The organism is Natrinema versiforme JCM 10478 (assembly GCF_000337195.1).
In the GTDB taxonomy this organism is placed as follows: Archaea; Halobacteriota; Halobacteria; order Halobacteriales; family Natrialbaceae; genus Natrinema; species Natrinema versiforme.
In genome coordinates this window covers 54652-164459 of record NZ_AOID01000022.1, presented here as the reverse complement: position 1 = coordinate 164459, position 109808 = coordinate 54652, and the positions used below count along the sequence as shown (strand labels likewise).

The window sequence follows — 109808 nt, the reverse complement described above, 5'->3', positions numbered from 1 at the left end:
CCTTTCCAGCCCGCTCAGAGATGTGTATAAGAGACAGCACCGGAACTCGACCGCCTATTCGGGCGTGTCGGATCGTTCTTTTCTCCGTCCGAAGCGGATTGAAATATTGGGGCACATTCTTTACTCCCGCTCCCTCAGCAGGAGTTATGAATTCGCTCGAATCGTCCGTTTCCGTCACAGCAACCGATCAACTCAGCATGGCCGTTATCGATCTCGTCGCACAGGCCGAAAACGCCGACCCCGTCGAATTGGACCCGCTATACGATGCGATCGATCCCGACCTCCTCGATTCGCTTCCGGGCTCGGCCGGGTTTACCACGCTCGAGTTCTCCTATCAGGGCTATACTGTCGCCGTCACAGACACGGACGAGGGAGTCGACGTGAGCCTCGAGGGGGCGGAGATCACGGCCGACGGGTTGCAGAACGACCTCATCGATACCGAGTCGTCGACGTAAGGATTCGTAGTCGATTATCTTCTCCCGGAGACGTTGCGGCCGTTGCTCGGTTCGGATACGATCGGCCGACAACTCGGATCGCTATCGACAGACACACACCACCGCTGCAAGTGAAGCCGTGGAACGGGGGCTGGGGTAGCTGAGGTCGCCCACTACCCGAATCGGTCATAAGTGTCAGTCCGACAAATAGCGCCGAAAGCAGTCAATCAGTTGCCGCGTTTCGGCAAAGCCTGTCAGCGCTTTAGATGAAAGCGTGGACTGTTCTCTAGACGACTCGTACTAGACTAGTCTTCACGTGAAAGAGTGGTGTGTGTGAGTTCACTTGCATCAGATGAAAGAGTGGCTTTAAATAGCACATCTCTCTTGATACGGACATGCCTCGGTTCGAGCGGAAGCAGAACATCTTCCGGAACAAGGACGCACTGGGGGAGTCGTACCAGCCCGAACGGATCGAAGAGCGAGACGAAGAAATCGAGGCCTACATGGACGCGCTCCAGCCCATCATCGACGGCTGGGAGCCGAACAACGTTTTTCTCTACGGGAACACGGGCGTCGGCAAGACCGCCGTCACCGACTACCTCCTCGACGTGCTCCAGGAGGACGTCACCGAGTACGACGACGTCGATCTCTCGGTGCTCGGGGTCAACTGTAAGACGCTCAACTCGTCGTATCAGGTCGCCGTCGAACTGGTCAACACGCTCCGCCCCGCCGGCGCAGAGATTAGCACGACCGGCTACCCCCAACAGACCGTCTTCAAGAAGCTCTACAGCGAACTCGAGGCACTGGGCGGAACCGTCGTCATCGTCCTCGACGAAATCGATTCGATCGGCGACCGCGACGAGTTACTGTACGAACTCCCGCGGGCGCGCTCGAACGGCTACCTCGAGTCGACGAAAGTCGGCCTCATCGGCATCAGCAACGACTTCAAGTTCCGCGAACAGCTCGACCCCCGCGTCCAGGACACGCTTTGTGAGCGCGAACTGCAGTTTCCGCCCTACGAGGCCTCCGAACTGACCAACATCCTCGAGTCTCGAGCCGAGGTCGCGATCACCGAAAACGGCTGCGACGGCGGCGTTTTGAACCTCTGTGCGGCCCTCGCCGCTCGCGACAGCGGGAGCGCCCGACAGGCACTCGACTTGCTCCGGCTCGCGGGCGAAGTCGCGGAGAACAACGACGACGACGAAATTCAAGAACACCACGTCGAGCAAGCGCGCTCCAAACTCGAGCAAGAGCGGGTCGAAGAGGGGATGCGAGAGCTGACGACCCACGGACGACTCGCCCTGCTGGCAGTCGTCTCGAAGGCCGCCAAGGAGTCGACGCCCTGCCGGACCCGCGAACTCTATCAGGAGTACGAAGCGCTCTGTGAGTCCTCGGGAACCGATTCCCTCGCCCAGCGGTCGGTCCACAACCACCTCTCCGATCTCCGGATGCTCGGCATCCTCTCGGCGAAGGAAAACCGGAGCGGCTCTCGGGGCAACTACTACAGCTACGAACTCGACGTTCCCTTCTCGAGCGCCGTTGACGCGATGGCCGACGTGCTCTACCTCGACGAGGAAATCGAGACGATCCGGGAGATCGCACGGATGAACGGCGTCGTCTAAACCGATCCGCCGGACTCGGCGCGGCCCGAGACCGCCCCACACCACCGTTACAAGTGAACGTCTGATAACACGATCCCGGACCCGGTTACTCCGTCGCGACGCCGTCGCCGTTTCACTTGTATCGATGGGGTGAGTGGGTGGAGAATCTCCGCCGTACACCGCTACTCCGTCCGTTTCGTTCCGAGAGTTCCCGGTCGACCCACCGTCTGTGATCGGCCGTAGCGGCAGTGGTGAGTGTTCACATGAAAGAGTGGTGTCCGTGGTATCGACGCGAACCGGGACTCGAGGGCTGGTCCGCCTTCACGTGCAACCGTGGTGTGTCTCGGTCCGGTTCACTTGTAAGGCCGGTGTGTCCCCGGCGACGTGCTGATTTCCACAGGCTTCGACCCACGCCGCTCCCGCCGCCCGCTTTATACCCGTGTCCGTACAACGACAGCAGTATTGACTCTCACGATGGAAGGGGAGACACACACTATCGCGGTTCGGTTCTTCGGCGGCGCGGGGAACTACACGGCCGTCCTCGAGCGGCTCTGTAACTATATCGTCACCGAGAACCCGACCGAAGCGGCGGTCCTCGAGTGGATCCGATCGAACACGCGAGCGACGAGCGAGAACGGCATTCGGCGTCGACTGACCTTTCTCGAGGCGATCGGGCTGCTCGAACTGGACGGCGACGTTCGGCTCACCCAGCGCGGACTCGCGTGGCTCTCGGAGACGGACCCCAGCGTCCTCTACGAACTCCTCTCGGGCACCGTCCGCGGATTCGAGACGATGCTCGAGGCGCTGCTCGAGGGGCCGAAAACGGACGCCGAACTCGGCGCCGCGATCTCGTCCGCCCATCCGGAGGTCGGCTGGAACGACGCCTCCGGACCCGCCCAACACAGAGGTTGGCTACAGAGCCTCGGCTACGTCGAGCGCTCCGACGGCGTGAATTCGCTCACGGACAGCGGCCGAACACTGGCGAAGCGTCGCTCGTCCGAGTATCCCCACCTCGAGCGCGGCACGTTCTACGCACAGACCGACCTCGAGGACGCGTTCGACACGAGCTTCGGCTCGTACATCAAGGGGATCAGTCCGCGAACGGACGAGGAGGGGGAGCTGGCGTACATCATCGTGAAAGCCCGCGAAGACGGACCGTACGACGACGAGATCGACGGCGAGCGGTTCACCTACATCGGCGAGGGCGTCCCGGAGAAAGGCGACCAGCAACTGACCGGTGCCAACGGCGCGCTCCTCGAGCAGGCCGACCGGTCGACCGTCCCGGTGTACTTCTTCTACCAGCCGGCGGACAGCGACGACCTCCGATACGAGGGACTGGTCGACGTGACTGACGCGGAGTACGTCTCGCAGGACGGGCGCATGGTCTATCAGTTCACGATGGAGCGACTCGCGGTCGAGCCGGCGCGGTTCGAAGCGCTCGCGGAGTCAGTGTCCGACGGAGTCGAAGCCGACGATACCGAAGAGCCGCCCCTGACCGACGACGGAGACGAGTTCACCGAGGTCCAACGGCGAGTTCGCTCGAGCGCGTTCCCGAAGACGGTCAAATCCGCCTACGACTCGCGGTGTGCGATCTGCGGGAAATCGCGCGAGTCGCCGGACGGAACGGTCGACATCGAGGCGGCCCACATCTATCCGAAGCGGGAGAACGGCCGCGACGACGTTCGGAACGGCCTCGCGCTCTGTCGGCTCCACCACTGGGCGTTCGACGCCGGCTGGCTCGCGGTGTCCGACGACTACCGGATTCTGGTCGCCGACCGGCCCGACCTCGAGGGCTACGAGGAGTTCGCGGCGCTCGAGGGCGAACCGCTGACGCTCCCCGACGACGAGGACCGCCGCCCGCACGCGACGTTCCTCGCCGCGCATCGGGAACGGAACGGGTTCGAATCGGCGTAAGATCCGCTCCGATCCCCAGCAGGCAGTGGCTAGCTTCCACACGGTCTTTCTCGAGGCGGCCGAAGCCGACCCCTCAAACGGGTTCGCGAAGCGCCCAAACGTCTTCGAGGGGTTCGAGCCGACTTGGCTCCGCACCGCGCTCGGTAAGTATCCCGCTGTGGTACAGCATCGCCTTCAACTGGAACACGGTCGGCGAGTGGTAGACGGAGCCGTCCTCGAGCGCCGCGCGTCGAAGGTCACCGTCTTCGGTCAGGACGCGACTGCGGACGCCGTCGGTGCCGCGGACGAACAGTTCGACGGTAAAGGTCGGATGCAACTCGTGCAGGTACTCGACGAGGTCGACCAGCGACGGCTCCGCGATCCCGTCCTCGTGGATGCACTGGAGTTCCCGGACGAGCAACTCCGTCGCCCGGTAGTCGAAGACGACTCGACGAGCTAACTGCCCCCATGCCGGCGCGAGATCGACGAATCGCGTTCCCGACCGGTACCAGTTTTCGAACTCCTCGAGGGCCGCCTCGACGCTCCCGTAGCGTCCCGCTGCGAACCGGACGACCTCCTCGCCCAGCGAGGTCAGTTCGACGCCCTCGGTGCCGACGCCGTCCTCGATCAGCCCGAGGAACGCGGCCCCCTGTCGAGCGCTCTCGACGGCGCTGACGACCTTGTACTCCGACAGCAGCGTCTCGGTATCGCCGGCCGCGTGGTGGGCCAGCGGATAACCGAGGTAGTTCTTCGGGTGGTTCAGCCCGAAGGACTTGTCCGCGACGCCCTGTGCGCTGGCCTGAAACCGGATCGCCGTCGCCTCGGTCGTCGTCCGGTTGCCGACGACGCGGGGCACCTCGAGTGCGTCCACGGTCCCCGCGGCATCGACGCCGAGCACCCCGACGTTTAACTCCCGGGCGAGTGTGCGGTCGGTCTCGGCAATCGCCGCCGCCGGTGCGGCCAGATACGCCGCGTTCGCCTCGTGAAGCCGGTCGTAGGCTTGGACGATCCCGCGTTGGGTATCGACGCCGCCGCTCGTCTCGCCTTTCGCCTCGACGGCGATCAGCGGCGGGTCGTCCCCGAGTCGCTCGACGGCGAGGAGATCGGACTCGAGGGTGCGAACGCCGACGAGATCGGGGTAGCCGCCGCCGATTTGAACGTGGTTAAACGGGGCCAACCGGTCCCGCACGGCCGCGTCGACCGGCCGGCCGGGGAGCCACTCCGCCTGCGCGAACTGGGTGTCGGCCACCGCGTAGGCGGTCGGCTCGTCCTCGTCGGGAAAGAGCCGCCGCTTCGCGTGGGCCAGCACCCGCGGTTCCGAGAGCGGCCGGGCCGCGCTACTCATGGCTCAGCATTGGCCACCGGTCTCAATAATGTTCTGGCGACGGGCCGTCGAGCCGGCTCACTCCTCGCCGACGGCGAACGCTCCCGGCTCGAGTTCGGACAGAATGCCGGCGAGGACGGCTCCCGTCCCGAGCAGCGCGAGCGCGACGCCGACCAGCCACGGGGCTGAGCCGCCGTCGGCGAGCACTACGAGCCAGCACGCGCCGACGAGGACGACGCCGCCGGCGACGATCGACTGGACGAACCGCTCCATAGGCGTCCGTTTGCTAGCCGGAGCCAAGTATCCAAGCGCTCGAGTCACCCGTCGGTGCTCGCTCGCCATCTCCCAGCGTTCCGCGCGGCGTGCCACGGACCTCGAGCCGAGCCAAGCGTTTGTGTCTCGAGCCCCTTGATCCCGATATGACCGAGGCGACACTCGTCTACGACGACGACTGCGGCTTCTGTACGTGGTGGGCGGAGTACTTCGACGAGCGGACGGATCTCCGCATCGTCGGCTTCAGCGACCTCACCGACGACCTGCGCGATCGACTGCCCGAGGACTACGAGGACTGCTCGCATCTGGTCGCCGCCGATGGCGTCTACTCCTGTGGGGCCTCGATCGAGGAGGCGTTCGTCCGTACCGACGTCGCCGAGCCCGCGCAAGACGTAGTCGAGTTCCTCCGGCAGTTCGAGGACTACGAGCACTTCCGCGAGCGCTCCTACCGGTGGATCGCCGACAACCGCGACCGGTGGGGGACGTACCTCTCGAAGACGCCGCCGGCGCGCCGGGACTCCGACGGCGGCTGATCCGGGTGATCCGGCCCCGATCCGAGGCCGGACCATCACAGTCGCGGCTCGCGAACTCGCACCTCCTCGAGCGAGACCGGGCGGACGTACGTCCCGACGCGCTCGCGGGACCACCAGCGGCCGCTTTCGGCCCGCTCTTCCGGCGTCGTGTACCGATAGCGGTACCGCACCGCCCGGACGTACGTCGGCGGTTCCCCGTCGAAGGGGTCCTCGGCGAGTAAGGCGAGCGTGTCCGCGTCGGCCTCGAGCAGCTTCGCCAGAAACCGATGGAACCACGGATGCCGGCGCGGGCTCGGCGACATAGCTGCAAACCACAGCTGCCAGTCGAGCCGGAGGTGGTAGGGTGCGACCTGCGGCGGCCGGCGCTCGGGGTCGGTCGGCTTCCCTTTGAATCGATACGGTTGCCACTCCGTCGCCGCCGTGATCTCCTCGTCGGTGGTCCCCTCGACGACCACCTCGTACCGGTTCCGCGTTATCGAGCCGAACGCGCCGTAGGTGTTGACGAGGTTGAGCGGGTCGAACGAGGTGTTCATCAACTGGCGCTCGGAGAGGATGTTTTGCACAGGCCGGACGCTCAGGACGGCCACGACGGCGGCCAGGAGGATCGCGAGGGTCTCGAGATACAGCGGCGTCGGGGCGGTCGCCGGCGCGGAAATCGGGAGCACGGCTGCAAGCGTCCCGTCGCTGAACGTCGGAATCGCCAGCACGATCGTGAGCGCGTTCAGCCACGCGAAGTTCCCGGTGACCATGAGCCAGCCCTGAAAACCGATCGTGGCCGCGCCGGCCAGCGCCGACAGCGGCTGCGGGGCGAAGTACAGGAAGGGAACCAGCAACTCGAGGACGTGGTTCCCGACAGTCTCCACGCGGTGAAAGCGATCCGGCAGGTGATGAGCGAACCAGCTCACCGGATTCGGAATGGGCTGGGTCTCGTAGTGGTAATCCATGCAGGTCAGGTCCCGCCAGCAGTCGTCCCCGCGGAGCTTGATGAGCCCGGCTCCGAACATATTGCGAAAGAGCACCCACTGAACGAGCAGGATGACGACGAACGGCGGCGCGACCGATCCCGCGCCAAAGAAGATCGCGAGAAAGCCGGTCTCGCAGAGCATCGACTCCCAGCCGTAGCCGTAGAACGTCTGGCCCGCGTTCACGAAGGACAGATACAGCGCCCACAGCGCCGCCCAGAGGGCCATCGAGGCGGGCGTCGCGTACCCCGCCGGCAGCCAGTAGGGGACCCCCGCCAGCGCGAGCGCCGACAGTCCGACGCCGGTCCACGCCGCGATCCCGATCGAGCGATCGCTCGGGAGGAAATAGAAGAGGCTCGGCCGGTCGCGAACGGGGACGCCCTCGACGTACCGCTCGAGGGGCAACAGGCCGTCCTCGCCGGCGAGCGGCCGAAACTGCTTGGCCGCGACGAGGAAGGCGAGCAGGTACAACAGCGCGAGGCCCCGCTGGAAGCCGAACCGGACGAGCCAGTAGCCATCGCCCTGCCACATACCCGGCCGTAACTCCGCGGACGGGCAAAGGCGTGATGCGTGTGCGCTCGGTTGCCGCCTCAGGAATCACCGTACTGATACCGCAACACGCTGCCGGCGACCGCCACGACGAGTCCCCCCGAGGCCAGTAGCGCCAGTCCCGGCGTGTACGACCCGGTGAGGTCGTACAGCGTCCCGACCAACACCGGGCCGAGGAAGCCGCCGATCTCGCCGACGGCGAAGATGAAGCCGACCGCGGTGCCGGTCAGCCGCGCGCCGATCCCCTCGAGTTCCGGCGGGATCGCTCGGATTAACGGCGAAAGCCCGCCGAAGCCGAAGCCGGTGACGACGACGCTCCCGAGCAGGAGCAGGCCGAGTTCGCTCGCGATCACGCCCGAGATGCCGAGGCCGGCGATCAGCCCGCAGACCAGCAACGCGGTGCGGCGAGCACCGAACCGGTCGCCCACCGCGGGGACGGTCAGGACGCCGACGACGTTCGCGGCGACGAGCAGACTGGTCATCCGTCCCGCCCGATCCGGCGCGTAGCCTCGAGCCTCGAGCAGCGTCGGGAGCCACCCCTGCATCCCGTGGGCGATCATGAGGTACATGGTCCCGACGACGACGATAAGTTGCAGTTCGCGGTGGGTGAGGACAACTGTCAGGTCCCGGCGGATCGCCGCGAGCGTGAGCGAGGAGTCGGCCGCGTCGGCGTCGTTGGCCGCGCGGTTGCGGGCGTCGATCCCCAATCGGTGCGAGACGACGGCCCACAGCAGGCCGTAGCCGATCGCGACGACGCCGGTCCAGAAAAAGAGGCCGCGCCAGCCGCCAAGCAGCGGGCCCAGAATCGGTCGGCCGAGCGCGAATGCGCTCGCCGTTCCCGCCGCCGAGCCGACGAGGTAGATCGAGGACGGAAAGCCGGTTTCCGCGGGCGGAAACAGTACCGAGACGAGCTTCGGCAGGCCGAAGGTGATCGCTGTCGCGCCGACGCCGAGCAGCAGCGTCGTCGCGAGCAGGGAGGGAAATCCGGTCGCGAAACTTCGAACGAGCTGTGCGATGCCATAGATCAGGACGCCCGCCGCGAGACTCCGCCCCGGCCCAACGCGGTCGACGGCCACGCCGGTAAACAGCGCGATCGGGATGTAGGTCAGCGGAACCGCGCCCGCGACCACGCCGGCCTGCGTGCTCGAGAGGCCGAGTTCGTCGATGATCACCGGGAGATACGCCGGCAGCGAGAACCAACTGAACATCAGGAAGGTGTAGGTCAGCGTCCCGACGACGACGGCACCGTACGCGCGGCGGCGACCCATCCGTTCGGTCATCTGCCCGTGGATGGGTGACGCCGACCCGTGTAGTTTGGTGTAGCGGTACGACTCCCCGGAGTCAGCGGGGTTGCGAAGGAAAGCCTCGAGCGAACGGAGTCAGTCGCCAATGAGGGATCGTTCCGCGTTCCCGACGATGAGCAGGGTGCCGGCGACGACGGCGACGGTCGTGACGAGCGGGTTCACGACGCCGAGGACGGCGGCGGGAATCGCGATCGCGTTGTAGACGAAGGCGAGGCCGATGTTCTGTCTGAGACGGTCGCGTGCGGCCCTCGCCAGCGCGAACGCCTCCTCGACCGCGGCCAGATCGTCGTCGACGATCGCGACGTCGGCCGCGTCGGCGGCGAGCGCCGTGCCGCTGCCCAGCGAGATGCCCAGATCGGCCGCGGCGAGCGCGGGCGCGTCGTTCGTCCCGTCGCCGACCATCGCCACGCGGTCGTCGGCTCGCATCCGCTCGACCGCCGCCGTCTTGCCGTCGGGCGAGACGCCGGCGAAGACGTGATCGACGCCCGGGTGGCGATCGAAGACCTCGGCCGCCGTCCCGTCGTCACCGGTCAGGACCACGATGTCGACTCCGTCCTCGTCCAGCGCCGTAAGCGTCTCGTCCCACGCCTCGCGGGGTTCATCGCCGACGATCACGACGCCCTCGGCGGTCCCGTCCCGGCCGACGACGACTGGAAGGTGACCGGCTTCGCGCGCGCTGTCGACTCGCTCCGCGAGGTCGGGCTCGAGGTCCCACGCTCGCTCCCGGAAGAGGTCCGGATGGCCGACGAGCACGGAGCTGCCGTCGACGGTTCCCTCGACCCCGGTCGCGTGGGTTCGGAAGTCCTGGACCTCGAGCCCGCCGGCTGCGGTCGACCCGCCGTCGGCTCGAGTCGGCTCGCCACCGTGGTCGCCGTCCACCGACCCCCCGTCGCCGCCGAAGGCGTCCGCGATGGCCGCCGCGGCGGGGTGGGCCGCGCGGCGCTCGAGGGCGGCGGCAGCCGCGAGCAGGTCATCTGGCGCGTCGGCCTCGCGGACGGTCATCTCGCCGGTCGTGAGCGTGCCGGTCTTGTCGAAGACGACGGTGTCGACCGCTCGCAGCCGCTCGAAGACCGTCTCGTCGAAGACGACGATGCCGCGCTCGAGGGCTTCCTGTAGGCTCGCGGCGACGGAGTACGGCGTCGCAAAGCCGAGCGCCCACGGGCTCGCGACCATGAGCGTCATGCAGACGGCCAACGCGGCGGCTACCTCGCTCGCGCCGGTAAGCAGCGAGCCCGCGCCGACGACGACCGCGGCGGCGAGGACGACGGGCACGAGCACCGCGGCGAACTCGTCGGCCCGGCGGGTAACGCCGTGGTCCGCGCTCTGGACGTTCCAGACGACTCGGGTGAGCCGCTCGATGCTGCTGGTCGTCCGCTCGCCGACGTCGACCACCGCCGCGTCGGTCGTGACGACCGAGCCGCCGACCACGTCGTCCCCCGCGCGTTTCGTGACCGGGAGCGACTCCCCGGTCACGACGGCTTCGTCGACCGCACACTCGCCTTCCGCCAGCCGGCCGTCGACGGGGATGCGTTCGCCCTCGCGGACGAGCACGCGGTCGTCGGCCTCGAGGTCGGCAACGGGAATCTCCGTCGTCGAGCCGTCGTCGGCGTAGAGCCGGGCCGTGTCGACCTGCGAGACGGTGAGGTCGGTCAGCCGATCGGTCGCGCGGCGCTTGACCGTCGACTCGTAGTAGGTCGCACCCATCACGAGCGCGGCGACGACGATGGTCAGATCGAAGTAGACGTCCGTGCGGCCGAGAACGGCGGTGATCGAGGCGTACGCGTACGCGCCCAGTATCGTCATCGCCGCGAGCAGATCCGTCGTCGGTCGCCGGAGTTTCAGGCTGACGTATGCGCCCCGGAGGACGGGCCCGCCAGTCAGGTAGACGATCGCGCCGGTCAGGACGACGAACAGCGGGAGATAGAGGGAGCCGCCGAGGCCGGTGAACGAGCCCTCGAAGTGGGCGATCGCGCCCCAGTCGGTGAACGCGGTCAGGTACATCGGGTAGAAGACCGCCACGAACGGCAGCAAGAGGAAGGAACCGAAGACGACGCCCACCACGTACCGCATCTCGAGCATGTCGTCCGAGCGGCGCTTTCGCAGGCCGGACATCTCGCGCGAGCGCTGGGTCCCGCCCGTCTCCTCGTCGGCGGTCGCCTCGTCCCGCAGATACGCCGTGTAGCCGAGCGTGCTCAGCGCGTCCTCGAGCGCCTCCGTCGAGACGTCGTCCGGATCGTGATCGACGCGAACCGTCTCCGTGACGTAGCTCGCCTCGGCCTCGCGAACGCCGTCGCGGCCCTCGGCGACGGCCTCGAGGAACGCCTCGCAGGTCGCCGAGTGCATGCCGTCGACCCGGAAGAACGTGCGGACGGTCCCGTCTCCGTCGGGGGCGTCCGGCCGGTCGGTCGGATCGCTGTCGCTCTCGAGCTGCCGGTCACTATCACTGGCGCTGCGATCGCCGCTCCCGCCGCTCCGATCGTCGGCAGCGGCGTCGCTCGTCCCGAATTCGGCGGCGACGTCGCGGCAGCCGGGCGAACAGAACTCGTCCGCGCCGGACTCGCCGGCGGTCTCCGAGAGCGGCGTCCCGCACAGCCGGCAGCCGCCGCGTCGGTCGCTCGGGCGTCGATTACTCACGCGTGTGACTGCGTGTTCGACGGCAATAACAGTGGCCGAATCCGGCCGCCCCCTCGATCGCGGGGCACCCTCGAGTCGGCGGTTCCGTCCTCACGTCGTGTCGAGATCGAGCCGCGAGAACGTCCACGCCGCGGCCGAACTCGACTCGAGATCGAGCCCGCCCTCGAGGTCGCGTGCGAGCAGCGTGCGGGCGGTCGGCCGAATCAGCGCCGACAGGGGCAATCGCGTGTCCGGATAGAACCGGAAGCGCAGCGGGGCCGGCACCGTCTCGCCGAACGCCTCGACGTAGCTCCGATCCGCGTGCTGATCGAGCGCCGTCACGAGCAGGCGATTGAGGGCGTCCGATTCCGACTCGAGCGTCCGCGGGACCGTCTCGACGATCCGCGCGTGATCGGCCACGCTCGAGACGACGAGGGCGGCGACCGGTTCGCCGTCTCGTCGAGCGACGTAGGCCGTATACGAGTGCTCGGGGTTGGCGAACCGCCAGCGGTAGAACGCCGCGGATCGGTTCGCGTGGATCGCGTCGGGGATCGAGCGCCGGTAGATCGCCGCGAGGGTGTCGGTCGGCGGCGTCTCGTAGCGCTCGACGTCGAGATCGGTGCTGGAGTCGACGAGCAACTTGTCGCCGGCCCGGTGTGAGGTCGCGATCGCGTCCTCGAGCGTGTCCGCGACCGCGGTCGCGGCCCCCTCGTCGGCCGATTGGAGTTTAGTACTCCCGCCCCGCGGTTCGGCGTCACGGGTCTCACCGAGGGCGGAAAGGGGGTTCTGCGGCCGGTAGTAAGCCGGTACCGTCCCGATCTCTTTCCAGCCATGGGCGAGGTTGCCGGGCTTGGAGTTCTCGTTCGGGAAGTTGAAGAAGAACGACGGCCGGCCGTCGGCGTAGCGCTCGACGGCCCGTTCGTTCATGCGATCGAACAGCCCGCGCCCGCGGTGGTCCGCGTGGACCATCGTATCGCAGGGCTGGAACGCGGGTCTGACGGCGTCGCCGACGCGCATCTCCTGGGCGAAAAACGACCGGAAGCCGACGGGCTCGCCGTCGGCGCTCGCCACGAGGATCGGGACGTGATCGACGTACGGGTTCTCGCGGAACTTCCAGCGGAACCAGTCCGCGCCTCTGTCGTGCCCGAAGACCGTCTCGTACAGCGACAGGAACGCCTCTCGATCGTCGGGTTCGAACGTGCGGACGGTATATTGCGTCGCCGTTCGTGTTGGTATACTCATGATCGAGGTCGTTCACGCCCGTCTGCGGGGGCGTCGGAGACGCCCCGCTGTGCGGTCGTGATGAGTGGATATCCGCCCCGAAAGGGAAAGCCGATTGGCCTTGAATACGCCGATCCGACAGGTCCGCAAAGCAGTCACGAGAACCGACGGTTACCCGGCTCGTTCGGATCGAATATCCGCCGAGACCCGCGGCTCGAGCGCTCCGAAATACCGGTCAGTCGGAACTCGAGACGCGGAAATCGCTCTAGGCTGCCACAGGCGTCGATTCACTGCCGCCGCTGGTCGACTCGCCGCAACCGCAGCCGCCTCACCGCCGTTCGACGACGGTGCCGTCCTCGCCGACCGCGACCGCCCGGTCCCCGCCCGGCGAGACCGAGACGGCCATGAGCGGTTCCGGCGCGCTCGCGTCGACCTGTTCCCAGCCGGTTGCCGCTCGCTCGTAGATCACCCCGTCCGCGTCGCAGGCGATCGTCTCTGCCTCGTGGCGGGCGATGCCACAGACGGCCTCCTCGCCGACCCGCTCGGGCGTCCACGTCGACCCGCCGTAGCGGTGGACGATCCCGTCGTCCGCGCTCACCAGACAGTCGCCCCGGCCTAGCGTCGCGAGGTTCTCGAGCGTGCCGCTCGCGTCGCCGAGGCCGACCTGCTCGAAGGACTCCCCGCCGTCGGTCGTCTCGAAGACGCAATCGTTCGTATCGCAGCAGTAGCCGACCGACGCGTCGGCGAGGGCGATCCCGCTCAGACTCGAGCCGCTGCCCGGTGTGACCGGCTCGGCCCACGAGCAGTCGCCGTCGCGATAGCGCCCGCGGAGGACCGCCCCGGAGCCGTTGATCAGCAGGACCGTCTCGTCGCCGCTCGCGCCGGCGACCGCGACGCCGACCCAGTTGTCGGTAATGTCCGCGGGAGCCGTGTAATCCGTGTGGATCCCGGTTTCGGACTCGAGCCGACCTACCGAGCCGCTGTCGCCCGCGACCCAGACCGCCTCGCCCGCGGCGGTCGCGTCGACCCCTGCGAGGTCCTCGCCCGCGGCGGCCGGACCGTCCTCGAGGACGATCGACCAGTCGCCGTCGCTCCCGTCGCCAGCGGTGCCGTCGACGGGATCAGCGGCGAGAACCAGCCCACCGCCGCCCACCGCGTAGACCGCTCCCGTCTCGGTCACGCTGATGTCGCGGAGCGTCGTCTCGGTCGGCACGTCGACGAGCCGCCAGTCGCGGGACGGCGCGGGCTCGGTCGCTCGCTCGGCTGCAGTCCCGTCGGCTTTGGACGCGTCGGCGTCACCACCGCCGCTGTTCGCTGTAGTCGCGGCGCTATCGGGCGTCGCGGCGGTCGCTGTGCCGTCGGGGGTCTCGGCGCTGCCCTCGGTCGCCGTCCGATCGGCGATTTCGGTTTCGGTATCGGCCTCGAGGCCGACTCCGGTATCCGCTTGCTCGCGCGGTGCGGTCTCCGCGTCCGTTGCTCGAGTCTCGGTCGCCGCGGCGTCCGCTCTCTCGCTCGTCCCGTCGCTCCCGGTCTGTTCACCCGTTCTCTCGCCCCCGGTGCCGTCGCTCGACAGTTGCCACAGGTACAGCGCGATCGGCGGCACGACGTAGGACGCGAGCGCGAGCACCGCGAAGCCGCGGTGGACGATCGTCAGCGTCCCGAAGGCGGTCATGCCGGCCGCCGCGACCGCGTGGACCCACGACTTCGCGTAGCGGCGGAAGAAGGGAGCGAAGCCGTCGCCGGATCGCGAATCGTGGGTTGCCATTGGTCGAGCGCCGGAGCGTAGTCTCCCTATCCGACTGGCGAGCAAAAGCGTGCTGCAGGCACGGGGTCAGAACCCGTGGGGCTCGTCGATCAACACGAGTTGGGTCCGGTCGTCGACCTGCTCGTGCTCGAGGGAGACGAGTTTCCCGACGACGCTGCCCTGTCCGTAGACCTCCTGGGCGCGGGCGTCCTCGAGCGGGTAGGCGTACTCCCTCACCCGCTCGACGGCCGTCTCCCAGTCGTCGACGATCTTGTTGGTGCTGCCGACCAGAACGAGCGATTCGGCGGCGAAGGCCCACGCGCCGACGGCGTTGCCGAGCGCGTTGGCTCCGAGCAGTTCGCCGCTCTCGGCGATCGCGTTGACGCTGTCGACGAAAACGTCGGCGGTCGTCGCCTCACGGCGCGCCCGAGACCGCTCCTCCTCGTCGTCGATTTCCTGTATCCGGGCCCCGAGGTAGTCGAACCCGTCTTCGGCCTCGAGGTCGTCGGTGAAGCCGATCTCCTCGAGGGTCGTCGAGTGGCCGTCCATCACCTCGGCTCCGTCGGGGAGCTGGTCGCGGAGGTGCTCACGAGCGCTGTCGCCGTCGTCGAAGACATGGACCGCGACGTTTCGCTCCTCGACGTTCGAGACGACGCGCTCGATCGTCTCCTCGTCCGGGTCTCGATCGAAGCGGGACTCGTCGACCGCGAGGTCGTCCGCGAAGTCGTCTTTCGTGTAGTAGTCGTCGCTCATCGCGGTAGCCGTGGTTCGACGCCGCGACGGATCAACGTGGAGCAAGCGAATACCGGCGGTCCGCTCGAGGCGGTGACGGGAGCGCTGTCGTCCCAGGAGCTACGACTCCGTCTCGATCGAGACGGTGAGGACGCCGTTGTTGTACCTCGCCTGCCGGTCGTCGCCGAAGGCGAGCCCCGGCGGGAGCGGCGTGACGGTTCGCTCGGCCACGTCGCCGTCGCAGTCGACCGCGATCCGGACGCGACGCGAGCCGACTTCGACCGTCACGTCGTCGATCGCCGCGGGGGCGACGTCGACGGCGGCGCGAAGGCGGTCGGCCGGCCCCTCGTAGACGAACTGCATCGGATAGGGAAACGACGCCACTCGAGGCGCGGAGGGAGAGGACATGGTCGCAGTTCCGGCGACGGACGGAAACGTCCCGGCGTGTACAGTTGCGCGTTTGATACCGCATGTGCGCGACGGCCGTCGAACCGACGTGCGGTGGCGCGCGCTATCGGTCGTCCGAACGATAGTGAGGGCGGCCGATGACGCTGCGCGAGGGATGAGCGAAGGAACGAAGTGACTGAGCGAATCGGCTGGGGAGGACGTGGTACTCCCTCGCAGCCACGATAGCAGAACGCTCTTTTGCGCCGATTTTCTCAATAGATCGGTCAAGAGTAATACCACAACNGCCATCAGAGATGTGTATAAGAGACAGGTCAAGAGTAATACCACAACGCGCGTTCTGCTATCGTGGCAACACGGAGAGGCCTCACCCTCCCCAACCGATTCGCTCACTGCGTTCGCTCATCCCTCGCGCAGCGTTGTCGTCTCCCCTCACTAGCGTTCGGGGAGCCGCCAGCGCGCGCCACCCCACGAAGTGTGACGGATCGGGCACTATCCGAGCAGTCGTCGACCGGATTCCTCAGAGATAGCCCAGATCCGCTAACCGGTCTTTGGTCCCCTCGCGCATCTCGACTTCGCCCGACGCGCCGGCCTCCGCGAGCGGCTCGAACCGCTCCTCGAGTCGCCGTCGAAGCGCCCGCACCCGCTCGGGCTCGTCGTCGCTGATATCGGTGTGCTCGAGCGGATCGGTGTGGACGAGGTGGCAGCGCTCGAAGCCGTCATCGCCGCGGACGTACTTGTACTCGGCCGTGCGGACCGCCCGGAGTCGGCGGTCGAACTCCCGTACCCGGTCCGGAATCTCGCCGAAGCGGGCCTCGAGGCGATCGATCGAGGGCTGGGGCGCGACGTACTCGGCGAAGACGGCCTCGCGCGAGTCCGCGTTCGAGTCGGGGTGGAGCGAGCGGCTCGACCACTGGTCGCGCAGTTCGGGGTCGTCGATACCGGCCGTCTCGAGCAGTGTGGCGGGGAGATCGAGCAACTGGACGAGGTCGTGGCGTCGCCCGCCGTCGGTAAAGGGGCCGCCGTGACAGACCAGCGGGACGTTGAGCAGCGTGTCATAGAGGTTGTACTGGTGGCCGAAGAAGCCGTGTTCGCCGATGTGCTCGCCGTGGTCGCCACAGACCACGAATAAGGTATCCTCCCACTCGCCCGCGTCCTCGAGTGCCTCTCTGAGCCGGCCGACCTGGTGGTCGACGTAAGCGAGTTCTGCCCGGTAGAGCCCGCGGAGCAGGGAGAACTCGCGGTCGGTGAGCTCGTAGTCGCCGCAGTCGTAGGCGCGGGGGTCCTGCCTGATCGCGGTCGCTTCCTCGTAGCTGGCACCGTCGGGGAGGAACCGTTCGGCGTACTCCTTCGGCGGGTCGTACTGGACGTGGGGCTCGATGAAGTTACAGAACAGGAAGAAGGGGCGGTCGTCGCTCCGGCCCTCGAGCCAGTCGCCGATCCAGTCGGTCGCTCGCGCGGAGCCGTCGTCGCCCTCGGGTTGGAGGAGTTCGCTGTAGACGATGTTAGCGGCGTTGACCAGCGGGTTGCCGTCGAAGAGCCGGTTTCGGGTCGCATCGAGTTTCTCCCGGATGTCCTCGCCGCGGACGACCGCGCCCATGTCGGCATCGGACTGGATGTACTGCCAGCCCTTGCGGAGTTCGTCGAACCCGCGGTCGAAGCCGAACTCCTCGGTGATCCACGTGTTGTTCGAGACGCCGATCGTCTCGTATCCCGCGTCGTCGAACGCCTCGGGGAGGGTTCGCAGGTCGTCGTCGAGGTAGGTGTGGCCCCCGTGCGTGCCGTGTTCGGAGGGATAGATGCCAGTGAAAAACGAGGCGTGAGAGGGAAGCGTCCACGGGGCGGTCGCAAAGGCGTTCTCGAAGGCGGTCCCCGCCTCGGCGAGGCGGGTCAGCGTCGGCGTCGGATGCGCGCCGACGGAATCGTCGCCCGTGGTCGGTCGATCGCCCGGTGCGAGTCGGGTGCCGGCGCGGCCGGCCGGCGGCGCGTTTCGGTCCGCCGGAAACGGCTGCATCCCGACGCTCTTCGCCCGGGCCGTATCGAGAACCACGAGAACGACGTTCCGCACAGTACTATGTGATTCGTCGTCACGTCCGTTACAGTCCGACATGGATACCGTACCTCCACGGCAGACAGGGAAGGCCACCCGCCCGGAGTATGCAGGGCCGTAATCGGAGGTATCGTCCGATTTCCGGCCGAACACGCTCGAGTGCGCTACTATGTGATATCGGGCCAGGTCGCCGGCGGCCCGGCGTCGGCGCGGGCCGGGTAGTCATCTGCCGGTCGAATCTTCATCCGACCGGCCGGCGTACAACCCGTGAGCGGACCGGTGGCCCGACGGTCGCGAGCGCCGACGGACGACAACGACGCCGCTGCCGCCGGCCGGCCACTGGCACCGTCGCTCGGAGATTCAGATGACTGACCACCACGATCACGACACGACGACGGACGGTTCGATGGGTGCATTCGACGAGATCGACGACCTCGAGGCCCTCGATGAACTGGACGCCCCCGCCGAACGAGCCACCTCGGCGGCGTCCGACGCGGTCTCGAGCGGGACGCTCCCGATCCTCGGCGGCGGCCTCCTGCTGGTCGCCGCGATCCGCTCGATGGCTCGAAACCGGGCGCGGGCGATTCCGCTCGGTATCGCCGGCAGCGGGCTGGTCGGCTTCGGCCTTCAGCAACGCCGCTCGAGCGGAGAGGACTCGTCGGGGGTCCCGGACGTCGAGGGCGGAACCGAGGGGAAAGAGACCTCGGATCAGGCCAGCGCCGCCGCCGAGCGCGTCGATTCCGGCCGGGAATCCGAGATCCAGCCCGACGGCGAGATCTCGGACGAGCGAGGGATCGACGACACGGACGAGTCCGGCTCGCAGATCGAATTCACCGACGAGCCGGGCGGTGACGAAGATCGGTCCAGACCGGATCTCGGAGACGACGAAGCGGAACCCCGACGCGAGACCGACACCGACGACGTGGCGGTCGACGTCTCCAATTCGGCGATGGCCGACGAGACCAGCGAGGCGACGGGGCCGGACCCGACGCAGGCCCAGCCGACCCAGACCGCGGACACGGAACCGGAGGCGAGTCCCGCGGAGGACGCCTCCGACATGAAAGTCGAGCCGTCGGACGATGACGAGGACGACTCGGAGACGGAGGAAGCGGACAGCGCCGACGACGCCGATGATTCCGACGACGAAAGCGAGCAGTAGCTGCTCACTCTCGCTTGTCTGCGGTATTTGATTGACGGCAGAAACGTTCTACTCGAGCCGTCGACACGAAACGATCGACACGCAAGGGAACGAGCTACTGCGAACGGGAGGGCGAGCGGGTCCAGCGACCGATGCCGCGTTCGGAGCGATAGAGGACCGGCAGGAGTACCAACACCGCGACGGCCAGTCCAAGCGCGCCGCTGCCGGCGAACACCGCAACGGGCCAGTAGTAGCCCGTAGTGACGAGGAGGGCCGCGATCACGACCGCCGCGCCGACGGCTCTCGCGGCGAGTCGGGTACTCTCTCGAATCGGGCCGCGGCCCGAGTCCAGCGCTCGAGCGAGGACGGCGAGTTGCCAGCCGGCGAACGCGCCGAGGGACGCGCCGAGCAAGAGCACGGCGTCGGGGTCCGCGTCGCTCGCGACGGCGGCGAACGCGCCGAGGCCGACGGCGAGTCCGAATCCGAGTGTTCCCCGGTGGGTCGGATACCGGTTCAGCAGCCCCCACGCGAGGAGCAGGAAGACGAGGCCCACCGTGATGCCGGCGACGACGTCGACGAGGTAGTGGACGCCGAGACCGACCCGCGAGAAGCAGACGGCCGTCACGATCCCGGCGGCACCGAGGTATCGCCGCCGCCGCGTGCCGACGGACAGGTGTTCGGCCAGACTCAGGTAGACGATCGTCGTCAGCAGGGCATGACCGCTCGGAAAGCCGTAGCCGGTCGCGGTCGCGGTGGCTTCGTACAGCGGGTGGACCGTCTCCGGAAGCGCTCCGAGCTCGACGAGGACCCGCTCCGGTCGCGGCAGCGCGAAGACGTGTTTCAGGCCCGTAATGAGCGCGAGTCCCGCCAAGAGCAAGCCGGCGACGGCGGCGATCTCGTCCTGGTCCTCCGTCGCTCTCCAGTAGAGGGTGCCGACGAGCACGCCGAGAAACCACACGTCGCCGAGCTGGGTGACCAGCCCGAGCACCACGACCGCCCACTCCGGGGCGACCTCGCGAAACGAGTCGAACCAGCCGAGACCTCGGGACATACCTCACGTTACGACCGACGGCACATATAAGCCGTTCCGCTCGGCCGGACGGACGAGACGGTGACCGCGACTGCCGGGATGGTTTCAGGGTGGCAGAGAGTCACGCTCTCCCGGGAAAACCCTCATTTCCGTGTCACCTGTAGCCTCTCGAGACGCGCCACCGGTCGGCGTCTCGAGGGATGTGCAATGAGTGAGACATCGGACCCAGACCCCGAAGCCGAGCGCGAACGCATCGACCCGGAGTACGACCACCAGCGGGGAGACGGCGTCGACGAGGCCGCACTCGAGACCCTGCTCTCCGAGTACGCGATCGGCCGGGACGACCACGAGAACGCGCCGGCGTTCGTGATCCGCCCGGACGACGTACAGGCGGTGGTTCGCCTGCTGCGCGAGGAGGCAGGGTTCGATCACCTCTCCTGTCTCACGCCCCAGCAGTACGAGGACCGCTACGAGTCTATCATTCACCTGACGAAGTACGACCAGCGAACCCACGAGGTGACGCTGATCGTCCCGCTGCCGACGGGCGCGCCGGTCTGTGAGTCCGCCGCACCGGTCTTCCGAACCGCCGACTGGCACGAGCGCGAGGCCTTCGACCTCGTCGGGATCGAGTACGCGGGCCACCCGAATCTCACGCGAATTCTGCTGCCCGAGTCCTGGCAGGGTCACCCGCTCACACTCGAGTACGACCAGGACAAGCCGCAGGTCGTCAGCTACACTGAACACGCGAACCCGCTCGCGGAAGATCAGCGCGACGAGGAATCGGAGACGATGTTTCTCAACATCGGTCCCCACCATCCGGCCACTCACGGCGTACTCCACCTCGAGACGGTCCTCGACGGCGAGTCGGTCGCGGCAGTCGAACCCGACATCGGCTATCTGCACCGCTGCGAGGAACAGCTGTGCCAGCAGGGGACCTACCGCCATCAGATCATTCCCTACTCGAACCGGTGGGACTACACCGCGAACCTGCCCAACGAGTGGGCGGTCGCCCGCGCCATCGAGGACATCGCCGACATCGAGGTCCCCGCGTACGCGCAGGTCCTGCGGACGATGGCGACCGAGTTCGGGCGCATGCTCGGGCACTTCCTCGCGGTCTCGACGTTCGCGCTGGATGTCTACGGCGACTTCACCGCCATCTTCCAGTACGGCATGCGCGACCGCGAGGTCGTCCAGGACATCTTGGAGGATCTGACCGGCCAGCGGATGATGTTCTACTTCTTCCGGTTAGGCGGCGTCTGCTGGGATCTGCCCGAGCCCCGCGCGGCGTTCGTCGAGAAGTGCCGGGACTTCCTCGACGAACTCCCCGCGAAGGTCGACGAGTACCACAGCCTGCTGACCGGCAACGAAATCTTCCAGCGACGGACGATGGGAACGGGGGTGCTCGAGCCCGAAGTCGCCAAGGACTACGGCTGTACGGGTCCCGTCGCCCGCGCCTCAGGCATCGACTACGACCTCCGGCAAGACGACCCCTACGGCTACTACGACAACCTCGAGTGGAACGTGGTCACCGAGGACAGTTGTGACAACCACGCACGCGTGCTCGTCCGGCTTCGCGAAGTCGAGGAGTCCGCGAAGATCATCGCGCAGTGTCTCGACCTGCTCGAGGACTGGCCCGAGGACGAGCGCACGGTCCAGAGCAACGTCCCGCGGACGCTCAAACCGGACCCGGGGACCGAGACCTACCGCGCCGTCGAGAGCGCGAAGGGAGAACTCGGCGTCTACATCCGCGCGGACGGCTCGAACTCGCCGGCCCGGTTCAAGATCCGCAGCCCGTGTTTCCACAACCTCTCCGCGCTCCCCGAGATGGCCGAGGGCGAGTACGTCGCCGACCTGATCGCGACGCTGGGCAGTCTCGATATCGTGTTGGGGAGCGTCGACCGCTGAATCGACCGCGCTCGAGTCGGCGCTCTCACTCCGCGTCGGCACCGTTGGCACCCTCACTGCCATCGTCTTCGAGGAATTCCGAGACCACCGCGACCGCGAGCCGCCAGCAGGAATCTATTTCACCCTGAACGCGCAATCCACCGGCGTATGGAAAACGGAAAGTTCGAGGGATACGGCGGCCGACACGTCCCAGAGCCGCTCCGGGACCCGCTCGAGCAACTGGCAACGGCGTACGACGAGGTTGCCGATACCGAGCAGTTCCAATCGGAGCTGCGCGACCTGCTCGAGGAGTTCGCCGGCCGGCCGACCCCGCTGTACTACGCACGGAACCTGAGCGAGCGCTACGACGCGGACATTTACCTCAAGCGCGAGGATCTGCTCCACGGCGGCGCACATAAGATCAACAACTGTCTCTTATACACATCTCTGANGGATCTGCTCCACGGCGGCGCACATAAGATCAACAACGCGCTCGGCCAGGCCCTGCTGGCCAAGCGGGCCGGCCGCGACCGGCTGATCGCCGAGACCGGGGCCGGCCAGCACGGCACCGCGACCGCGATGGTCGGTGCCCTGCTCGGCCTCGAGACGGAGATCTACATGGGCCGGAAAGACGTCGAGCGCCAGGAGATGAACGTCTTCCGGATGCGACTGATGGGTGCCGAGGTCAACGAGGTCACGCGGGGGGACGAGGGGCTGGCCGATGCCGTCGATGCGGCGCTCGAGGACTTCGCCGAAAACGTCGAGCACACCCACTACCTCGTCGGCAGCGTCGTCGGCCCCGATCCGTTCCCGCGGATGGTCCGGGACTTCCAGAGCGTCATCGGTCGGGAGGCCCGCGAGCAGATCCAGGAGCGCACGGGCGACCTGCCCGACGCCGCGGTCGCCTGCGTCGGCGGCGGCTCCAACGCGATCGGCCTGTTCCACGCCTTCCGCGACGATGACGTCGACTTCTACGGCGCTGAAGGCGGCGGGAAAGGTTCGGACTCGAGCCGGCACGCCGCCCCGCTCGCACAGGGGAGAGACGACGTGATCCACGGGATGAAGACGCGGGTCCTCGACGAGGACGTCGACGTTCACTCCGTCTCGGCGGGGCTCGATTACCCCGGTGTCGGCCCCGAACACGCCATGTTCCGGGCCGTCGGCCGCTGTGAGTACACGGGCGTCACCGACGACGAAGCGCTCGCGGCCTTCCGCGAACTGAGCGAGACCGAGGGCATCATCCCGGCCCTCGAGTCCAGCCACGGGATCGCTCGCGCGATCGAACTCGCCGAGGCCGGCGAGCACGACACGATCCTCGTGAATCTCTCGGGTCGCGGCGACAAGGACATGGAGACGGCGGCCGCGAAGTTCGACCTCTGAGCGCCGACTCCGATCCCGTCGGCCGTCAATTCAGTGCTCGAGGTGTGCCTTCACGCGACCCATGAGGGCCGCGGCGGCGTCGTCTTCGAGCCGATCCCGCGACAGCGACAGCGCCACGTCGTCGTCCCCGAAGCGGGGGAGGAGGTGGACGTGTGCGTGATCGACGGCCCCAACTAACGGCCCGCTAGTGTGAAAGACGCTGAACCCTTCCGGCTCGAGTGCCGCCTCCAGCGCGTTCGAAACGGTCCGGACCGTTTCGAAGACGGCCGTCGAGACCGATTCGTCGATCGTCAGCACGTCTTCCTCGTGGCCGCGCGGAATAACGAGGCAGTGTCCGGTTACGGCCGGGTTCCGGTCGAGAAACGCAACCGTTTGCTCGTCTTCGTAGAAGACATGCGCTGATCGATCACCACTGAGAATCCGACAGAAGTCACAGTCGTCGTGCATGGCCGAATTCTCTTTCGAACCGACATATAGGTATCTCCATCCGACAGTTGCCCGTCAGCGGCCGGCGCTGGTGGATTGCTACAGGAGACCGCGTTCGTCCTGTAGCGTTCGGTACAGCTCGAGATACCGGTCGGCGACCGCCGAGCGATCGTAGTCGGTAAAGGCCTCGTCGTACTCGCGGTGCTCGAGATCCCCCGCCGCGACGATCGCCTCGGCTAACTCGTCCTCGCTGGTGGTCCGGAACCCGCGGTCCCAGCCCTCGACGAGTTCGTGGGCGCTCGAGTCCGCGTGGTACTCCACGATGCCGACGCAGCCGGCGGCGATCGCCCACAGCAGTTCCGTCGGGAAGACGCAGTGGTCGGCCGTCTGGGCAAAGACGTGGGCCCCGCGGTAGGCCGCGATCCGCTCCTCGAGTTCGAGGTCGCCGAGGAACGTCACCCGATCCTCGATCCGAAGCTCCCGCGCCAGTTGCTCGTAGGCGTCCCGTTCCGGTCCGTCGCCAACGATGTTCGCAGACCAGTCCCGGCCGCGGAGTTCGGCCAACCCTAATAGCAGGCTCTCGAGGTTTGCCCCCTCGTCGAGCCGGCGAGCGTAGATCACGTCGACTTCCGCGCCCGGTTCGACGGCCTGAATCAGTTCGCAGTCGATGGGGTTCGGCATCGTCTCGACGAGGTCGCCGTCGGCCCCGATCTCTCGGACCCACGTCCCGACGAGTTCCGAGGGCGTGACGATCCGGTCCGGGCGGCCCGTCGCGACCCGCGTCCAACGGGTGTCTGCGACGCCGCTGTCGCCGTACCACTCGAGGACGAGCGGGGCGCGTGCGAGCGTCGCCCCCCAGTTGGCTGCGACGACCTGGTTCGGCGGCTGTGCGCTGACGTGAACGATATCCGGACTCGCGGCCGCCAGAACGAACGGGAGTCGGAAGAGAAACGAACTCCGGGCTTCGAGGCCGCTCGAGACCCCGTGATAGGTGATTCCGTCCGCGTCGAACGTGGACTCCTCGCCGGCCCAGAACCCGGCACAGTACCAGTGGACGTCGTGGCCGTGCTCCGCGAGGAGTTCGCAGACGGTCCGCAGCCGCTGGTTCGTCTCGGTGTCGCGGTGGTGTGCCGTTTCGAACGAGACGAACGCGATTCGCATCTGCTCGCAGAATGCGAGCGAGAGGTTAAAAACTCCCTGTTTCGCTCAACTCGAGTGCCCTCGGTCGCCGATTCAGAGACCGTTCGGAGCTGAAACGAGCGGCCGACTCCGGTGGCTAGAAGAACCCGTCGTCAGTGTCGTCAGTGTCGTCGGTGTCGTCGGTATCGTCGTCTCCGTCCGCGCTCTCCCCGTCTGTGTCGCCATCCGTTTCGTTGTCGTCCCCACCGTCATCATCGCTCCCGCTCTCCGCATCGCTCTCGTCCGTATCGTCGCCATCGTCGTCGCCGCTCTCGCCGTCAGCTGTCCCCTCGTCGCTGTCGTCCTCACCGGTCCCGGATTCCGCATCGTCACCATCGGTTTCGTTGCCGCCGTCACTCCCGTTACCCCCCACACTCTCGTTGCCGCCGATACTCTCGTTGTCACTGCTTTCATTGCCACCAATACTCTCGTTGTCACTGCTTTCGTTGCCACCAATACTCTCGTTTCCACCGACACTCTCGTTGCCACTGCTTTCGTTACCGCCGATATCGATCGGATCGCCATCTGACTCGTTGTTCTCGCGGTCGCTTCCCCCACCCTCGTCGGAACTCTCGTTCCCGGAGCCGTCACCCGCCGTTTCGGCGTCGGCTCCCTGACTCCCGAGCGACTCGAGTTCGCCGTTGGACTCGGGCACCTCGGCCGACTCGGCCGTGAACAGTTCCGGCCCGACGGCCGCGATGGTCAGCCCGAACGCCGCGAGGATGAGCACGGTCGTTACGAGGACGGTCCCGACCGGCGACTCGTCGACTTCCTCTGCCATTGACTGGGTTCGGCACGCGATACGGCTTTGTTAAGCACAGCCATCCCCGACTCGAGCCTCGTTCTGTGCGGGTAGCGACCCAGCGTACATCACTGCCGGCTGCCCCGTCTGCACAGCGGATAACCGGTCCCTACGGACACGGCTCCGTTCGTGGACCGGCGGGACAAGCGGACCGTACACGGACAACACGTGTCCCGGTAGAGGTGATCGGACCCGTTTTGGAACCGCGTCTCCACCGCAGACCCAGGCCGGTCGTCGCCCGCGCGGCGGACTCGCCGGAGGCGAAACGGTTTACGCGTCGGACCGAGACTCGTGTGGCATGAGCGGCTACGACATCGAGCGTTATCTCAACGTTCGCAGCGCCTACGGCGCGTCCTTCGGCCCCGACGGTGAACGGCTGTCCTTCCTGATGAACACGACCGGCACCTCGCAGGTCTGGACCCTCGAGGAGCCCCGCGACTGGCCCGAGCAGCGGACGTTCTACGACGAGCGGGTGACCTTCGCCTCGTGGTCGCCCGAACGCCCGGAACTGATCTTCGGAATGGACGAGGGTGGCAACGAACGCGCGCAACTGTTCCGGTTGGACGCCGAAACGGGCGAGATCGAGAACGCCACCGCGATGCCGGAGGCCAAACACCGCTGGGGCGGCTGGAGCCACGACGGCGAACGGTTCGCCTTCACCTCGAACCGCCGCGACGAGTCGGTCTTCGACGTGTACGTACAGGGCCGCGACGAGCGTGGAGACGAGGCGCAGCTGGTGTACGAGGGCGACGGCTGGCTCTCGCTGTCCGGCTGGAGCCCGGACGACTCGCGGCTGCTCGTCTCGCAGGCCTACTCCAACTTCGATCAGGACCTGTACGTGCTCGACCTCGAGGCCGACGACCCGGACCTCGAGCACCTCACGCCCCACGAGGGCGACGTTCGCTATCAGAGCGCAAGTTGGGCCCCCGACGGCGAGGGCGTCTATCTGGTCACCGACGAGGGCGACACCGATACGCTGTATCTGGCCTATCTCGACCTCGAGGGCGGGGGCGGAGAGCGGGAACTGGAGACCGTCGCCGACGGCGACGGCTGGAACGTCGGTGGCATCGCGCTGGACGACGAGACGGGGCGGTTCGTCTACTCGCGGAACGTCGAGGGCTACACCGACCTCACCGTCGGCGAGCTCGACCCCGACGAGCCGACCGAGTTCGAGACCTTTTCGGAGCCCGATCTGCCGGGCGGGATCTCCGGCGGCGTGAGCTTCGACCCCGACGCCGAGCGCTTCGCGCTGTCGACAAGCGGCGACACGGTCAACACGAACGTCTTCGTGGTCGATGTCGAGACCGGCGACGCCGAGCAATGGACGAGCGCGCCGACCGCGGGTATCCCTCCAGAAACGTTTACCGACTCCGAACTCGTCAGCGTCGAGAGCTTCGACGGCCTCGAGGTACCCGGCTTCCTGAGCCTCCCCGACGACCGCGAGGCGGAGCAAACGCCGGTCATCGTCGACATCCACGGCGGCCCCGAGAGCCAGCGACGGCCCTCCTTCTCGAGTGTCAAACAGTACTTCCTCGACCGGGGCTACGCCTACTTCGAGCCGAACGTCCGCGGGTCGTCGGGGTACGGCTCCGACTACGCCAGCCTCGACGACGTCGAAAAGCGAATGGACTCGGTCGCCGACATCGAGGCCTGCGTCGAGTGGCTGCAGGATCATCCCGCGATCGATCCCGACCGAATCGCGGCGAAGGGGGGCTCCTACGGCGGCTTCATGGTCCTCGCCGCGCTGACCGAGTATCCCGACCTCTGGGCGGCCGGCGTCGACACCGTCGGCATCGCCAATTTCGTCACGTTTCTCGAAAATACGGGCGACTGGCGACGGGAACTCCGCGAAGCCGAGTACGGCTCGCTGGCCGAGGACCGAGAGTTCCTAGAGGAGATCTCGCCGATCAACAACGTCGAGAACATCGAGGCCCCGCTGTTCGTCCTCCACGGGGAAAACGACCCCCGCGTGCCCGTCGGCGAGGCCGAACAGATCGCCGAGAAGGCGGCCGAACAGGGCGTTCCCGTCCGGAAGCTGCTCTTCGAGGACGAGGGCCACGGCTTCTCGAAGCTCGAGAATCGCATCGAAGCCTACTCCGCGATCGCCGACTTCCTCGACGAGCACGTCTGAGCCGCACTGGACCGGTCGTTTCTCGGTGTTAGTTGCAAAAAATATACACCAATGGATAATGAGGCCCCGCATATGGCCGCCATCCAAACGACTGGTCTCACCAAGCGATACGGCGAGTCGGTCCTCGCCGTCGACGACCTCCACCTCACCGTCGAGGACGGCGAAGTGTTCGGCTTTCTGGGCCCGAACGGGGCCGGAAAGTCGACGACGATCAACATGCTCCTCGATTTCGTCCGCCCGAGCGACGGGCACGCGTCGGTCCTCGGCCTCGACGCCCAAGCCGATACCGACGAGATCCGCCGTCGCATCGGCGTCCTCCCCGAAGGGGCGAGCGTCTACGATCGACTCACCGCGCGCGAACACCTCCAGTGGGTCATCGACACGAAAGACGCCGCCGACGACCCCGACGCCCTCCTGGAGCAGGTCGGTCTCTCCGGCGAGGGCGACCGCCCCGCCGGCGACTACTCGAAGGGGATGGCCCAACGGCTGGGCTTCGGCATGGCGCTGGTCGGCGATCCCGACCTCCTGATCCTGGACGAACCCTCCTCCGGGCTGGATCCCGCGGGGATGCAGGAAATGCGGGAGATCATCGCCGAGGAAGCGGACCGCGGAACGTCCGTCTTCTTCTCGAGTCACATCCTCGGCGAGGTCGAGGCCGTCTGCGACCGCATCGGCATCATGAACGAGGGGCGGCTGGTCGCGACCGGCACGCTCGACGATCTCCAGGGCGAACTCGACCTCGGCGCGCCGATCACGCTCGAGGTTGCGACCGTCCCCGAGGGCCTCGATCTCGACCGTCTCACGGGCGTTCGCTCGGTGTCCGTCGAGGGTACGACGATCACGGCGACCTGCGCCGATCCCTCGGTCAAGGTCGACGTCGTCCGCCACGTCGCGTCGGCGACGACCGTCGAAGACATCGTCTCCGAAGACGTCTCGCTCGAGCAACTGTTCAACAGCTACACAAACGGCGAGCGAGCGGAGGGGGCGGCCGACACGGAGGTGTCGGCATGAGTACGCTCGATGTCGCGAAAAAGGACTTCCTCGATGTCCGCCGGGCGAAGATCGTCTGGTTCGTCGGCGCGCTCTACGTTCTGTTTATGCTGTTGCTGATCTACGCCGGCCAGACCGGCAGTCAGGACCCGAATATCCTGTACTCGCTCTGGAACTTGACAGCCGTCGGCGCGATGTTCATCCCGCTGATCGCGCTCGTCACGGCGTACCTCGCGATCGCCGGCGAACGCGAATCCGGCGGCATCAAGTATCTGCTCTCGATTCCGAACGCGCGCCGCGATGTCGTCCTCGGGAAGTTCATCACCCGAACGGGCGTCGTCAGCGCGTCGATCGTCGTCGCGTTTCTGGTGAGTGCGGTCCTGACACTGCTGTGGTATCCCGAGACACGGATCGACGTATTGGGCGGGATGATGGCGCTGACGGTCCTGTACGCGCTGACCTACGTCGCCGTCGCGATCGGCATCTCGGCCGCGACGGCCTCCCGGTCGCGCGCGATGGGGGGCTCGATCGCCTTCTTCTTCGTCACCAGCGTGTTGAACGTGTTGGGCCCGCTGCAACTCGTCATCGATTACGTGGCGAACGACCTCGCGGGACTCGAGATTTCGACGAACCAGATCGCGTTCGTCCAGTCGCTGGTCAGCCCGACGGCGGCGTACGTCAACTCTACCGGACTCGTGTTCCCCGACGGATTCAACACTATTCCCGAAGAGCTACCATGGTTCCTGCAGGGCGAGACGATGGTCGTCGTCATGCTCGGCTGGCTCGTCGTCCCGCTCGCGCTCGGCATCTGGCAGTTCGAGCGCGCCGATCTGGGTTGAGATCAACCGTCGCCCCCTCGATGGCTGCTCTCAGTCGATGACGCCCGTTTTCGTCGCCACGTCTCGAGCCGCCCGCTCGTTCATCCCGTTGCCGAGGATCGTGTAGCGGTCCCGGATCTCGTGGCAGGTCGTCAGCGACTCGATGATCGTCTCGTCGTCGATGCCGAGTTCGGCCGCCGTCGTCGGCGCGTCGATGCTCGAGAGCGCATCGCGGATGTCCCGCCAGATCCCGTTTTCGCCCTGATGGAGGTAGGCGGTCATGATCGAGCCGACGCCGACCTGATGGCCGTGCAGGGCCGCCTCGGGTGCCAGCCGATCGAGCTGGTGCGAGAAGAGGTGTTCGGCCCCGCTCGCCGGCCGCGAGGAGCCCGCGATGCTCATCGCGACGCCCGAGGACATCAGCGCCTTGGTGACGACCCATGCGGATTCCTCGAGACCCGGGCGGATCAGATCGGCGTTGTCCACGAGGATTTCGGCGGTCATCTCCGAGAGCGCGGCGGCGTACTCGGAGTACTCGACGTCTTGGAGCCGCTGGGCGAGCCGCCAGTCCATCACGGCGGTGTAGTTCGAAATGATGTCGGCACAGCCGGCCGTGGTCAGGTCCCACGGGGCCTCGGCGAGGATGCCGGTGTCGGCGACGACAGCAAGCGGCGGTTCCGCGGCGACGCTGTGCCGGGAGTCCCCGTCGGGAACCGAGCCCCGATTGCTGACGATCCCGTCGTGGCTGGCTGCCGTCGGCACCGAGAGAAAGCCCATATCGAGGTGGTGACTGGCCAGTTTCGCGATGTCGATGGCCTTCCCGCCGCCGATCCCGACGAGATAGGAGACCTCCTCGGCTTCGGCGGCCTCGATCACCCGCTCGACGGCGTCGAAGGTCGCTTTCTCGATCGTGACGATCGCGGGGTCGATCCCGGCGGCCTCGAAATCGGCCGCGATGGGGTCCGCAGCGACCTCTCGAGGCGTCGGACTCGTAATAAACAGCGGCCGCCCCTGCAGGTGGAGATCATCGACCACGTCGAGGACCTCGTCGCGAACGCCGTGACCGACGACGACGTTTCGCGGGAGGCGAATCCACGTCGACTTCTCGAACATAGTGGCCCTGACACACCCCCGGGACATGTGCTTTTCCTCGTCGGCGCGCCGGCTGGGAGGAAATCGCTGCGCCGGGTTCGTATCGATCGGCTCGAGTCCCGCTGTATCGAAAACGGTGTTTTATATATTTACTAAGGAGAACTCAGGGATATGATCGGTATGCTCGCACGCTGGCTCGGGCTGCTCGTCGTGGGCTACATCACTGGTCGGCTGTACGGACTGTTCGCGATTCGACGCAGGGAGACCGACGATCCGGGATCGCGAGGGACGTATCGGTTTCTTACCGTCGTCGGCATCAGCGCCCTCCTCGTCCTCGTCTTTTCCGGCCTCATCGACGCGACTGAGACGAGCCTCTCGTCCGTCCATCCGATACTGAGCAGTGGTCTCGCAACGCCGCTCGCGTGGGCCCCGACGGCGGCCGGAACGATCGTCACAGTCCTCGTCGCGTACCTCGGCGTGTTTCCGTCCGCTCGAGAGCGCCGAGGGATCGAAATCAGCGCACCGACCGCAGTGGCCCGACTCGGCAAATATCTCGTGGCGATCGCGATATTCTGTTTGGGGATGCTCGCCCCCTTCACGGCACTTCTCGGTACGTCGGATCCGAGCCCGCTTCTCATTCCGGTCGTATTCGCCGTCCTCGTCATCGGCGTCTACGCCTGGCTACAGTACAGTATTCGACTCACGCAGGACATCTCCGACCCGACGGCCGAGCAGCGACGACGGCTCGAGGCCGCGGCCGACCGAGCCGAGCTGCCAGCGACGGTCGCCGGCGTGTTTTCCGGCCGTGAAACCGAAACGGCCGGACTCTACCTCGACGGCCCGTTCTGGAACCGGCAGCTATACGCGACCGATTACGCGTTCGACGTCCTCGACGACGAGGAACTGGCGGCGCTGTGTGCGCGCGAACGCGCCGCGGACGACCTCCGACTGCTCGAGCGCCGGGCGCTCGTCGTGGCGGCTCTGTTCGGGCTGTTTGTGACCCTGACTGTCTGGCTGTCGATACTCGTCGCGCTCGTCGGCCTCGCCGTTTCCTGGCCGCTCCTCGTCTGGCATCTCCAGCGCTGCGAGTTCGCCGCCGACCGCCGTGGGGCTCGCGAACTCGGGGCTAGACCCCTCGCGAGCGCCTACGAAGCACAGCCCGGCCTGACCGATAGTCGCAGTCGTCTCCACGAACGACTCGCCGCGACGCCGTCGACGGCGCGACGCCTCGAGCGCCTTCGGCAGTCCGATTAGAGCGTGTCCAGAATGCTCAATACGCGTTCCTCGGCCTCCCGGTCCGGCCCGTTGTCGTCCCCGTCACGGTCGCTCTCGAGGTGAGCCGCGACCGAGCGATCCATGGCCGCCTCGAGCGGCGTCGACTCCCAGCCGAGGGCCGCGAGTTTCGCCGTCGAGAGGACGTGCGGATAGGATCGGTAGAGCGGGTAGTCGTCGAGATCGATATCGCCGGCCGCGAGTTCGCGGGGGCCGGCGTGGACGAGATCGACCGACGTTTCAAGCGACTCGGCGATCAGATCGACCATTTCCTCGAGCGTGACGAGTCGCCGGTCGCCGACGTTGTAGGCCTCGCCCGCGTCGCCGCGTTCGGCGACGATCCGCAGGGCGCTGGCGACATCCTCGACGAAGACGCGGTGGCGGAGGTTCGTCCCGTCGCCGGGGACGACGACGCGATCGAATCGGTTCACGCGGTCGATCCACCAGTCCAGTCGCTCGGTGTGGTCGTGGGGGCCGTAGACGATCGGCGGTCTGACCGCCATGGCGCGGATACCGTTGTCCGCCGCCGCGAAGACGGCGCGGTCGCCCTCGGCCTTGCGATTGCCGTAGGTCTCGAAGGTATCGTCGGTCGCCTGCTCGGCCGAACAGGGCTCGAGGGTGGTCTCGTCCTCCCGCTTCGGGATCTCCTCGGCACCGTAGGCCGCGCCGCTCGAGACGTAGACGTAGGCCTCGCAGTCGTCGAATATCCGGGTCGCGGCGTGGACGTCCTTCGGGTGGTAGGCGACGCAGTCGAAGACGGCGTCGGGGTCGACGGTCATCGCGGCCGACTCGAGGGCGGTGTCGTTCGTGCGGTCGCCCTCGACGTGGGCGACCCGGTCGTCGTCTGCGAACGGGTTCTCGCTGTTCCCGCGATTGAAGATCGTCACGTCGTACTCGTGCTCGAGCAGGTCCTCCACGAGGTGGCGTCCGATAAAGCGAGTGCCGCCGATAACGAGTGCGCTGTCCATGTGTAGCCCCTCACGGCTGTGAGAGAAAACGGTGGCGGACGACGCTCGATCGTCTCGCGTCGTCGTCCGATCGGTGTCTCGATCCGACTGAGGCGGTCGGTGACGACCTCCAAGCCGTCACTCGCGACGGCTCGGACCGATAAGCGCGGTGACCCGCAGGGGAGGGTTCTATTGGTCCGTCCGTGGTAGGGCGGTTCGATATGTCTGACCAGCTCCGGACGGACCGCGCTCGGGCGTATCCGCTCGAGTGCGATCATTGTCACTATCCGATCCCGGACGACCCCGTCGAGAGCGACGACGGGCGATACTGTTCGACCGCGTGCCGCGACGCCGCCGCCGACGACTCGACGATGTCCGAGCCCGACGCCTACAAACGGGTCGCGACCGGCGTCGAGCCGCTCGACTCGCTCGTTCCGAACGGGATTCCCGCGGACTCGCTGCTACTGCTCTCCGGCGACGAGGGGACCCGCCGCGCCGAACTGGGGATCGAACTCGCGTGGCGCGCCCTCGAGCGCGGCGAGCCCGCCGTCGTCTGCTCGGTTGCCAACCCNNGAACGTGCTACCGGCGCTCGAAAACGACCGGCTGCGGATCATCGATTGTTTCACGTATCGGCTCGAGGATCGAGACGGTTTCCGCGACAACCGCAACGACTGGTCGACGTTCGTCGGCGAGGCCGCCGAGGACGCCATCGTGGACGTACGCGATCCGAGCGACCGCCGCGAAGTAGCAAACAGGCTTCACGGCGCGCTCGACGACCTCGAGATGACCGAGACCGGGCTGGTCACGATCGACTCGTTGGACGACCTCGGGTCGGTGCTCCACGAACAGTCGATTCGGGAGTTCGTCACGGAGGTTCGGGCGACCGTCTGCAAGGCGCGGTTCGTGCCGATCGTCGCCGCCGCGACGACGGCCGAACAGGGCGGCCCGCCAGTGGCGGAACACGTCTTCGACGGGATCGTCGATCTGCGGCTGACGGACCACCTCACGCCGGAGGCGCGGCTCAAACAGCTCGCCGTCCGCAAACTGACCGGGGCCCAGTTGCTGCCCCAGTGGGTGACCTACGAACACGAACCCGCACGTGGCCTGTTCGCGTTCGGGCCAAACACGGACGCGCGGCAGGTCTACGATTTCGGGAACGGGCCCGTCCGTCCCAACCGGCCCCGGTAGCCGTCCGGAGCGGACACGGACGGACCGAACAGGACGAGTGCCAACGGGGACGGTTTACCGGAGTATCGGCTCTCGTCTGGTCGCCATCATCACTCCGTCGCCTGACCGGTCAGTGCGTACAGCGTGATCGGCCCCTCATCCGAATGGTCGTTGCCGATGGCCCACAGTGTCTCGTCAGCGACGAACGGCGACGTGACTGTTCCGTGGGGCACGTCGTATCTCCATACCAGTTCACCGCTCGCTTTGTCGATCGCACGGATTCGTGCCTCGTCGCCGGGCCACGAGCCGGCGACGAGAAGGTTTTCGGTGACGACCGGGAGTGTGTCACTGCTCCCTGCCAGTCTGGGCCCGCCATCGGGTTGAAACGACCACGTCGGGGTCCCGTCCGTCGGCTCGAGCGCGTACAGTCGATTGTCGTCGACGACGTAGACGTGTTCGTCATCGACGGTCACGCCCGTTCGCGGTGCGTCCCGCTGTTCGAACCGCCACGCCACAGTTCCGTCAGCCCGTGATAGCGCCGTGATACTATCCGGGCCGTCCGCAGCCTTCACCGGGAGGTAGACGTGGTCGGTATCGACGACGGGAATGCCTTCGCCGATCGGGAGCGTCGCGTCCCAGCGTCGTTTACGTGACTCCAAATCGAACGCGACGACGTTCGCCATGTCGGCCGGTGCCTCGTCCGTCGTGAGGAACACGGTCCCGTCATCGATCGCCATGTCCTCGGGATACAGGTTCCCGGCCGCGAGCGACGCCTGCCACTCGACGCGTTGGTTCGCCACGTCGACCACGTACAGTTTCGAAACACCGTCATCGGTCCGCGTCGTCGTGCCGACGTACGCTCGATCACCGTCGACTTTGAACGCCGTTGCGTGTTCGTCATCGCTCTCGTCGAGGGGAAGCGGGATAGCCCACCGTTTCTGGCCCGTTTCGGGATCGATTCCGATCACTTCCGAGTCGCGCGTCCGCTTGTTCAACACGAGAGTGACGACGACGCCGTTAGTACGCGCTACCGAGGCGCGATGAGCGGTATACGGGTCCGCGGCCGTCTCGCTGAAGCGCCAGCGAACCGAGCCGTCGGTCCGCGAAATCGCCGCGAGAATGTCTCGATTGTTGCTGATGAAGAGCGAGTCTTCGGAGAGAAGCGGTCCGCGACCGATCCGGCTGTAGTAGTCGACATCGAGATCCCGTTTCCAGGCCAGAGACGGTTCGCTCGTCGTGACCGTCGCCCCCTGTTGGTACATACTGTTCCGACCGTCGACGAAAATCTGATCGACGGTATCGTCCCCGATCGTTCGGCGTTGCGGGTCGCCGTCCGTGGGCGAGGGATTCGTCGACTCCGGATCGGATTCCTCGAGACACCCGGCGACACCGACGGATGCGACAGATCCGATGACAGCGAGCACCGTTCGCCGTCGATAGAGAGAGCTGGGTAACTCCATTGTCTCGGTGGAGCAACTAGACTGTAATAACGATACTTGCCGTTCGGAGCAAATCACCGAACGGAGACGGTCTCGGTCCCTGACTGCGCTCGAGCGATCCGACTCGGGCTCGCCAATCCGGCTCCGTTCTGCATGCGAGCGCGCGCTCAGCGTTTATCCGCACGTTCGGTTTAGCAGCCATCGCAGTACTACGACCGCCAGCGACCAGCGCGTCGAACGGGGCGAGACAGCATCGACGATCGAACCCACAGCCGACGATCTACACAGCCACACCCATGAACGACCGATACGACAGCGACCGACGAGAGACCGAGGACCGAACCGAGCGCTTGAGCGACGCGGAGAACCGACGCGAGGGACAGGGCCACGAGACCGATCGGAGCCGGCAGGGCGGGGACCGTGGCTGGCTCCACGGCATGTTCAGTCGCGGCGACAGCGACGATGTCGGCGCGCAGGGTCCCGACCGGCGGGAGCGCGAGCGCCGGCAAACGGAGGGTCAGCAGGGGTCGTCCGGCGACAGCGGCCGGGGCCGCGGTTCCGGCACGACTGCCGATCGAGAGCAGCGCGGCGGGCAATCTGGCGGAGGCCAGGGCGACTACCCGCAGCGCGGCCGGTCCCAGCAGGAACGCGAACAGGGGACTCAGCGCGGCCAACGAGGCCGGCAACGCGGCGAACGCGGCCAACAGTTCGGCCAACAAGAGACACAGCAGCACGGGCAGCAGTCCGACCGCCGGCGCGGCCAGCAATCGGGCCGACAGCGAGGCCAATCCGGACGGCAGCAGGGCGGCCGCCAGCAGCGCAGCGGGTTCGAAACCGACGCGATAGACGAGGCAAACCTCGAGTACGGCGGCGAAGCCCGACACGAGCAGCGCCGCGGCGGACAACAGGGCGGCATGCAGGGACAGCGCGGACAACAGCGTAATACGCAGAATCAGCAGGAACAGTACGGACAACAGCACAATACGCAGCCCCAACAAGAGCAGTCCCAACAGCGCGGCACGCACGGCCGCCGTGAACAGCAGGGACAGCAGGATCGCACGCAGGGGAAACAGCGCGGCCAGTCCGGTCGGAGCCAGCAGGGTACGCATCGCGGCGAAAATCAACGAGGCGCACAACAGCGCTGGCACGGGAACCGGGACACCCAGTCCGGTTCGACGAGTCACACGCGGGGCCAACAGGACCAACACCACCACGGCCAGCAAAGCACCAGCCGCGGCGAGGATCAGCAAATCCGGTCCCGACGGGGCGGCGAGCAACACGGCAGCCAGTACCAGCAGGGACAACCCGAGTACGGTCGCCACCAGCGCAGCGAAGGCCACGAGTCGGGGATGCAGCGCGACCGCGGCGGCGACCAACGTAGCGGGCGATCACAGCGGGACTACGGTGACTCCCAGCAGTTCGACCGCGGCGACGAGTACGGCAGCGACGACCGCTCGAGCGGCCGCATGAACCGAGAGCAACAAACCGGCGGCGGCCTCGAGTACGAACAACAGGGACGGCGATCCGAGCAGGGCGACTGGACGGACTCCCGCGAGTCGGATCGCGGCTCGAGCGGCGACCGAACCCAGCGCTCGCAGGACGACGACATGAGCAACCGCCGCCACGTCCACGAGCGCGATCCGACTGCCGACGAGGATCGGGCCCGCGACGAGGACTGGTCGAGCTAACGCCGCGTGCGAGCCGAGTCGTCGCTGCGAGCCGAGAACACACTCGTTTTTGCGCCGCCGTTCGATCGGCCGGTATGAGCGGCACGTACGTCCTCGTCATCGACGTGACCCGATCGGCGACGATCGAAGTCGGCGCGCTGGGCGATCGCGAATTCCCCGCCGGCGCGTACGCCTACGTCGGCAGCGCGTTTGGCCCCGGGGGCTTCAGTCGCGTCGACCGCCACCGCGAACTCGCCGGCGGCGAGCGCGAGACGCGCCACTGGCACATCGATTACCTGCTCGGTCACCCGACCGCGAGCCTCGAGAACGCGATCACGTTTCCGAACGCTGACAGAGAGTGCGAATTGGCGGGGTCGCTGCCGGGCGATCCGGTTCCGGCGTTCGGTGCCTCGGACTGTGACTGCGAGGCACACCTCCTCACGGCTCCCGACGCGGCGGCGATTCGGGACGCGGCGGTCGATGCGGGCGGCGTTCTTGACGACTAACGCTCGGGTTCGCCGCCGCGTTATTACGACTGCTTGTGAAACGGTCACTATGGGCAATTCAGAATCCGAGCCACCGGCCGACCCCGATCCCGAACTCAGCGACGATGCGATGGGGCGATTCCCCGTGCCGGCGTTCGACGACCTACCCGATGACCTCCGGGACCGAATCGCCGAAGAGACGGCGCGCGCCGGCTTTACGCCCAACGTGTTCGCCGCGTTCGCGTACAAGCCGTCGCACTTCCGGGCCTTCTTCCAGTTCCACGACGCGCTCGTCGAGGACACCGCACTCGAGCGCGAGGAGATCGAACTGATCGTTGTCGCCGTCTCCGGCGTCAATCACTGTTACTACTGCAACGTCGCCCACGGCGCGCTCGTCCGGATCTACGCCGACGATCCGACGCTGGCCGACCAACTGGTCGCCAACTACCGGACCGCCGATATCAACGAGGCCCACCGGACGATGCTCGACGTCGCTGTGAAACTGACCGAGCGGCCGACCGAAGTCGAGCCCGCCGACCTCGAGGCGCTGCGCGAGGCCGGCTTCAGCGAGGAAGCCATCTGGGACATCGGGGCCGTCACGGCCTACTACAATATGAGCAACCGGCTAGCGATGTTCGCCGAGATGCGGCCGAACGACGAGTTCCACACGCTCGGCCGGGAGTGAGTAATCGCAGAAAAACGAGCGAACCGAAGCCGCCGTCAGTCGTCGCTCGCCGCGAAGTTGGCCGATTCGGCCTCGGCGGCCGCCTCGGGCGCGCCGGGCAGTTCGTTCCGGACGTCGTCGCTGCCCTGCTCGGTGATCGCCTCGTAGTAGGCCTCGGGCATGACCTTCACGAACGACTCGAGCGCGCGGTCCCAGTTCTCGAGCAGGCGTTCGCCCCGCTCGGAGCCGGTGTAAGCGACGTGGTTCTCGACGAGTCGACGGAGCATCCGTTCGTCTTTCTCCTCGAGTTCGTCGTGGAGCGAGACCATGCCTGTGTTGGCCTTGGCCTCGAACTCGTCGTCGGGGTCGTAGACGTAGGCGACGCCGCCGGACATGCCGGCCGCGAAGTTCGTCCCGGTCTCGCCGAGCACGGCGACGACGCCACCGGTCATGTACTCACAGCCGTGATCGCCGACGCCTTCGACGACGGCTTTGGCACCGGAGTTGCGCACCGCGAAGCGCTCGCCGGCGACGCCGTTGACGTACAGCTGGCCGTCGGTCGCGCCGTAGAGCGCGACGTTGCCGATCGAGACGTTCTCGGTCGGGTCGTAGGCCGCGGTTTCGGGCGTGCGGATCGTCAGTTTGCCGCCCGAGAGCCCCTTACCGACGTAGTCGTTGGCGCTGCCGTCTAAGTGCATCGAGACGCCGCTTGCGAGGAACGCGCCGAAGCTCTGGCCGGCGGTCCCGTCCACGTCGAGGGTGATCGTGTCCTCGGGCAGCCCGGGCTCGCCGTAGCGGCTGGTGATGCGGTTCGAGAGCATCGCGCCGACCGTGCGGTCGACGTTCGTGACCTCGGCTTCGATCGAGACCGGCTCTTGGTCCTCGATCGCGTCGGCCGCGGCCTCGATGAGGTCCCGGTCGAGTTGATCCTCGAGTTCGTGGTCCTGCTCGCGGATCTTCCGACGAACGTCGCTGCCGGGGTCCGCGAGGACTTCCGAGAGGTCGACGTTGCGAGCCTTCGGGTGATCGACGTCGTCGCGTTGCTCTAGGACATCGACTTGGCCGATCATCTCGTCGACGGTCTCGAAGCCGAGTTCGGCCATGATCTCACGCAGTTCCTGCGCGATGAAGGTCATGTAGTTGATGACGTGTTCGGGCTCGCCGGGGAAGCGCTTGCGCAGGTCCTCGCGCTGGGTGGCGACGCCGACCGGGCAGGTGTTCTTGTGACACTGCCGGGCCATGACACAGCCGCCGGTGACCAGCGAGGCGGTGCCGAAGATATACTCCTCGGCACCCAACAGGGCGGCGACGGCGACGTCGCGGCCGGTCTTCAGCCCGCCGTCGGTGGAGACGCGGATGCGGTCGCGGAGGCCGGTCGCACAGAGCATCTGGTTCGCCTCGGCAAGGCCGAGTTCCCACGGGAGGCCGGCGTTCTTGATCGAGGTGCGCGGCGAGGCACCCGTCCCGCCGGAGTGGCCCGAGATGTGGACCACGTCGGCGTTTGCCTTCGCGACGCCGGCGGCGACGGTGCCGATGCCGGCTTCGGAGACGAGTTTGACGTTGATGTCGGCCGTCTCGTTGGCGGCCTTGAGATCGAAGATCAGCTGTTTGAGGTCCTCGATCGAGTAGATGTCGTGCAGCGGCGGCGGCGAGATCAGCCCGACGCCGGGCGTGGACTTGCGCACGTGGGCGATCATCTCGTTGACCTTCGAACCGGGGAGATGGCCACCTTCGCCGGGCTTGGAGCCCTGTGCCATCTTGATCTGTAGCTCGTCGGCGTTCGAGAGGTACGTCGAGGTGACGCCGAAGCGGCCCGACGCCACCTGCTTGACGTTACACTCACGTTCAGTGTCGAACCGCTCGGGCGGTTCGCCGCCCTCTCCCGAATTGCTCTTGCCGCCGATCCGGTTCATCGCGATCGAGTTGTTCTCGTGGGCCTCCGGCGAGAGGCTCCCGAGGCTCATTGCGGCGGTCGAGAACCGCTGGACGATGTCCTTGATCGGCTCGACGTCTTCGACCGGGATCGAGTCGCGATCGGAGTCGAACTCGAGCAGCCCGCGCAGGGTCTGGAGGTTCTGCTGCTGGTCGTTGATCTGTTCGGCGAACTCCCCGTAGCGCTCGTAGTCGTTCGAGCGGACGGCCTGCTGGAGCGCGCCGACGGTATCCGGGTTCCACTGATGGTAGATCCCGTCGGAGCGGTGTTCGAACTCGCCGTGGCGGTCGAGGTCGGACTCCTCGCCCTCGGCGTGGTCGAAGGCGGCCGCGTGGCGCTCGCGGAGGTCTTCCTCGATCTCGGCGAGGCCGATCCCCTCGGTGCGGTTCTCGGTGCCCTCGAAGTACTCCGCGACGAGCCCGCTATCGAGCCCGACGGCCTCGAAGATCTGGGCACCCTGATAGCTCTCGACCGTCGAGATGCCCATCTTGGCCATGATCTTCAGCAGGCCGTCCTCGACCGCGCCGACGTAGGCGTCGATTGCGACCTCGGTGTCGGCACCGTCGGGGCCGGCAGTGATGTCCTCGATCGTCTGGTAGGCGAGGTAGGGGTTGACCGCGCCGGCACCGTAGCCGACCAGCGTCGCGAAGTGGTGGACGGTGCGCGGATCGGCCGACTCGACGACGAGTCCGACGTGGTTGCGCAGTCCGTTTCGCACCAGATGGTGGTGGACACCACCGGTCGCCAGCAGGCTCGGGATCGCGACCCGGTCCTCGTCGACCGCTCGGTCCGAGAGGATGAGCACGTCGGCCCCGTCCTCGATCGCCGCGACGGCGTCCTCTCGCACCCGCTCGAGGGCGGCCTCGAGGTCCGCACCGAGTTCGTCGCTCTCGGGCTCGTAGGTGATGTCGATCGTCGTGGCCGTGATACCGTTTGCCGAGCAGTCGCGGATCGAGCCGAGCTCGGCGTCGGTCAGGATCGGCGAGTCGAGCACGAGCTGGCGGGCGTGTTCCGGTGACTCGTCGAGCAGGTTGCGCTGGAAGCCCAGCCGCGACTCCATCGAGGTGACCAGTTCCTCGCGGATGTAGTCGAGCGGCGGGTTGGTGACCTGTGCGAACAGCTGCTTGAAGTAGGAAAACAGCGGCCGGTTGAACTCGGTGAGCACCGACAGCGGCGTGTCGTCGCCCATCGAGCCGACGGGGTCTTTCCCCTTCTGGGTCATCGGCTCGATCAGGTTCTCGAGTTCGTCGTGGGTGTAGCCGAACGAGGCCTGGTAGTCCCGGAGGCCGTCGACGGCCTGTTGGGGCGAGCGGTCGTCCGTCGTCCGGATGTCGTCGAGGTGGACCTGCTCCTGGGCGACCCACTCGCCGTAGCGGTCGTCGGTGAGGTCATCGAAGACCTCCTCGTCCGGAATGACGCGGCCTTCCTCGGGATCGGCGAGGAACAGCTGGCCGGGCTGGAGGCGGCCGCGCTCCTCGATGTTTTCGGGCTCGGTCTCGAGCGCGCCGGCCTCGCTGGCCATGATGAGTCGGTTGTCCGTCGTCACGTCGTACCGGCAGGGGCGAAGGCCGTTGCGGTCTAAGACCGCACCGATGCGTTCGCCGTCGGTCGCCGCGACGAGCGCGGGGCCGTCCCACGGTTCGACCAGCGAGGCGTGGAAGTCGTACCAATCTTTCCGATCGGGGTCCATCGCGTCGTCGCCGCGCCACGCTTCGGGGACGAGCATCCGCAGGGCGTGCTCTAAGTCCCGGCCGTCCTGCATCAGCAGTTCGAGCGCGTTGTCGACGCTTGCCGTGTCGGACTGCTCGGGGTCGTCGATAATCGGCTTGACCGCCTCGAGGTCGTCGAGTACGTCGCTCTCGATGTCGGTCTCGCGGGCCCGCATCCAGTTGATGTTGCCCTGAATGGTGTTGAACTCGCCGTTGTGGATGATGTTCCGGTAGGGATGGGCGAGGTGCCACGCGCCGAGCGTGTTCGTCGAGAACCGCTCGTGGACCATCACGAACGTCGACTCGAGTCGCTCGTCGGTGAGATCGGGGTAGTACGACGGAACCTGAACGCCCTTTAGCAGTCCCTTGTAGACGACGGTCTTCGAGTCCAGCGAGACGACGTAAAAGCGCTCTTTGTGCTCGATATCGGCGGCTTCGACCGCGTTCTCGAGGGCGCGTCGGGCGACGTAGAGGCGACGGTCGAAGTCGTCGCCGGAGATATCGTCCTCAGGCGTGACGACGACCTGCCAGACGTCGGGCTCGGAGTCGACGGCCGTCTGACCGAGATCGTCGTTGTCCGTCGGGACATCTCGCCACTCGAGGACGTCGAGGTCGTAGGTAGCGAACGTCTCCTCGGCAAGCGAGACGAGTTCCTCGCGGGCCGCGGTATCCTGCGGCAGAAAGAGCGAGCCGACGGCGTAGGTCTCGGGAAGAGAGGCGTCGAGAACGCTCTCGAAGAACGAATCGGACGTCTGAAGCATGATGCCGGCCCCGTCGCCGGTGTTTTTCTCCGCACCGGTCGTTCCGCGGTGCTCGAGATTGCGAAGGAGTTCGAGTCCGTCGGCGACAACGTCGTGGCCCCCATCCCCGTCGAGGTCCATGACGACGCCGACGCCGCAGTTCGACCGCGCGTCCGAGGGGTCGGCGAGCCCCCGTGAACGCTCGGTGGATGGCGCTATCTGTGGCTGTGTCATACACACCCTTAGCGGGAACAACTATAAGAGGCTAACCCATTATGGCTAAGTGTATTATTAACACATATAAATCGATATAAGGTATGGTGCAACCCTTAATCAGACACCGCGACACCATCGGCTATCGGTGGCGTGATATCGGTACCGCGGAGAACAACTGTCGATCGCACCCGCATCAAACCCCCGTCCGGGGATCGGCCGTCCCGGCAGCGGGGAATGTCAGAGGCACGTAGTGTTCACCCACCAGAGTGAACACCACATGCTTCTAGTCACTCTTCCCCCGTAAGCAAACTCGGGTTAAAGAATTAGGTACGCGTGAAACAGTCACCCACGGCCCTGCGGTCGGGAAGAACGGCTTCGTCTCCGTCGCCTCGCACCGAGTGACACTCGAGCCGAGCCGCAAACGGCAGCGAAGACACGCGGTTCGGCGACGGATCGGGGCGCTCAGTAGGACTTCGCGAAGTACGCGATCTCGTCGGCGGGATCGCCACAGACGCCGCACTCGTCGGCGTCGGGTTCGGGAACCTCACCGGCCGTCGAGCCGCCCTCGTCTTCGAGGGGCTGCATGACGATTTCGGCGGCGATTTTCTCCTTGATGGCCTCTTCGCAGGCCTCGTCGCCACACCACGGCGTCTTCACGTAGCCGCCGTGTTTGCCGATCGTTCCGAGGATGTCCTCCGGGCTATGGGCTTCCCGGACGTTCTCCTCGAGGGTCTCCTCGGCAGCCTCGTAGAGTTTGTCGTAGATGTCCTCGAGGTGCTCGTCGACCGCGTCGACGATTTCGTCGCGATCCTCGACTGCCTCGGCGTTGTCGGGCCGGTGGACCAGCGTGATCTCCTCGTCCTCGACCTCGTGGGGGCCGATTTCGAGTCGCAGCGGCACCCCGTTGAGTTCGTGTTCGTTGAACTTGAAGCCGGGATTGCGCTCGTCGCGGTCGTCAAGTTCGACGCGGAAGCCGGCCGTCTCGAGATCGTCGGCGATTTCCTCGGAGTACTCGAGGACGTCGTCTTTGGTGTCTTCCTGCCAGATCGGGACGATGACGACCTGCGTGGGCGCGACCGTCGGCGGGAGCACGAGCCCCTGATCGTCGGAGTGGGTCATGATGAGCGCGCCCAGCGCGCGCCACGAGAGGCCCCACGAGGTGGTGTAGGCCGTCTGTTCGTCCTCGTCCTCGTCGGCGAAGGTGATGTCGAAGGCCTCGGCGAAGCTCTGGCCGAGGTTGTGGCTGGTCGCGCCCTGGACGGACTTGCCGTCGGGCATCAGCGCCTCGACGGTCGTCGTCGTATCCGCGCCGGGGAACTTGTCGTGTTCGGGCTTTTTGCCCCGAAGCACGGGAATGGCGAGCACGTCCTCGTAGAGATCTTCGTACTGGCCGAGTCGGGTCCAGACCTCGTTCCACGCGCCCTCGTCGCTCGCGTGGGCGGTGTGGCCCTCCTGCCACATGAACTCCTTCGTCCGGAAGAACGGCTTCGTCTCCGTCGCCTCCCACCGAACGACCGAACACCACTGGTTGAGCCGCATCGGCAGGTCGCGGTGGCTGCGGGTCCAGTCGGCCATGAAGGGCGCGATGATCGACTCGCTGGTCGGGCGAACGGCCAGTCGCTCCTCGAGTTCCTCGTGGCCGCCCTGGGTGACCCACGCGACCTCGGGGTCGAACCCTTCGACGATGTCTTTCTCCCGCTCTAAGAAGCTCTCGGGGATGAACATCGGGAAGTAAACGTTGTCGACGCCGGTCTGCTTGAACCAGCCGTCCAGCGAGTCCTGAATGGCCTCCCAGAGGGCGTAGCCGCGGGGTTTGGTGACGATGAAGCCGCCCATCGGCGCGTAGTCAGCGATGTCGGCCTTCTGGACGACCTCGGCGTACCACTCGCCGGGCTTGTGCGATTTCGACTCGGTGATGCCGAGTTCTTGACTCTCGTCGCTCATTGTGTCGACATGCAGTCAGCGCGGGCTTAAACCATGCGAAGGCCGGACGCCGATCCGTGACCTACTAGGAACGGAAAGGCGGACCAGTCGGAACGCGCGGCGGTTAGCTTCCCTTTCGGTCGAGTCGCTCGTCGCGAGTGTATTTCCCGTGGAACGCGAGCATGTCGATTCCCATCGCCGCCAGCGAGAGCCCGCCGACGCCGGTCAAGAGGAGGAAAAAGGGGCCCCCAGTTCCAGCGATCCCGAGCGGGAGCGACAGCCCGAGCAGGACGTTTCCGGCACCGTTCCATCGGTACCACGCCCAGCGGTCGGTCAGTCCCGTGTCGGTCGCCGCCACGACATCGAACACGCCAGCCAGCCCGAGCAGCGTTAGCTGGGCGACAACCACGGGCGCGTCGAGAACGGCGGTACCGAGCAGCGCGACGCCGCCGCCGGTGATGAGGAGGAGGGACACGCCGACGACGGCACTCAGTCGGCGGTTGCGACGTTCGTTCATCCGATCTCCAGCGGTGAGTGAGAGAGTCGATTCCGTGTGAGCGGGACCATAACCGTTACTTCGCACTGTCAGTACTTAATCATTCGTCGGTCGTTCACGGCTTCTAGAAATTATAAACGAGATCTCTGTTTCCCCCGGTTCTCCCACCTTTATGCGAGTCACGCGAGTATAATTCCGCATGAAAGCGATCGAAGTCGACGCCTACGGCGACAGCGACGAACTCTCCGTGGTCGACGTACCGACCCCCGAGCCCGACGCGGGCGAGGTTCGAATCGACATCGAGTCCGCGGGAATCAACTTCGGGGACATCATGCAACGACGCGGCCATTATCCGGGCGGCCCCGACGCCCCCTACGTGCCCGGTATGGAAGCCGCGGGAACGGTCGACGCGGTCGGCGACGGCGTCGAGGATCTCTCGGAAGGCGACCGCGTCGTCGGCATGCTCGACACCGGCGGCTACGCCGAGTACGTCACCGCCGCTGCGGACCTACTCTTCCCGATCCCCGAGGCGATGAGTTTCGACGAGGCAGCCGGGTTCCCCGTCCAGTTCCTCACCGCCCACGCGTGTCTCTTCGAGTGGGGCGGCCTCGAGGAGGGCGAATCCGTCCTCGTCCAAGCAGCAGCCGGCGGGGTCGGCACCGCCGCCGTCCAGTTGGCGTCGAACGCCGGCGCTGAAGTCTTCGGCACCGCGAGCACGCAGGAGAAACTCGACCTCGCGGCCGAGTTGGGCTGTGATCACCCGATCAACTACACCGAGACGGACTTCCGTGAGGTCGTCGACAAGGAAACCGACGGCGAGGGCGTCGATCTCGTCCTCGAGAGCGTCGGCGACGACGTCTTCGAGCGCAGCCTCGACGCGATGGCCCACTTCGGTCGGATGGTTACCTACGGTGTGGCAAGCGGCGTTCCCGCAGAGGTCAGCAACCAGCGCCTGCTCTTCGAGAACAAGACCGTCAAGGGGTTCCACCTCGGGCAGGCCTCGATGCACGATCCGTCGCGAGTCATGCAGGCCGTTCCCGAATTGACGGAGGGTCTCGCGGGCGGCGATCTCGAGGTCATCCTGGGCGAGTCGTTCGCGCTCGAGGACGCGGCCGAGGCCCACCAGTACATCGAGGATCGGAAGAGTTCCGGGAAGGTCGTGCTGAAGCCGTAACTCGGTAATCGGATCGTAAATCGGGCGGGAGCGAGCGACCGGTCAGAACGAGACGTCCCACTCGAGGTCGTGATCGACGAACGCGGCCTCGTCGAGCGGTTCGCCGCCTTCGAACCGGAACTCACCAGCGACCGTCTTCCCCTCGAGCACGCCCGGCAGCCACAGGAGATCGTCGTCCCACATCCGGTCATAGGGCACGTCATCGACGGGGATCCACTCCGGATAGGCCTCCTCGGAGACGCTGGGTTCGCCGGCGAACGAGCGGGTGCGGTAGACGTGACAGAAGGTGTGAGCCTCGCCGTCGAGCAGGAATCGGAGTTCGCCCGCCTTCTCGAGGTCCGAGACCTCGAGACCGACCTCTTCCTCGGTTTCGCGGATCGCGCACTCGCGGGGCGTCTCGCCGGATTCGCACTTCCCGCCGGGGCCGTTGTACCAGCCTTCACCGAGGCCGCGGCGTTTCTCGATGAGCAGCACCTCGCGGTCGGCCGCAGCGTCACCGCCGTCTCGCAGCGGGAAACACAGCGTCGCCTCGATCATGGTTGGGGGTTCGCTCGGAGCGTGAAAAGGGTGTACGCTCGCCTCGACGGAACCTCGCGTCGGTGGTAAAAACGGAGCGTGCCGAACGGTCGTTCTGCTATCGTGCCAGCACGGAGATGCCTCGACCTCCCCAACCGATTCGTTCGGACTCACGTACTCACTCATCCCTCGCGTGCGTTCGAGCCGCGGTTCGCCGTCCGCTCACCGCGGCTCAGCACGCGCCACCGCAACGTACGGACGAGAAATGCCGATTACCCGTCAGCATTCGAGAAGACGAACTCCCGAACCAGCTTCGCGGCCAGTGCGGCCGTCTGGCCGTCGTCGCGGTCGTTGACCTCGACAACGTCGAACCCGGCGGCGTGGGGAGCCACTTCGCGCACCACGTCGCGGAGTTCGCGGGGCTCGAGGCCGAACGGTTCCATCGTCCCGGTTCCCGGCGCGTAGCCGGGGTCAGCGGCGTCGATGTCGACGCTCAGGTAGACCTCGCGGCCTGCGAGTCGATCATCGGGCGACCACTCGCCGACCGCCTCGGGCGGAACGACGGTCACGTCGTCTGCGGCAGCGCGTTCCCACTCGGTTTCGCTGCCGGTGCGAGCCCCAAGGAGAACGACCTCCTCGACACTGTCGACATCCTCGAGGATGCGCCGGGTGACAGCGGCGTGGGAGAGCGGGTTCCCGTCGTAGGCGTCGTACAGGTCGAGGTGGGCATCGAGACAGACGAACACCTCGGGTTCGACCGCGCGGACGCCCGCGAGGGAGACGGTGTGTTCGCCACCCAGCAGTAGCGGGACGGCGTCGTTCCAGACGGCTTCCCGCAGGGTGCTCGCGAGGTACTCGAGGTACTCCGGAACGTCGTTCCACGCACGAACGTCGCCGTGATCAGCGACGCCGAGGGTCGAAAACTGCTGGTCAGTCCGGCGGTCGTAATCGTCGAACGGCTCGGAGAGAGAACGGATCCGTCGGGGCCCGAAGCGGGTCCCCGGCTGAAAGGTCGTCGTTGCGTCCAGGGGCGCACCGACGACCACGAAGTTCGCGCCGTCACGGGTGGATCGATCCGCCGTGTCGGTCGCCTCGCTGTCGTCGGTCGCCCCGGGAAACATCAGACGATCTTTCGCTGGTCTTCCATCTCGAGGTACTCGATGTTCTCGTCGGGGGAGACGTCGATGTCGTCGGGGATGCGCATCGTGATCGTCTCGTAGGTCTCGAGGTCCATGACCTGCATGTCCGACCCGTCGACGGAGACGACCTGACCGTTTTTCCGCTCGATGATCGGGACCCAGATCTTCGCGTCGACAGGCTGGGAGAGCGAGCGCTTCTTGCCGTCGAAGACGCCTTCGGCCTCGACGCGAGCCTTGGCGCTGCCGTGTTTGCCCGGCTTCGCCGTCGAGTAGGCGTTGATCTTACACGGCGTGTCGTCGATCATGACGTAGCTTCCTTCCTGGAGTTCGCGAACTTCGGTCTGCTGTTTCGCCATGTCCCGGCGTAATCAATCGACGTGCATAAACCGTTTGGAATGGCCGCTGGCGTGCGTTCGATGTGCTAACAGGGCCGGTTCAGACGGGATCTGGCTCGGCTCTATGTGGCGGCGCATCGATTGACGAACCCCCATCCTTTTTCATCTGGAGGCTGCAACCGGACGAATGTCCGGGTAAAAAACTCACATCCAGGCTGGACCGCAGAACTCACATCCATCCAGTCCACCCCGGACTTCTTCGAAACAGCCCGAAACCTGAAAGTCTACTGGCCAATTGCGAAGAGATACTGTTCCAATGAGCTGTTACAAACTAGCTGCCGATAGCGTGCCGTCGCGACCGGTCTCAGCGGAAGCCGACGGAGTCAGTCGATAGTTCCAGCGGACTCCGCGGTAACCCGTCACCGATGTCGAGATCGTTGTACGCCCGCGGCGCGATGTCGTTCGGCCCGTCGGGGTAGCAAAGCGACGCCAACCGCTGGAGTTGGCCGCGACCGACGCCGAGTTCGAACTGCCCGCCGCCGTACAGTCGCACGTCTCGCTCGTCGCAGTAGGCGATCGTTTCGCACAGCGACTCGAGCGAGCCGAAGCGCGAGGGCTTGATATTCAGCCAGTCGGGGTCCCACGGCAGCGCCTCGATGTCCGCGATTCCGTGGATCGGGGCGTCCCACGAGACGCGAGATCGGACGGCGGGGTCCTCGAACAGCGGCCACGTCTCGTCGGTCAACGCCGGATCCTCGATGACGGCCTCGGGGAAGGCCTCGAGGACGCGTTCGTACAGCGCCGGATCAGCCGGCACGTCTACCTCGGTTCCCTCGTACTGGCCCTTCAGGTCGAGGATTTGGACTGCCTCGGTCCCGACGGCCTCGTCGATGGCTGCCACCAGCTCCGCGTCCCACGCCGGGATGGGATCGAGCTTGAACTCGAGGTCGGGCACCCGCTCGCGCAACGACTCGAGCCGGTCGGTCGTCGGCGGCTCGCCGAGGCGGGTGCTGGCGACGAACCGAACGGGCTCGGCCGTCCGGTCCAGTTCGCTCCCGAGATCGGTCTCGGCCTGCCGGAGCGCGAGGTCAAGCGCGGCGCTCTCTACGCCCCACCGCCGGTAGTTCCGAAAGACGTCGCGATCGGGCGCACCGCCCGGAAAGAGATCGAGATCGCCGAGCCGCGCGGAAAACGAGTCGATCGTCCACTCGCCGGTCAGGTCGGGCAGCCCCGTCTCCGCCAGCCGGTCGTGGTCTTCGGTCTCGTAGGTGACGTCCTCGCCGCGGCCGGTCGCCGTTTCGTCGCCGTTCTGTGCTGGTCCCGTCAACGAAACCACCGTCGTGACGCGGGTGAACTCGCTCGAGGTCTCGCGCTCGAGGCGCTCGGTCGACGCCTCCTCGATCGTCAGCGGCAGGTCGGCGATTGCCTCGTATTCCATACCGACCGTTCGGTCCCGGGGTGGAAAGAAGCTCGGGGCCACTGCAGTCGGTTCGAAACGGGTCGCTCGGCACGGTTCTCGAGGCGCACGCGCGGAGGCGACTCGTTCCGGCAGATCAGATCGTTTCTCCCGGAGCCCGCGATTCGCTCGCGGGAATCGATACGCTCCGTGTGTGAGAGACCGGCTCGAGGTCGTCCGCTCGGAGGACGCGGTCGCGCCAGACGGCGTAGCCGGCCAGATTCCACGCGAGGCCGGGGGAGTGGTCGACGATCGCACCCGAGATGTCCGGGGCGAACTCGGGGACCTCGTAGCGGTCGAAGACGGACGCGAGCGGGCCCGTCGAGAGGAACCGGTCGGCCGGGAAGTTGCCGTTGCCTTTCGGCTTGCTCCGGTCGTACTCGGGGTACCACTCGCCGAGCAGTCGCTTCGGCACGTGTTTTGGCTCACCGTTGCGGACGTACCGCTCGGGCGAGGAGAGGCCGAGCGCGAGTTCGGCGACCGCCTTGCCCGCAAATGGCGTATACATCTCACAGCCCCGCGCGAGGCCGGCCTGTCGCCAGACGGTGACGGCGTCCTCACAGAAGAAGTCGATCCACTGCCCGACGTGGACGTGCTGTGCGTAGCTGCCCCCGTCGGCGTCTGGGACGCGGTCCATCGCGTACTCGTAGCGCTCGCGCTGTCGTCGTTCGTACCGTCGGCGACCGATGGTCTCGACGACCGAGGGAACGTCCGTGTAGACCGCGAACTGGAGCCCCTGTCCGTCGGGATCGGACGGATGCCGCCGGAGCCGCTCGAGCACGTCCCGGTGTTGCTGCAGTTTCGCCACGACCGGCGGGACGTACCCGAGATGACGCGTCATCCAGACTTTGCGAGCGACCTCGAGCGAGCCGCCGAGGCCGAAGACGGCGTCGGCGACCTGCCCGCTGACGAGCGTGTCATTCCCGTCGAACTCGCGGTAGATCCCGTCGAACGTCGGCGTCTGGAGCTGGTGGGGTGGCATCCCCAGTGCGTCGACGGCCGCCTCGAGGCGCTCGAGGTACGACGATTCGCGCATGTCGACGACCTCGCGGTCGGTCTCGACGAGGTCGTTCGCGCGGTCGGCGTACTCCCGTTCGAACTCGAGTTCGGGCGTGTCGAAGGCACCGGTGACGCTCTCGGTGGGATTCGTCAGGTAGGGCTCGAGGACCGTCGAGTCGACCCCGCCGGAGAGCATGAGCGAGGCGTCGTCAGCGACCGGGGCACAGACCGCCGACAGCACCTCGTCGAGCCGGTCATGTGCGCTCGCGGGGGAGAGACCGGACTCGGGCTCGAGCGTCTCCGTCAGTTCGGTTCGGGGCGTGGTCTCCCCGGGCGTCCACGTGAGCGTCTCGCCGTGGCCGAGGCGGTGGATCCGCTCGACGTAGGAGTCGATCGGCGTCGTCCGATAGAGCAGGTGGTCGGCTTTCGCCCGGTCCGGTACCGTCCGATCGGCCGGCTCGAGCCGGGCGAGGGCGTTCCGGAACAGGTCGGTGAGGACCGGTTCGCCACTCGAGTCGAGGCAGTAGAACACTTCGTAGGCCGACGTGATGCCGCGATGGGCGCGTATCGTCGGCTCGTCCGCACGGGCCGAAAGAACGACGATCGTTCCCTCACCGGGCAGCGAGTCGTGGAGCGTTTTGATCGCCTCGAAATCCGCACCGCCCTCGATCTCCGCGCGAAGTTCGTGTGCGTGCGTTCCACAGAGGACCCACTGGCGCTCGTCCCGACTGACGACCTCGGCGTTGGGATTCGCAAGCAGTACTGTCGGCATTACTCGTCCGAACCAGTACATCGGACATTGTAATGGAATGAATACTCCGCTCGAGGCTATATTCAGTCGCCGATGAACAGTAGTGGTTACTCCTCGCCGCGGCGCTGGCGCAGGTTCTGTCGGGTGAACTGCGGTCGCGCCCCGATCGAGCTCGGCGAGCGGAACGAGCGGTAGAGTTGGATCGTCACGAGCACGGAGAAAACCGCCGCGACGACCGACCCTCTGGGGGCCTCGAGCGCGTAGAGGACCCCCATCGAGAACAGCGACATCGTGAGCAACATGCCGTAGACCAACCGTTTGGCGAGGTCTTCGAAGACGTCCTCCGTGTCCTCGACGCCGATCCTGACGTGGAGGTCGTCGCGGTCGAGCCGGTCGAGTGCCCGTTCGGCCTTCGGTGCGATCCGGGTCAGCGACTCGCCGGTCCGTCGGAGTTGTTGGCCCGTTTCGTCGAGATACTGCCGGATGGACTCCTCGCGATACCCCTCCTCAGTCAGGTAGTCGGTCGCGACCGAGATGAAGTCGAAGTCCTCGTCTAACGTGACACAGACGCCTTCGACGACGGTCGCGACCCGCAACACGAGCGCGAGGTTCTTCGGGAGCCGGAGCGGGAACTCGTAGATCGAGTCCTCGATCTGGCCGACGATCTGGTTGACCCGGTACTGCTCGACGTCCTCGCCACGGGCGTCCTGAATGGCGATCTCCATCACTTCAGCCATCACGCCGCGGTCGGCCTCCGGGGAGAGCGTCCCGATCTCGACCAGCGCGTCGAGAATGCCGTCGATGTCCTGATTAGCGACGGCGATATAGAAGTCGACGATCTTCTCCTGGACGAACGGATCGACCCGCCCGGACATCCCGAAGTCGTAGAAGACGATCCGCCCGTCGTCGGTCACCGCGAGGTTGCCCGGGTGCGGATCGGCGTGGAAGACCCCGTCGTCCATAATCATCTGCAGGTACGATCGCTCCAAGTTCTCCGCGATCTTCGTCCGGTCGATCCCCTTGCGCTCGAGTGCCTCGAGATCGTTGATCTTCGTCCCCTCGATGTACTCCATCGTGAGCACGCGCGGCCCGGAGTGGCTCTCGACCGCGTCGGGGATCAGGAACCGGTCGTCGTCCGCGAAGTTGCCCCTGATCTCGGCGAGCATCTCGGCCTCGCGCTCGTAGTCCATCTCCTCGCGGATGGTCTTCGAGAACTCCGTGGCAAGGTTCTCGAGCGAGAACGACCTGGCGTCGTCGACGAAGTACAGCAGGATCGGTAAGGACCACTTGATGACCCGCAGGTCCGCCCGGACGAGGGATTCGATTTCGGGCCGACGGACCTTCACCGCGACCTCGCGACCCCTCTCGCCGTCGGCGCGGGTCGCCGGCGTCTCACCGTCGCCGCGGTCCGTCCCGACCGCGTCTGGATCGAGACGGGCTCGATAGACCTGTCCCAGACTTGCGCCGCTGATCGGCTCGGTGTCGAACGCCGCAAAGCGCTCGTCGACGGGGCCGAGTTCGTCCTCGAGCACCCGTTTCGCGTCGGGCCACGGAGCCGGCGGCACGTCGTCTTGTAACGACGCGAGTACGTCGATGTACGCCGGCGGGAGCACGTCCGGCCGGGTCGACAGCAACTGCCCGAGTTTGATGAACGTCGGCCCCAGCGTCAGCAGCGACTCGAGTAACACGTCGGCTCGGTGGCGGTGGGTCTCGGGGTCGACCTGCCGGGGCCGACCGAACAGCAGGAAGCGCCGCCGGTCGCGGGCGTAGGCGAGCAACAGCGGCAGGAACTGCCACGCGACGACGACGAACCGCTTATAGGCGCGGAGGGAGGCCAGCCTCTGTCACCCCGTTTCGGCGTCCTCGTCGACGATATCGATGGTCGTCTCCTCGCCCGCGCCGCGTTTCGGGAGCGTCAACTCGAGGACGCCGCGGTTGACCGTCGCCTCGGCCCCGGCGTCGGAGGCGTCGTCGGGCAGCGGAAGGTCGGCCTCGAGAAAGAGCGAGCGGTTCTCCTCGAGGTAGCGGTAGTCGTCGGTGGGCTCTTTGTCGCGGTGGGCGTCGATGGAAATTACCCCGTCTTCGATCGCGAGGTCGAGCGACTCGGCGGAGACCCCGGGCACGTCGAGTACGAGCAGATAGGCGTCCTCGCTCTCGAGCAGATCGAAGAAGACGTCCTCGGAGAGGTCCCGCAACGCGTCGCGGAGCGCTGGCATAGCTACTGGTTCGAACGCCGATACGAAAAAGGCCGCGGTCGCGGCGAGGCGTCAGTCGCACGCACGAGTTCGTACTCGGATGCGGAACAGCAGCGTCCTGCTACCGTGGCAACACTGAGAGCCACACCCTCCCCAACCGATTCGTTCACTCCTTTCAGTCGCTCACTCATCCCTCGCACAGCATCGGTAGCCGCCCTCACTATCGTTCGGACGGCTACCAGCGCGCGCCACTGCAGACCGGCTGACGCACGGAGTGACACTCGAGGTTCCCCACTCGAGCCATCGTCCGGACGAGAGATCCACTCATTGGGACCGGAATCCACCCGCGAAGCGACCGCGTCGTAGACGGTTCCCCCACGCTTTTGGCCTCCGACGACCCGATTCAGAGTATGGAAGGTGCCGATCGCGAGCGGACGGAGGCCGGGTTCAAGGTTCGGACGCCGGTCGACGAGGCGCGCCGGATCCTGCGGGACGCAGTCGAGGGGAGCGGGGACACCGACGCGGACGTCCCGTGCAAAACCGGGACCGAGACCGTCGACGTCGACCGCGCGGACGGCCGCGTCCTCGCGGCCCCCGTCACGTCCGCTCGAGACGTGCCACACTACGAGCGGGCGGCGATGGACGGCTACGCCGTCCGGGCCGCGGACACGTTCGGGGCCAGCGACCGGTCGCCGGAAGTATTACGCATCTCCGAACCGGCCGAATCCGGCGGCGAGCACGCCACGGCCGACCGTATCGACCCCGGGGTGGCCGCGCGGGTCCACACCGGCAGCGCGCTCCCCGAGGGGGCCGACGGCGTCGTCATGATCGAGCGGGTTACCGAACGCGAGTCGGCGGGCGAACTCGAGGTCGCGGACGCGATTGCGGAGGGGGAAAACGTCGCCCCCGTGGGGGAGGACATCGAGGAGGGCCAGCACCTCTACAACGCGGGCCACCGGCTCCGGCCGTCGGATCTGGGGCTGCTGCGGTCGGCGGGCTACGGCCGCGTCGCGGTCGCCCAGCAGCCAACCGTGGGCGTGGTTCCGACGGGCGAGGAACTCGTCGCGGGCGATCCCGACCCCGGCGAGGTAGTCGAGACCAACGGACTCACCGTCTCGCGGCTGGCCCAGCGCTGGGGCGCAAAGGCGACCTACCGCGACGTCGTCACCGACGATCCCGAGTCGCTGCGCGTGGCGATCCAGCGGGACCTGACGAAGGACGTGGTCGTCACGACCGGCGGCTCGAGCGTCGGCGAGCGCGACCTGCTCCCGGAGGTAATCGACGATCTCGGGGAGGTGCTCGTCCACGGCGTCGGGCTCAAACCCGGCCACCCCGTCTGTCTCGGAATCGTCGAGGAGACGCCCGTGCTCGCGCTTCCCGGCTACCCCGTCGCCTGTATCGTCAACGCCGTCCAGTTCCTCCGGCCGGTGCTTCGCTGGCTCGAGGGAACGACCCCTGATCCCCACCCGACCACGCGGGCCCGCCTCGAGCGCAAGATCCCGAGCGAGCCCGGCACGCGGACGTTCGCGCGGGTGCAACTCGAGGAACGCGACGGCGACGAGGCGGAACAGGGCGGCGACGAACCGGCGTACGCGGCGATTCCGACGCGAGCGAGCGGGTCGGGCGTTCTCTCGAGCGTCGCGCTGGCCGACGGCTGGGTGGTCGTCGACGACGGCCGTGAGGGGATTCCGGCCGGCGAGACGGTCGCCGTCGAGGACTGGGAACCGAACGCCTGATACGGTTTCCTGTCCCGATTTACCGGCGCGACCGCAGGGCGGTCGCGGTCGCGCCGGCACTGACTGACAGCAGACCGTATCAGGTGACATCTCACCGTTTGGTCGGCATGCCCGATGGAAAGGGAGACGGCGTTCGAATCACCGGAGCGCCTGCCGAACCGCATCGGCCAGCGCGTTCACGCGAGCGACGTGTTCGTAGGACCCCTCCCGCACGCCGTTCGTCACGTAGGCAAACCCGATGTTCGCCTCGGGGTCGGCCCAGCCGACGCTGCTGCCCAGTCCCGCGTGGCCGAAGACGTGGTCGGGCGAGAGCGAGCCGTAGGGCGCGACCGTCGTCCCGCCCTTCCAGAAGCCGAGCGCGAACCGGGCTTCCCGGCCGATCGTGCCGTCGGCCTCGGTCTCCGCTTGGACCTGTGTCATCCGCTTTATCGTCTCGGACTCGAGAATCCGGGTGCCCTCGAGTTCGCCGCCGTTCGCGAGACAGGCGTAGAACCGAGCCATATCCCCCGCAGTGCCGATGCCGTTGGCGGCGGGGATCACGGCGCGGTGGATCTCCTCGGAGTTGAACGGCGCGGCGACCTCGGTGTTGTCCCCGAGGCCCTCACCGGGGTCCCGACAGCGGTCGAACGGCTCGAAGCCGACCAGCGTCGCGACATCGTCGTCTTCGTCGTCTCGCAGGCCGATCCCGGTGTCGTCCAATCCGAGCGGGTCGAAGACCCGCTCTCGAGCGGCCACCTCGATCGGCGTCCCCGACACCCGGCGGACGAGTTCGCCGACTAGCCAGCCGAAGGTGAGCGCGTGGTAGGCCGGCTGCTCGCCCGGCGGGAAGTTGGGTTCCATGTCCTCGAGTTTCTCGATGACGGCCTCCCAGTCGCCCCAGAGGTCGGGCCGGTCGTCGATCTCGCCGCGGTTGAGCCCCGCGGTGTGGCTGAGGACCTGCCGCACCGTGATCCCGGCCTTCTCGGTTCCCTCGTCGGCGAACTCGGGCCAGTGTTCGACTACCCGGTCGTCGTAGTCGATTTTCCCCTCCTCGACAAGCGAGTGCAGCGTGACCGCCGCATAGGGCTTCGTACTCGAAAAGAGGACGTGTCGCGTCTCGCGGGTCTCCACGGGGCCGTCGGGCGCTGCGACGCCGCCCGCGAGGTCGATCACGGACTCGCCGTCGACGTAAACGGCCAACTGTGCCCCGTGATGGAGGCCGGCCTCGAGGTGGCGATCGAAGAGGGCGGCGATGCGCTCGCAGTCGGGCTCGGACAGCCGTGACATGGCTCGCACCTCTTCGGGCGGACGCTTAATTATTGTTGTACGGGAACATGACACAGGGAAAACGGGGAGCGTGGATCGCGGCCACTGACGGCCCGATCGACCGACGTTTTTAGCCGCGGCGGCCGAAGGGCCGGTATGAACCGCAAGGAGTTCCGCGATCTCGCGACCCCCGACGAGGCCCGCGACGCGATCGACTCGCTGGCCCTCGAGGGCGGCATCGAGCGCGTCCCGCTCGAGGACGCGCGCGGCCGGGTGCTCGTAGCGCGACTCGACGCCGAACTCGACGTGCCCGGCTTCGACCGGGCGAGTCTGGACGGCTACGCGCTCCGGGCGCGGGACACGTTCGGCGCGGACGAGGCTGATCCCGCTCGGCTCGAGGTCGTCGGCGAGGTCCACGCCGGCGCGAAACCGGACGTGGAACTCGAGGAAGGCCAGGCCGCCGAAATCTCGACGGGCGCGGTGATGCCCGACGGCGCAGACGCGATGGTCCCGGTCGAGCGGACCGATACGGACGGGGACGGCAGCGAGGTCCTCGTCCGTACCTCGGTCGCGCCCGGTGACAACGTCATGTTCGCCGGCGCGGACGTGGCTGCGGGCGAGCGCGCGCTCGGACCCGGGACGACGATCACGCCCCGCGACATCGGGTTGCTGTCCGCGCTCGGGATCGACGAGGTGCCGGTCCGGGCGAAACCGCGTGTGGGGATCGTCTCGACGGGCGACGAGCTCGTGCGGCCGGGCGACGACCTCGAGAGCGAGCGCGGCGAGATCTACGACGTCAACAGCTACACCATCGCCGCGGGGGTCGAAGACGCGGGCGGAGAAGCCGTCCTCTACCCCCACGCCGGCGACGAGCAGGAGGAAATGGAGCGGATTCTCCGGACCGCGGCCGAGGAGTGCGACCTCGTGCTCTCCTCGGGGTCGACCAGCGCGAGCGCGGTCGACGTCATCTACCGCGTCATCGAGGAACAGGGCGAGTTGCTGCTCCACGGCGTGAGTGTCAAGCCCGGAAAGCCGATGCTGATCGGTCGGCTGGACGACTCCGCCTACGTCGGGCTACCGGGCTATCCCGTCTCCGCGATGATGGTCTTCCGAACGTTCGTCGCGCCGGCGATCCGCGAGGCCGCCGGCCGTCCCGAACCCGCGGCCGCCACCGTCTCCGGCCGGCTCGCCAGACAGGAACGATACGAGGAGGGTCGCCACCGGCTCATGCCCGTCGGGCTCGTTACGGACGGCGACGGCGAGACGCTCGTCTACCCGGTCGACAAGGGCAGCGGCGCGACGACCAGCCTCGCCGACGCCGACGGCGTCGTGGAGGTCGGCCCCGAGACCGACTACCTCGAGGAAGGCGAACCCCTCACGGTCACGCTGTTCTCGCCGGACGTCCGGCCGCCGACGCTGTTCGGCGTCGGCGAGGATGACCCGACGTTTTCGCGAGTGCTCGACGGCCTCGAGAACCCGCGCTATCTCTCGGTCGGCAGCCGACCCGGGCTGCGGCGGCTCCGCGACGACGTCCCCGACGTAGCCGTCGCCGCGGGCCCGCTCGAGCGGGAGGGGGCGGCGACAGCCGCCGAATCGGAGCGCGCCGAAGGGCGCGCGAACGACGCAACGGTACTCGGCCAGTGGACCCGCGAGTGGGGACTCGTCGTCCAGGCCGGCAACCCCAACGAGATCGAGGGCCTCGAGGATCTGGTCGACCGCGACCTGCGGTTCGTCAATCGGACGACCGATTCCGGCCTGCGCTCGAGTCTCGGCGCTGCCGTGGCCGACCTCGCCGAGACCCGCGGTGCGGATCGCCACGATATCGTCGACGCGATCGACGGCTTTGATCTCGGCCTGCGCGCCCACGAGAGTCCCGCTCGGAAGGTCATCGCCCGCGATGCCGACGCCGGCCTCGGGCTGCGCGAAACGGCCGAGCGGCTCGATCTCGGTTTCGTCTCGCTCGGCGAACAGCCGGTTCGCGTCCTCGCGAACCCCGATCGCACCGAAAAGGAGGGCGTTCGGGAACTCGAGAGAGCGCTGTCGGACGTCTCGACTGAGTAATATCGAGGCCGCCGTTTTTGGTCGCTCGCTCCCTACGAGTAGCCATGCGAATCGTCACGACGCTCCCCTCGGCCACCGAGACGGTCGCCGCGCTCGGTCTCGAGCCGGTCGGCGTCTCCCACGAGTGCGACTATCCGCCGAGTGCCGCGTCCGCACCCGCCGTCACCAGTTCACCGATCGATGCCGCTAGCTCGAGCGGCGAGATCGACCAGCAGGTGCTCGAGACGGCCGACACCGAGGGCGGCCTCTACGAGGTCGACGTCGAGATGCTCGAGGACCTCGAGCCGGACGTGATCGTCACGCAGGGGATGTGCGACGTCTGTGCGGTCGACGTGGCGGTAATCGAGGACGCCGTCGATCGGATCGAGGCCGATCCCGAAATCGTGCCGACGGACCCCCACAGCGTCGCGGATGTACTGGACGATCTCGAGCGAATCGGCCGCGCGGTCGGGTTCGAGGACCAGGCTCGAGAAGTGCGTACTGCTCTCGAGGCTCGAATCGAAACAGTCCGAGAGAAAACTGCCGACCCTGTCGGCAACCGTCCGCGCGTAGCCATCTTCGACTGGACCGATCCGGTGATGGTCGCGGGCCACTGGACCGCCGAACTGGTCGACTGGGCCGGCGGCGAGTACGGGCTGGCCGACATCGGCGAGGCCTCGAGTCCCCGCGAGTGGGACGACATCCGCGCGTACGATCCGGAGGTCGTGATCGCCGCACCCTGTGGCTTCGACCTCGAGCAGACCGCGGCGAACCGGACCGACCTGACCGACCGCGACGGCTGGGACGAACTGACGGCGGTCCGCGAGGGGCGCGTCTGGGCGATGGACGGCGACCACTACCTCAATCGGCCCGGCCCACGGCTGGTGGACACGCTCGAGGCGCTGGCACCGATCGTATCGCCTGACCGATTCGACGGCCCGGCTCCGGATATCGCGGTTCCGTTCGGCGAACTCGAGGCCCTTGAGACGCTCGAGACGGAGCGCGAACCCACTGATTCAGACGCTCGACCCGAGGTTGACTCGAGCCCGTGATCGCCCTCCCGACCGCGGTCCGCGAGACGGTCTGCGAGCGTGCTCGCGAGGGCCGACCCGAAGAAATCTGTGGCGTCCTCAGCGGCGAGTACGAGCCCGAAGGACGGAGTCGCGTGCGGTCGCAGTACCCGGCCGAAAACGTCGCCGAGACGCCGCGGACGCGGTACGAAATCGACCCCGAGGAGCAGTTGGCGATCTTCGACCGACTCGAGGACCGCGGTGAGGAGATCGTCGGCTTCTATCACTCCCATCCCCGCGGCCCGCCGCGACCGAGCGCGACCGACACGGCACAGGCGACGTGGCCCGATCGCTCGTATCTGATCGTCTCGCTCGAGCCGCTCGAGATCGGGTCGTGGCGCTGGCGGACCGGGAGCGAGGACGCCGCCGAAGCCGACGATCGGTTCGAGCGAGAGAAACTCGTCGTCGAGTAACGACGGCGATCAGTCGGCCGACTCGTCCTCGAGGTCGTCGGCTTGCTGCCGCGCCTCGTTTGCCTGCTCCCGGAACTCCTCGATCCGCTGACTCAGTTTCTTGCCGACGATGTAGGTGAAGTCGTCCGGCATCATGCCGTAGTCGATGTCGACCGTGACCATCGTGTCACAGCCCTCGACGATCTCCGGTGCCCAACTGCCCTGTGCCAACTTCGACTCGTCAGTGACGACCGCCTCGCCGTCCTCGACGTCGATGAACGCCGTGACGGTGTTCCAGATGTTCGGATTACTCGAGCTCGCCTCGTCGAACAGCCCCTCGAGTCGCGCGCCCTTGATCTCCTCCTCGCGCAGTTCCCCGAGGAGGTCCTCGAGCGCGTCGGCGATCTCGTCGGCTCTGTCTGCCTCCTCGCGGAGATCGGCGGGCGACTGGTCGTCGTCTCTCGTCATCGGTCCCCCTCCATCCTGTCGGTGGCGGCGATCATGGACGGACGTATCGGCTTCGACACCGTAAACGTACGCTTCCGTTCGCCACTCAGCGCGAAGCCATACGTTTCCGTCCAGTGACAACTGGCCATGACAATTAATGATCCCGTGCCGGAAACCCGTGTCATGAAGAACTACTATATCCTTATCTTCGCGCTCGAGGGCGTCGGAATCGGTGCTCTCCTCTACCTCGTCCTTCGATCGGCGGTCCGTCACTTCTTTGATGTTCATACACTGATACCTCAGTTTCCCCACGTCGGCATCGTCGCGAACGTCGTCGGGCTGGCGGTCGTCCTGCCGCTCGTCGTCCTCGTCACGATCGCGGGAGTCCGTTCACTCGGGCTGGACAAGGTATAGCGGCGACGGCCGTCATCTCCGATGTCCACCACCGGCTCCGTGACCGGGGTTAGGACCCGTCCTTGATCACGACCCGTTCTCGAGCACGTCAGTCACCCATACGCGGTTCGGATCCTCGGTCTCGTCCATCCAGTCGACCAGCCGGGTTCGCATGTCCCGTCGCACCTCCTCGTACTCGGGGTGATCGACGAGATTTTGCAGTTCGGCCGGGTCGGCCGTGAGGTCGTACAGTTCGTCGATATCGGGGCCGTTGTAGACGTATTTGTAGTCCGCTGTACGGACCATCCGCTGGCTGTAGAGGCCGAACTCGTCGCCGTGATACTGGGCGAACGTGGACGCCCGCCAGTCGAGGGCCGCGGGCGGCTCGCCGCCGTTCTCGAGCAACGGAACCAGACTCCGCGAGTCGAAGCTATCGGGGACCGGAACGTCGGCCAGCTCGAGGAAGGTCGCCGCCAGATCGTGCAGGTGGACCGGGGTCTCGCTGCGCGCACCGGCATCGGCCACGCCCGGCCAGCGCACCTGCAGGGGGATCCGGTAGGTGTCGTCGTACATCAGTGGCCCCTTGTTGAACTGGCGGTGACTCCCGGCGAAGTCGCCGTGATCGGACGCGTGGATCACGGCCGTCTCGTCGGCCAGCCCGTGCTCCGCGAGGGCGTCGAGGATCCGCTCGAGTTGGTGGTCGATCAGCGTGACGAACCCCCAGTACTTCGCGACCGCTTCGGCCCAGAGCTCCCAGTCAAAGTCGTCGACGCCGCGATAGGTGAGGTAGTTCTCGTGAACCCGGGGCTTCCCGTCGTAAGTCTCGGCGTAGCTCGCGGGCGGCTCGATTGCTTCGGGGTCGTACATCGAGGCGTACGGTTCCGGGACGACGTAGGGGTGGTGGGGGCCGTAGAAGTCCGCCCGGTGGAAAAAGGGGCCGTCTCCGTCGCCCTCGGCGTGGTCCTCGATCGCGTCGATCGTCCGCTCGGCGAGGAAGTAGGGCCGGGTTTCCTCGATGTCGACCGGCGTTTTCGCGGCGACGAAGGTTCCCTCGTCCCCGTCTCTCGGATCGTCGCCGGTGTAGATCTCCTCCGCGAGGTCGGCCTCGCCGACGGGTGTCCCTCGGTCCGCGCGGTACTCGCGAAACGCTGCGTCGATATCGTCGTGGTGTTCGTCGCTCCCGCCGAGATACGAGAAACCGAAATCGGCGGGCGTCTGATCGCGGCCGGCGTGCCACTTGCCCGTGTAGGTGAGGTCGTAGCCCGCGGCGACGAGTTCCTCCGAGAACGTCGGCATGTCGGCCGGGAGGTTCGCCCGGATCGCGTCCGGCTCGTGGCAGTTGTTCAGCATCCCGTGGCCGTGGGGAAACTGCCCGGTCAGCAACGACGCGCGGGCGCTCGAGCAGATGCTGATCGGGGTACACGCCTGCTCGAATCGAACGCCCTCGCTCGAGAGCCGATCGATCGCCGGTGTCTCGACCGGCGGTCCCTCGGGTGCGCTGCAGTCGTACCGCTCCTGATCGGTGAGTACGAGGAGGACGTTCGGTCGGGTGTCGGCGTCAGCGTCGGCCATCGGCCGTGGTACATCGCCGCCGAAGTTAAGGGTGGGACCTGCACGCGGACCCGACGGCCGGCGACGCTACATAAGTCACCGCGGTGTGAACCCCACCGTTCATTAGACCGCCGTTCGACGGTCCACGCGTGCCGAGCGCGTACTGTGGCGAGTGTGAGTGGCGGTACCGAGCCGACGGGGCCGACGCGAGCGAACTCAGCCGGGCGATGATCGACCACTTCGTCGAGACCGGTCACTCGCCGGTCGAGCGACGTGACGCGGACGACCGGTTTCCGGCCGACGAGCGGCCCGATTCCTCGAGCGATGTCGACGAACGGACCCGCGGGCCTGACGAACGCGTAGCCGAGCCTGACGAACGAACGAGCGATGCAACGAAACGGCGCGGCCCGTCGAAAAAGCGAGAGCGGTAACGGAGACTGCCCGCGATCAGCCGAGGAGGTATCGAAGCCGCGGCCGACGGCGGACGAACTCGGTCTCTTCGAGATAGGCGTCAACGCCGAGGATGCGGCCCGCGGCGAAGACGCCGATGAGCACGAACATGACGAATCCGAGCAGGTCGCCGTTGACGTAGCCGTTCGCCCAGTCGGCGTTGCCCAGATAGAACAGCACCATCAGGACGCCGCCGAAGAAGGCGGCCAGCCGGACGAGTGCGCCCAAGATGAGCCCTAATCCGATGAGGAATTCGCCGACGGGGATCATCACGTTCGTGACCTCGAGCAGCCACGGCGTCCCGGCGACGACCTCGAAGAGGCCGGCGATGGGCGACTGGGCGTTTTGCAGGTAGCCCGCCGCGTTAAACGGCTCTCCAGCGACGAACGCGAACTTCCCCCAGGCCGAGTGGAGGAACCAGTACCCGACGAGTAGCCGCACCGCCACCAGCGTGTAGCCGGCGACCGAATCGGCGTACTCGAACTCTTCCCGCCTGCCGAGCCATTGAACGGTGGCTTCGTTAGTAGACATTGGTCGTCACCTCTCGATTGAGGATTGTCGCTCTGGAATGTTAATACCGCCCTCAGTTCCCGTTTATCGGGAGCGGCGTCGAAACCACCACGCGATGGAGGGACTTTAAGAGGAAGAGAGGGGAGTCGCTCGCGCGGCGTCGCCGGTCGATCCGTCAGGCCAGATCCTCGAACGTCGGCCGCTCGCGGTCGCCCGGGAACTCGTCGACCGGCACCTGGGTCTGGTCGCCCGACTCCATGTCCTTGATCGTCACCTCGTCGTTCGCCAGATCCTGCTCGCCGACGATGACGACCGTCTCGGCGTTGATCGAGTCGGCGTAGTCAAGTTGCGCGCCGAACGAGCGGCCGGCGACGTCGGTCTCGACGACGTGACCCCGGTCGCGGAGCGCTCGAGAGATCCGCGCGGCCTCCGAGCGCGTCTCGCCGACCCGCAGGACGTAGTAGTCCGTCGTCACTTCCTCCTCGGGCCAGACGCCCGCCCGCTGTAACAGGAGCGGCAGTGTCGCGTGGCCCGGGGCGACGCCGACCGCGGGCGTCGGCTGTCCGCCGAAGCCTTCGATCAGGTCGTCGTAGCGACCGCCGCCGAAGATCGACCGCGAAACCTCACCGGCCGAGTCGAAGCACTCGAAGACGACGCCCGTGTAGTAGTCCAGTCCGCGGGCCGTCTCGAGCGAGATCGTACAGTACTCGCGGGCACCGAAGTCCTCTGCGGCGGCGAGCACGTTCTGGAGGTTTTCGACCGCCGCGGTCACGCGCTCGGTGTCGGCGAACGATTCGACCGCCTCGAGGTCGCCCTCGGCGATGAGGTCGTCGAACTCGGCGGCCTGCTCGGCGGTGAGTCCCGCGTCGATCAGCAGGTCGTGGTACTCGACCTGCGAGATCTTGTCGGACTTGTCGACCGCGCGGATCGCCGCCTCGGTGTCGACTTCGGTATCGTAGCTCTCGAGGACGCCGCCGAGGATATCGCGGTGAGAGATGCGGAACTCGAAGTGCTCGTCGGTGAGCCCGAGGCCGGTCAGGGCGTCGGCGGCCCACGCCAGGATCTCGGCGTCGGCCTCGGGTTCCGAGGAGCCGAAGATGTCGACGTTGGTCTGGTAGAACTCGCGGTAGCGGCCCTGCTGGACCTGTTCGTAGCGCCAGAACGGGCGCGTCGAGACCCACTTGATCGGCTTCGACAGCTCCTGCTGTTTCGCGACGACCATCCGGGCGACGGTCGGCGTCAGTTCGGGGGTCATCGTGACGTGGCGGCCGCTCTGATCCTCGAACGAGTAGAGTTCGTCGACGATATCGTCGCCGCTCTTGTCGGTCCACAGCTCCGCGCGCTCTAAGGCCGGCGTTCCGATCTCCCGGAAGCCGTACTCGCGGGCGGTCTCCTCTAAGACATCGATCGTTGCCCGCCGTGCGGACATCTCGCCGGGATAGAAGTCACGAAAGCCCTTGATCCGGTCGTACATGGGAACTCGTTCGGGGACGGCGAACTTCTATCCTTTCGTTCCGACACGGCCGCCGCGACCGCCGGTCGTCGGACGTTTGCTTCAGGCCGCGACCTCGTTAGTTCGAGACCCCCGGCCTTGAGACCGTCCCGTAACTTGATACCGACCTGCGCCAAGAGGCGACTGTGCAACGCGTGGCCGACGACGATTGGGTCGCCGAGATCGGCGAACAACTGCCGGTTTCGCCGCTCTCCGCGCTCGGCCTCTTCCTCGCGGCGATCATCGGCGCTCGCCTCGCCCTCGAGCACGTCTCGACTCGCGCCATCCTCGAGAGCGTCTTTCCGCTCGTGGCCGCCACGGCGGTCGTCTCCGCCGATCGCTGGCTGGTGTCCCGAGACGTGTCGACGCGGGACCGATTCACCGTCTTCGGCTACGGACTCGGCGGTTTCCTCGCCGCGGTGCTCGTGACCGCACTTCACCTCTACGTGCTGTATCTCGAGGGAACCGGTGCTAGAGCGCCGCTGTACCTGCTTCTGATGGGCGGGACGGTCGGAGTCGGCGCGGGGACCGTCGCCGGCGTCTACGAGATCCAACAGCGGGCCGCCGTCCGCGAGGCCGAACGCCAGAGCGCGCGCTTAGAGGAGTTTGCAAGCGTCGTCAGCCACGACCTGCGGAATCCGCTCAGCGTCGCGCAGGGGCGGCTCCGCGCGGCGTTTACGAGCGGCGATCCGGAGCACCTACAGGAGGTCGACGCGGCGCTGTCCCGGATGGACGAACTGATCGAGGAGACCCTTTCGGTCGCCCGGAGCGGAACCCAGGTCGAGGACCCCCACGAGGTCCCGCTGGTCGAACTCGCGAGCGACGCGTGGACGGTCGTCGAGACTGAGACGGCCACCTACGAAACGGTCGGCGATCGGACGCTACAGGTCGACCCGCTCCGGGCGAAACAGCTCTTCGAGAACCTCTATCGAAATGCCATCGAACACGGCCGCGAGGACGTCCACATCCGCGTCGGCCCCTGCGACGGCGGCTTCTTCGTCGCCGACGACGGGCCCGGCATCCCCGAAGACGAGCGCGACGAAGTCCTCGAGCAGGGGTACTCGACCGCCGAGGAGGGGTCGGGACTCGGCCTCGCGATCGTCCGCGCCATCGCGGACGCACACGGCTGGCAGGTCGCGATCACCGAAAGCGAGTCCGGCGGGGCCCGGTTCGAGTTCACCCGCGGCGGCTGAGAACGGGCATCGACCGGTCGATCGACCCGGCCGATCGGCGGCTGGCCAAGCGCCATCGCTGCGTTCGCGTCAGCGGACTTGTGTCACGTACGTCTGATCGTGATCGGGGAAGCACTCCCCGATCGCTCCGGGACCGTCTTCTTCGGCGAGCAGCGTCCGCAGTTCGGCCTCGTAATCGGCCCTGTCGATCTCCTCGCTCGGCCCGACGATCACGTCCAGTCGCGACTCGACGAGCCGGTCGACCGCCGACCGGCCAAAGCCCGACAGCGGCGCGATGTAGTCGACGCCGTGTCGGTCCTCGAGGCTCTGGGCCTGCGCTCGCGATACCGTCGGAACGCGGTCGTCGCGCCGCGTCCCGTCCGCGATGGCGTCGAACTCCCGGGCGGCGAGTCGCTCCAAGGCGTGCTGGTGGACCAGTTGAATGCCGTTTCGCGGGAAGCCGTCCTCGCGGATCCGGTCGACGGCGTCCTCGGCGACCTTAGGGTCGCACTCGAGGCGTTCGAAGTCGAAGCCGGCGGCGTCGGCTGTCTCGCGGGCGTGTTTCCAGTCGTCGCTGATGCCGAAGTGAGCCGTCAGCAGCGTCACGTCGTAAAACTCCTCGAGCAAGAGCGCGGCGAGCGTCGAATCCTTGCCGCCGCTGTAGAGCAGTCCGAGCTCCATTACCGTCGCTGGATGTCGAAGCTCTGCGAGTCGGGTTTCAGCTCCTTGAGGAGCTGTTTCATCTTGTCGTCGTCGATTTTCCCCTGAACCCGGCCGCTGCGGGCGAGACTGACGACCTGTCGCTCGACCTGCTCGCCGAACTGGGGTTTGCTCATCTTGACGGTGTTGAGCCGCTTGCGGGCGTCGTCGGTCAGGTGCTGGCGCAACACGGCCTTCTTCTGGGCCTCGGCCTGTTGCTGTGCGGCCTCCTGTCCGCCCTCGCCCTGGGATTCGGCGCGGTCCTGTAGCTGCTCCATTTTCTTCTGTCGGAGCTCCTCGAGTTTCTCCTCGTCCGGTGAGCCACTCATGGGTGTTCCATACTTGTCCGGCGGGCGGGAAAATGATTACGGGAAGCCAAGGAGAAAGCCCCGCCTTTCAGGGCGGGGATGAATCCGACAATATCCTACACATACCACCGTTCGACGGCACGGTAGGATATTCCACGCCGCGTAATCCATACTTTCAAGTAGATTTATCAACATAGGTTACGTATGGCGAAACAGGTCGTCACCCGCACCTACACTGCTTTCATCAGGAACCAGTCCCGGGTGTCCGACGACCTCGATTCGCTTGGGTTCGCCGCGTCCAAACTCTGGAATGTCGGACGGTGGACAATCAGTCGCGTCTGGGATGAACTCGACTACATTCCAGAACACGACGAACTCACCGCGTACCTCAAGTCGCACGAACGCTATGATGACCTACATTCTCAGTCAAGTCAGCGCGTTCTTCAAGAACTCGCTGAGGCGTTCAACGGCTGGTACAGCAAACGACGCAACGGAGACACGAGAGCGAACCCGCCCGGATACCGCAAACACGGCGACGAACACCCACGAAGCACGGTCACATTCAAGAACAAAGGCTTCAAACTCGACACCCAGTACAACCGCGTCCGACTCAGCAAAGGCTCAAACCTCAAGGAATACTGGTCAGATTTCATCCTCTGCGAGTACCAGACCCGCCCCGATATTGACCTCTCCACGGTGGAGAGCGTTCAACAAGTCAGGGCCGTTTGGACAGGGGATGAATGGGAACTGCACTTCGTGTGCAAAGTCGAAGTTGAAGTGGCCGAGTCACCCGGTGAGAAGACCGTAGGGGTTGACCTCGGAATCAACAACTTCGCCGCACTAGCCTACGAGGACGGTCACAGCGAACTGTATCCGCTGAACTGTCTGAAGCAGGACAACTACTACTTCAGTAAGCGCATCGCTCGTTGTGACGACTCGAATTCCGAGCAGGCCACGCGGCTAAACCAGAAGAAGTCTCGGCGGCGCACCCACTACTTCCACGCCCTCTCGAAACACATCGTGCAGCGATGTGTTGAGGAGGGTGTTGGAACGATTGTGGTAGGCGACCTCTCTGGCATCCGCGAGGACGAAGAGAACGGCGAGTCGAAAAACTGGGGGAAACACGGCAACCTCGACTTGCACTCGTGGGCGTTCGACCGGTTTACCGACCTCCTCGAATACAAGGCCGAGATGGAAGGAATCTCAGTTGAGGATGTACCCGAGCGGGGTACGTCGAAGTCGTGCTCGTGCTGTAGTCGGGAACGCAAGGCTAACCGTGTTGAACGTGGGTTGTATGTGTGCGATGAGTGCGGTTTGGTGGCGAACGCTGATGTGAACGGTGCTGAGAACATTCGGCAGAAAGTATCTCCGAGTCCCGTCACGGATGGCGTTGACGAGACGCTTTGCGTCTCGTCCGCACATCAGAACGCGAAGCGTTCTGAGGACGGTGATAGGAGTAACGGCTGGTTGGCACAGCCATCGACGTTCCTGTTTGACAAGGAAACTGGTGCGTTCGCACCTCAAGAACGGGTCACGTCGTAGACCGTAATATTCCAACGTGGGAATCCTCGCCCTTCGGGCGGGGAGGATGTCAAGGACGACGGAAGCGTCGCTCTGGGCGGCGAAATCGATGCGAAAACAGTGCGACGTGAACGGCGTTACGCGTAGCGCTCGAGTTCCGGTCGGTCGAGGTCTTCGAGGACGCTGCCGGCGGTGTCGTCGAGCAGGCTGCGACCCTCGGGGGTGATTCGGCGACCCTGACCCTCTGCGGTCTCGACGAGGTCTTCCTCCTCGAGTTGCTGGAGGATCGTTCGGATCAGGTTCTTCGAGCCGTCGGCACGCTTGTCGGGGGCGACCTGATAGCGGTTGGAACCGCTCTTCGCGCCGCCGTATTCCGTCGAGAGTCGTTCGACGCCGACGGGGCCGCGGTCGGCGACCTTGCGCAGGAGACTCGCGGCGCGGGTGGCCCAGAAGTCGTCCTGTTCGGGCGGGAGCTCGTTTGCGACGCCGCTCTTGGCGAATTGGCCCCAGTCCGGTTCCTCGAGTCGATCCGCGAGATCGTCGGCGAGCGCCTCGATGAGGTCGTCCGCCGGAACGTCGTACATCGTAGCCATTGGCGTGTGATTTCCGTCCGCGGCATTTAAGACCATCGTATCGCGGCAGCCCCGCGCCGGCCCGGACCGTTTTTCGCCCTCGAGTCAAAACGGGAGGTATGGACGAACGCGCCGCCCTGGCGCTCCTGTCGGACGAACTCGCGGCGGCCGGCGACGATGCGGCGGTCGTCGACGGGCTGGTCGTGACGACGGATATGCTCCACGATCGAACCGATTTCCCAGCGGGGACGACCCGGTATACGGCCGGGTGGCGCGCCGTCGGCGCGTCCCTGTCGGACGTGGCGGCGATGGGCGCACCGGCCACGGCCGCGGTCGCCGCCTACGCCGCGCCGACGTTCGACCGCGACGAACTGCTCGCGTTCGTTCGCGGCGCGAGCGATGTCTGCGAGCGGGTCGACACCGAGTACGTCGGCGGCGACCTCGACGGGCACGACGAGTTCACCGTCTCGACGACCGCGATCGGCCGGACCGACGATCCCGTCCCGCGAAGCGGCGCTCGCCCCGGCGACGTCGTCTGTGTCACCGGCACCCTCGGCCGGAGCGCGGCCGCGCTTCGCCTGTTCGATCGCGGCCGCACGGATCGAGCGAACGACCTGTTTCGGTTCGAGCCCCGGATCGCCGCCGGGCAGGGACTCGCCCCGCACGCGACCGCGATGATGGACTCGAGCGACGGACTCGCCCGCTCGCTCCACCAGCTCGCCGAGGCCAGCGACTGCGGGTTCGCGATCGAGTCCGACCGCGTGCCGATCGACGACGCCGTCCGCGAGGTCGCCGACGACGGCGAGGCACTCGAGCTCGCGACGACCTTCGGCGAGGACTTCGAACTCGTCGCGACGCTCCCCGAGGAGGCACTGTCCGCGGTTCGAGACGCGACCGATGTCCCGTTGGCTGCGATCGGGTCCGTCCGCGAGGCCGGCGACGGCGTCACGATGGACGGCGAGGCGCTCGCAGATCGGGGCTATACGCACGGCTAAAGCAAGACCACTTTCTCAGCCCGACACTCGCTCGAACGGACCGGAAAAATAAACCAATCGCGCCCGTGCGTCGTTACTCGATGATCATGACCGGGATCGGCATGAAACAGAGTAGGCCGAGTCCGAAGGTCACGATTCCGAGGAGGACCCGACCCGAACCCAGCCGCTCGTCTCGCATCGGCGTCGCCGGGCCGATCGACGCAAACACCGTGGTCAACAGCCCCCAGAGAATCCAGACGAAAACCGTGTTCAGGGTGTGGTTTTGGACGTAATAGAGGTAACCGGCGAGGGCAAACAGCGCGCCCGGAACGATCGCCGCGATCGTCTCTTGGAACTCGCCGGCCATCGCTCGGAGGATGTGGCCGCCGTCGAGTTGCCCGACCGGGATCAAATTGAGGAACGTGACGAACATCCCGACCCACGCGCCGATGACGACCGGATTCACGCCCGTCGCCGGATCGTCTCTGTACAGCGGCTGGTCGAACCCGGCCGCGAGCAACTCGAGCAGCGGGGGATAGCCCAGTTCGATCCGAACCGCGTCGGGGTTCTGGAGTAGGGCCGGGTCGACGGTTACGGGCGGCAGGTGAAGCCCGATCACGGTCGCGACGACCGTCGCGACCAGTCCAGCGAGGGGGCCGGCGACGCCGATATCGAACAGCGCCTTACGGTCGGGCATTCGGCCCTTCATCCTGATGACCGCCCCCATCGTCCCGATGAGCGTCGGCACCGGGATGAAATAGGGAAGGGAGGCGTCGACCTGATGGTACCGGCTCATGACGTAGTGGCCCATCTCGTGGACGCCGAGCACGCCGAGGATCGCAAGCGAGAAGGGCCACGCGTGGACGATATCGATCGGACTCGCGAACGGGTCGAGCGAGGGGTACCACCACCACGCCCCGACGAACAGCGTCGACCCGATCGTCGCCAGCAGCAAGAAGACGTTCGTCCACGGAATCCCGTCGACCCCGACGCTGGTCGGTTCGGCAACGAGTACGTACTCGCCGTGGCGGGTTTCAAGGGTGGCGTCGTAGCCGCGCTCGCGGAACTCCGACCAGAGTTCGCTGATCACTCGCTCCGGCCGGGTCAACGGGTCGCCGTAATAGATCAGCCGGCCGTCCCGTCGCTGTACCTCATAGACCGCAAACACCGACTCGATGCGATCGATCGGCGGCCCGTCCTCGAGCGAGGGCCCGCCGCGCCCCGCCGTGCCGAATCCGGACCGATCGATGTCCTCCATCACCGGAGGTTCATCGTCACCGGGTATAAATCGACTGCCGTCGGCAGGGGCGGCCGTTTCCGAGACCGAGGTCGAGGAGCCGCGACTCGAGCGGCGGCAAAATCGACTGCAGGCGGCGGAAGCGACGGCGGGCGGCGCTGCTGGGAACACGTGATCTGCGGCGAAGAAAGCGACGACGGCGTCTCACCGGCGTCGGTAAGGGATGGTCGTGCCGGATGGCGTCGACGACGCACCGGCGTCGGTAAGGGATGGTCGTGCCGGATGGCGTCGACGACGCGCCGGCACGGACCGGGAGGAATGCGGGGATACTCGGTCGGTGCTTCGACTGCAGTCGCGACTGGTTCGAGATCAGGCGGGGGCGACGCGCCACGTAGTCGCGCTCGTGTACGACCACTTCTCGATCTCGAGGTCGGTGACCGATCCCGAGAGCTTCGCCATCAGTGCGCCGATTTCTTTGGGGGACATGTCGACATCGTCCGCGATGAACTTGCCTTTGAAGTACAGCTCCCCGTCTTCAGCTCGGTCGCGCAGGTAGCGTTTGAGGCGGTGTTCTTTGCTTTCCGTGGAGGGTTGGGCTGTCGTGCTCATCGACATCACCTCCTTGTGGGGGAGATCTGTTATAAAGGGTGGATCGTTAGTGGCATTTCGATTGTGTTCAACGATCTGGGGGGTAATAGACGTTTTATTCCGTATTAGAAGACTATTAACCGTTGCTCGATAGGGATCTAGACGTTTTAAAACCACTTCTAACTCATTATCGCGGATCCAACCACAACGAGCAATACACTATCGTCTTCTCCGACCGTTCCGCTATTTCAGCTGGCTCGGCGAACGAATGTAACGGTCAGGATTGTTCGTGGACCCAGAATTCGTCCTCGACTGTCACTTCCTTCTTGAACAGCGGCACCTCGTCTTTTAGCCGGTTGATGCCGTCTTCGACGGTCCGGAACGCCTGCTCGCGGTGGCCCGCGAGCACGACGACGAAAACGATGTCCTCGCCGTCCTCGACGATCCCCGTTCGATGATAGAGTTCGACGTCGAACACGTCGTCTCGGGCCTCGAGGTCGGCTTCGAGGGCCGCCATCCGCTCGTCGGCGACGCCCTCGTACTTCTCGAACTCGAGGTACTGCGTGCGCGCGTCGTCCGCGCTGTCTTTGGCTCGGACGCGGCCGGTAAACGTCGCGATCGCGCCCGCGCGGTCGGCCCGCGGCGAGCGCTTGAGACGGGCCACCAGTGACTCGAGGGTCTCGTGGGGTTCGGTCGACTCGAGGCTCGTCACGAGGGCGTCGAAATCAAGGTCGGCGGGGCCGCGAACGGTTGCGAGGACACTCTCGTTGGGTTCGTGCTCGTCGCTGGCCGACCCCACGACGATCGACGGATACCGGAGCGTCGGCGCGCCGCTGACGACGGCGTACTCGCAGTCGGTCGCCAGCCTGTCGAGCGCGTCGGCGACGGACAGCCCCGTCCCCGAGGCGGTCCAGTCGCCGTCGACGCCGAGGTCGTAAGTGACGTCGCCGCCGAGCGTGGTCGATTCGCGCGCGTGCGTTCCGTCCGCAATCGTCGCGTCGTATCTGATGACGCCGACGCGCCCCCGTTCGGCGAGCCGGTCGACGACCCGATCGACAACCGACTCGAGCGCGTCGCCGTCGGCCCCCTCCTCGCGAACACCGAGTACGTGCATAGTCGAGCTATGGGCAGGTCGGACTTTGTAGCTGTCGCCGAGAAAGCCCCGCGCTGGGCGGGCGCGAGACGCCCGCCCAGCGCGCCCCTTTCAGTCCCACCCAGCACCGCACGCCGCCACCGCCCAGCAACCGCACGTCTCCAGTCCCATCCGCCACTGTCCGCCTCCAGTCCCACATGGCACTGCGCGCCGCTTCCCGCAGTCGGCACCACGTACAGCCGTCCAGTCCCGCGGCTTCATCGGTGGTCGGCCATCGCTACCGGAGAACGGCCCGACGATCGTCTCCCGGAATTTTGCACATGCACCACGAACGCTCGCCTATGTCCCTCCGAATCGGCTTCACGGGCGACGTGATGTTCGGACGGCTGGTCGACGACCGCCAGCGCGGTCGGTCCGTCGATGCGGTGTGGGGAACGGTCCTCGAGCGACTGCACGAACTGGACGGGCTGGTGAGCAACCTCGAGTGCGTGCTCTCGACGCGCGGCCGAGAGTGGCAGCGCACCCGCCGCCCGTTTCACTTCCGGGCGGATCCCGACTGGGCGGTCCCCGCACTCGAGCGCGCGCGTCGACGTCTGTGCGCTGGCGAACAATCACGTGCTGGACTACGAGGAAGTCGCGCTGCGCGATACCCTCGAGGTGCTCGACGAGGCCGGGATCGGTCGTGCGGGTGCAGGAGAGACGATCGACGAGGCGCTCGAGCCGGCGGTGCGGACGATTGGCGGCTCCGAAGCGGACGCCGCTGGGTCGGAGACGGACAGCGACGATGGGCTCGACATGGCGGTCGTCTCGCTGACGGACAACACGCCCGAGTACGCCGCGGACGAGGAATCGCCGGGCACGGCTCGGATCGAAATCGACGAGTCGCGACGCGACTCGCGCAGTCGGACGCCCGACGACGATGTCGACGATCCGGAGACGAAACGGCTCGTTCGGGACGCTCTCGAGCGCGCACGCGAGACGAATCCTGATCTGGTGGTCGCCTCGCTGCACTGGGGGCCGAACATGGTGACGGAGCCGCCCGAATCGTTCCGCGAGTTCGGCCGCTGGCTGGTCGACGCGGGCGTCGACGTCGTCCACGGCCACAGCGCTCACGTCTTTCAGGGGATCGAGGTCCACGAGGGGAGCCCGATCATCTACGACGCGGGCGATTTCGTCGACGACTACCGGGTCGACGACGAGTTGCGAAACGACCGGAGTTTCCTGTTCGTCCTCGCGGTGACTCCCGACGGCCGGCCGACCGAACTCCGGCTGCATCCAACCGAAATCGAGGACTGTGCGGTCCGCGAGGCGAGCCCGCAGGCGGCCGCGTGGTCCCGCGAGCGGATGCGAACGCTATCGGCTCCGTTCGGGACCGAGTTCGACCGCGACGGTGACGCGCTGGTCCTGTCGCTCGAGGAGTGAGATCGAGACGCGATTTCGCGGCGACGAACGGCTCCTCGCCAGTCGCTCGAGGGATGTGTCACCACGCCATCCGGGCAGTTGACAACCCTTAAGATAGCAACTCCGCTACACCGGGGTAGTATGAAAGTGGTCGTCTCTATCGGCGGCAGCGTCCTCGTCCCCGAGCCCGGGGCGGACCGGGTGGCCGAGCACGCAGCCGTCATCGAAGACCTCATTTCGGAGGGGTGTCGGATCGGTGCCGTCGTCGGGGGCGGCGGCGTCGCTCGCGAGTACATCGGGGCCGCTCGAGACCTCGGGGCGAACGAAATCGAACTCGATCAGTTGGGGATCGACGTGACGCGACTCAACGCCCGGCTGCTGATCGCCGCGCTGAGCGAGGAGTCCGTGACCGCGCCCGCACTCGACTACGAGGAGGCCAGCGAGGCGCTCCGGCGGGACGACATCTGCATCATGGGCGGCGTCGCGCCGGCCCAGACCACCGACGCTGTCGGGGCCGCGCTGGCGGAGTACATCGACGCCGACCTGCTCGTCTACGCCACGAGCGTCCCCGGCGTCTACAGCGCCGATCCCAACGAGGACGACGACGCGACCAAGTACGACAGCCTCTCGGCCGCGGACCTGGTCGACGCCATCGCCGGGCTCGAGATGAACGCCGGCGCGTCCGCGCCCGTGGACCTGCTGGCGGCGAAGATCATCGAGCGCTCGGGGATGCGAACGATCGTCCTCGACGGCACGGACCCCGACCGGATCGCCCGCGCGGTTCGCCACGGCGACCACGAGGGCACTGATATCGTCCCCGAAGGCGCTGGCGCGGAACCGACCTACTGGGCGAGCGACGAACGATGAGCGCCGACGACGACGCGGATGGAGACGCGGCAGACACGCCGGAGTCGGACGCGATCAGTCCCTACACGCTCCAGAGCGAGGAAGCTAGCGAGACGCGCCACGCGTTCTGGGCGGATACGGTCGCGGACCGCATCGAGGACCGCAACCCCGAGGAGCCGATCGTCATCAAGGGCGGCATCTCGCCGTCGGGCGTTCCCCACCTGGGCAACGTCAACGAGATCATGCGCGGCTACTTCGTCGCCGAAGTGCTGCGCGACCGGGGTCACGAGGTCAGGCAGGTCTTCACCGCCGACGACCGCGACCCGCTCCGCGGACTGCCCCGCACGCTCTGTGACCTCGAGGGGAACCTCGTCGATCTCGGCGAGGTCGACGCCGGCGCGCTCGGCCGCAACCTCGGCGCACCCTACACGGACATTCCGGACCCCTTCGGCTGCTGTGACTCCTACGGCGACCACTTCGCGACCATCATTCAGGACAGCGCCGACGCCCTCGACGTGCCGATCGAACTGGTCTCGAACACCGACTGCTACGAGTCCGGCGAGTTCGAGGACGTGACTCGGTTCGTCCTCGAGCACCGGGATCGGGCGCGCGAGGTCCTCTCGAAGTATCAGGACAAGGTCGACGTAAACGGCGAGTACGTGCCGTTCAACCCGATCTGCGAGGAGTGTGGCAAGATCACGGAGACGGTGACGAGCGTCGATCTGGACGGGGACACGGCGACCGTCGACTACGAGTGTACCGACATGGACGCCGGCGACCAGACGATCGACGGCTGTGGCCACGAGGGTACCGCGACGCTACGGGAAGGCAAACTCCCGTGGCGCTTCGAGTGGCCCGCCCAGTGGCAGCTCCTCGGCGTCGACTTCGAGCCCTTCGGCAAGGACCACGCCGAGGGCTCCTGGCCCAGCGGCCAAGACGTCGCCCGCAACGTCCTCGAGATCGAACCCCCGGTACCGATGGTCTACGAGTGGTTCACCCTCGATGGCGAGCCCTTCTCCTCCTCCGCGGGCAACGTGATCCTGGTCTCGGATGTCCTCGAGTTGCTCGAGCCCGAGGTACTGCGCTATTTCTTTGCGAAGGATCCCGTGAAGGCCCGGGACTTCAGCATCGAACGCCTCGACCAACTGGTCGACGAGTTCGACCGGCTCGAGGCGACCTACTTCGGCGAGGTCGACGCGAGCGAGGACGAACAGGCCTTCGCCGAGCGGGTCTACCCGTTCGTCGTCGAGGAGCCGCGCGAAGAGCGGATTCGACTGCCCTACACCTTCGCCGCGGTGCTCGGGATGACCGACGACCCCGACCTGCGCGAGGAGATCGCCCGGCGGGAGGGCCACATTCCCGAAGACGCCCCGGAGTGGGCCGTCGAAGGGGCGCTCGAGCGCGTCGAGCAGGCGCGCAACTGGGCGCGACGAACCGGCAACGAGTTCGATTACGAACTCAAGCGCACCGAGATTCCGGCACACGACTTCGACGCGGACACCGAAGCCGCGCTGGCCGAACTCGCCGATTTCATCGATGCGGGCCACGATCCCGAGGATATTCAGGGCGAGATCTACGAGACGGCAAGACGCCACGACGTCGACGTCGGCGACTTCTTCGCGGCGGGCTACCGGCTGTTCTTCGACGAAGAGCAGGGGCCGAAGCTCGGGCCGTTCCTCGCGAAGGTCGATCGGGAGTTCGTCGTCGGGCGACTCCGGCGAGAACGCTGACGACGCCGACCAGTCCGATAGACAAAAGTCATTTGAGAACGCCGCCCGGAGAGGGTAACGATGGATCACGGTTCCTTCGCTGTCGTCTCGCCGCCCGCAATCTACGGCTCGGAACTCCTCACGTGGGTTCTGCTCGGGCTCCTCCTCTACTGGCTCGCGGTCGTCGGGCTCCGAAACGGCGGGTATCTCCCCGACTACATCGGAACGCAGGGGCCGATTCTCACGTTCCACACGAAACGCGGGCGGGCGCTGCTCGACCGGCTTGCACGGCCGAAACGGTTCTGGCGAGCGTGGTCGAACTTCGGCGTCGGCATCGCGCTCGTCGTGATGATCAGCATGTTCGCCGTGCTGATCCGCGTGGCGATGGTCGCGCTTACCTCACCGCAACCGGCGGGGTCCGCCGCCAGACAGCCTCACAACGTTCTCGTCATCCCCGGGGTCAACGACTTTCTGCCGCTGTCGGCCACGCCCGGCATCGTCTTCGGGTTACTCGTCGGCCTCGTCGTCCACGAGGGGGGCCACGGCCTGCTCTGTCGGGTGGAGGACATCGATATCGACTCGATGGGGGTCGCGATGCTCGCGATCCTCCCCGTCGGCGCGTTCGTCGAACCCGATCAAGAGAGTAGCAAATCGGCCTCCCGTGGCGGTCAGACGCGGATGTTTGCCGCCGGCGTCACGAACAACTTCGCGATCACGCTGCTTGCCTTCGCCCTGCTGTTCGGGCCGATCGTCGGCGCGATCGGCGTCGCACCCGGTGCCGCGGTCGGCGGCGTCGCGGAGGATTCCCCGGCCGCAGACGCGGGAATCGAGCCGAACGATCGCATCACGGCGATCAACGGCACCGCGGTCGAGGGCAACGACGATCTCGCGGATCGGCTCGAGGCGACCGGGGGCGAGCAGGTCTCCGTCGAACTCAACGGCGAGGAGACGATCCCTGTCGATCGGTCGCTGCTCGTGACCGCGGCGATGGAGAACGGACCGACTGAACTCGCTGCCGGCGACAAAATCCGCGCGGTCGACGGCCAGCAGGTTGCGACCGAACGCGGCTTCGAAGACGCCGTCGGTGACAGCGAGCGAGTCACGCTGACGATCGATCCCGCGAACGGCGACGAGCGGACCGAGCGCGAGGTGACGATCGGCGCGGCGGTTTCGGTCGCCGACGACGGCCCGCTCGAACGCGAGACCGGCCCGACCGACGAAACGTTCGTCATCACCCGGTTCGACGGCGAGCGAGTCCACGAGTACGACGACCTCGCGGCCATGCTCGAGGACAGCGAACCCGACCAGCAGGTCGAGGTAGCGGGCTACTTCGGCGACGAACGCGAGGCGTACACCGTCACGCTCGACGAGCATCCTCGAGCGGATACCGGGTTCCTCGGGATTCAAGGACAGCGAGGGATGTCGGGAATCGAGGTGAGTGATCTCGGCGTCCAACTCTATCCCGCAGACGAGTATCTGGGACTGCTGGGCGGTGACGGCGAGACCCGGTTCGGGCCGATCACCGACTCCTTCCTCGGCAAGATCGCGATCGCGCTCATGCTGCCGGTCATTGGCGTCAGCGGTGCGATGCCGTTCAATTTCGCCGGCTTCACGGGCGGGATTCAGAACTTCTACGAAGCGCAGGGGATGCTCGGCGCGTTCGGCGACGGGACCGTCTTCGTCCTCGCGAACCTGCTGTTCTGGACCGGCTGGATCAACGTCCAGCTCGGCTTCTTCAACTGCATTCCGGCGTTCCCGCTCGACGGCGGCCACATCCTCCGGACGAGCACCGAGGCGATCGTCTCCCGGTTACCGGTCGACGCGACCCGCGGAATGGTCCGGCTGGTGACGACCGCGATCGGCGTGACGATGCTCGTGAGCTTCCTGCTCTTGCTGTTCGGGCCGCAACTGCTCGGGAACTGATCGAGCCCGAACCGGAATCCGGCTCGAGGCCGGTGTTTTTGTGCCGTATCCGGTACGGTTGCTCGGTCCGAGCGCGGCAGAACTAGTCCGGTCGTCCGCACGCACCTGAGAGGGTCGGTCTATCGGGTCAGTCGTCCGTGTCGACGCCGTGGCGCTCGTAGAACTCCTCGGCCGTCTCGTCGATCCGGTCGAACTCGGTATCGAAGTAGTGTTCGTAGTGGCGGACGACCTGTTCGACGACCCAGCGGCTGAACTCTTCGTCGAAGTGCCACTCGCCGTCCAGCTCCGGGATCTCGAACCGGTCGTCCGTCGAGAACGCCGCGTAGACGTGGAAGAAACCCAGGATCACGTCGGCGAAGTCCCGAGCCTTCTCCGACCCGCTCTCGCGGCGCTCCTCGAGTTCGGCCTGCCCTTCGGCGGTGAGTTCGAAGTACTTCCGGTCCGGTTCGTCCGCACGCTCGATGCGTTCGGCCCACCCCTTCTCCTCGAACTTGTAGAGGATCGGGTAGACCGAGCCGTAGGAGGGTTCCCAGTGACCGCCGCTGATGTCCCGAATTTCCTTGAGAATCTCGTAGCCGTAGCGTGGCTTCTCCTCGAGAAGTTCGAGGACGAGATAGGCGATGAGTCCCTTCGGCGGCCCGCTTTTCCGCATATATCTCGAGAGTTAAACGGGTGGACGTAAAGCGTTTCGGTCGCGTCCGAAACCGTCGAACTGGTCGCCGAGAGCGGTGAATTCGGCGCGCTCTTGCTGGGGACCGACGCGGCGGAGCGAAGAGAACAGAGCGGAAACCCGGCCCTTCTTAGCGTCCCCGTCCCAACCCTCGTTTATGGAACGACGGCGACCGCCACAGACGGAGGAAGGCTGGTACGTTCTGCACGACTTCCGGTCGATCGACTGGGACGCCTGGCGAGGTGCTCCCGAGCGGCGACGCTCGCAGGCGATCGACGAGGGTATCGACTACCTCGCGTCCTGCGAGGCCGTCGACAACGCCGACGCGGGCGAGTCGGCCACGTTCTCGGTGCTCGGCCACAAGGCCGACCTGCTCGTGCTCCACCTGCGGCCGACGCTCGACGACATCGACACCCTCGAGCGGCGGTTCGAACACACCGCCCTCGCCGAGTTCACCGAACGGGCCGACTCCTATCTCTCGGTGACGGAGGTCTCGGGCTACATGTCCGAGGACTACTTCGACGAGGACGCGGAGGTCGAGGACACGGGCCTCGAGCGCTACATCGAATCGCGGCTCAAGCCGGAGATTCCCGACAGCGAGTTCCTCAGCTTCTACCCGATGAGCAAGCGCCGCGGTCCCGACCACAACTGGTACGAACTCCCCTTCGACGAGCGAGCCGACTACCTCGCGAACCACGGCGAGATCGGCAAGGACTACGCCGGCCGGGTCACTCAGATCATCTCCGGCAGCGTCGGCCTCGACGACTTCGAGTGGGGGATCACCCTGTTCGGCGACGATCCGACCGACGTGAAGGAACTGCTCTACGAGATGCGTTTCGATCCCTCGAGTTCCCGCTTCGCCGAGTTCGGTCGATTCCTCTCGGCCCGCCGGTTCCCGCCGGCAAACCTCGGGGCGTTCCTCGCGGGCGAATCGGTCCCGCAGGAAGGCGGCGCGGACCACGGACACGGCCACTCACACGGGGGCGGCGACTCCGAGGGCCACCACGGCGACTCCGGCGACCATCACCACGGCGGTGACGGCGAGTCGGACGGCCACGGCGACGACGAAGACGAGGACCTCCGCAGCGAACTCGAGGATATCGGCGTCTATGCCGGTCAACCCCACGGCGAGGACGTCCACGCAGTCGTCCTTTACTCCGCGGCCGACGCCGACGAGCTGTTCGAGGAGGTCGACGGATTGCGGGAGAACTTCGATCACTACGATACGCACGTGAAGACGGCCGTCTACGAGCCGCGAGCGGGCGGCGACGACGCCGAAGCCGCAGTCGTCAGTCTCTGGGACACCGAACGCGCCGCGAGCACGGCCGCCGGCTTCCTCGCCGACCTCCCCGATATCGTCCGGCAGGCGGGCGACGACGAGGGCGACTCCTGGGGGACGATGGGGATGTTCTACACCGTCGAACCCGAACACCGAACCGACTTCGTCGACACCTTCGGCGACGTCGCCGGCATCCTCGCCGACATGGACGGCCACCGGAAGACCGACCTCTTGGAAAACCTCGAGGACGAAAACGACATGTTCATCGCCAGCCGGTGGGACTCCCGCGAGGACGCCATGGCGTTCTTCCGCAGCGACGCGTTCTCCGAGACCGTCGAGTTCGGCCGCGACGTGCTGGCTGAGCGGCCCCGACACGTCTTCCTCGCGTAGAATAAAGCAGATTTTCGCTTCGGCTCGAGGCCTGACGACATCGGAATCGCCTCGACGCAGACGAGACCCGATTTTAGCGCCCGTCAGAATCGGTCGATTCGTCGTAGAAGAAGTAGGCCGCGATGCCGGCCAGTCCGAGCGCGAGCGTTACGAACGGCCACTTGCCGGCGTCGCGCTCGGTCATGAACGCGTGAGCAGTCACGAAGATCGCGAATCCGACGTGGGCGGCCAGCGTCGCGGCGAGAAACGCCTGTGTGTCCATCGGTCGAGAGATTCGACGCTGCGATAAAAGCCGTTTCGAAGCGGTTCGCAGTCCACAGCAGGCCGTGGCCGAGAAGCCGGCTCACCGCATCCGCGGTGAGTCGGCTGACCCGGGGAAGGGCAGGCCCTCCACCGAACCCGCCGTGAGCGAAGCGAGCGGGCCGACGACCGACCCGGAGAGCGCGGCGCTTCGCGCCGCGTCACAGCGAGCGGCCAAAGGCCGCGAGCCAGGGGAGGGAGGAGTGCTTTTGATCGAAACTGAGCGGGATCTTCGATCCCGCGAGGTCCAAAAGAGCGCTTCGCGCTCTTTTGAAGATTTTGCCGAGGGCGCGGCTCCGCCGCGCCCGCAGGGAAAAATTTCGTTAGTCGAAGTCGTGATCCGGATCGTCTTCGACCGTCCGCTTCATCGAGTCACGACGGGACTTGGCGTCGCGACCGGTCGCCTCGAGCAGGAAGTCGTTTTTCGCGTCGACGGCTTCGCCGGCGGCCTCGAGTTCGTCGGGGCCGAGTTCGGTGGGGTCGCGCTCGTAGAATTCGACGGCGAGTTTGTCCTTCTTGCCGGAGTACTCGACGGTCCCGACGACGACTTTCTCGAAGACGGGGTTGTCGGGCTCGCCGATGACGAAGAGGTCGCTGCCCTTGTACTCCTGCGTTTCGGAGATGGGGCCGAAGTAGTCCACGACGGTCGACTCCATATCGGGAATTCGCTCCTCGAGATATTCACCGCGACGCATCTTGTACTCCTTCATAGCTCGAAGAAACACGGCGGAGTGTTTACCTCTTTTCATACCCGACGTTTCGGGTGTCTGATTGGTCCTCGAGTGTGGAGACCGCGGCTATCGCGGGACGCCGATGGGTCGGATCGAGCGATCGGTCGCCGGCCGATCGCGCCTCGAGTGGCCAGGACTCGGGAGCGGCAAGCAGCGAGCAAACCAGGGGCGAGGACGGCCGCGTGGGTCGGCGTTAGCGCTGTCGCTCGCGCTCGCTGAGATAGCCTTTCCGGCAGTCGGGGCAGATGTCGCCGGTGCGAAGCGAGCCGCGGTCGCCGGCGGCGACGTAGTCACACCGCGGGCAGTAGAATTCGGTCGGAACGTCGCCGGCGGGCGCACCGCCGCTTTCGGCGGGCGTCGGCGCGGACGCGGCTCGCTCGATACCGGTCCCCGAATCCGCGTCGGGATCGGAATCGACGTCGGCGTCGACCTGATCGGCGGCCGGGGGTTCGGCCGTCACCGATCGGGCGTCGGTCGCGGCCGCGGCGGTGCCGTCGGTGGTATCGTCGCCGGCGGCTCCGACGGCGCTCGTCGGGCCGTCGTCATCGAGGAGAATAGCATCGTCGTCGACCTCGGCCGGGTTTGCGTCCGTGGCTTCGACGGCGGACTCGGCCTCGGAATCGGTCTCGACAGGGTCGTCCGGCCAGTCGGCGGGCGTCGATTCCGCGCCGACCGGCGGGCCGACGTCGCTCGAGTCGGGCCACTCGCCGTGGTCGCGGTCCCGGTCTCGGTCGGCCGACGGCTCGTCGTCCTCGAGGATTTCGCCGTCGTCGGTGACGGGTTCGCCGTTCTCGTCGGTCGGGAGGTCGATCTCGTCCGCGTCGGCGGTGGCATCGGCCGCCGCCACATCGGCGTCCGCTGCGGTCGGCTCCGGCTCGGCCGCGTTCGGGGACGGGTCCGGCTGCGGTGTCTCCGTCTCGTCGGCGTCCGAAGCGGTGTCGTCGGCGTCGATGAATTCGGCGTCGTCGCCGTCGGACAGCTCGATGCCGTCGTCTGCATCGGCGTCGGTGAAGCCGGCGTCCGCGTCGGGCTCGCCGGCGGCCGCATCGTCGGGGGCGTCGACTGGTGGTTCGGGCGGTTCGGTCTCGGGCTCGTCGGGCAACGAGTCGCGGGTGTCCGTCCCAGCGGTGAGGCTGGTCACTTCGGTGTTCTCGCTGATGACGGATCGCTCGCCACAGCGGACACACTCTTCGTACTCCTGGACGGTTACGACGACTTCACTGCCCCGTTCTTCGCGCTCGCGTTCGATTTCGGACTCGCCGAAATCGTGTCCGAGCAGCGAACATCGCAGGACCATTGTCCCACCGTACCGAGCCATCCCATAAAAAACGTGCTGCCTGTTCGTCACAGTTTTGTGACAGTCATGCGGTCGGAGGAGGGCGCGACTCGAGGCGACTTGGGACCGATTCCCAGCGAGAGCCGATCGGACTCGCGGGGACCCGCACGGCGTGGGTAGAACGGCAAACGTCAAATCCCGGGTTGTCGAATAGGAATACAGATGAGAGCAAAGCGGGAGTACCGGAACCGGGAGCGAACCGAGGTGGCGGTACTCGATGCGCTGGTCGACCGCGTCGACGACGGGATGACCGTCTTCGAACTCCGCGCGGCCGTCGAGGTCGATATCGACGAACTCGAGGAGGCTCTGTCGACGCTCAAGGAGGATAACCTGATCGTCGTCGACTCGGGCTCGGAGACGGTGATCAAGCCCGCCGAGCGGGTCGTTCCCGACGAGCCGGCGGACGAGGACGGGGAACAATCGATCGGGGAGTGGCTCCGCGAGCGGATCCCTTTTTGAATCGAAACGCCTGATACGCTCAGGCCCCAGGGAGTACGCATGAGTGTCATCGAGTCCATCCACGAAGACCACGGGGCCACGTTCGGCGAGCGCGCCGACCGGCGAGTCGTCGAACACTACGGCCGACCCGAGCGAACCCACCGGGCGGTCCGCAACGGCGTCGGGCTGCTCGAGTCGGCCTACGGCGTGCTCGTCGTGGAGGGCGACGACCGCGTCGAGTACGTCGATAACGTCGTCACGAATCGCGTCCCAGCCGAAGACGGACAGGGCTGTTACGCGCTCGTACTCGACCCCCAAGGCGGGATCGAGGTGGAACTGTACGTCTACAACGCGGGCGAGCGACTCCTGCTTTTCACCCAGCCCGAGACCGCCGAGCCGCTGGCCGAGGAGTGGTCCGAGAAGGTATTCATTCAGGACGTTGACATCCGCGTCGCGACCGACGACTACGCGGTCTTCGGCATTCACGGCCCGCAGGCCACCGAGAAGATCGCGAGCGTCCTCAACGGTGCCGGCTCGCCGGACACGCGCTACTCGTTCGTCCGCGGGACGATGGGCGACGAGGGCGTCTCGGTCATCCGCACCGACGCGCTCACCGGCGAGGAGAGTTACGAGGTGATCTGTGCTGCCGACGACGCCGCAGCCGTCCACGACACGCTACTCAATCAGGGGCTCAACGCCGCCCCCTTCGGCTATCAGGCGCTCGAGAGCCTCGCGCTCGAGGCCGGATCGCCGCTCTTTCACACCGAACTCGAGGGCGAGCTGCCGAACGTACTTGGCCTGCGGAACGCGCTCGACTTCGAGAAGGGCTGTTACGTCGGACAGGAGGTCGTCTCCCGGGTCGAGAACCGCGGCCAGCCGAGCCGGCGACTCGTCGGGCTCACCCTCGAGCGGGAGGGAGCAGATGGCGAAGACGACGAGGGCGATGATCGACCGGTCCCCGAGTCCGGCGCGGCCGTCTTCGACGGCGACGCGTCGGTCGGTGAGATAACCCGTGCGGGGGCAAGCCCGATGCTCGGCGAGGTCATTGCACTCGCGGTCGTCGACTACGACCTCGAGAGCGACGGACTGACGGTCCGGATCGGCGGCGAAGAAGTGGCCGCGACCCGCACCGAACTGCCGTTCGTCGCGGGGTCGGATCGATCCGACCGGCTGCCGGACTATCAATAGGCCCCATCAGTCCGTTCAGACCGGCTGTGTCTCTCCGCACCCGAGTCAGCTCCCGGGGTCCTCGATCTCGGGCAATCCCGCGGTCACCAACCGGCGAAGCAGGACGACGATCCCGTTCTCGAGGCCGCGGGCGAAGACCGCCTGCTCTTTTGCCGGTCCGTCGGCGGCATCCGGGTAGTACGAACCGATCAGGAGCGTCTCGCGATCGATCAGCAGGATGCGACTGATCGCGACCTCGTCGTTGATCTCGCGGCCGGTGAGCCAGTCGAGGCCGGTTTCGAACACGTGAGTGGTGGAGAGTTCCGTCCCGAGCGTCCCCGTGATCGCGTCCGTTTGCCCGCCGAGAACGATCGAGACTGCTCGATCGTTCGCCGCTCGCAAGCTGTCGAACAGCGCCTCGGAGAGGATGTCCTCGTCGACGACGAGCAGCGCGACTTCCGAGTCCGCCTCGTCGATGAGCTCGAGCGTTCGCGACTCGATCGCTTCGTGCCCGCTGAGCGACCAGACCTCCTGGACCTGCTCGTTCTCCTCAGTGTCCTGGATGTCCGTGTTCTTGAGATGCGTCTCGAGCGTTTCGATCCGATTGGTGTACTTCTGTTGGAGGGTCTGTGTCGCCTCTTCGATGTCGACGGCGCGATACACCTGCGGACTCGTGTGCTGGACCTCGACCAGCCCCTGTGATTCCAGCACCCGAATCGCATCGTACACCCTCGTCCGGGGCACCTCGGAGATCTCGTGAATCTCCTTCGCCGTTCCGCTGGGAAGTTTGTTCAACGCTATAAAACAGCGTGCTTCGTACTCCTGTAGCCCGAGGTCCTGCAACAGGCTAATCGCCTCTCTGGTAGTATCGTCTCCTGTCATGGCCCAACCACGAATTCGGATATCCGAACACACAGAGTAGAGCGCGGGGATGGAAAAGGATTCGTGTCGTAGTCCATTGCCACCAGTCGACACTGACGAGTCTCTCCCTGTGAGTCTCTCGTTCACTCAGATCATCACACAAGCTACTTGAGGATACGTTTGGTATGAGGGAGTGGCGAGTCCCGCTTGGCCCAACCACGATGGGGCTCGTCGTTTCAATTCCTCCAGCGGTAGCTGTACCGGGTTCGATACGGCCGATTACATGTGGGCCTGCTGATGAAACGGACCGGACAGCGACGAGAGAAGCGGACAGCGGTTACGACGATGTCGGCGGGAGTCGTGCGTGCTCGAACCGGAAGGCCTCGAATGCCTCGACAAGCCGAACGGATTCCTCGAGCGTCGTCGGCTTCGTCACGGAGGCGTTCGCGTGGGTTCGATACCAGATGGCGATATCCGCGCTCGTGTCGGGCCTCGTCAGGAAGATAACCGGAAGGCTCGGGAGCTGCGGCACGTCTCCGATCGCATCTAAGATTTCGCGTCCCCTTCCGCTGGAGAGGGTCAGATCCAGCGAGACGAGATCCGGTCAGGGCGACGACTCGCGGCGGCCCCGCTGTATCAGAATGGGGATAGCGGAACGGGGGCGACCGCAGGGCACGTGTCTCAGCTGCTATCGACGGGCAACGTCTCGCGGTTGTTCCGAAGCAGTTCCAAGGCCGGTCTGATCTCCTCGAATCTGACCCCCGCTTCCACGGTATTCGCCTCCGGATTCCAGTCGACGAAACCGAACTCGTCTAACTTCGGGAGATGAACGTGCTGTCGTTTGAGCACACTGTCGGCCCCGTCACCGGTCGAGTTCGGCGGGATATCGAGAGAGATCGGGTCGGCTTCCAACGACCGTCGGTCCATGAGATCGAATAAGATCCGTCGTCGTTGGTCGTTCGCTAATGCTTCAAATAAAATATCAACCACCTGTGTCATATGTATACAATAATTGTATAGTAACAGTATTGAAGCCCGACCATTTTCACGACGACTATGTGTTTTGATTAACTGAGTGAAGGCGTCCTAGGTGGGCGTGAGAAGCGGCTGTACTCGTCACACGGTATCAATTCTCACTTGAGAGCTACTGTTATGTATCACGACACCATCGATACGGCCGTGTCACGCGATACCCTCGAGCGCGATCTGTTCGATCGAGCGCCGGACGATCGAATCCGAGTGCTCGACGCCGACGGGACGGTCGTCGCCCCCGAGTTAGAGCCGGCTCTCGAGGCGGAGACCCTACGGTCGATGTACCGGGACATGCGATTCTCCCGGCGGTTCGACGAGCGGATGATCAGTCTGCAGCGGCAGGGCCGGCTGGGAACGTACTCCTCGCTGGCCGGCCAAGAGGGGTCCCAGATCGGCTCGACGTACGCGCTGGCCGACGACGACCTGCTCTCCTTTCAGTACCGAGAACACGGGACGCTGGCGGCGCGGGGACTCCCGTGGGAGTACCTGCTGTACTGGATGGGCCACGAGGACGGCAACGCCGCGCTGGCCGACATCGAGGTCTTCCCGCTGAATATCTCGATCGCCAGCCACCTGCCCCACGCGGTGGGTTGGTCGTGGGCGGCGAAACTGAACGGCGACGAGCGCGCGAGCGTCGTCCACTTCGGCGACGGCTCGACCTCCGAGGGGGATTTCCACGAGGCGCTGAACTTCGCCGGCGTGTTCGATACGCCGAACATTTTCTTCTGTAACAACAACCAGTGGGCCATCTCCGTGCCGCGGGAGCGCCAGACGGCAAGCGCCACGATCGCACAGAAAGCCCACGCCTACGGCTTCGAGGGGGTGCAGGTCGACGGCATGGACCCGCTCGCGACCTACGTCGTCACGGCGGCCGCACGGGAGAAAGCGGTCGCCGGCGATGACGACCGACCGCGGCCGACGCTGATCGAGGCGGTCCAGTATCGCTACGGCGCGCACACGACGGCCGACGATCCCAGCGTCTACCGCGACGACGAGGAGGTCGAGCAGTGGCGCGAGAAAGACCCCATCGATCGGTTCGAAGCCTACCTGCGAAACGAGGGGGTTCTCGAGGACGACCGAATCGAGACGATCGAGACCGAGATCGAGGAGACGCTCGCGACGCTGATCGAGCGCGCCGAGGGCGTCGAGGGAGACCCCAGCGAGCTGTTCGAGTACACCTACGCGGAACCGACCCCGCGACTCGAGGCCCAGCGCGAGTATCTCGCGGCCCTGCGGGAGACCCACGGCGACGAGGCGTTACTCGAAGACGAGTGAGTCTCGAGGCGAGCATATAATGGCAACAGTGGGACAGGCAAACGACTACGCGGGCCTCGCCGCGAGGTCCAGTCGATATGCAACTCGAGCAGTCGTCTCAGGCAACGGAGGCGACGTGGAGCGGGACGGTACCGAGTGCGGTCGACGGGCGCGTGCTCGGACTGGTCGCCGTGACGGCCGGCCTCGCGGCGTCGATAAACGTTCCCTACGGCGGGCTCCCGATGGCGGCCGCCGCGTTCGCGCTCCTGACCGGCTGCGGTGTCGCACTTCACCTGCTCGGCGAACGGAAACTCCGCCGGCTCACCGACGACCTCGTCGAGCGCTGGGACGCGGCCGGCGGGCAAATCGAGGACGTCACGCGGTCGTCGACCGGTATGCGGACCGAGTGGCGAGTCCACACCCCCGACGGCGAGATCGTCATCGGCGGCATCGCGCTGGTCCCGATCGCCCGGCTGTCAGTCGAGTGGCAGGGCATCGGCGATACGATCGACGCGAGCGAGGCCGAGGCGAACATCGACCGCCTCGCCGAGAGCCTCTACCGCGAAATCTTCGAGATCGGCTCGGCGACCCAGCAGGCGTAGTCGCGCCCGATCCGCCGTCTTCCGCGTTTCCGGGCCGGTACTCCACCGAGCCCACGACCTCACTCGAACAGTTCCCCGTGGCGCTGTGCCGGATCCACGTCCCCTCCGATATCTACCCCCTTCTGACACCATTCAGAACCATCTAATGGTGTGCAAGCTCGAGACTTATGCCCAGTCGAGTCGAACTCGCAGTTGAAATGAGTCAGTCAGAATCCCCAATCCGGACGATGTTCGACGTACAACGAACGGCGATCAAACAGAGCCAACAGCTATTCGAGCAGGGGCTGGCGGCCCAGCGCAACGTGGACGCGATGGCGCTGACCGGGCTCGAGGGCCAGGCGTCGCTCCAGCGCCAGCAACTCGAGTTCGCACAGGCGGCGAGTCACGGCTACGTCAGCGCGGCGGCGGCGCTGCTGCCGAGCGATGACACCGAAGCCCACCGCGCCATCGACGAGACGTTCGACCAGCTGAAAGCGACGCACGCGGAGTTCTACGACGCGCTCGAGCGCGACCTCGAGCGAGATCTCAACGCCGCGACCGGGCTCGCCGAGGACGTCGAGACGGCCCTCGACGAACAGACCGAGCAGTTCCTCGAACTCACAGCGTCGATCGAGGAGCAGACGGTCGAGAATGTCGACGAGTTCTCGAGTCGGCTCGATGAGCAACTCGAACGGACCCGCGAGCTACAGACGCGACTCGCGGACCAACTCGAGCGCCAGACCGACGACATCGAGGCGCTCCTCGAGCAGCAGGCCGACCAAATTGAGACGTTCCAGCAGCAACTCGCCGAACAGACCGAGACGGGGCTCCAGCAGATCCCGGTACAGGGACGGGACGAGCCACACACGAAGATCGAGACTGATCCGGAACACACGCTCGAGGCGATCGAGGGCATCGACGCGGACGTCCGCGAGGAGCTCGCGGACGCCGGTATCGCGACGATCGACGACCTCACGCGCGCCGGTGCCGACGCCGTCGCCGAAGCTACGGATATCTCGGAAGATCGGGCCACAGAGTGGATCGAGCAGGCCGAAGCCTAAGCCGCCCGCTCAGGATTTGATTTTCTCGACGATTTCGCGGGCCTGTTCTTTCGCTTTGTCCTCACCGACGTGTTTCTCGATCAGGACGCTGGTGACCTCCCAGTCGTCGTCTCCTTCGACCTTTCCGGTACGGACCTCGCTGCCCTCGGAGACGGACTCCGCCGGCTGCTCCGCCCAGTCGGGCGTTCGGATCTCGTCGTACCGATCCGGATCGCGGAACCGAACGTGGGTGTACTCGTCTTCCGTTTCGACCGCGTCGACGTCGGGTGTCTCGGCCATACGCGAGGCTCCGCCGGCGACAGTGCTAAATCACGTCCTTGAATGTGCGGAACCGTCGGCGTCCTGTCCGAACGGCGTCGTCCACCCCGGCCCAAACACGACGGGCCACAACAGTCGGCGCGGGAACTATCCGGACCGACGCCGTACCGATCGTATGCTCGTCCTCGGCGACGCCCACGCGTCGGACCCCGACCGGTGTGAGACCCTGCTCGAGTGCTACCGAACCCTCGAGCCCGATCGGGTACTCCAACTCGGCGACCTCGAGCGGTACGACTTGCCGGCCCCGACGTGGTTCATCGCGGGCAACAACGAGGACTTCGACGTGATCGAGGCGCTACGGGCGGGCGAGGACCCCGGGGAACCGACCACGGTCCACCTCCTCGCGAGCACGGCGGCGACGGTCGACGGCCTGCGCATCGCCGGTCTCTCGGGGAACTTCGCCCCGACGCGATACGACCTGTCCCGGGACGAACTCTCGGGCGAGCGCCGCCGTCACTTCACCCACGAGGACGTCGACCGGGCCGCCGCCCTCGAGGACATCGACGTCTTCCTCGCACACGAGGCCCCGACCGGGCTGCTTTCCTACGGTTACGATCCCGGCTGCGAGCACATCAACGATCTGCTCGGGGCGATGTCGCCCGAGCTCTGTCTGGTCGGCCATCACCATCGCCACCGCGAGGCCGAAATCGCGGGCACCCGCGTCGTCAGTCTCGCCCCCGCGTGGGAACGCTACTACACGCTCGATCCGGACACGCTGGCGCTTGAAAGTCACGAACACGACTTGTCGGGAGACAACTGAAAACGCGACTGCAACGAAAATACCGGAATCGACGCCGAAGACGGTCGCCGTCTCAGAACGTCTCGAGGTAGCGGTCGAGTTCCCAGTCGGAGACGCTGACGAGGTAGTCCTCGAACTCCTGTTCTTTGGCTTCGACGAACTTCGGCGCGACGTGGTCGCCGAGCGCGTCGTAGATGACCTCGTCCTCCTCTAAGGCCTCGACGGCCTCGCCGAGGTTCGACGGCAGCGTGTCGATGCCGTACTCGTCGCGTTTTGCCTCGTCGAACTCGTAGATGTTCTCCCGGACCGGGTCGGGACACTCGAGATCGTTCTCGATCCCGTCGAGACCCGCGTGGATCATGGCGGCGAGCGCGAGGTAGGCATTACAGGACGGGTCGGGCGAACGAAGCTCGATCCGCGAGGCCGCCGGCGTGCGTGCGGCCGGTTTGCGGATCAGCGCCGAGCGGTTGCGGTCGGACCACGCGACGTAGACGGGTGCCTCGTAGCCGGGCACCAGTCGCTTGTAGCTGTTGACCGTGGGGTTTGCGATCGCCGTAATCGCCGGCGCGTGCTCGAGGATCCCGGCGGTGAAGGCGTGAGCCTCGTCGCTCAGGTTGAACTCGTCGTCCTCGTCGTGGAAGGCGTTCTCGCCGTCCTCGGTGAACAGCGACAGGTGCGTGTGCATCCCCGAGCCGTTGATGCGCGGGATCGGCTTGGGCATGAACGTCGCGTGCAGGTCGTGCTGGGCGGCGATCGCACGAACGACGGTGCGGAACGTACCGACGTTGTCGGCCGTCGCGAGCGCGTCGTCGTAGGTGAAGTTGATCTCGTGTTGGCCCTCGGCGACCTCGTGGTGGCTGGCCTCGACCTCGAAGCCCATCTCCTCGAGGCCGTAGATGATGTCGCGGCGAACGTCGCTCGCGAGGTCTTTCGGCGCGAGGTCGAAGTAGCCGCCGGCGTCGTTGGTCTTGGTCGTCGCGCGGCCGTCCTCGTCCTCCTCGAAGAGGAAGAACTCCGGCTCGGGCGCGGCGTTGACCGTATAGCCCATCTCGTCGGCGCGCTCGAGCGCGTTCTTGAGCACGCGGCGCGGGTCGCCCTCGAAGGGCTCGCCCGTGGACGTATCGTAAACGTCACAGATCATTCGGGCGGCGGCGCTCTCCTCTTTCTGACGCCACGGGAGCACTGCGAAGGTGTCAGGGTCGGGCTTGAGTCGCATGTCCGACTCCTGAATGCGAACGAAGCCTTCGATAGAGGAACCATCGAAGTAGATGCCTTCGGTAAACGCCTTCTCGGCCTGTCGGGCCGGTACGGAGACGTTCTTGACCGTTCCCAGAATGTCGGTAAACTGCAGTCGCAGGAAGTCGACGTCCTGTTCCTCGATCTCGTCCAATACCGCTTGTTCGGCGTCAGTGAGGTTTCCGCTTGTCATCTTTCTCGTCGTCGTATCCTCGTAACCCGTCTACTAAAACACTACTGTTCTAAGCAAACCTTCTCTCACCACCGGTAAACTGCATATTCGTAAAGTTCTAAAGGCCTCAGTGAGAGGATAGATGTGATGACGTACGAAAATCTCGATGCAAAACTAGTGAATGCACTTCTGGGCGACGGTCGAGCGAGCCTGCGCAGCCTCGCCGAAGACCTCGACGTGTCGGTCACGACGGTCTCGAATCACCTCTCCGACCTCGAGGACGACGGCGTGATCGAGGGCTACACACCGAAGGTCGATTACGACGCGGTCGGTTACGACGTCACCGCCGTCATCCAACTGCAGGTCGAAGGGAACGCGCTCCCCGACGTCACCGAGACGCTGAAAGAGCACCGCCAGATGACCAGCGTCTACGAGGTCACGGGCGACTACGACGTGATCGCCATCGGCAAGTTCGAAGACACCGACGGGATGAACGACCAGATCAAACAGCTGCTGACCGACCCCGACATCAAGGCCTCGAACACCAGCGTCGTTCTCAACGCTGTTTCCGAGAACGAGCAGTTCGAACTCGAAGTCAGAGAAGACTGATACGGATTGCTGTACCGATTTACCGGCGCAACCGCCGCCCGGGTCGCGGTTGCGCCGTAAATGACTTACAGTAAACCGTATGAGCCCCGACCCGTTCTGACGACCGTTTTCCGGTTCGCTACGCTACTCGGGAGACGACTGTCTATCGACCAGCGCGTCGGCCGCCGCCTCGCGATCGCCGGCTTGGGCCGTCCACAGCGTCGCGTACTCGCCGTCGGCCGCGAGTAATTCCTCGTGGGTGCCCCGCTCGACGATCTCGCCGTCCTCGAGGACGAGGATGGTGTCTGCCTCCCGGATCGTCGAGAGGCGGTGAGCGATGACGAGGGTGGTGCGATCCTCGGTGAGCCGGTCGATCGAGCGCTGGATCTGCAGTTCGGTCTTCGTGTCGACGGCGCTGGTCGCCTCGTCGAGGATCAACACCTCGGGGTCGGTGAGGACGGCGCGGGCGAGCGCGATCCGCTGGCGCTGGCCGCCCGAGAGCTTGACCCCCTCCTCGCCGACGCGGGTCTCGTAGCCCTCCGAGAGGTCGGTGATGAACTCGTGGGCTCGAGCGGCCTTCGCAGCCTCCCGAACGGCCTCGTCGGACGCGTCGAAGTGGCCGTAGCGGATATTGTCGGCGACGGTGCCGTCGAAGAGGAACGTGTCCTGGCTCACGTAGCCGACCGCCGAGCGGAGGTCGGCGAGGGCCACGTCCCGGATGTCGTGGCCGTCGAGTCGGATCGAGCCCGCCTGCACGTCGTACAGCCGGAGCAGGAGTTTGAGCAGCGTCGACTTCCCGGCCCCCGTCGGACCGACGAACGCGACCGTTTCGCCCGGTTCGGCCGCGAAGGAGACATCCTCGAGTACGGGCTCTTCGAAGGCCGTCGCGTCGTCGCTGTCGGCGCTCCGTGTGGCACTCGTCTCGTACCCGAAGGTGACGTTCTCGTACTCGACGCGGCCCTCGACGGGCTCGATGGCCGTCGAGTCGGCCGGATCCGCGACGTAGACGGGGATGTCCATCAGCCCGAAGACGCGCTCGCTCGAGGCCTTGGCGTTCTCGTACTGGTCGACGATGTTCGAGACCTCGGCCAGCGGGGCGACGATCCGCTGGGTCATGAACAGGAAGACGACGAAGTCCCCGACCGAGAGGGTGCCAGTGAGCGGGCCGGGTGCGGTCCCCGTCGTCAGCCAGAGGCCGCCGACGAGGAAGGTGCCGGCGAAGGCCAGTCCGGCGAGCAGTTCCATGCCCGGCCGGTAGAAGTACGAGAGTCGCAACACTGCCATCGTATCCTCGTAAAGCCGGCGCGAGGCCTGCCGAACGCGGTCGATCTCGTAGCCCTCGCTGTTGGTCGTCTTCGTCAGGCCGACGCCGGCGAGGCTGTTCTCGAGGCGGGTGTTGAGCCACCCGACCGCGGAGCGCTGGCGGGCGTACCGGGGCTCGACGGCGCGCATGAACCAGATCGTAAAGCCGACCATCGCCGGGATTGCGACGAGAGTGATGAGCGCCAACTGCCAGTTGAGATAGAAGAGGACGCCGGCGATCCCACCGACCATCACCAGCAGCCGCGCGGAGTTCATCAGGGCGTTGTCCAGAAACATCTCGAGGTTCTGGGTGTCGTTGTTCAGCACCGCCATGACCTCGCCGGTCTCCTTGTCGTCGAAGAAGGTCATGTCCAGCCGTTGCATTTTCTCGAAGGAGTCGACCCGGACCGCGTGCATCACGCCGTGGGCGAACAGGTTGGCGGTGACGCCGTAGATCCAGGTGAAGAGGGCGACGACGAGAAAGGAAACGGCGACGGTGGTGATCGTAAACCAGAACTGTGCTAGCTGGTCGGTCGGCAGCCACGCGTTCGGGACGATCGGCAGTTCGAACGCGCTCTCACCGACGAAGATCGCATCGATCGCGACGCCGAGCAACAGCGGCGGGACCAGACTCGCCATCCGCGCGACGAAGTTCGCGACCATCCCCGCCGAGAACCAGCCGAGTCGGCCGGGCGCGTACTCGCGAAACAATCTCGAGAGCGGCCGCTCAACGTCCTCCCGGTAGGCGTCGAACGGCGTTTCGTCCTCGTGAGAACTCACTGCCGAGCCGGTACCGGTTCGGCCCGTAAACCAAATACGATTTCGGGCGGTGAGAACAGTCGCTCGTGACGGAACCAGTCAGCACAAACGCACAACACCGTCGCGATCGGATCGGCTACTCGAATCCCCTTCTGACGGGCATCGGCGAGTGAGCGGTTCGAAGAACCCGAGCGACGCCGTTCACCGAACGCGGCGAAGCCGCGTTCGGGCCGACGAGCGACCGTCGGGAGCGAGGAGTGCTTTTATACTAAATTTTGCCGAGGGCGCGGCGAAGCCGCGCCTACAGAGCAAAATTTAGTTCTACATCATGCCGCCCATGCCACCGCCCATGCCGCCCATGCCGCCGGGCGCACCGCCGGGGCCGCCGGCCTCATCGTCGCCCTTGTCGGTCGACAGGTCGCCGGCGGAGATGATGTCGTCGATTTTGAGCACGAGGTTCGCGGCCTCAGCAGCGGAGGTGACGGCCTGTTCCTTGGCGTGGGCCGGTTCGACGACGCCGGCCTCGAAGGTGTCCTCGACATCGCCCGAGAAGACGTTCAGGCCGGCCGTAACGTCGCCGTCGTCGTGGGCCGCACGCAGGTCGACCAGCGTGTCGATCGAGTCGAGACCCGCGTTCCCGGCGAGCACGCGCGGGACGAGTTCGAGCGAGTCGGCGAAGGCTTCGACGGCCAGTTGCTCGCGGCCGGAGACGGAGTCGGCGAAGTCTCGCAGGCGCGAGGCGAGTTCGACTTCGATTGCGCCGCCGCCCGCGAGGACGCGGCCGTCGGAGACGGTCTGTGCGACGACATCGAGCGCGTCGTTGACGCCGCGCTCGAGTTCGTCGACGACGTGGTCGGTCGAGCCACGGAGCAGGAGGGTGACGCCGTGGGCGTCCTCGCCCTCGACGTAGAACAGCTCGTCTTCCTCGTCGCGGGTGACGTCGCCGAAGCCGAGGTCCGCTTCGGTCGCGGCCTCGAGGTCGGAGACGATCGACGCGCCGACGACTTCCGAGAGGAACTCGAGGTCGGACTTCTTGGCGCGGCGGACTGCGAGGATGCCTTCCTTGGCGAGGTAGTGCTGTGCGAGGTCGTCGATGCCCTTCTGGCAGAAGACGACGTCAGCGCCGAGGTCGGCGATCTTGTCGACCTTCTCGCGGAGCTGTTTCTCTTCGCGGTCGAGGAACTTCTGGAGCTGGTCGGGGTCGGTGACGGAGACTTCGGTGTCGACGTCGGTCTCCTCGACCTCGATGGCCTCGTTCAGGAGGAGGATGTCGGCGTCTTCAGCCGAGCGGGGCATGTTGTCGTGGACGGGGTCCTTGTCGACGATGCCGCCCTCGAGGAGGTCGGACTCGCCGGCGCTGCGGCCGGTCTGGGTCTCGATGTTGAGGAACTCGAGGTCGACGACGTTGTCGCCGTTCTCGTCCTCGACGGTGACCTGTCGGATGGCCTCGACGATCAGCTGGGCGAGGTGCTCCTTGTTGACCTCGGTGCCCTTGCCGGTCATCGAGGTTTCGGCTGTCTTCTTGAGGAGGTCCTCGTCGCTGGTGTCGATATCGGTCGCGATATCGTCGATCTCCTCGCGAGCCTGCTCGCTGGCGAGGTGGAAGCCCTTGATGATCGCCGTCGGGTGGATGTCCTGCTCGAGGAGGTCCTCGGCGTTCTTGAGGAGTTCACCGGCGATCGCGACGGCGGTCGTGGTGCCGTCGCCGGCCTCGTCTTCCTGCGTTTCGGCGACCTCGATGATCATCTCGGCCGTCGGGTTGTCGATGTCCATCTCCTTGAGGATGGTGACGCCGTCGTTGGTGATCGTCACCGATCCCATGGAGTCGACGAGCATCTTGTCCATGCCCTTCGGACCGAGCGTGGACTGGACGGCTTCAGCGACCGCACGGGCGGCGCTGATGTTGTAATCCTGCGCGTCCTTGTCCTTGACGCGCTGGGAGTCCTCGCTCATTACGATCATCGGCTGCCCCTGCTGCATTCGCTGACTCATAGTCGAGCGAACGATTGATTGTGATTCTACATAAAGCTTTCTGAATCGCTTTGCCCGCAGCGACGACCGGGAGACAGATTTGATGACTAAAACCGCCGTAGTGAGAGACGGTGGCGACGATTATCGCCGTCGGTGTTCGATCGTCACTCGTTCCCAATCGAACGTCCGGACGGTGCGTTTATATTGGATGCTACCGCGGTCGCCTCCGTCAGCGCGATCAGGAGTCTGTTCCGTCGCCGACTGGCGGAATCGTCGGCGAGATAACGAACGATTTGTGCGGCCGCAACGGTTCTCAGTCGGCGGTGATCCGCCGTCAAACCCTGACTCGGAGCCGAGTCAAGACAACAGAAGGGTTATGCCGGTAGTCTCGTATTACCACTCGAGCAATGGACGAGTCCCCGCCCTTTCCCGAATCGTTCGACGACCCGCGGATCACGCCCCAGTTCTGTCGCCGGCTCGCCGGCGACGCCGGCGACCTCGTTCTCCTCGGCGTCGTCCACGACCACCCTGCCAGCATCGCCCGCGTCGAGCGCGTCCTCGAGCGCGTCGACCCGGAGACGCTCGCCCTCGAACTGCCGCCCGTCGCGATGCCGCTGTATCGCGTCTACGCCCGCGATGGTGATACTGAGGACCTGACGCCGCCACGGTTCGGCGGCGAGATGAGCGCGGCGATCCGCGCCGCTCCCGACGCCGACCACGTCGGGATCGACGCACCGAACTGGTCGTTCCTCCGGCGGCTCGTGGCGCGGCTGGTCGCCGACCGCGTCTCGCCCGCGACGGCCCGGCGCGTCCTCTCGAGCGTCGGCGGCGCGACCCGCGAGGCCCTCGCCTGCCGGGTCGCCGCGACGCTCACCCACGCGACTTCGATGACCGTCGCTCCCGGAGAGCAGGTCGAGTACGACTGCGACCCCGAGGACGCACCGGCACAGCAAGCCAGCCACGAGCGCTCGCACGTCGCCGGCGTGCAGGCGCTGCTCGGCAGCGTCGAGACGGACGGGAGCGCGCTCACCTACCGGGACGACACGCGCGAACACTGCATGGTCGAGCGGCTCGAGGCGATCCGCTCGGAGCCGGGCGACGTAGTCGCCGTCGTCGGGGTCGATCACCTCAAGCGACTCGCAGCCGACCTCTCAGCATAGTTGCGATTTTCGCGGTGAGCAAACGACTCGCGTCAGAAGAAGACTCGGGGCGTCAGCGCCGCGCGGGCGGTTCGATCAGAATCTCGCCGTCCCCGTGGACGGTCACGTGGTGGTCCTCGACGACGAAGGTCAGTGTGCCGCCGGCCCGCGGCGAGCCGTCGTGGCGCGGCCGAAAGAGCGCGTCTAGGGCATCCGGATCGACGGTGTCGTACAGCGAGATGCGGCTGTCGGTTACGTCGACGCCCAGACAGTCGGCAAGCGCGTGAACGACGGTCGTGCTGAGCGTCGCCGGCCCGTTCGGGTCGTGGGAGGCGCGATACAGGGGTGGAGAGCGAGACTGCGAGGCGGGGGAAGCGTGTCCGTACATAGCGGTCGTCACCTCCCACTCTCTGTTTGGAGACCAAAAGCGTAATCGTTCATTACTGGTCGAACTCGTCAGATCGAACGCATATACCACTCAATTGGGATGTCTTTCTCTCCAAAGAGAACGAACTGTGTGATACAGATAGGAAAGCAGTGATGCGGAACGCTCGAGCCCCCGTCACTGCCGCAGTCCCGAGATGCAGTTCCAGCAGTACGTGAACGTCTGATCGGCCTTGTTTTGCGCGCCGCAGTGGGGACACCGGATCGTCTCCCCGTCGAGGTCGGGGTCGCGGTCCTCGTCTCCCCACTCGGTGTCGCTGATATCGTCGGGCGCGCGAGGATACCGGTCGGGACCGGGCGAGGACCGCACGCTCGCGCGGTCGGGGTCGGCAAAGGAGGGCGCGCGGTCGCTGTCCCCGTCGTCGCGCCGGACGTATAGGTAGTACAGTAACAGGTGCAAGAGGGCGAACAACGCGACGTAGCCGATGAGCCAGCCCCAGAGCTCCATCACCGTGTGGTACGTTCTCGAGCCACTTGGATATTCCCCGATTTCCGGAACACGGAGAGTCAGGACGGCGATACCTATCACCGCTGTCGAGAGTTCGGGGCGACAACATCACTGGACCGACCGCCTGTCGAGCTACTCGAGGTCGTAGAGGTCGGTCGAGAGGTAGCGTTCGCCGGTGTCCGGGAGGACGACGACGGTCAGTTCGTCCGGGTGCTCGGTCGCGTAGTCGGCGGCGGCGGCCAGCGCAGCGCCCGCGGAGATGCCGACCAACAGCCCGTCGTCGCGGCCCAGTTTTCGGGCCGCGGCTTTCGCGGCGGACGCCTCGACGGCGCGGGTCTCGTCGACGAGTTCGGTCCGGAGGATATCCGGTACGAATCCGGGACCGATCCCCTGGATGTCGTGGCCGTCCGAACTCAGTTCCGAGAGGGTTGGCGACTCGGCGGGTTCGACCGCGACCGACGTGAACCCGCTTTTCCCTCGCTCCTCCTTAATGTACTCCGAGATTCCAGTGATCGTCCCGCCGGTACCGACGCCGGCGACAATTGCGTCGACCTGGCCGTCGGTCGCATCCCAGATCTCCGGCCCCGTGGTCTCGCGGTGGGCCGCGGGGTTGGCCTCGTTCTCGAACTGCCGGGCGAGGACCGCGTCCTCGTGGTCGGCGACCAGTTCCGCGGCGCGCTCGTTCGCGCCGCCCATCCCGTCCTCGGCGGGCGTCAACTCGAGGTCGGCTCCCAACGCTCGCAGGAGTTGGCGGCGCTCCGTCGACATCGAGGACGGCATCGTCAGCACGCAGTCGTAGCCCCGGGCGGCCGACACGGCGGCCAGCCCGATCCCCGTGTTGCCGCTGGTCGATTCGACGACGGTGCCGCCGGACTCGAGCGCGCCGTCTTCCTCGGCGGCGTCGATGATCGCCCGCGCAATGCGGTCCTTGACCGAGTAGGGGTTGTGCGACTCGATCTTTCCGTAGCAGTTGTCGGCGAAGCCGTCCAGTCGAATCAGGGGCGTCTCGCCGATCAGTTCGTCGACGCTCTCGACGGCATCGATCTCGGCCGCGGCTTCGACGGTTCCGTCCATTATCGTCTTCGACTGCCGGAACCGCACTCCCAGTTTCCCCGAACGTCTTCGGCGGGGTTCCCGACAGCTCGGCCGTGCGAGAGTGAAAGACCCCTTTGAGCTTGGGGTGGGCTTTTTTCCGTTCCCGGCGATCGGTTAGCTATGGATCGACGACAATTCCTCGCGGCCTCGAGTATCGGCCTGACAGCGGCGGTTGCGGGCTGTGCGAGTAATCCCCTCAGTAGTACCGACTCCGCGGAGCCAGACTCGGACGCCGACACGACCGCGGCCGCCGGCGAGATCACGGTCAGCGCGAGCGGCGAGGTCGACGCCGACCCGGACCGGGCGATCGTCAGCGTCGGCGTGGAGGCCACCGGCGAGAGTGCCGACGCCGTGACCGACGAACTGGCCACGGGGGCCGAGCAGCTTCGCGGGACGTTCGACGAACTCGGCATCCCCGCAGAGAACATCGAGGAAGGCCGGTATCGGGTCCACCCGAGACACGGCCGAGACGCGGAAGGGTTCGAGGGCTCGCACTCCTTCGAAGTGACGCTCACCGATGTCGGCCGCGTGGGCGAGGTCATCGACGCGTCGGTCGAGGCCGGTGCCGACGACATCGGTCGGGTGAGTTTCACGCTCCAAGAGGAGACCCGCTCGGCGCTGCGGAAGGACGCGATCGACGCCGCGCTGGCAAATGCCGACGAGGAGGCCTCCCACATCGCCGACAACCGCGGGGTCTCACTCGAGGGGACGACAGCGGTGACCACCGGCGACGTGCAGATCCAGCCGGTACAGGAGGCCGTCGCCAGTGATGACGCGAGCAGCGGCGCGGCACCGCCCACGGAGATCGAGGCCGATCCGGTCAGCGTAAGCGCCAGTACGACCGTGACGTACGCGTTCGCCGAGTAACCGCGTCGATCGGCACTGGTTCACGAACACGCCACGAGACCCACGACAGGTGCGTCGGTTTTCGGGCGGCTCAATCGAACGGTTTTTAGATTATTAGGTTCACCTAAACCATATGGACGGATCAAAACGGTTCGATCGAACGCGGCGGGGATTCCTCGGAACGGGGGTCGCAGTCGGGAGTGCGGCCCTGGCCGGCTGTATCGACGGGAGCGGTGACGACTCGAGCGAAGGCGACTCATATACGGTGTCGATGGCACCCATGGGCGAGGTCGAGTTCGACGGCGTCCCGGAGAACGCCTTCGTCACGTTCACGCAGTACGCCGACATGGCGGTCGCGCTCGGCCACGGCGACGCGGTCCAGACGCTCTTCGCTCCGGAGATGTCCGGGACGACGATGAACAAGTTCTACGACCGGCTCGAGGGCGTCGATGCGTTCGAGTGGGAGGGTCTCGAGAACCCGCTCACCGGCGGCGTAACGAAGGAACAACTCTACAACGCGGAGAGCGACGTCCACTTCCTCGATCCCTCTTACGTTCTGACGACCCAGCCCGACTGGAGCGAGGAAGACATCGACGAGATCGCCGGGGCAGTCGGCCCGTGGATCGGCAGCTACCACAGCGGTGTGCAAAGCGAGCCGGCCGAGGCCTACGCCGACAGCTACGAGTACTACACGCTCTGGGAACTCTTCGAAACAGTCGCCGCCGTCTTTCAGGAAACGGACCGATACGAGGCGCTCAACGAGGTCTACGAGGAGACCCGATCGCACATCGAGTCAAACCTGCCCCCCGAGAGCGACCGGCCGACGGTCGCTCGAGTCACGTTCAACGCCACCGACGACATCTTCTACACCTACCACCTCAACACGCCCGGCTTCTGGCAGGCCGAAACGCGACCGCTCGGCGCACACGACGCGCTCGAGAGCGTCGAGTGGCCGGACGACGACTGGGGGAACATCGGCTACGAAACGATGCTCGAGGCGGATCCGGACGTCATCCTCCACGTCTGGGGGATCACGTCGCAGTACTCCATCGACGGCATTCGCGAGCAACTGGCGTCCGACCCCGCGGGCAGCGACCTGGCCGCGGTCGAGAACGACCGGGTCGTCGCCAGCGGCATGCGGTATCAGGGACCGATCATGAACCTGTTCCAGCTCGAGATGACGGCCAAGCAGCTCTACCCCAACCAGTTCGGCGAGTGGCCCGGCTACGAGGCCGGCGAGTCCTATCCCGAAATCCCCGAGGACGAACGACTGTTCGACCGCCAGCGCGTGGCCGAGATCGTCACCGACGGAGCGTAACTGACTGACGACGGTTCCGACGGCGGTAACACAGGGTTGGACGCCAATTGGTGCAACGACCGAGCAATCGATATTGTTTTTAGGCCAGCCTAAAAATCTGGGGGCGATGAGATCGAGCGAAACGACGCGGCGGCAATTCATCGGTTCGGGGGCCGTCACCGGCGGGATGCTCCTCGCGGGGTGTATCAGCGGCGGCGGTACGGACACCTCGAGCGGCGAGACGTACACGGTCTCGATCGCGCCGATGGGCGAGGTCGAATTCGACGGCCCGCCCGAGGAGTGGACCGCGTTGCTGCCGACGTACGCGGACATGGGGTTTGCACTCGGCGGCGGGCAGACACTCGGGATTCAGAACCACGCTCGGTTCGGGACCGACGCGTACGAGGAACTTCCCGGCATCGAGTTCGACGAGGACGATGTCGTGGAGCTGACCGAAGGCGGCGTCGACAGGGAACTGTTCTACGAAATGAACGCCGACGCCCATTTCATCGACCCACACATACTGACACACTGGTACGGCTGGGAGCAGTCCGACGTGGATAAAGTAAGGGACGAGCTTGGGCCCTTCTTTGGCAACTTCATTCGCCGCCACAGCGACGAGTGGCACGATTACCGCTACTACAGCCTCTACGAGGCCCTCGAGTTGATGGCCGAAGTCTTTCAGGCACGAGACCGCTACGAGGCGTACGTCGCCCTCCACGACGACATGCTCACGACGATCGACGAGCGACTGCCGCCGGCCGAGGAGCGACCGAACGCGATGCTCCTCTACCCGGCCAGCGGTTCGGGCCTCGAGTTCTTTCCCTTCCGATTCGACGACGGCGGGATCAGCACCAAACAGTGGCGGGATCTCGGACTGACGGATGCGCTCGCCGAGACCGACGTGGGTCACTACAGCTACACTGACAGAGGGACACTCGATCTGGAGACGCTCCTCGACATCGATCCCGAGGTGTTGCTGGTGCGCAACCACGGTGGAGAGTCCGACTCCGAGTTTCGGGAAGCGGTCCTCGAGCCACTACAGGACGACCCAGTCGCGAACGAGGTCCAAGCGGTCCAAGATGAGGCCGTCTACAATGCCGGCTACCTCGATCAGGGGCCGATCATCAACTACTACCATACCGAACGCGCCGCAAAGGACATCTACCCCGACGCGTTCGCGGATGCGACGCTGTTCGATCGCGAGCGCGTGGCCGAGATCGTCAGCGGCGAGTTCTGACCGTTACCGCGGATCAGTACCTCGTTTTCGAGACACAGACCGCAACTAGACCGTTCCGTAGCCCCCTCGTCGGTCGACCGGCGCGGGTCGCTCTCGAGCGACGCCCCGTAGTGGTTCACTGCGCGACGACCGTCGATTGGTCGACCCCGAATTTCCCGCGCAGCCAGTTGCCGATCCGCGCGCCGATCGCTCCCGTGACGGCTGCGATGAGAACGCCGATCATGCCGAACATGATCACGAAACCGAACTGTACGAGGCGAAATTCGTACGGCGAGCCGAGTTCAGCGAACAGGAACACGATCGTATCCGACAGCATCCACAGCAGCGCCGGCAGTGCACCGACGACTCCGGTTCGGGAGCCGACTCGGGAGACCGCTGCTGTTGGTCCGCGGAAAAAATAGCCGACGAGCAGTCCGGCGACGAATAGCGACTCGAACTCGAGGCCCGTCCCCGTCCGCTGGTACGAACGGGCCACGAACGGAACCGCCAGTAGTCCGCCCACGATCGCGTACCGCCAGCTATCGTCGGCCAGGAGGGACCGCCAGTAGCGGAGCCGAAACACGTTCGCCGATAGTGTTGTGTATCCTATAACTGTTTGGACAGCTGGGTTCATCGTGTTCAGATAAGCTGATTCCACGCAAAGGCGAACGATCTGAGCCACTCGTCAGCTGTTTCCGCGTACGCATTGCTGAAGGAGTTTGAAAACGAAGAGGNCATCGTGTTCAGATAAGCTGATTCCACGCAAAGGCGAACGATCTGAGCCACTCGTCAGCTGTTTCCGCGTACGCATTGCTGAAGGAGTTTGAAAACGAAGAGGTTCGTCGCTTTATCTCTCGAAAGACACGTTCAACGCTGTTCCGATTTCCGTGGCGTTCGTATCTGAAATCGAGATCATGTCGTTGGCAAGCGTAGTTCAGTGCTTTGTCGCCGTCGACGAGAAACACGGCGTCGTCGACGTTGTGTTTCTCGCGTAGTTCCGCAATGAATGAACTCGCTATCACTTTGGTTCTGGTCGGTTCGAGCTGTGTATGGAGTAATTCGTTCGATTCGGGATCAACCGCAGCATACAGCCAATACTGCTCATCGTTGAGTCGGATCACGGTCTCGTCAACCGCAACCTGATCCGGATTCCGACCAGAATTTGGCTGTAGATCAGCTTTGTGAACCCAGTTATGGACGGTGGATCGAGCTCGTTCAACACCGAATCTCTCGAGAATGCGAACAGTATTCGAAAGCGAGAGTCCAGCAAGATGAAGCTGAATACTGAGCTTCATCAACAGTCGCGGTGTTGCCTCTCGCTCCACAAAATCCAAGTCAATCTGGCCGATACTATGACTGAGGCGTGCGTTTTCGGGCATAGAACACTTTGAAAACGCCACGTCTCACTTCTTCAACCTTATCTGAACACCGCCNGGCCGATACTATGACTGAGGCGTGCGTTTTCGGGCATAGAACACTTTGAAAACGCCACGTCTCACTTCTTCAACCTTATCTGAACACCGCCGCTGGGTTATGCCTCGAGCACGGGCGTCAAACTGACGGTGCTATTCGTTCGAATCGAACTAACCGCAACGGTTGAAACGGTAGACACAGCAGAAGAGACGGTCAAACCAGCGGTATCCGTTACGAATCAGTCGTCGGCCGGAACCGCCTGCGTGTCCGCTCGCCCGGAAGCCATGGCGAGCACGTCGTCGAAGAAGTCGAGGGTATCGTGGGGGCCGGGGTTCGCTTCGGGATGGTACTGGCGGGTGATGACATCGTACTCGATGCCGTCGATCCCTTCCGGCGTGTCGTCGTTGACGTTGATCTGGGTGATCTCGAGGTGCTCACCCGGCTCGGCGACCGTGTAGCCGTGGTTCTGGGTGGTCATGACGACCTGCCCGGACTCGAGGTCGAGGACGGGCTGGTTGACGCCGCGGTGGCCGAAGGTCATCTTCTCGGTGGTGCCGCCCAGCGCCTCGGCGACGATCTGCTGGCCGAGACAGATGCCCGCGACGGGCGTGTCCTCGACGAACGCCTCGACGAGGCTGATCGCTTGGCCGAAGTTGACCGGGTCGCCGGGGCCGTTCGAGATGAACAGGAGATCGGGGTCGACGGCCTCGACATCCTCGACGGCCGCGTCGTAGGGGAACACGTGAACCGTCGCATCGCGCTCGAGCAGCGAGCTGATGATCGAGCCCTTCGCGCCGCAGTCGATCAGGGCGACGGTCTCGCCGTCGTTGTCCGCGCCGTGGACCTCGGGGTCGTCGACGCTGACCTGTGCGCCGATGTCCGTGTGGTCGCTCATGGCCTTGCACTGTTCGAGTTGCTCCAAAGCGTCCTCCTCGGTGACGTCCTCGCCGACGGCGATGCCACACTTCATCGCGCCGCCGTCGCGGATGTCCGTGACGACGTCGCGGGTGTCGAGGTGGTCGACCGCCGGGATTCCCTCGCGCTCGAACCAGTCGACGATGTCGTCGGTGAACTCCTTGGCGACCGCGGCGCGGGGGTGGATGCGGTCGTCCTCGAAGCGCTCCTCGCGGACGCCGTAGTTACCGATCAGCGGGTACGAGAAGGTCAGGATCTGCTCCTCGTAGGAGGGGTCCGTGAGACTCTCCTCGTAGCCGGTATACGCTGTTGTGAAAACGAGTTCACCGCGGGCCGTCCCTTCGGCACGGCCACGCCCCTCGAGTACGTGACCGCCTTCCAGTGCGACGTAGGCTTCCATCATTACGATCTACGTATCGGATGGACCATCATAAGTGTTGTCTTCGAAGCTCAGTTACGATTTTCGTAATCGGTAAGTGCGGGTCACCCGTAGGTACGCATCTCCATGGACGACCTGGACCGACAGATCCTCGATATCCTCCGGCGAGACTCCCGGACGCCGTACACCGAGATCGCCGACGAGGTGGGGACAAGCGAGGGGACCGTCCGCAACCGCGTCGAGCGCATGATGGACGACGACGTCATCGAACGCTTTACTATCTCGACCCGGACCGGAAACGTCCAAGCCATGCTCGAGATCAGCGTTGCGGTCGATGTCGACACGAAAGGGGTCTCCGAGCGGATGGCCGAGTGGGACGAGGTCGACTTCGTCTGGATGGTCTCGGGCGAGCAAGACGTGGTCCTCGTGGTCGACGCCGCCGACACGCGCGGGGTCAACGATCTCATTACGAAAGCCCGCGATCAGGAGGAGGTCGTGAGCACGAAGACGCGGCTGATTCTGGACGAAGAGCTCGGCTGACAGGGGTCGTCCGTCGCTACTTCCTTCTGTTACTATTCGACCGGTTTGTCGTCCTCGCCGGGCGGTTTGCCCACGCCCGGGGTCGGGCGGTCGATCGCGTCGATCACCCCTTTGCGGTCGTGGATCGCCCGATAGGCCCGCCGCAGCAGGCTATCGAATCCCGACCGGGAGACGGTCGCGCTCACCCGGCCGTCGCGGATCGCCGCCACGATCGACGCGGGCGTGAGCCGGTCGGCCTCGACGACCGTGTACGCTCGCCCCACCTCGAAGGGGTAGTGAGCGTCGCTGCCGCCGACCAGCGGGAGATCTCGTTCCTCGGCCAACTGCTCGACCAGCGGCCGCGACCGGGGGTGTTTACCATTGACTTCGATCGCGTCGAATGGCACGGCCTCGAGTTCGCGTACCGTACTGTTCCGGAACGGGTGGGCGACGATCGCGGCGCAGTCACGGTCGTGTGCCAGCGCGACCGCTTCCTCGGGGGAGAGTGCCCCGGGTTTCGTCGCCGCGGGCGGGTCCGGCCCCACGACGAGGACGTGACCCCGGTCGGTCGTGATCTCGATTCCCGGCAGCGTCTCGATGTCGGGAGACGGATCGAACGCCGTGTAATAGTCGTGGTTGGTCGTCGCGACGCCGTCGAGGCCGCGCCGGTCGGCCGCTTCGGCGAGCAGTCTGACACCGAGCGGGTCGAATCGGTCGCCGAGCGAGCGCCGGCCGTGGAAGAATCGCGTATGCGCGTGGAGGTCGACCGCGTACATACTGGGGCAAACGCCGGCCAGATCCTTTTGGATGCGGCCGGCATGGGCTGTAGTATGGCATCCCCCGAGGCGAGCGATCGCGTTCTCGTTCTCAACCCCGTCAGCGGCAGCGGGGATCACGTCGACGACGTCGCCGCACTCGCAGCCGACCACGGGTTCGAGGTTCGAACGACCGAGGAAAGCGGCGACGCGAAACGGCTCGCCCGCGAGGCTGCCCCCGACGCCGACCTCGTTGCCGCGGCCGGTGGCGACGGAACGCTCAACGGCGTCGTCAACGGCGTTGCCGCGGCGGACGCACTCGAGACGACCACCGTCGCGGTCGTTCCCGCGGGGACGGGCAACAACTTCGCGGCGAATATCGGGGTTCAGGGGATCGAACACACCTTTACCGTCATCGAAGACGGCCGGCGGCGGGAGCTCGATATCGGCGCGGCGAACGGTCGGGTGTTCGTCAACTCCTGTGTCGGCGGGGTCACCGCCGAAGCGAGCAGCGAGACGTCTTCGGAGAGCAAGGCGGAGTTGGGCGTGCTCGCGTACGTGAAGAACACGCTTGAGACGGTCGGCGAGTTCGACTCGCTCCCGCTCCGGGTGGAGACGGCCGCGGGGCCGGACGGCGAGACGGCGCGGGCGTGGGAGGGCGAGGCGCTGTTCGTCCTCATCGGCAACTGTCGGCGCTTTACCGGCGCGCGAACCGCACAGGCCCACGTCGAGGACGGCCTGCTCGAGGTCACGATCGTCGAGGACGCCGCGACTGCGAACCTGGTCAGCGGCGCGGCACTCGAGCGGCTGTTCGGTCAGGAGAGCACGCACATCGTCCGCCGGCGGACCCCGTCGCTCACGATCGACAGCCGCGAGGATTCGATCGAGTTCAGTCTCGACGGCGAGATGCTCGAAGCGGAGACGCTTCATCTCGAGACGACCCCGAACGCCCTCGAAATCCCGGTCGGCGAGGGGTATCAGCCGGATCCGGACGACGGGGAACTGTGGCCGCTCGAGGGGACGGGACCGTCGTAGTCATCGACGCTATCGATTCGAAACACCCGCGACGAGACGATACTGGTTTCAAGAGCCGTCGTAATTGTGAGGATATGAGCACGCCGGAGGAGGACCTGCAACACGAGAACGCGGGACAGGACGTAATCGCCGTCGACGCCGACGACACCGAACTCGAGTTAGTCAACCGACTCGACGCCCACACGGGCGATGGCATCCGCCACCGCGCCTTTACCTCGATCGTCTTCGACGGCGAGGGGAACGTCCTGCTCGCCCAGCGAGCGCCGGGCAAGCGCCTGTGGGGCACCCACTGGGACGGCACCGTCGCCTCCCACCCCGTCGAGGGCCAGAGCCAGGAGGAGGCGACTCGAGAGCGCCTCGAAGAGGAACTGGGGATCACGCCCGACCAGTACGACGATCTGGAAGTGACCGACCGCTTCGAGTACAAGCGCTACTTCGAGAACGCGGGCGTCGAGCACGAGGTCTGTGCCGTCCTGCAAGTGACCCTGACCGACCGCAGCCTCGATCCGAACGAGGAGGAGGTCGCCGGCCTGATGTGGGTCCCCTACGAGCGACTCCACTCGAACCCGGAGTGGTACCGACAGCTCCGCCTCTGCCCGTGGTTCGAGATCGCCATGCGCCGAGACGCGCGATAACGAGCGACCGAGCGACGCGAGGGTCAACCCGACCCCGAATTAGTTTCAGTATTGATACGAAACCGAACGACCCGCCGCGGAACGTTCGCTCACCGATTGTAATTGGTTCGGCCGAGACGCCCGCTCGAGCGCGTCTCGGGCGGTTTCGCGGCATGAGGCTGATACCGATCGCGACTACATCTCGGGATCGAACAGTATCAAGAAACAGTACACGAGCGGGAGGTTTATAGGGGAGTGCCCACACATAGAGGATAGACTGCGATGGTCACTGGTACGCTGAGACGGCTTCTCCCGGGGAGCGTGATTTCTTCGTCCGCGTCGGCGACGGGAACGACCGCCGCGGGACCGACGGAGTCGTCGTCGGTGCCGTCATCCGAGGCGGA

The 109808-nt window shown here is 66.0% G+C and carries 99 protein-coding genes and 2 pseudogenes (1 of these 101 running past the window's edge); 45 read left to right on the top strand and 56 right to left on the bottom strand.

What is annotated here, in order from left to right; translation table 11 throughout:
- The first annotated feature begins 146 nt into the window (after positions 1 to 146).
- The 3 genes from C489_RS07475 (at position 147) to C489_RS07465 (ending at position 3949) form a co-directional block, all read left to right on the top strand.
- Positions 147 to 455 (top strand): HalOD1 output domain-containing protein, encoded by a 309-nt coding sequence (locus C489_RS07475; RefSeq protein WP_006430596.1) that lies wholly within the window; start codon positions 147 to 149, stop codon positions 453 to 455.
- Between the two features lie 374 nt (positions 456 to 829).
- A complete protein-coding gene (locus C489_RS07470) occupies positions 830 to 2056 on the top strand; it encodes an orc1/cdc6 family replication initiation protein (protein ID WP_006430595.1) in 1227 nt (408 codons plus the stop codon).
- A 453-nt stretch (positions 2057 to 2509) separates the two neighbouring features.
- The gene (locus C489_RS07465) at positions 2510 to 3949 is read left to right on the top strand and encodes an HNH endonuclease (protein ID WP_006430594.1); all 1440 of its coding nucleotides are present in this window, start codon (positions 2510 to 2512) and stop codon (positions 3947 to 3949) included.
- A 73-nt stretch (positions 3950 to 4022) separates the two neighbouring features.
- Here the strand turns inward: C489_RS07465 and C489_RS07460 are convergent, their stop codons facing one another.
- Positions 4023 to 5273, bottom strand: a complete 1251-nt coding sequence (locus tag C489_RS07460) for a hypothetical protein (RefSeq protein ID WP_006430593.1) — start codon at positions 5271 to 5273, stop codon at positions 4023 to 4025.
- 57 nt (positions 5274 to 5330) lie between these two features.
- A complete protein-coding gene (locus C489_RS07455) occupies positions 5331 to 5525 on the bottom strand; it encodes a hypothetical protein (protein ID WP_006430592.1) in 195 nt (64 codons plus the stop codon).
- 146 nt (positions 5526 to 5671) lie between these two features.
- Between C489_RS07455 and C489_RS07450 the strand changes: the two genes are divergently transcribed.
- Positions 5672 to 6058 carry a DCC1-like thiol-disulfide oxidoreductase family protein gene (locus C489_RS07450; RefSeq protein WP_006430591.1) on the top strand — a complete coding sequence of 129 codons (387 nt, stop codon included), beginning with the start codon at positions 5672 to 5674 and terminating at the stop codon, positions 6056 to 6058.
- Between the two features lie 35 nt (positions 6059 to 6093).
- Here C489_RS07450 and C489_RS07445 read toward each other — a convergent pair whose 3' ends face one another.
- From C489_RS07445 to C489_RS07410, 8 genes are all read right to left on the bottom strand, one after another.
- Complete coding sequence (locus C489_RS07445; RefSeq protein ID WP_006430590.1) at positions 6094 to 7551, bottom strand: lipase maturation factor family protein; 1458 nt, start codon at positions 7549 to 7551, stop codon at positions 6094 to 6096.
- A gap of 59 nt (positions 7552 to 7610) precedes the next feature.
- On the bottom strand, positions 7611 to 8849 hold the full coding sequence (locus tag C489_RS07440) for an MFS transporter (protein ID WP_006430589.1): 1239 nt from the start codon (positions 8847 to 8849) through the stop codon (positions 7611 to 7613).
- Between the two features lie 99 nt (positions 8850 to 8948).
- Positions 8949 to 11507, bottom strand: a complete 2559-nt coding sequence (locus C489_RS07435; protein ID WP_006430588.1) for a heavy metal translocating P-type ATPase — start codon at positions 11505 to 11507, stop codon at positions 8949 to 8951.
- Positions 11508 to 11597: 90 nt separating this feature from the next.
- Entirely contained in the window at positions 11598 to 12728 is a 1131-nt protein-coding gene (locus C489_RS07430; RefSeq protein WP_006430587.1) for a GNAT family N-acetyltransferase, read from the bottom strand.
- 307 nt (positions 12729 to 13035) lie between these two features.
- On the bottom strand, positions 13036 to 14472 hold the full coding sequence (locus C489_RS07425) for a WD40/YVTN/BNR-like repeat-containing protein (protein ID WP_006430586.1): 1437 nt from the start codon (positions 14470 to 14472) through the stop codon (positions 13036 to 13038).
- Positions 14473 to 14538: 66 nt separating this feature from the next.
- Positions 14539 to 15204: an LUD domain-containing protein gene (locus tag C489_RS07420; RefSeq protein WP_006430585.1), complete on the bottom strand. Its 666-nt coding sequence runs from the start codon at positions 15202 to 15204 to the stop codon at positions 14539 to 14541.
- Positions 15205 to 15303: 99 nt separating this feature from the next.
- Complete coding sequence (locus tag C489_RS07415) at positions 15304 to 15591, bottom strand: Hsp20/alpha crystallin family protein (RefSeq protein WP_049890683.1); 288 nt, start codon at positions 15589 to 15591, stop codon at positions 15304 to 15306.
- Positions 15592 to 16108: 517 nt separating this feature from the next.
- Entirely contained in the window at positions 16109 to 17698 is a 1590-nt protein-coding gene (locus tag C489_RS07410; RefSeq protein ID WP_049890682.1) for a sulfatase, read from the bottom strand.
- 304 nt (positions 17699 to 18002) lie between these two features.
- Here C489_RS07410 and C489_RS07405 point away from each other — a divergent pair, with 304 nt between their 5' ends.
- Positions 18003 to 18797 carry a hypothetical protein gene (locus C489_RS07405; RefSeq protein WP_006430582.1) on the top strand — a complete coding sequence of 265 codons (795 nt, stop codon included), beginning with the start codon at positions 18003 to 18005 and terminating at the stop codon, positions 18795 to 18797.
- Between the two features lie 94 nt (positions 18798 to 18891).
- On the opposite strand, the gene C489_RS07400 is transcribed toward C489_RS07405, so the two are convergent.
- The gene (locus tag C489_RS07400) at positions 18892 to 19827 is read right to left on the bottom strand and encodes a phosphatase PAP2 family protein (protein ID WP_006430581.1); all 936 of its coding nucleotides are present in this window, start codon (positions 19825 to 19827) and stop codon (positions 18892 to 18894) included.
- 186 nt (positions 19828 to 20013) lie between these two features.
- On the opposite strand from C489_RS07400, the gene C489_RS07395 reads away from it, so the two are divergent.
- Complete coding sequence (locus C489_RS07395; RefSeq protein WP_006430580.1) at positions 20014 to 21711, top strand: NADH-quinone oxidoreductase subunit D; 1698 nt, start codon at positions 20014 to 20016, stop codon at positions 21709 to 21711.
- Between the two features lie 147 nt (positions 21712 to 21858).
- The gene (trpB, locus tag C489_RS07390; RefSeq protein ID WP_006430579.1) at positions 21859 to 23070 is read left to right on the top strand and encodes a tryptophan synthase subunit beta; all 1212 of its coding nucleotides are present in this window, start codon (positions 21859 to 21861) and stop codon (positions 23068 to 23070) included.
- A gap of 30 nt (positions 23071 to 23100) precedes the next feature.
- On the opposite strand, the gene C489_RS07385 is transcribed toward trpB, so the two are convergent.
- The 3 genes from C489_RS07385 to C489_RS07375 form a co-directional block, all read right to left on the bottom strand.
- Positions 23101 to 23517: an HIT family protein gene (locus C489_RS07385; RefSeq protein WP_006430578.1), complete on the bottom strand. Its 417-nt coding sequence runs from the start codon at positions 23515 to 23517 to the stop codon at positions 23101 to 23103.
- A gap of 78 nt (positions 23518 to 23595) precedes the next feature.
- Positions 23596 to 24657 carry a glycosyltransferase family 4 protein gene (locus C489_RS07380; RefSeq protein ID WP_006430577.1) on the bottom strand — a complete coding sequence of 354 codons (1062 nt, stop codon included), beginning with the start codon at positions 24655 to 24657 and terminating at the stop codon, positions 23596 to 23598.
- Between the two features lie 115 nt (positions 24658 to 24772).
- Positions 24773 to 25456, bottom strand: a complete 684-nt coding sequence (locus tag C489_RS07375; RefSeq protein ID WP_006430576.1) for a hypothetical protein — start codon at positions 25454 to 25456, stop codon at positions 24773 to 24775.
- A 319-nt stretch (positions 25457 to 25775) separates the two neighbouring features.
- Between C489_RS07375 and C489_RS07370 the strand changes: the two genes are divergently transcribed.
- From C489_RS07370 to C489_RS07360, 3 genes are all read left to right on the top strand, one after another.
- Positions 25776 to 27608 carry a S9 family peptidase gene (locus C489_RS07370; protein ID WP_006430575.1) on the top strand — a complete coding sequence of 611 codons (1833 nt, stop codon included), beginning with the start codon at positions 25776 to 25778 and terminating at the stop codon, positions 27606 to 27608.
- Between the two features lie 72 nt (positions 27609 to 27680).
- A complete protein-coding gene (locus tag C489_RS07365) occupies positions 27681 to 28619 on the top strand; it encodes an ABC transporter ATP-binding protein (RefSeq protein ID WP_006430574.1) in 939 nt (312 codons plus the stop codon).
- Complete coding sequence (locus C489_RS07360) at positions 28616 to 29437, top strand: ABC transporter permease subunit (RefSeq protein ID WP_006430573.1); 822 nt, start codon at positions 28616 to 28618, stop codon at positions 29435 to 29437. Before C489_RS07365 ends, C489_RS07360 begins: the two co-directional genes overlap by 4 nt.
- 30 nt (positions 29438 to 29467) lie before the next feature.
- Here C489_RS07360 and C489_RS07355 read toward each other — a convergent pair whose 3' ends face one another.
- A complete protein-coding gene (locus tag C489_RS07355) occupies positions 29468 to 30529 on the bottom strand; it encodes an NAD(P)-dependent glycerol-1-phosphate dehydrogenase (protein WP_006430572.1) in 1062 nt (353 codons plus the stop codon).
- A 150-nt stretch (positions 30530 to 30679) separates the two neighbouring features.
- Between C489_RS07355 and C489_RS07350 the strand changes: the two genes are divergently transcribed.
- Positions 30680 to 31762, top strand: a complete 1083-nt coding sequence (locus C489_RS07350; RefSeq protein WP_006430571.1) for a M48 family metalloprotease — start codon at positions 30680 to 30682, stop codon at positions 31760 to 31762.
- Here the strand turns inward: C489_RS07350 and C489_RS07345 are convergent.
- Positions 31759 to 32748: an NAD-dependent epimerase/dehydratase family protein gene (locus tag C489_RS07345; protein ID WP_006430570.1), complete on the bottom strand. Its 990-nt coding sequence runs from the start codon at positions 32746 to 32748 to the stop codon at positions 31759 to 31761. The two genes, C489_RS07350 and C489_RS07345, sit on opposite strands and share 4 nt — an antisense overlap.
- 200 nt (positions 32749 to 32948) lie before the next feature.
- Here C489_RS07345 and C489_RS07340 point away from each other — a divergent pair.
- A pseudogene (locus C489_RS07340) lies at positions 32949 to 33916 on the top strand (RAD55 family ATPase).
- An 89-nt stretch (positions 33917 to 34005) separates the two neighbouring features.
- Here C489_RS07340 and C489_RS07335 read toward each other — a convergent pair.
- Positions 34006 to 35355, bottom strand: a complete 1350-nt coding sequence (locus C489_RS07335; protein ID WP_006430569.1) for an outer membrane protein assembly factor BamB family protein — start codon at positions 35353 to 35355, stop codon at positions 34006 to 34008.
- A gap of 275 nt (positions 35356 to 35630) precedes the next feature.
- Here C489_RS07335 and C489_RS22565 point away from each other — a divergent pair, with 275 nt between their 5' ends.
- From C489_RS22565 to C489_RS07315, 3 genes are all read left to right on the top strand, one after another.
- Complete coding sequence (locus C489_RS22565) at positions 35631 to 37022, top strand: hypothetical protein (protein ID WP_239642040.1); 1392 nt, start codon at positions 35631 to 35633, stop codon at positions 37020 to 37022.
- Positions 37023 to 37096: 74 nt separating this feature from the next.
- Entirely contained in the window at positions 37097 to 37507 is a 411-nt protein-coding gene (locus tag C489_RS07320) for a GIY-YIG nuclease family protein (protein WP_006430566.1), read from the top strand.
- Positions 37508 to 37556: 49 nt separating this feature from the next.
- Positions 37557 to 38171, top strand: a complete 615-nt coding sequence (locus C489_RS07315; RefSeq protein ID WP_006430565.1) for a peroxidase-related enzyme — start codon at positions 37557 to 37559, stop codon at positions 38169 to 38171.
- A 35-nt stretch (positions 38172 to 38206) separates the two neighbouring features.
- Here C489_RS07315 and gltB read toward each other — a convergent pair whose 3' ends face one another.
- From gltB to C489_RS07300, 3 genes are all read right to left on the bottom strand, one after another.
- Positions 38207 to 42766, bottom strand: coding sequence for a glutamate synthase large subunit (gene gltB / locus C489_RS07310; RefSeq protein ID WP_083902780.1), 4560 nt, complete (start codon positions 42764 to 42766; stop codon positions 38207 to 38209).
- Positions 42767 to 43210: 444 nt separating this feature from the next.
- A complete protein-coding gene (gene proS, locus C489_RS07305) occupies positions 43211 to 44692 on the bottom strand; it encodes a proline--tRNA ligase (protein ID WP_006430563.1) in 1482 nt (493 codons plus the stop codon).
- A 103-nt stretch (positions 44693 to 44795) separates the two neighbouring features.
- A complete protein-coding gene (locus tag C489_RS07300; protein WP_006430562.1) occupies positions 44796 to 45188 on the bottom strand; it encodes a hypothetical protein in 393 nt (130 codons plus the stop codon).
- 178 nt (positions 45189 to 45366) lie between these two features.
- Here C489_RS07300 and C489_RS07295 point away from each other — a divergent pair, with 178 nt between their 5' ends.
- Complete coding sequence (locus C489_RS07295) at positions 45367 to 46341, top strand: quinone oxidoreductase family protein (protein WP_006430561.1); 975 nt, start codon at positions 45367 to 45369, stop codon at positions 46339 to 46341.
- A 42-nt stretch (positions 46342 to 46383) separates the two neighbouring features.
- Here the strand turns inward: C489_RS07295 and C489_RS07290 are convergent, their stop codons facing one another.
- The 7 genes from C489_RS07290 to C489_RS07260 form a co-directional block, all read right to left on the bottom strand.
- Positions 46384 to 46878 carry an 8-oxo-dGTP diphosphatase gene (locus C489_RS07290; RefSeq protein WP_006430560.1) on the bottom strand — a complete coding sequence of 165 codons (495 nt, stop codon included), beginning with the start codon at positions 46876 to 46878 and terminating at the stop codon, positions 46384 to 46386.
- A gap of 251 nt (positions 46879 to 47129) precedes the next feature.
- Positions 47130 to 47978 (bottom strand): agmatinase, encoded by an 849-nt coding sequence (speB, locus tag C489_RS07285; RefSeq protein ID WP_006430559.1) that lies wholly within the window; start codon positions 47976 to 47978, stop codon positions 47130 to 47132.
- A complete protein-coding gene (locus C489_RS07280) occupies positions 47978 to 48352 on the bottom strand; it encodes a translation initiation factor IF-5A (protein WP_006430558.1) in 375 nt (124 codons plus the stop codon). Before C489_RS07280 ends, speB begins: the two co-directional genes overlap by 1 nt.
- Before the next feature lie 343 nt (positions 48353 to 48695).
- Complete coding sequence (locus C489_RS07275) at positions 48696 to 49769, bottom strand: enolase-like domain-containing protein (RefSeq protein WP_006430557.1); 1074 nt, start codon at positions 49767 to 49769, stop codon at positions 48696 to 48698.
- 115 nt (positions 49770 to 49884) lie between these two features.
- On the bottom strand, positions 49885 to 51558 hold the full coding sequence (locus C489_RS07270) for an asparagine synthase-related protein (RefSeq protein ID WP_006430556.1): 1674 nt from the start codon (positions 51556 to 51558) through the stop codon (positions 49885 to 49887).
- An 86-nt stretch (positions 51559 to 51644) separates the two neighbouring features.
- Entirely contained in the window at positions 51645 to 53315 is a 1671-nt protein-coding gene (locus tag C489_RS07265) for an ABC1 kinase family protein (RefSeq protein WP_006430555.1), read from the bottom strand.
- A gap of 66 nt (positions 53316 to 53381) precedes the next feature.
- Positions 53382 to 53753 (bottom strand): Hsp20/alpha crystallin family protein, encoded by a 372-nt coding sequence (locus C489_RS07260; RefSeq protein ID WP_006430554.1) that lies wholly within the window; start codon positions 53751 to 53753, stop codon positions 53382 to 53384.
- 389 nt (positions 53754 to 54142) lie between these two features.
- Here C489_RS07260 and C489_RS07255 point away from each other — a divergent pair, with 389 nt between their 5' ends.
- On the top strand, positions 54143 to 55468 hold the full coding sequence (locus tag C489_RS07255; RefSeq protein ID WP_006430553.1) for a molybdopterin molybdotransferase MoeA: 1326 nt from the start codon (positions 54143 to 54145) through the stop codon (positions 55466 to 55468).
- A 138-nt stretch (positions 55469 to 55606) separates the two neighbouring features.
- On the opposite strand, the gene C489_RS07250 is transcribed toward C489_RS07255, so the two are convergent.
- On the bottom strand, positions 55607 to 56734 hold the full coding sequence (locus tag C489_RS07250) for an EstA family serine hydrolase (RefSeq protein WP_006430552.1): 1128 nt from the start codon (positions 56732 to 56734) through the stop codon (positions 55607 to 55609).
- 135 nt (positions 56735 to 56869) lie between these two features.
- Between C489_RS07250 and C489_RS07245 the strand changes: the two genes are divergently transcribed.
- The 3 genes from C489_RS07245 to C489_RS07235 are packed head-to-tail and all read left to right on the top strand — an operon-like array spanning position 56870 to position 60236.
- Positions 56870 to 58774 (top strand): molybdopterin biosynthesis protein, encoded by a 1905-nt coding sequence (locus C489_RS07245; RefSeq protein ID WP_006430551.1) that lies wholly within the window; start codon positions 56870 to 56872, stop codon positions 58772 to 58774.
- Between the two features lie 44 nt (positions 58775 to 58818).
- Positions 58819 to 59805: a cobalamin-binding protein gene (locus C489_RS07240; protein WP_006430550.1), complete on the top strand. Its 987-nt coding sequence runs from the start codon at positions 58819 to 58821 to the stop codon at positions 59803 to 59805.
- On the top strand, positions 59802 to 60236 hold the full coding sequence (locus C489_RS07235) for a desampylase (protein ID WP_006430549.1): 435 nt from the start codon (positions 59802 to 59804) through the stop codon (positions 60234 to 60236). Before C489_RS07240 ends, C489_RS07235 begins: the two co-directional genes overlap by 4 nt.
- Before the next feature lie 9 nt (positions 60237 to 60245).
- On the opposite strand, the gene C489_RS07230 is transcribed toward C489_RS07235, so the two are convergent.
- Complete coding sequence (locus C489_RS07230; protein ID WP_006430548.1) at positions 60246 to 60683, bottom strand: hypothetical protein; 438 nt, start codon at positions 60681 to 60683, stop codon at positions 60246 to 60248.
- Positions 60684 to 60845: 162 nt separating this feature from the next.
- Between C489_RS07230 and C489_RS07225 the strand changes: the two genes are divergently transcribed.
- On the top strand, positions 60846 to 61076 hold the full coding sequence (locus tag C489_RS07225; protein ID WP_006430547.1) for a hypothetical protein: 231 nt from the start codon (positions 60846 to 60848) through the stop codon (positions 61074 to 61076).
- Between the two features lie 66 nt (positions 61077 to 61142).
- Here C489_RS07225 and C489_RS07220 read toward each other — a convergent pair whose 3' ends face one another.
- Positions 61143 to 62627 carry a sulfatase-like hydrolase/transferase gene (locus tag C489_RS07220; RefSeq protein WP_006430546.1) on the bottom strand — a complete coding sequence of 495 codons (1485 nt, stop codon included), beginning with the start codon at positions 62625 to 62627 and terminating at the stop codon, positions 61143 to 61145.
- Between the two features lie 128 nt (positions 62628 to 62755).
- On the opposite strand from C489_RS07220, the gene C489_RS07215 reads away from it, so the two are divergent.
- Positions 62756 to 63037 carry a hypothetical protein gene (locus C489_RS07215; protein WP_006430545.1) on the top strand — a complete coding sequence of 94 codons (282 nt, stop codon included), beginning with the start codon at positions 62756 to 62758 and terminating at the stop codon, positions 63035 to 63037.
- A gap of 16 nt (positions 63038 to 63053) precedes the next feature.
- Here the strand turns inward: C489_RS07215 and C489_RS07210 are convergent, their stop codons facing one another.
- Together C489_RS07210 and hisS are read right to left on the bottom strand one after the other, a co-directional pair.
- Positions 63054 to 63587, bottom strand: a complete 534-nt coding sequence (locus C489_RS07210; RefSeq protein WP_006430544.1) for a DoxX family protein — start codon at positions 63585 to 63587, stop codon at positions 63054 to 63056.
- A 154-nt stretch (positions 63588 to 63741) separates the two neighbouring features.
- Positions 63742 to 65040 (bottom strand): histidine--tRNA ligase, encoded by a 1299-nt coding sequence (hisS, locus tag C489_RS07205; protein WP_006430543.1) that lies wholly within the window; start codon positions 65038 to 65040, stop codon positions 63742 to 63744.
- A 164-nt stretch (positions 65041 to 65204) separates the two neighbouring features.
- Between hisS and C489_RS07200 the strand changes: the two genes are divergently transcribed.
- A complete protein-coding gene (locus C489_RS07200) occupies positions 65205 to 66251 on the top strand; it encodes a sensor histidine kinase (protein WP_006430542.1) in 1047 nt (348 codons plus the stop codon).
- Between the two features lie 69 nt (positions 66252 to 66320).
- Here C489_RS07200 and C489_RS07195 read toward each other — a convergent pair whose 3' ends face one another.
- Both C489_RS07195 and C489_RS07190 read right to left on the bottom strand, forming a co-directional pair.
- The gene (locus tag C489_RS07195) at positions 66321 to 66911 is read right to left on the bottom strand and encodes a DUF7411 family protein (RefSeq protein WP_006430541.1); all 591 of its coding nucleotides are present in this window, start codon (positions 66909 to 66911) and stop codon (positions 66321 to 66323) included.
- Positions 66911 to 67258, bottom strand: a complete 348-nt coding sequence (locus tag C489_RS07190; protein WP_006430540.1) for a DNA-binding protein — start codon at positions 67256 to 67258, stop codon at positions 66911 to 66913. Before C489_RS07190 ends, C489_RS07195 begins: the two co-directional genes overlap by 1 nt.
- 183 nt (positions 67259 to 67441) lie before the next feature.
- Here C489_RS07190 and C489_RS07185 point away from each other — a divergent pair, with 183 nt between their 5' ends.
- Complete coding sequence (locus C489_RS07185; RefSeq protein WP_006430539.1) at positions 67442 to 68779, top strand: RNA-guided endonuclease InsQ/TnpB family protein; 1338 nt, start codon at positions 67442 to 67444, stop codon at positions 68777 to 68779.
- Between the two features lie 116 nt (positions 68780 to 68895).
- On the opposite strand, the gene C489_RS07180 is transcribed toward C489_RS07185, so the two are convergent.
- Positions 68896 to 69351 carry a 30S ribosomal protein S19e gene (locus C489_RS07180; protein ID WP_006430538.1) on the bottom strand — a complete coding sequence of 152 codons (456 nt, stop codon included), beginning with the start codon at positions 69349 to 69351 and terminating at the stop codon, positions 68896 to 68898.
- A 98-nt stretch (positions 69352 to 69449) separates the two neighbouring features.
- On the opposite strand from C489_RS07180, the gene thiL reads away from it, so the two are divergent.
- A complete protein-coding gene (thiL, locus tag C489_RS07175; RefSeq protein WP_006430537.1) occupies positions 69450 to 70325 on the top strand; it encodes a thiamine-phosphate kinase in 876 nt (291 codons plus the stop codon).
- 73 nt (positions 70326 to 70398) lie between these two features.
- Here thiL and C489_RS07170 read toward each other — a convergent pair whose 3' ends face one another.
- From C489_RS07170 to C489_RS07160, 3 genes are all read right to left on the bottom strand, one after another.
- A complete protein-coding gene (locus C489_RS07170; RefSeq protein WP_006430536.1) occupies positions 70399 to 71562 on the bottom strand; it encodes a site-2 protease family protein in 1164 nt (387 codons plus the stop codon).
- Positions 71563 to 71910: 348 nt separating this feature from the next.
- Positions 71911 to 72156: a DUF7123 family protein gene (locus C489_RS07165; RefSeq protein ID WP_006430535.1), complete on the bottom strand. Its 246-nt coding sequence runs from the start codon at positions 72154 to 72156 to the stop codon at positions 71911 to 71913.
- A gap of 250 nt (positions 72157 to 72406) precedes the next feature.
- Entirely contained in the window at positions 72407 to 73243 is an 837-nt protein-coding gene (locus tag C489_RS07160) for a molybdopterin synthase (protein WP_006430534.1), read from the bottom strand.
- A 320-nt stretch (positions 73244 to 73563) separates the two neighbouring features.
- Here C489_RS07160 and C489_RS07155 point away from each other — a divergent pair.
- The 4 genes and pseudogenes from C489_RS07155 to C489_RS07140 all read left to right on the top strand — a co-directional run bounded on the left by C489_RS07155 (position 73564) and on the right by C489_RS07140 (position 79101).
- A pseudogene (locus C489_RS07155) lies at positions 73564 to 74644 on the top strand (CapA family protein).
- A 120-nt stretch (positions 74645 to 74764) separates the two neighbouring features.
- Entirely contained in the window at positions 74765 to 75490 is a 726-nt protein-coding gene (pyrH, locus tag C489_RS07150; RefSeq protein WP_006430532.1) for a UMP kinase, read from the top strand.
- Complete coding sequence (gene lysS / locus C489_RS07145) at positions 75487 to 77199, top strand: lysine--tRNA ligase (RefSeq protein WP_006430531.1); 1713 nt, start codon at positions 75487 to 75489, stop codon at positions 77197 to 77199. The genes pyrH and lysS overlap by 4 nt, the downstream gene beginning before the upstream one ends.
- A gap of 60 nt (positions 77200 to 77259) precedes the next feature.
- A complete protein-coding gene (locus C489_RS07140; protein WP_006430530.1) occupies positions 77260 to 79101 on the top strand; it encodes a site-2 protease family protein in 1842 nt (613 codons plus the stop codon).
- 127 nt (positions 79102 to 79228) lie between these two features.
- On the opposite strand, the gene C489_RS07135 is transcribed toward C489_RS07140, so the two are convergent.
- Positions 79229 to 79753, bottom strand: coding sequence for a PadR family transcriptional regulator (locus tag C489_RS07135; RefSeq protein ID WP_006430529.1), 525 nt, complete (start codon positions 79751 to 79753; stop codon positions 79229 to 79231).
- A 175-nt stretch (positions 79754 to 79928) separates the two neighbouring features.
- On the opposite strand from C489_RS07135, the gene C489_RS07130 reads away from it, so the two are divergent.
- Entirely contained in the window at positions 79929 to 81440 is a 1512-nt protein-coding gene (locus C489_RS07130) for a heme-binding protein (protein WP_006430528.1), read from the top strand.
- A gap of 73 nt (positions 81441 to 81513) precedes the next feature.
- Here the strand turns inward: C489_RS07130 and C489_RS07125 are convergent, their stop codons facing one another.
- The 3 genes from C489_RS07125 to C489_RS07115 all read right to left on the bottom strand — a co-directional run bounded on the left by C489_RS07125 (position 81514) and on the right by C489_RS07115 (position 83768).
- Positions 81514 to 81702: a hypothetical protein gene (locus C489_RS07125; protein ID WP_006430527.1), complete on the bottom strand. Its 189-nt coding sequence runs from the start codon at positions 81700 to 81702 to the stop codon at positions 81514 to 81516.
- A 361-nt stretch (positions 81703 to 82063) separates the two neighbouring features.
- Positions 82064 to 82450 (bottom strand): DUF5611 family protein, encoded by a 387-nt coding sequence (locus C489_RS07120; RefSeq protein WP_006430526.1) that lies wholly within the window; start codon positions 82448 to 82450, stop codon positions 82064 to 82066.
- Positions 82451 to 82664: 214 nt separating this feature from the next.
- A complete protein-coding gene (locus C489_RS07115; RefSeq protein WP_006430525.1) occupies positions 82665 to 83768 on the bottom strand; it encodes a DUF7093 family protein in 1104 nt (367 codons plus the stop codon).
- Between the two features lie 201 nt (positions 83769 to 83969).
- Between C489_RS07115 and C489_RS07110 the strand changes: the two genes are divergently transcribed.
- Both C489_RS07110 and ygfZ read left to right on the top strand, forming a co-directional pair.
- The gene (locus C489_RS07110) at positions 83970 to 84266 is read left to right on the top strand and encodes a DUF6432 family protein (RefSeq protein ID WP_006430524.1); all 297 of its coding nucleotides are present in this window, start codon (positions 83970 to 83972) and stop codon (positions 84264 to 84266) included.
- A 39-nt stretch (positions 84267 to 84305) separates the two neighbouring features.
- Entirely contained in the window at positions 84306 to 85433 is a 1128-nt protein-coding gene (gene ygfZ, locus C489_RS07105) for a CAF17-like 4Fe-4S cluster assembly/insertion protein YgfZ (protein ID WP_006430523.1), read from the top strand.
- Between the two features lie 45 nt (positions 85434 to 85478).
- Here ygfZ and C489_RS07100 read toward each other — a convergent pair whose 3' ends face one another.
- The 3 genes from C489_RS07100 to C489_RS07090 form a co-directional block, all read right to left on the bottom strand.
- On the bottom strand, positions 85479 to 86294 hold the full coding sequence (locus C489_RS07100; RefSeq protein ID WP_049890680.1) for a TrmB family transcriptional regulator: 816 nt from the start codon (positions 86292 to 86294) through the stop codon (positions 85479 to 85481).
- Between the two features lie 316 nt (positions 86295 to 86610).
- A complete protein-coding gene (locus C489_RS07095) occupies positions 86611 to 86805 on the bottom strand; it encodes a response regulator (protein WP_006430521.1) in 195 nt (64 codons plus the stop codon).
- A 149-nt stretch (positions 86806 to 86954) separates the two neighbouring features.
- The gene (locus tag C489_RS07090; protein WP_049890679.1) at positions 86955 to 87272 is read right to left on the bottom strand and encodes a DUF7344 domain-containing protein; all 318 of its coding nucleotides are present in this window, start codon (positions 87270 to 87272) and stop codon (positions 86955 to 86957) included.
- Between the two features lie 153 nt (positions 87273 to 87425).
- On the opposite strand from C489_RS07090, the gene pdhA reads away from it, so the two are divergent.
- The 3 genes from pdhA to C489_RS07075 all read left to right on the top strand — a co-directional run bounded on the left by pdhA (position 87426) and on the right by C489_RS07075 (position 90201).
- A complete protein-coding gene (gene pdhA / locus C489_RS07085; protein WP_006430519.1) occupies positions 87426 to 88580 on the top strand; it encodes a pyruvate dehydrogenase (acetyl-transferring) E1 component subunit alpha in 1155 nt (384 codons plus the stop codon).
- A gap of 77 nt (positions 88581 to 88657) precedes the next feature.
- Positions 88658 to 89161, top strand: coding sequence for a hypothetical protein (locus C489_RS07080; RefSeq protein WP_006430518.1), 504 nt, complete (start codon positions 88658 to 88660; stop codon positions 89159 to 89161).
- Positions 89162 to 89358: 197 nt separating this feature from the next.
- Positions 89359 to 90201 (top strand): helix-hairpin-helix domain-containing protein, encoded by an 843-nt coding sequence (locus C489_RS07075; RefSeq protein WP_239642039.1) that lies wholly within the window; start codon positions 89359 to 89361, stop codon positions 90199 to 90201.
- A gap of 9 nt (positions 90202 to 90210) precedes the next feature.
- Here the strand turns inward: C489_RS07075 and C489_RS07070 are convergent, their stop codons facing one another.
- A complete protein-coding gene (locus tag C489_RS07070) occupies positions 90211 to 90480 on the bottom strand; it encodes a hypothetical protein (protein ID WP_006430516.1) in 270 nt (89 codons plus the stop codon).
- A 154-nt stretch (positions 90481 to 90634) separates the two neighbouring features.
- On the opposite strand from C489_RS07070, the gene C489_RS07065 reads away from it, so the two are divergent.
- Positions 90635 to 91279: a metallophosphoesterase family protein gene (locus C489_RS07065; RefSeq protein WP_006430515.1), complete on the top strand. Its 645-nt coding sequence runs from the start codon at positions 90635 to 90637 to the stop codon at positions 91277 to 91279.
- Positions 91280 to 91331: 52 nt separating this feature from the next.
- Here the strand turns inward: C489_RS07065 and glnA are convergent, their stop codons facing one another.
- Positions 91332 to 92687, bottom strand: a complete 1356-nt coding sequence (glnA, locus tag C489_RS07060) for a type I glutamate--ammonia ligase (protein WP_006430514.1) — start codon at positions 92685 to 92687, stop codon at positions 91332 to 91334.
- A 126-nt stretch (positions 92688 to 92813) separates the two neighbouring features.
- Between glnA and lrp the strand changes: the two genes are divergently transcribed.
- Positions 92814 to 93275: an HTH-type transcriptional regulator Lrp gene (lrp, locus tag C489_RS07055; RefSeq protein ID WP_006430512.1), complete on the top strand. Its 462-nt coding sequence runs from the start codon at positions 92814 to 92816 to the stop codon at positions 93273 to 93275.
- A gap of 123 nt (positions 93276 to 93398) precedes the next feature.
- On the opposite strand, the gene C489_RS07050 is transcribed toward lrp, so the two are convergent.
- The gene (locus C489_RS07050; protein ID WP_006430509.1) at positions 93399 to 95336 is read right to left on the bottom strand and encodes an ABC transporter ATP-binding protein; all 1938 of its coding nucleotides are present in this window, start codon (positions 95334 to 95336) and stop codon (positions 93399 to 93401) included.
- A 300-nt stretch (positions 95337 to 95636) separates the two neighbouring features.
- The gene (gene thsB / locus C489_RS07045) at positions 95637 to 97307 is read right to left on the bottom strand and encodes a thermosome subunit beta (protein WP_049890673.1); all 1671 of its coding nucleotides are present in this window, start codon (positions 97305 to 97307) and stop codon (positions 95637 to 95639) included.
- A 386-nt stretch (positions 97308 to 97693) separates the two neighbouring features.
- Between thsB and C489_RS07040 the strand changes: the two genes are divergently transcribed.
- The gene (locus C489_RS07040; protein ID WP_006430505.1) at positions 97694 to 98446 is read left to right on the top strand and encodes a TraB/GumN family protein; all 753 of its coding nucleotides are present in this window, start codon (positions 97694 to 97696) and stop codon (positions 98444 to 98446) included.
- 52 nt (positions 98447 to 98498) lie between these two features.
- Here the strand turns inward: C489_RS07040 and C489_RS07035 are convergent, their stop codons facing one another.
- The 3 genes from C489_RS07035 to cysK form a co-directional block, all read right to left on the bottom strand.
- On the bottom strand, positions 98499 to 98813 hold the full coding sequence (locus tag C489_RS07035) for a HalOD1 output domain-containing protein (protein WP_006430503.1): 315 nt from the start codon (positions 98811 to 98813) through the stop codon (positions 98499 to 98501).
- Positions 98814 to 98987: 174 nt separating this feature from the next.
- Positions 98988 to 99317: a DUF7577 domain-containing protein gene (locus tag C489_RS07030; RefSeq protein WP_006430501.1), complete on the bottom strand. Its 330-nt coding sequence runs from the start codon at positions 99315 to 99317 to the stop codon at positions 98988 to 98990.
- Positions 99318 to 99449: 132 nt separating this feature from the next.
- Positions 99450 to 100391, bottom strand: coding sequence for a cysteine synthase A (gene cysK / locus C489_RS07025; RefSeq protein ID WP_006430499.1), 942 nt, complete (start codon positions 100389 to 100391; stop codon positions 99450 to 99452).
- Positions 100392 to 100532: 141 nt separating this feature from the next.
- Here cysK and C489_RS07020 point away from each other — a divergent pair, with 141 nt between their 5' ends.
- From C489_RS07020 to C489_RS07010, 3 genes are all read left to right on the top strand, one after another.
- Complete coding sequence (locus tag C489_RS07020; RefSeq protein WP_006430498.1) at positions 100533 to 101279, top strand: SIMPL domain-containing protein; 747 nt, start codon at positions 100533 to 100535, stop codon at positions 101277 to 101279.
- Between the two features lie 112 nt (positions 101280 to 101391).
- A complete protein-coding gene (locus tag C489_RS07015; protein ID WP_006430496.1) occupies positions 101392 to 102576 on the top strand; it encodes an ABC transporter substrate-binding protein in 1185 nt (394 codons plus the stop codon).
- A 244-nt stretch (positions 102577 to 102820) separates the two neighbouring features.
- Positions 102821 to 103795, top strand: a complete 975-nt coding sequence (locus C489_RS07010) for an ABC transporter substrate-binding protein (protein WP_049890686.1) — start codon at positions 102821 to 102823, stop codon at positions 103793 to 103795.
- 115 nt (positions 103796 to 103910) lie between these two features.
- Here C489_RS07010 and C489_RS07005 read toward each other — a convergent pair whose 3' ends face one another.
- The 3 genes from C489_RS07005 to carA form a co-directional block, all read right to left on the bottom strand.
- Positions 103911 to 104357, bottom strand: coding sequence for a DUF5518 domain-containing protein (locus C489_RS07005; protein WP_006430493.1), 447 nt, complete (start codon positions 104355 to 104357; stop codon positions 103911 to 103913).
- A gap of 160 nt (positions 104358 to 104517) precedes the next feature.
- On the bottom strand, positions 104518 to 105153 hold the full coding sequence (locus C489_RS20730) for an IS6 family transposase (protein ID WP_083902778.1): 636 nt from the start codon (positions 105151 to 105153) through the stop codon (positions 104518 to 104520).
- Between the two features lie 272 nt (positions 105154 to 105425).
- The gene (gene carA / locus C489_RS07000) at positions 105426 to 106505 is read right to left on the bottom strand and encodes a glutamine-hydrolyzing carbamoyl-phosphate synthase small subunit (protein ID WP_006430490.1); all 1080 of its coding nucleotides are present in this window, start codon (positions 106503 to 106505) and stop codon (positions 105426 to 105428) included.
- A gap of 102 nt (positions 106506 to 106607) precedes the next feature.
- On the opposite strand from carA, the gene C489_RS06995 reads away from it, so the two are divergent.
- Positions 106608 to 107021 carry an Lrp/AsnC family transcriptional regulator gene (locus C489_RS06995; protein WP_006430489.1) on the top strand — a complete coding sequence of 138 codons (414 nt, stop codon included), beginning with the start codon at positions 106608 to 106610 and terminating at the stop codon, positions 107019 to 107021.
- Positions 107022 to 107053: 32 nt separating this feature from the next.
- Here C489_RS06995 and C489_RS06990 read toward each other — a convergent pair whose 3' ends face one another.
- Positions 107054 to 107776, bottom strand: a complete 723-nt coding sequence (locus tag C489_RS06990) for a PHP domain-containing protein (RefSeq protein WP_006430488.1) — start codon at positions 107774 to 107776, stop codon at positions 107054 to 107056.
- Positions 107777 to 107830: 54 nt separating this feature from the next.
- Between C489_RS06990 and C489_RS06985 the strand changes: the two genes are divergently transcribed.
- The 3 genes from C489_RS06985 to C489_RS06975 form a co-directional block, all read left to right on the top strand.
- The gene (locus tag C489_RS06985) at positions 107831 to 108790 is read left to right on the top strand and encodes a diacylglycerol/lipid kinase family protein (RefSeq protein ID WP_006430487.1); all 960 of its coding nucleotides are present in this window, start codon (positions 107831 to 107833) and stop codon (positions 108788 to 108790) included.
- 74 nt (positions 108791 to 108864) lie between these two features.
- Complete coding sequence (locus tag C489_RS06980) at positions 108865 to 109425, top strand: NUDIX hydrolase (protein ID WP_006430486.1); 561 nt, start codon at positions 108865 to 108867, stop codon at positions 109423 to 109425.
- A 261-nt stretch (positions 109426 to 109686) separates the two neighbouring features.
- Positions 109687 to 109808, top strand: the 5' end (the start) of a protein-coding gene (locus C489_RS06975) for a glycosyltransferase family 4 protein (RefSeq protein WP_006430485.1). The gene runs 1252 nt beyond the window's last position; the window shows 122 of its 1374 coding nt (coding positions 1-122); its start codon is at positions 109687 to 109689; its stop codon lies beyond the right edge, outside the window.

Excerpts from the sequence above, each read along its gene's own strand:
- ygfZ (WP_006430523.1), top strand. The coding sequence starts at position 84,306 with ATGAGTGTCATCGAGTCCATCCACGAAGACCACGGGGCCACGTTCGGC.
- C489_RS07355 (WP_006430572.1), bottom strand. The coding sequence starts at position 30,529 with ATGTTCGAGAAGTCGACGTGGATTCGCCTCCCGCGAAACGTCGTCGTC.
- C489_RS07455 (WP_006430592.1), bottom strand. The coding sequence starts at position 5,525 with ATGGAGCGGTTCGTCCAGTCGATCGTCGCCGGCGGCGTCGTCCTCGTC.
- C489_RS07240 (WP_006430550.1), top strand. The coding sequence starts at position 58,819 with ATGCGAATCGTCACGACGCTCCCCTCGGCCACCGAGACGGTCGCCGCG.
- C489_RS07180 (WP_006430538.1), bottom strand. The coding sequence starts at position 69,351 with ATGGCTACGATGTACGACGTTCCGGCGGACGACCTCATCGAGGCGCTC.
- C489_RS07470 (WP_006430595.1), top strand. The coding sequence starts at position 830 with ATGCCTCGGTTCGAGCGGAAGCAGAACATCTTCCGGAACAAGGACGCA.
- C489_RS07110 (WP_006430524.1), top strand. The coding sequence starts at position 83,970 with ATGAGAGCAAAGCGGGAGTACCGGAACCGGGAGCGAACCGAGGTGGCG.
- C489_RS07385 (WP_006430578.1), bottom strand. The coding sequence starts at position 23,517 with ATGCACGACGACTGTGACTTCTGTCGGATTCTCAGTGGTGATCGATCA.
- cysK (WP_006430499.1), bottom strand. The coding sequence starts at position 100,391 with ATGGACGGAACCGTCGAAGCCGCGGCCGAGATCGATGCCGTCGAGAGC.
- C489_RS07225 (WP_006430547.1), top strand. The coding sequence starts at position 60,846 with ATGAAGAACTACTATATCCTTATCTTCGCGCTCGAGGGCGTCGGAATC.
- C489_RS07020 (WP_006430498.1), top strand. The coding sequence starts at position 100,533 with ATGGATCGACGACAATTCCTCGCGGCCTCGAGTATCGGCCTGACAGCG.
- C489_RS07075 (WP_239642039.1), top strand. The coding sequence starts at position 89,359 with ATGAGTCAGTCAGAATCCCCAATCCGGACGATGTTCGACGTACAACGA.
- C489_RS07320 (WP_006430566.1), top strand. The coding sequence starts at position 37,097 with ATGAGCGGCACGTACGTCCTCGTCATCGACGTGACCCGATCGGCGACG.
- C489_RS07295 (WP_006430561.1), top strand. The coding sequence starts at position 45,367 with ATGAAAGCGATCGAAGTCGACGCCTACGGCGACAGCGACGAACTCTCC.
- C489_RS07275 (WP_006430557.1), bottom strand. The coding sequence starts at position 49,769 with ATGGAATACGAGGCAATCGCCGACCTGCCGCTGACGATCGAGGAGGCG.
- hisS (WP_006430543.1), bottom strand. The coding sequence starts at position 65,040 with ATGTACGACCGGATCAAGGGCTTTCGTGACTTCTATCCCGGCGAGATG.
- C489_RS07465 (WP_006430594.1), top strand. The coding sequence starts at position 2,510 with ATGGAAGGGGAGACACACACTATCGCGGTTCGGTTCTTCGGCGGCGCG.
- C489_RS07030 (WP_006430501.1), bottom strand. The coding sequence starts at position 99,317 with ATGGAGCTCTGGGGCTGGCTCATCGGCTACGTCGCGTTGTTCGCCCTC.
- C489_RS07360 (WP_006430573.1), top strand. The coding sequence starts at position 28,616 with ATGAGTACGCTCGATGTCGCGAAAAAGGACTTCCTCGATGTCCGCCGG.
- pyrH (WP_006430532.1), top strand. The coding sequence starts at position 74,765 with ATGAAAGTGGTCGTCTCTATCGGCGGCAGCGTCCTCGTCCCCGAGCCC.
- C489_RS07375 (WP_006430576.1), bottom strand. The coding sequence starts at position 25,456 with ATGGCAGAGGAAGTCGACGAGTCGCCGGTCGGGACCGTCCTCGTAACG.
- C489_RS07365 (WP_006430574.1), top strand. The coding sequence starts at position 27,681 with ATGGCCGCCATCCAAACGACTGGTCTCACCAAGCGATACGGCGAGTCG.
- C489_RS06995 (WP_006430489.1), top strand. The coding sequence starts at position 106,608 with ATGGACGACCTGGACCGACAGATCCTCGATATCCTCCGGCGAGACTCC.
- C489_RS07315 (WP_006430565.1), top strand. The coding sequence starts at position 37,557 with ATGGGCAATTCAGAATCCGAGCCACCGGCCGACCCCGATCCCGAACTC.
- C489_RS07250 (WP_006430552.1), bottom strand. The coding sequence starts at position 56,734 with ATGTCACGGCTGTCCGAGCCCGACTGCGAGCGCATCGCCGCCCTCTTC.
- pdhA (WP_006430519.1), top strand. The coding sequence starts at position 87,426 with ATGTATCACGACACCATCGATACGGCCGTGTCACGCGATACCCTCGAG.
- C489_RS07350 (WP_006430571.1), top strand. The coding sequence starts at position 30,680 with ATGATCGGTATGCTCGCACGCTGGCTCGGGCTGCTCGTCGTGGGCTAC.
- C489_RS07415 (WP_049890683.1), bottom strand. The coding sequence starts at position 15,591 with ATGTCCTCTCCCTCCGCGCCTCGAGTGGCGTCGTTTCCCTATCCGATG.
- lysS (WP_006430531.1), top strand. The coding sequence starts at position 75,487 with ATGAGCGCCGACGACGACGCGGATGGAGACGCGGCAGACACGCCGGAG.
- C489_RS07460 (WP_006430593.1), bottom strand. The coding sequence starts at position 5,273 with ATGAGTAGCGCGGCCCGGCCGCTCTCGGAACCGCGGGTGCTGGCCCAC.
- C489_RS07230 (WP_006430548.1), bottom strand. The coding sequence starts at position 60,683 with ATGACGAGAGACGACGACCAGTCGCCCGCCGATCTCCGCGAGGAGGCA.
- C489_RS07475 (WP_006430596.1), top strand. The coding sequence starts at position 147 with ATGAATTCGCTCGAATCGTCCGTTTCCGTCACAGCAACCGATCAACTC.
- C489_RS07125 (WP_006430527.1), bottom strand. The coding sequence starts at position 81,702 with ATGGACACACAGGCGTTTCTCGCCGCGACGCTGGCCGCCCACGTCGGA.
- C489_RS07425 (WP_006430586.1), bottom strand. The coding sequence starts at position 14,472 with ATGGCAACCCACGATTCGCGATCCGGCGACGGCTTCGCTCCCTTCTTC.
- C489_RS22565 (WP_239642040.1), top strand. The coding sequence starts at position 35,631 with ATGAACGACCGATACGACAGCGACCGACGAGAGACCGAGGACCGAACC.
- C489_RS07450 (WP_006430591.1), top strand. The coding sequence starts at position 5,672 with ATGACCGAGGCGACACTCGTCTACGACGACGACTGCGGCTTCTGTACG.
- C489_RS07335 (WP_006430569.1), bottom strand. The coding sequence starts at position 35,355 with ATGGAGTTACCCAGCTCTCTCTATCGACGGCGAACGGTGCTCGCTGTC.
- C489_RS07190 (WP_006430540.1), bottom strand. The coding sequence starts at position 67,258 with ATGAGTGGCTCACCGGACGAGGAGAAACTCGAGGAGCTCCGACAGAAG.
- C489_RS07115 (WP_006430525.1), bottom strand. The coding sequence starts at position 83,768 with ATGGTCCTGCGATGTTCGCTGCTCGGACACGATTTCGGCGAGTCCGAA.
- C489_RS07430 (WP_006430587.1), bottom strand. The coding sequence starts at position 12,728 with ATGAGTATACCAACACGAACGGCGACGCAATATACCGTCCGCACGTTC.
- C489_RS06990 (WP_006430488.1), bottom strand. The coding sequence starts at position 107,776 with ATGTACGCGGTCGACCTCCACGCGCATACGCGATTCTTCCACGGCCGG.
- C489_RS07280 (WP_006430558.1), bottom strand. The coding sequence starts at position 48,352 with ATGGCGAAACAGCAGACCGAAGTTCGCGAACTCCAGGAAGGAAGCTAC.
- carA (WP_006430490.1), bottom strand. The coding sequence starts at position 106,505 with ATGATGGAAGCCTACGTCGCACTGGAAGGCGGTCACGTACTCGAGGGG.
- lrp (WP_006430512.1), top strand. The coding sequence starts at position 92,814 with ATGACGTACGAAAATCTCGATGCAAAACTAGTGAATGCACTTCTGGGC.
- thiL (WP_006430537.1), top strand. The coding sequence starts at position 69,450 with ATGGACGAACGCGCCGCCCTGGCGCTCCTGTCGGACGAACTCGCGGCG.
- C489_RS07405 (WP_006430582.1), top strand. The coding sequence starts at position 18,003 with ATGACTGACCACCACGATCACGACACGACGACGGACGGTTCGATGGGT.
- proS (WP_006430563.1), bottom strand. The coding sequence starts at position 44,692 with ATGAGCGACGAGAGTCAAGAACTCGGCATCACCGAGTCGAAATCGCAC.
- C489_RS07015 (WP_006430496.1), top strand. The coding sequence starts at position 101,392 with ATGGACGGATCAAAACGGTTCGATCGAACGCGGCGGGGATTCCTCGGA.
- C489_RS07080 (WP_006430518.1), top strand. The coding sequence starts at position 88,658 with ATGCAACTCGAGCAGTCGTCTCAGGCAACGGAGGCGACGTGGAGCGGG.
- C489_RS07170 (WP_006430536.1), bottom strand. The coding sequence starts at position 71,562 with ATGGAGGACATCGATCGGTCCGGATTCGGCACGGCGGGGCGCGGCGGG.
- C489_RS20730 (WP_083902778.1), bottom strand. The coding sequence starts at position 105,153 with ATGCCCGAAAACGCACGCCTCAGTCATAGTATCGGCCAGATTGACTTG.
- C489_RS07160 (WP_006430534.1), bottom strand. The coding sequence starts at position 73,243 with ATGCACGTACTCGGTGTTCGCGAGGAGGGGGCCGACGGCGACGCGCTC.
- C489_RS07380 (WP_006430577.1), bottom strand. The coding sequence starts at position 24,657 with ATGCGAATCGCGTTCGTCTCGTTCGAAACGGCACACCACCGCGACACC.
- C489_RS07255 (WP_006430553.1), top strand. The coding sequence starts at position 54,143 with ATGGAAGGTGCCGATCGCGAGCGGACGGAGGCCGGGTTCAAGGTTCGG.
- C489_RS07120 (WP_006430526.1), bottom strand. The coding sequence starts at position 82,450 with ATGAAGGAGTACAAGATGCGTCGCGGTGAATATCTCGAGGAGCGAATT.
- C489_RS06980 (WP_006430486.1), top strand. The coding sequence starts at position 108,865 with ATGAGCACGCCGGAGGAGGACCTGCAACACGAGAACGCGGGACAGGAC.
- C489_RS07420 (WP_006430585.1), bottom strand. The coding sequence starts at position 15,204 with ATGAGCGACGACTACTACACGAAAGACGACTTCGCGGACGACCTCGCG.
- C489_RS07130 (WP_006430528.1), top strand. The coding sequence starts at position 79,929 with ATGGAACGACGGCGACCGCCACAGACGGAGGAAGGCTGGTACGTTCTG.
- C489_RS07210 (WP_006430544.1), bottom strand. The coding sequence starts at position 63,587 with ATGTCTACTAACGAAGCCACCGTTCAATGGCTCGGCAGGCGGGAAGAG.
- C489_RS07165 (WP_006430535.1), bottom strand. The coding sequence starts at position 72,156 with ATGTCGATGAGCACGACAGCCCAACCCTCCACGGAAAGCAAAGAACAC.
- C489_RS07100 (WP_049890680.1), bottom strand. The coding sequence starts at position 86,294 with ATGACAGGAGACGATACTACCAGAGAGGCGATTAGCCTGTTGCAGGAC.
- C489_RS07070 (WP_006430516.1), bottom strand. The coding sequence starts at position 90,480 with ATGGCCGAGACACCCGACGTCGACGCGGTCGAAACGGAAGACGAGTAC.
- C489_RS07035 (WP_006430503.1), bottom strand. The coding sequence starts at position 98,813 with ATGTACGGACACGCTTCCCCCGCCTCGCAGTCTCGCTCTCCACCCCTG.
- C489_RS07010 (WP_049890686.1), top strand. The coding sequence starts at position 102,821 with ATGGGCGAGGTCGAATTCGACGGCCCGCCCGAGGAGTGGACCGCGTTG.
- C489_RS07195 (WP_006430541.1), bottom strand. The coding sequence starts at position 66,911 with ATGGAGCTCGGACTGCTCTACAGCGGCGGCAAGGATTCGACGCTCGCC.
- C489_RS07300 (WP_006430562.1), bottom strand. The coding sequence starts at position 45,188 with ATGAACGAACGTCGCAACCGCCGACTGAGTGCCGTCGTCGGCGTGTCC.
- glnA (WP_006430514.1), bottom strand. The coding sequence starts at position 92,687 with ATGACAAGCGGAAACCTCACTGACGCCGAACAAGCGGTATTGGACGAG.
- C489_RS07270 (WP_006430556.1), bottom strand. The coding sequence starts at position 51,558 with ATGCCGACAGTACTGCTTGCGAATCCCAACGCCGAGGTCGTCAGTCGG.
- C489_RS07370 (WP_006430575.1), top strand. The coding sequence starts at position 25,776 with ATGAGCGGCTACGACATCGAGCGTTATCTCAACGTTCGCAGCGCCTAC.
- C489_RS07220 (WP_006430546.1), bottom strand. The coding sequence starts at position 62,627 with ATGGCCGACGCTGACGCCGACACCCGACCGAACGTCCTCCTCGTACTC.
- C489_RS07345 (WP_006430570.1), bottom strand. The coding sequence starts at position 32,748 with ATGGACAGCGCACTCGTTATCGGCGGCACTCGCTTTATCGGACGCCAC.
- C489_RS07185 (WP_006430539.1), top strand. The coding sequence starts at position 67,442 with ATGGCGAAACAGGTCGTCACCCGCACCTACACTGCTTTCATCAGGAAC.
- C489_RS07400 (WP_006430581.1), bottom strand. The coding sequence starts at position 19,827 with ATGTCCCGAGGTCTCGGCTGGTTCGACTCGTTTCGCGAGGTCGCCCCG.
- C489_RS07135 (WP_006430529.1), bottom strand. The coding sequence starts at position 79,753 with ATGCGGAAAAGCGGGCCGCCGAAGGGACTCATCGCCTATCTCGTCCTC.
- speB (WP_006430559.1), bottom strand. The coding sequence starts at position 47,978 with ATGTTTCCCGGGGCGACCGACGACAGCGAGGCGACCGACACGGCGGAT.
- C489_RS07260 (WP_006430554.1), bottom strand. The coding sequence starts at position 53,753 with ATGCCAGCGCTCCGCGACGCGTTGCGGGACCTCTCCGAGGACGTCTTC.
- C489_RS07040 (WP_006430505.1), top strand. The coding sequence starts at position 97,694 with ATGGACGAGTCCCCGCCCTTTCCCGAATCGTTCGACGACCCGCGGATC.
- C489_RS07440 (WP_006430589.1), bottom strand. The coding sequence starts at position 8,849 with ATGACCGAACGGATGGGTCGCCGCCGCGCGTACGGTGCCGTCGTCGTC.
- C489_RS07065 (WP_006430515.1), top strand. The coding sequence starts at position 90,635 with ATGCTCGTCCTCGGCGACGCCCACGCGTCGGACCCCGACCGGTGTGAG.
- C489_RS07290 (WP_006430560.1), bottom strand. The coding sequence starts at position 46,878 with ATGATCGAGGCGACGCTGTGTTTCCCGCTGCGAGACGGCGGTGACGCT.
- C489_RS07395 (WP_006430580.1), top strand. The coding sequence starts at position 20,014 with ATGAGTGAGACATCGGACCCAGACCCCGAAGCCGAGCGCGAACGCATC.
- C489_RS07245 (WP_006430551.1), top strand. The coding sequence starts at position 56,870 with ATGAACCGCAAGGAGTTCCGCGATCTCGCGACCCCCGACGAGGCCCGC.
- C489_RS06985 (WP_006430487.1), top strand. The coding sequence starts at position 107,831 with ATGGCATCCCCCGAGGCGAGCGATCGCGTTCTCGTTCTCAACCCCGTC.
- C489_RS07140 (WP_006430530.1), top strand. The coding sequence starts at position 77,260 with ATGGATCACGGTTCCTTCGCTGTCGTCTCGCCGCCCGCAATCTACGGC.
- C489_RS07090 (WP_049890679.1), bottom strand. The coding sequence starts at position 87,272 with ATGACACAGGTGGTTGATATTTTATTTGAAGCATTAGCGAACGACCAA.
- C489_RS07410 (WP_049890682.1), bottom strand. The coding sequence starts at position 17,698 with ATGTCGGACTGTAACGGACGTGACGACGAATCACATAGTACTGTGCGG.
- gltB (WP_083902780.1), bottom strand. The coding sequence starts at position 42,766 with ATGACACAGCCACAGATAGCGCCATCCACCGAGCGTTCACGGGGGCTC.
- C489_RS07445 (WP_006430590.1), bottom strand. The coding sequence starts at position 7,551 with ATGTGGCAGGGCGATGGCTACTGGCTCGTCCGGTTCGGCTTCCAGCGG.
- thsB (WP_049890673.1), bottom strand. The coding sequence starts at position 97,307 with ATGAGTCAGCGAATGCAGCAGGGGCAGCCGATGATCGTAATGAGCGAG.